Raw genomic sequence first — 90,722 nt, 5'->3', positions numbered from 1 at the left:
TTTTTGTTATTTCGGAGACATTAAGAATTTTGTTATTCCCGGGCAGACATTAGGGATTTTGTTATTCCTGGGCAACGTTAGGGATTTTGTTATTGCCGAGCAGACGTTAGAGATTGTTGTCATTCCCGCGAAGGCGGGAATCTATTCTTAATATTATCTTTATAAAAAGGGGAATTAATTTGTTGGTTGTTGAAAAAATTATTGGGCATCGAGGAGCTTCGGCTTATGCTCCAGAGAATACTTTGGCTTCATTTGAAAAAGCTTTGACTTTAGGATGTCGTTTCATAGAATTTGATGTAATGTGCAGTGCCGATGGTGAGCCTTTTGTCATTCATGACGACAGTTTAAAGAGAACGACCAATGGACGTGGAGATGTTGGTTTGGTTGAAGCCAGTTATTTACAATCTCTGGATGCTGGCTCATGGTTTTCACGGCAATTTAAAGGCGAGCATATTCCTCATTTTAAAGAAGTCTTGAAATGGTTGTCTTTTTCAGGCGTACAGGCAAATGTAGAAATCAAACCGTATCCAGGTGCAGAAGAACAAACTGCTGTAGCGGTGATGAGTCACATTCAACGTTATTGGCCACAGGGAAAAGACTTACCTTTAGTGTCCAGTTTTTCCTGGGATGCTCTAGTGTTATGTCGAAGTATTGCACCAGAAATGCCCTTGGGGTTGCTACTGCACACATGGGATGAGCAATGGTTGCAAAAAGCAAAACAATTGCAATGTTTTTCAATTCATTTTAATCGCAGAGTGCTAACAGAAGAGCGTGCAAAAGCAATTAAAGCTGCAGGTTATATTCTATGTGCTTATACAGTGAATCGCCGGCGTTTGGCTAATAAATTATTTGGCTGGGGTGTTGATGCAGTTTTTAGTGATTATCCTGACTTACTAGCATGAAAAAATTATTTCTTTTTTTATTCATTATCTTTTCTACCTTCTCTGTTCAGGCAAAACGGGTTGAGTTGATATTTTGGCATGGGATGGCTGGGCATTTGGGGGATGAGGTTAGATTACTTGCAGATGACTTTAATCAAAGTCAAAGTGAATACTTTATTAAACCCGTTTATAAGGGAAATTATGTAGAGACATTAACGAGTTTTGCTGCTGCATTTAGAGCACATCATCCGCCTGCAATTGTACAGGTTTTTGAAGTTGGCACGGCCATAATGGAGTCACCTAAAGGGGTAATCAAACCGGTAGACGAGCTGATGTATGAACAAGGAATGAGCTTGCCCAAAGAGGATTTTATTCCATCCGTCCGTGAGTTTTATAGTAAAGATGGGCAATTGATGGCTTTACCTTTTAATCTCTCTGTTGCAACTTTGTATTACAATCTGGATATTCTTGCCAAAGTAGGTTATTCGCAGGCTAATTTTCCGCGCACTTGGGCCGATATGGAAGTGCTGGCAAAAAAGTTAAAAAAAGCCGGTTATGATTGTACTTATACAACAGCCTATCCAGGTTGGGTGCTTTTTGAATCTTTTTTGGCGATTCATGGATTACCGTTAACTCAAGGGAATCCTGCACGTGCTGTTTATGCAACACCACAATTAGTCAGCCATTTTGAACGTTTGAAGCGTTGGCATTCACTGCGTTATTTTAGATATGCAGGTAGAGTCGATGATGCCACCATTTTATTTACCAGTGGTATTTGTCCATTATTTAGCCAGTCTTCTGGGGCTTATAACAGTTTATCCGCTTTAGTACCCTTCCATTTGGGGATAGCCAGTATGCCTTTGGATACCGCAGTGAGTCAGGTACGACATGCTAATGTGGCTGGTGGTGCTGCATTATGGGCAGTAGCTGGGCAATCAAAGAAGCAATATAAGGGAATAGCTCAATTTTTTGCGTTTATCGCAAAGCCTGAAACACAAAAGCGCTGGCATGGGCATACAGGCTATCTTCCAATAGGTTTACAAGGGAGCTATGCTGATATTTTGCAAAGCAGTAACCATCCTGCTTTATTAATGGCACGTACTGATTTAGCCGGTGAGTTACACGAAAAACAGTTACAAGGTTTTGGACCACAAAATCAGATTCGCGGTATCAATGACGAAGTTTTAGAAGCGATGTTTGCAGGTCTTCTGAGCCCAAAGGAGGCGCTGCAGGAATCTGCTGTACGAACTGATCATGTCTTGTTACGCTTTGTGAGAAATACTAGAGGACAATAATGATAAGGAATTAATCATTTACACAGCGATTTTGAATATTTGTGGGATGAGTATAGTGGATTCTTTCGTAAGTCCTGTGAAGATAAAAAAACCTCCGCCGAGGCGGAGGTTTAAACGAAGTAAAAGAACATTTAATCCTTAATTTACAGAGTCATCTCTTGGTGGGTGATGCCAAGGTTCTCTTCCAACTGCTCTTTCGTTTCTTGCATTTTTTTCAGTGCAGAGGTTCCTTCCTTGAACAATTTTTCAAATTTATTTTCCTCAACTTTTAGTTCTTCTATTTCCTTTTCTACTTCTTCTAGGTTTTTTTGTATTTCGTTTAATACGTCTACCCTATTGGTTGCTTTTATTTCCAGTACCTCTCTCAAGAGTGTTTCTCTCACCCACTGGAGATAGAAAAATGGATTTCTAGCAAATTCCTGCGGAAGAGCTTGACCCACTTTTCCTCCTGGGATAAGCGATAACTCCTTCTCAGCCTTAGCTAACTCCTCAAGCTTGTTTTTTATTGTTCCTTCTGTTTCCAGGCTCTTCTTTATATCATCTAATCGTTCCTGGACTAACTTCAAGTCGCCCTGCAGTTTCTCAATATCACGGGGTAACGGTTTATATTGTTGAAACAGTCTAGAGGTTTGATAGCCTTTTACTGCACTTTGTATGCGAATAGCGGCTTGTTCTTCTGCTTGAGCCCGTTTTTCTCTGTTTTCCATAACTGCTCTTGTTTTTGCTGCCGAATCTTTAGGATGAATGATCTCTTCTACCGTGAGAATTAGACCTTTACCTTCATATTGGTTATCAATGTATTGCTGAGCACGAGCTGAAACATCTTTATTTCTGACACAACGACCCGTTGCCTGAGGTCCTGAAAGGATTCCATTAATCACATTGATATCTGATTCAATCACCGGTGAATGAGTATTTATAATTTGCACATTCAGGATGTCTCTAATACTTACTCCTGTTGCAATGACCTGATCGGCTACAATATGCGTCCTAAGTCCTACTTCAATTTGAGCAAGTTGCTCACCAATTATAGATGAATCCGTACTCATATCGATTGCAGTGGCGTAATTCTCGGTTGCTTTTAATGCCTCCAAGTTAACTGGAGTTGCCTTGGCCACAATATCAGATATAGGTTGTGACGCTTTGATGTTCGCCACCATTGCTTCTGCTCTATCCAAAATCAATTTGACTATGGCGTTTCTTTGTTCAGCAGGCAATTTAGAAATGGGGGCTCCCAGCTTTGTCAGCGCTTCATTTAATTTTACTCTGTCTTTTGCTTCACACTCTTTAAGCTTTGATAAAAATAGATCATGTATCTCGTCATTTTTTATCTTATATTTCGAAATATGCTGATCCCACTCTTTCAAATATTCTTCCAATTTATGAGTTCGGTCCTTCTCAGCAAGATCGGTAGGCTTTTCATTAAAGACAAGTGCAAGAGCATAGCTGTTAATTGTTCTTTGAATATCTTTTTGCTGTTCCGTATCGATATCTTTTTTCAAATCCACTGCACGCACAGGGACGTCTTTTTCTATTGTTTCTTTCTCAATTGCACCATTAAATTTCTTAGCCAACTGTAGTTTTGCTTTGATTTCAGAGTTTCTTCTAAATTCAGCGACTTGAGCTTGGTATTGTTCAATGGTAGCTCCATCTCCACGGGCAATTTTTTGATAGATTTCAGCTAATTTCTCACGCGTTGCTTTGTCATCAGAAAAACCCATATTGCGTTGACAACGGATACGGTTTAATTCCAATGCTTGCTCAATGGCTTGTTGTTCAGCCACACTATCTTCAATCTCTATATGTGCTTTCTTGATCTGTTCTTTTAATTCAACAGGATTAGTATAACCATTCATCCCTTCTTCGAGATAATAATCGTCAAAGTAATGGGCTACAGCTTGTGTAACTAAATCTTTCTCAGCTAAATAAGCTACTTCTGGTTGAATTGGACGAATTGTTCCTAACTCAATTGCAGCTCCAAGACTTAAATCATCCAAAGGTTCCCCTGGGAAAAGATCATACAATTTGGAAGTTGGTGTTGCTGTTAATGCCAGGATTGAATTGCGATCCTTTAATCCTTTCAAAATTTGAGCGTCTTCATCATTAAATGTATGACGATGGCTTTCATCAATTAATACCATGGAATTTTTTATTTCATCGGCAATATACTTGAATAAAGGATGTTCAGCTTGTAAAACGATTTGATCAAAATGATCTTCAGAAGTATTTTCGATCACTGAGGCGAAATACTTCTTGATTTCTTCAATATCCAACTCGGTTAACTGATCCCAATCTGCAACGTCAACATTTCGTTTAATGGTTTCCAAAGTGAAAACGCTAGGAGTATGCTTATTACCATTGACAACACCTGCACCAAGCATTTTTTGTGTTTCAAGCGATTGTTGATCAACTAATGTCTTATCGGGAACAATCATGACGGTGCGTCCAACAGCTTGAGCAATACCCGCCATAACAATACTTTTACCTGAACCAGTTCCCATTACTGCAAGCCGTTGTTCTTTCCCTTCTTTCAGACTGTTGTAATATTTTGCTAATATTTCAGTTTGATAAGCATGTGGAATAAAAGATTTGGTTTCTACGGATAACCCTTTCTTGGTTACCGCACGAAGATCGCCTTCTTTGTCATAGATTAATTTAACGGTAGCTGCTTGAGACGGGTCAAAGAATAATTTTCCTCTACTAACTTCTGCATTAAGTTTACTGGTAATATTCACAGTATACTCTTGTTTATCCTCTTGTATTCCATCATAGGTCATATCAACAGTATATACAGCGCCACCAATAGTGATTGCGGCTTCAAGATGTGGCTTGTTATCTTCTTTTTTTACCCATTGACTTTTTTCTTCTCCTGGTTTGCCTGCCTTTGCTAAAATCGCTTTCACGACATTTCCAATTTTAGGATCTTTCTTTGAGTTTTCTAAATCAATCGAATCCTTCGCTGAGCCAACTGTAACTACTGCTCCACCGGAAACTACTTCTTTAAGTAAGTGAACAGCTGCAACGGTATCGGTGTAATCTTTAAGATCGTCAATTTGTTTTTCAACAATTTTACTTTCTGCGCCCATATGATTTTCCCCTTAAGAATACATTTCTAACATTAAAGTTTAAGTTAGGTCATTGTGAGTTGTATTTGATAAGGTGAGTCACAATTTACCTAATAGGTGGGATTATACAAAAAAAATATTAAGTGACTATTAAGTGATTTTGTTGAAAATAAATTGATCATATGAGGGTATAATTAAAAGGAGCAGTGATGGTAAAGAAAAGATGATTTTGTGTTTTTATTATTTATTGTATTTTAAATTTCTTTTCTTTGTTAATATTTGTGGCGAGATGGCTCTTTTTTTGATAAAAATAAAATTTTATTGGTTTTTATTTTTGAAAAAAAGATAAGATGACACAGGATTGTGAGGCGAGGGCGGCAAATGACATATCTAAAGTTCAATCAAAGTGGGATAAAGAATAAAATTAATTCTCGTCTGGTCAGTTTAGGTCTGGAATCTGATGAGCGAATGATACAAACTCTAGAAGAAAACCCTCAATATATTAATCGCCTCACTTCCTTATTCAGTGTATTAAAGAAATATAATGTTGTATTGAATGATCTGCTTCATAAGGCCATCGCAAGTAATGTTGCTCAAGCTGGTGCTGTGGTCGATTTATTAGAATTTATGCACGAAGTAGGGATCGATCCCGAATTTATTTCCCTGGAACGTGTATTCGTGAGCGCAAAATCAGAAACAACTCTGAAACAAGGGATGCAAATACTTAAAACTAATAACTCACTTGATTCAGCGAGCTTGAATCTTATGTTTGCTTATCCTGAGGAATCTTTATTAATTGCTGATTTAATCGTTAATTTTCAAAAACACGCTTATTCCACTGAGAAAATAATTGAAAAGCTCCATCAATTTTCCGAAGGAAAGATGAGTACAGTAATCGAGCTCTTTACGTTGCTCTTAAGTAAGAACCTCTATTATTTTGAATGTTTCGATATTTTTTTAAGACAACAAAAAAATATAGATAAAATTTATGAAGGTGCAAAAAAACTTGTTGCTAAAGATAAACTGGCGCCAAGCTATTTCGAAGTTATTGAAAAAGATCCAATGAATGCCAATATTCTTGCTAATATTATTTTGTTATTAGATCTCGCATCATTAATTGATTATCGGAAAACAGAAGATGTATTAATAGCAAGCAAATTGGGAGTAGGGGCGTTTCATTTTTTGACCCACTTACAGCATGCAGATATGTTAGATGCTGAAAATTATAACAAAGTTTGTCGATATAATAGTCCTATTCTAAACCACCCTGATGTGATTAAATTGTTTAGTAGTTTTCCTTTGTTTGAAGAATTTGACAGAGAAGAATTAGAAAAAATGTTGTCTTTAATTACTAAAAAAACAAGTGCAGATGCTGATTTGGAAGAATTCATTGAAATGATTGAAAAACATCAATTTAGCAGCAAGCAACATCCCTAAGCAATAGAATTTTTTGCTTAATATAATCATTTTGTGTTATATTTTGTCCTTAGAGAGCAATTTAAGGACAGTTATGGTTGATATAACTAATAGCCAAGATCCCGAGCCAGTGGGAAGTAATAATACTCAAAAGAATAGTACTCAAATGATAATGCAAGTATTAACTAATGATGCAAAATCCACAGCACCCATCCCTGATTTTATTAACCGTCTAAAAAGGTTAAATTTGGGAACCGATCAGCACATGATTAGTCTTATTTCAGACCATCCTGATTATGGTAACCGACTAATTTCTTTATTTAAAGTTTTGAAAGAAGCCAAAGTTTTTATAACTAACGATCTTGAATTAATCATTTCCAAAAATATTAACAGTGTCGGTGGAGCTGTCAATTTGTTTGGATTGATTAAAGAATTAGATATTGATCCTCATGTGCTTTCATTGGATCGTTTATTTAAAGCTGCACGATTTGATTCAAACGTAGCACAAAGCGCGCGAGAATTACATCAGCTAGGTGTGCTTGATTTGGACACTTTTGAATTGTTGCTGACTTATCCAGGACAATCTCTTGACATTACACGCTTGATTATTAATCTTCAAGAACATGCCTACAATGCTTCAAGTTTAGTAGAGAAACTTCGTGATAGTTCGATTTCAGCAAATCATATGAGTATAGCGCTGGATCTGCTTAATTTAATGCTTGAAAATAATAGCTATTATTCAAATGCAATTAATATTCTTTTAAGACAAGAACAATATATCAATAAAATTTATGAAGGGGCTAAAAAACTTGTAGCAGAACATTACCCATTGTGTACCTATTTTGAGTTGGTTGAGGAAAACCCCCAAAATGCTAATATTTTCGCGAAAAATATTTTGTTATTAACTAATGCATCACTCATTGATCGTGACAATCTAGATGATTTATTAATGGTAAGCAAATTAGGTGTTGGAGCCTATCATTTCATGAAGCATTTGCAACTGGCAGGTATGTTAAATGCTGGAAATATGCAAAGAATCTGTCAGCCCAATAATATATTGAATCAAAATGAAATTATTGGAAAATTAAGTAATCTTCCTTTGATAGCGAGATTCGAAAGCGAAGAATTGGAGCGGATGTTAGAATTAGTGAGTAAAGCCGCAAGTTCCGGGACGGATATTCAACTCTTCAATGAAATCATAGAGACACATCTTATTCCATGTGCCGGATGTTCACATCCAGGACTACCGTGATAAATGAGTAAGCAGCTTGGCTGTTTGCTCTTTACTCCTCCAAATCAAAATTGAGTTCAAACGACGAAACTTTTTTCTTGTTTGAGGAAAGTTTAACACGTGAGCACTCATTCTATTCTCGAATGTTTCCTGACTCTTTTACTGAATTTTTGGCAGAGCATTTAATTGCAACTGGATTGCTTGCCGTCTTGCAGCTTCATCCTGCTTTTCTTTTATGGCAATGGAATCATTTATGGCATTAATCTTATGTTCCTGTTGGACAACTTCAGCGCTGTCTATAGATGTATTCGCATCCACGGGTACATCTGGATAAGCTACTTGCGGCGGATTATACCCCGGGGCATAAGTATACTGAATTGGTTGATTTGTTGTTCCAACTACATAGGCTGTTGGAGCACAGCCTATGAGAATAAACATCATTCCTAAGAGACTAACAGTGCAGGTTACCTTTATCATGAGACATCGCCTTTAAAGCATAAGGTGTAATAGCTTTTCACCTCAATTGTATAATTATAGATCAAGTATGTAATTATTTTTTATTGATGGTCTGCACGAAGGCGCAGCTGTGATTTGGATTTTCTGATAATGTTCATAACCCAGGTTCCTATTTACTCCACCTGGGCTATGACTCGATTATAATGGTTCCAGGAAATTACCTAGATTAGGTTTTTGGCCTAAGCGATATTGATAAACAATATAGAACGCCATAATATTTTTTAAATAATTACGTGTTTCTTGCCAAGGGAGCGTCTCTATCCACACATCAATCTCTTTAGGTGGGTGAGTTTTTAACCAATAAACTACTTGTTTGGGCCCTGCATTATATGCCGCGGCAATGAGTATTGGGTGATTGCCAAATCGCTTTGCAAGCTGTTTTAAATAGGCTACACCAATATTGATGTTCTTTTGGGATACAAACAACTGCTTTTGATCATTATAAGGAATCTTGTCTGCTTTTGAGACAACTCTCGCTGTATAAGGCATAACTTGCATTAGGCCTCGAGCACCAACTGAAGAAGTAGCATCATCCCTAAACCCACTTTCCTGACGAATAATGGCATAAATAAATTCTGGTGCTACAGCATATTTTTTAGAATAAAGGGAAATACTGTCTTTATAAGCTAATGGAAATCTTAGCGTAAGTTGATTATTTAAGGTTTCGTTATTACTTAAATAGACCGATTTACCATGCCATTGCAGTTTTTGATCGATCCAGTAGACCAGTGCGCTTGCTTCATCTTTAGGTAATTCACTGATGAAATCATTGAGCAAACGTGATGCTTGAAGTGTTTGCTTAGAGATATAGAGTGTTTGGATTTGCTCAATAAATGTTTGATAGGGTTTCAATACATCCAGGTTTGTTGTGGGAATTTCATTGGTAAAGCTGGGCTTTTTATTAAGGCGGAGGCTGGCAAGAAAACCATAATACTGTCTGTTTTTTGCTAAAGGTTCATAGAGGGTCCGTGCTTCTGCCGTTTTTCCTTGTTCCTCTAAAGAGCGTGCTAGCCAGTATTGCCAACAGGGTTCATCTTTACGTTTTGAATCATTAATTAGCTCAGTGACTTGAGTCCAGTTTTTTCTTTTTAAAGCAAAGCGTATTTGCCAATCCAATAATATATCATTGTAGTATTGTGGTTTGACTTTGGTGAACCATTGCAATGCATCTTCATGATTCCGCATGGCTTTATAAAGTGCGACATGAGCTAAAAAGGCCTGTTGTTGGGCTTGATTAAGCATTTTTTGAGTTTTGCTTTGTTGCCATAGCTTAAGCGCTTTATCCATATTAATCGAAACCATACGCTTGAGGCCATAAAGGTAAATGCTGCTATTTAATCCACCTTGGGGCAGCTTAATGATGTACTCCGGATTTTGATAAACGGCATTTAAATTATTTAACTCAGCTGTATGAGGTGTTTTATATTGTTTTAATAAATAACGAGCTAATTGGATATTGCGTTGCTCCAAAGCTAAATCAATTCGTTGAGTAATTAAATTTTGGTCAAAGTTATTATCGTTTAGAAGCAAAGCAAACAAGCTGTTGCAAGAGGGTGGCCTTGAATCACCGCTTAGCCATAATGGAATTGAAGCTTTTAATGCTTCTTGTTCTTTGCCTGTATTGTAGTTTGCAATTTGCTCATAGCAAACGAGATTCAGATCATTAGAGGGTTGATAATATTGGCTAAAGTGAGTCCAGTCCTTATTTTTAGCTAATTCATACAGCCATTTTTCACGCAATTTTGTTGATAAAGGCGTTGTGCCATTAATAAAATCTAAAAAGCTTACACTGGGCGTAGCCGTAGGGAGATTTTGGGTAAAGGATAAATAGGTATTAAAACGTTCCATATAGGCTTCCCCTGAGAGGGCAAGGCAAACCTGAGAACTAATAAATCCACATATGAGTAAAATTACTTTTTTCATAATTTTTCTTAATTAATTTTCTTTGATACATGCTAATTGATTTCGCATGGCATCAATTGTTTCTTTATAATTGTTGCTCTTGAATACAGCAGCGCCGGCTACAAATTGGTTCGCACCCGCGCGTGCCAAAGTAGCAATATTATCTATAGTCACTCCACCATCGACACATAGATCAAGTTGAGGATAGAGTTTGCGGATTTGGGGGATTTTATCAATAATTTCAGTAATCATCTTTTGACCTCCAAAACCGGGATTCACAGTCATTATCAGGATAAAGTCGAGTTTATGGGCACACCATGTCAAGACATCAATGGGTGTTGCCGGGTTTAATACAAGACCCGCTTCACATCCTAAGTCTTTGATGAGTGTTAAACTCCGGTCAAGGTGTATGGTGGCATCAGGGTGAATACTGATTCGTTTTGCTCCGGCTTTTGCGAACGCTTCAATCAGAGCATCAACAGGTTCAACCATGAGATGAACATCGATAGGGAGTTTCGGAAACCGTTTGAGAAAAGCGTCGCAGAATGCCGGTCCAAATGTTAAATTGGGCACATAATGATTATCCATGACATCAAAATGAATAAAATCTGCTCCTGCGTTCATTACGGATTCTACTTCATCGCCCAGACACGTGAGATCAGCAGATAAAATCGAGGGTAAAATATGATAATTCATATGTAATTTTTTAAATTTGGATTGGTACGTATATCATATGCTGTCTTGAGAAAACATTCTACGATGTTCAACAAACTGTAGTATTTTATTGTTCCTGGTTAATTATAGCAACCATTGCAAGCCTCCCTGTGGCTTGAAAATTTGGTCAAAATATGAGACAATATGTATCTATTTCTGCTCTTGCGATTTTTGCAAAGTATCTCAAGATTAAGCGGAATTTCAGAGACCTAATCATGCTTTTTAGGGAGAATAATATGAGTCAGAACTGGCCTACCAGAGACAAAGATTTACAAGCCGCCCGGGTGATTATGGAAGAATACGCCAGTGAGCGCGAAAGTGGCTCTTTAGGTCTTTTTGAAATTGTTGTGGATCAAGCGGAAAAAAAAATGAGTTTCCGTTTATCCGGATGGGTCGTTACCTTAGCAAAACATTATAATTCAATGTATGGCGTGAGTCAGGGTGATTTTGTAACCCGACAAGTCATTACACGGTGCATTACTCAAGGACAAACATTGCATTAATTCGCCATGCGCGCTTAGAATTCAAACAGGTATTTATTGTAATTTAGCTTATAATCCTCAGAATTTTGGAATTGGACGAGGGCTTGGTTGAGTTGTGTTAATAAGTCTGGGTCAGCAGGATTAACAGCTATCCCATAGCCATTACCATACATATAAGGTGGGCCTATTAATTTAAATGAGTCAGATGAATTAGATGCCCAATAAACAGCAGTTGCATTATCCATCAGAATAATATCTACATCTCCTCTAGCCAATGCTGAGAGTTGGTCATCAATATCAGGATACTCCTTAATCTTGGGATTTTTTACTCCCATCTCAGTCAGTTGGTCTAAAAATACAGTTCCAGATTCTATTCCTATCGTTTTAGTATTTAACAGATCCAGGCTAAAATTTTCTTTTGCAATAGTTTTTCTTTCTAAAAAACGCGAATAACTAAGTAGATAAGGTAAGCTGAAATTGATTATTTTTGCGCGGTCGCTAGTAATCGTTATCGAACTGACAGCAACATCCAGTTTTTGATTTGCAACGGCATCAATTAATTGAGCAAAACGCATCACATGGAAGGCACACGTTCTATTCATGATTTTGCATAGGCTGTTCATCATATCAACATCAAAACCATAGGCTTCATTATGAGTTCCTTGCATGACGAATGGGGGATCAAAGCTTTCAATCCCTACATTTAAAGGTTCACCCTGAGCAAAGAGCGAGGAAGTGAAACAAATAAATGCAATCTGGATTATTCGGATCATTTTGAATCTATAGAATTGTTATTGAATTTTATAGGTTATATTATAACGAGAGTACTAATTTTGGGAATGAAAAATAAGAAATTTATGCAAATAGAAATTCCTGAGTTATTGCAATCAAAAGCATGGTTCATTGAAAAGCATCTCTCAGAGATGCATCATCCTTTGCGCGAAATTGCCATCAAATTACTCCTTATTAGTGATTATGCATGTAGACAGATTCATTTATTAAAAGCGTTACTTATGGAGGATGATTGTCGTTCTTTGCTGTCACGTGAGGAATACTTTCATAATTTGAAGAGCCTGTCATTTCATGTGCCTCAAGCGACTTATTTGCGTTCGCTGCGTCAATTTCGTAATACACATTTTTTGCGCTTACTTCTTCTTGAACTATCTGGTATTGCCAATACGGAACAAATTATGCGCGCATGGTCTGATTGTGCTGATGCGCTTATTTTGCATGCAATTGCTTATTGCAAACAAGAATTGTCTTTACGCTATGGTATTCCGCGTGATGAAGCTGGGAATGAAGTTGAGTTATTTACGCTGGCGATGGGGAAGTTGGGAGGCCGGGAGTTAAATTACTCTTCAGATGTTGATCTTATTTTTGCTTATACGGTTGTTGGTGAAACTGATGGCGAAGAGCGCATCGATAATCAGCATTATTTTAGTCGATTAGTTCAACAACTCGTACAGACATTACAAAATGTAACCTCGGATGGATTCGTATTTCGAGTCGATTTAAGATTACGACCTAATGGCGATAGTGGTCCTCTGGTTTCAAGCTTGGCTGCAATGGAAACTTATTACCAAGAACAAGGTCGAGATTGGGAACGATATGCCATGGTTAAGACACGGGTCATTGCTGAGAAGATGGATGAGGTCCAGCTATGGTTTGAGCGTTTAATAGTCCCTTTTGTATATCGACGCTACGTGGATTTTAGCGTAATTGAATCTTTGCGTAGTATGAAGGCTATGATTGAGCGAGAAGTCCAATTAAATCCACGATTGGATGATATAAAACGGGGGCAAGGTGGGATTAGGGAAGTCGAGTTTGTTATTCAGAGTTTTCAGTTAATTCGTGGCGGTCGTTTGCCGCAATTACAAGAACAAAACGCCTTGGCGGCTCTTGCTGTTTTAAAGCATGAGAAACTCCTACCTCATACCGATGCTTTAAAACAAGCATATCTTTTTTTACGTAAACTCGAAAACACACTCCAGAGTTTAAATGATCAGCAGACTCACTCCTTACCTGAAGATCCGGTGAAGCAAAAACAAATTACTTTAGCTATGGGGTATCCTTCCTGGGACGATTTATTAAATAAATTACATCAATATCAGCGGATTATCAGTTATGCATTCCATTCAGTGCTTGGCACTGTTAAAGATTATGAAGATGAGAAAAGATTATTAGCGAATCAATTAGCCAGCCTTTGGCAAGGGCATGTTGAAACCACTATGGCCATTAATTTGTTAACGAGTTTAGGTTTTGCCAATGCAACCCATTGCTACCAAATGATTCATTCCTTCCGTCATAGCCCTCGTTGTCGACGTTTAACCCAAGGTGCTCGAATGCGTCTGGACCGGTTTATGGTGATGTTGCTTGCTGAACTTACTCATGTTGAAAAAACGGATGAAGTTTTATTACAGGTAATGCATTTGCTCGAAAATATTGTGGGGCGTAGTGCGTATCTTGCTTTGTTAACCGAGAATCCGCAAGTTTTAACAGAATTGTTGTTTTGGTTTGCCCAAAGTCCATTTATTACTTCCTTATTAGTGAACCAACCCTTTTTGTTGGAAGTATTGCTGGATCAGGGACAAGAATGGCGGCCTCAATCGTTGCATCAATTACAAAGGCTATTGGTAGAAAAACTAGCCCATCATCCTGATGTTGAAGTACAAGAGGAACTATTGCGTCAATTTAAGCTTACCAATTGGTTAATGGCTGCACGCGCCGAACTTTATGGTTTCTGCAATGCAGTGCGTATTGGCCAATTTTTGTCGGATGTGGCACAAGTGATTGTAAATCAGGTGTTAGTGATCGCAAGCGAGCAATTGTGTTTGCGATATCCGGAAATGGAACAAGCAAAATCACATTTTGTAATTATAGCCTATGGGAAATTGGGCAGTCGCGAAATGAATTATGCCTCTGATTTAGATTTGGTATTTTTACATTCGGCAAAACCTTCCGAAGAAGCATTGATTACTCGGTTAACTCAAAAAATTCTGCACATGTTGACTACTCGTTCCCAGTCGGGGGTGCTTTATACAGTAGATACACGTCTGAGGCCTTCTGGTGCAGCGGGGTTGTTGGTGAGTCATGTTGATGCTTTTGTTGCATATCAAAAAAATCAGGCATGGACATGGGAGCATCAAGCGTTATTAAAAGCACGTATTCTGACGGGAAATGCGAAGATCAGACACACCTTTTTGCAATTGAAAAAATCTGTATTGTTATTGAGGCGAGATAAGCCTACATTGTTGCAAGATGTATTGTCGATGAGATCCAAAATGGAACAATATCAAGAGCGAAATTCTATTTCTGGTGGTTTGTTGGACTTGGAATTTTTAGTTCAGTTTTTAATGCTTCATTTGGGAGAGCCTTCTTTTGCTCGGTATACCAATACATTAAGTCAACTTCATCATTTGTTTTTAGCAGGTGTTTTAAGTAAAGAGCAGTACAATTTTTTTAAGAAAGCATATAAGAAACACCATCAATTACTGCATCAGAATTTACTTCGTCCAGGCGCCATAAAGAGCAAAAACATGCAGGATGAGATATTGGCAATGTGCAAAGAAATTTTTAATCGTTTCCAGTAGCATTATGGACAGAACTTACGAAAACCCCAATCTCTTCGTTAAAAAATGTTTTTAATTCAGTCAATTAGTATATCTAAACTCCCTCATTAAAAACATTTTTTGCCTCGACCTGGCATTTTTCGTAAGTTCTGATGGAGTAATGATGAAACTAGGGAAATAGAGCGCCAGAAATGTTCACGTCCTAGCCCACTGAGCGGCTGCATTCGGCACGGCTTGCACGAAAACAATACTTCAGAAGCCTCACATACTGTGATGTATGCTAGGTTTCCTCAACATCATTTTCGCGCAGCCAGCGCTTAAATCAAACTCACCCCAGGCTTTCATGCTATTATTTGAATTCGGCGTAGAGGTCGTAATCATCACTATCAGTAATCATGACCTCCGCAAAAGATCCCACTTTAATGCCTGGGGTAGGTGGTAGAATAACAAGACCATCAATTTCCGGGGCATCACTTTGGCTTCGTGCGATAATCTGTTCCTGATTAACCTCATCAATTAATACGGTCTGAGTACTACCGATTTTATTTTCTAACTTATTGCGGCTAATTTCTGCTTGTAATTGCATGAAGCGATGATAGCGGTCTTCTTTAATTTCTTCTGGAACTGGATCACTTAATTCATTCGCTTTGGCCCCTTCAACCGGGGAGTATTTGAAACAACCCACCCTATCTAACTGTGCTTCATCAAGGAAGTCGAGCAGCTCTTCAAATTCTTCTTCTGTTTCCCCGGGAAAACCAACAATAAAGGTTGAGCGCAGTGTGATATCAGGGCAAGTTTCTCGCCAAGAAGCAATACGTAATAAGGTATTTTCGCTGCTTGCTGGGCGTTTCATTGCTTTAAGTACTCGCGAATTAGCATGCTGTAATGGAATATCCAGATATGGAAGAATCAACCCATCTCGCATTAAAGGGATAATCTCATCTACATGTGGATAAGGATAAACATAATGCAGACGAATCCAAATGCCTAACTCGCCTAATTGTTCGCACAAATCATAAAAACGCGTGTTAACTGTTTTGTCGTTCCAGGTTATTGGTTGATACCGTGTATCTATTCCATAGGCACTTGTATCCTGAGAAATTACCAAGATTTCGTTTACACCTGCATCTTTTAACTTTTTGGCTTCAGTTAAAACTTGTGCCATTGGATAACTTTGTAATTTCCCACGCATGGTAGGGATAATGCAAAAAGTACATTTTTGATTGCATCCCTCAGATATTTTTAAATAGGCATAATGGCGTGGAGTTAATTTGATTCCTTGAGGAGGAATAAGTTGTGTGAACGGATCTGCAGGCGGAGGCAAATGCTGGTGAACTGCATTGATTACTTCTTCATAGGCATGTGCGCCGCTAATATGCAGAACATCTGGGCATGCTTCTTTAATGATCTCTGCTTTAGCACCTAAGCAACCTGTGACAATGACACGTCCATTTTCTGCCATTGCTTCTTTTATTGTATCCAATGATTCTTTGACGGCACTATCAATAAACCCGCAGGTATTGATGACTACCACACCTGCATCTTGATAACTGGACACCAATTCATATCCTTGAGCACGCAGCTGGGTAATAATGCGTTCTGAATCGACCAGCGCTTTGGGACATCCCAGGCTAACAAAACCTACTTTATGATTCATAAAACTCTAACTGTAAAAAAAGTGAACGAATTATACCTCTTAATGAGTCTTATTGTCGACAGGATTATGGTGATTTAAATCATTTTTTAATTGCTGTACGTACCTGATTATTTTGGTTTAAAAAAAGTATACGCTTTAACCATGGTTTTATTCTATAAAGGAGAATTTTGATTCTTAGAAAGATGAATAACTGTTCATTTGCAGTGATTAGGATTAATTTGACTCATTAAGGTTATTCGATCTGATTTAAGGTTTTTAAAAATTCATTTGCAGAAACTTCGCCAACCAGTTTGTGATTATAGAGCTCTTTACCTTGGGCATCCAGAAAGATAAAAGTTGGTGGCGCCACAACATGGAAGTAGTTGAGCAGGGCTTTATGTTCGGCATTATTTGCGGTTACATCAATTTTAATTACAACAAATCGCGCCAAGGCTTCTTGCACCTGAGGGTCTTTAAATGTTGTTGCCTCCATTACTTTGCAGGATGTGCACCAATCGGCGTAAAAATCAAGCATGACCGGTTTGCCATAGGCGTTTGCTAGGGCTTGTTTTATTGTGCTCAAGTCCTGTTCCTGTTGGGGGTTAATTGATGCAGCACTTGCCGATTGTATAGTTAAGGGCTGTAAGGGATTTGTTGCCCCCATACTGGCGCCGACTAAAATCAAGAAACCATAGACGAGTAGAATGAGTCCTACTCCTTGATTGAATTTTTCTCGATGGGTTACAGAATAGGTCAGGGCGCCACTGTAAATTCCTGAAAAAATAAGTAAGCTTGCCCATAAGAGCATACTGAGCAGTGGGGGAGCTATCCGAGCAATGAGGTTAATAGCAACGGCAATAAAAATAATGCCGAACAGTGACTTGATGGTATTCATCCAGCTTCCTGTTTCAGGTAACCATTTGCCAGCAGAAGTACCGATGAGTAGAAGTGGTGTGCCCATCCCCAAGCCTAAGACAAACAAAGTCAGACAGCCGAGGAGAACGTTTCCTGTTTGAGCGATGTAGGTTAATACCCCAATAAGAGGTGCCGTAACACAAGGCGAAAGAATCAGAGTGGATAAACACCCCATGATTGCAGCCCCAAGATAGTGACCACCTCTTCGGTTACTGGAGCCGTGTATTTTCGCTTGCCAAGAATGAGGTAGCTTGAACTCATAAAATCCAAACATGGATACGGCCAGCACAACAAAAATCAGGCTAAACACTCCAATAGCCCAGGGTGATTGCATACTAATTTGCAGATTGGCTCCAAGCAAAGCAACTACAGCCCCGATGATTGAATAGGTAATCGACATGCTAAGCACGTAGCTTAACGAGAGAAAAAATGCTTTTCTTGTGGTAATTTCTTTGCCGTGACCAACGATAATTCCAGATAAAACGGGAACCATAGGTAAAATGCATGGAGTGAATGACAAAAGTAAACCAAAGCCATAAAAGGAAAATAGAATTAAGAACCAATTGTGGCTCGAAAAGATTTTAGTTACCCCATCATTTTGTGATTCTTCAGTGACTGTGGACTCGATATTTGGGGAAGACTCCAGGCTCGCTTGTGCTAAAGCCAAATCATTATCTATGGATAGTTGGATTGTCTTGGTTTCAGGAGCATAACAAAAACCATCATCAGAACATCCCTGATAATGTAAATCAATCAAGGCCTCTCCTGGCTTATTCCCTAAAATTCCAACGGGAATGGTGACTTGATTGCGATAGACGGAAAATTCATGTCCTAGTTTGTCTACTTTTTTCTCTGGGAAAGGGAAACGCAGGGTTCCTAAATGAAATGTACCATTCTTTTTCGTTGTTAATTTAATGCGATCGCTATAAAGAAAATAATGCGGCTTTACCTGGAAATTAATCGCAAATGTATTGGGATCAACCTTGCTTATATTCACATGAAATACTTCAGCAGCCGGAAGCGGGTTTGCGTGTAGAGCAAATGTAGTTATGCAACAAAATAACAACAAAAACCATTTTCTCATTCTGAAAACCTTTATAATAAGGGGCTTGAACATATTTATATGTAACTATATCAGAACATCATGTAGAGTGAATGAATTAAAAATTAAAATTTTTTTTATTTTAACCCTTGAAACTCTGTTCCTTGGCCCCATATGGCTTTCAGTAACATTGCAAATTGACTTTAAAGTTTAATTAATCAGGAGATAAAAGCATGAAAATTCGTCCTTTACACGATCGAGTTGTTGTTCGTCGTATGGAAGAAGAGCGTACCACAGCAGGTGGTATTGTTATTCCAGATAGCGCTACTGAAAAACCAATGCGTGGTGAAGTCATTGCGGTTGGTGTTGGTAAGATACTAGACAATGGTGATGTTCGTGCGTTAGCAGTAAAAGTGGGTGATATTGTCCTGTTCGGCAAATACTCAGGTACCGAAGTGAAAATTGACGGTAAAGAACTGGTTGTGATGCGTGAAGACGACATCATGGGTGTAATTGAGAAGTAATCGTTTCATTAGGAGAGAGAGATAATGGCTAAAGAATTACGTTTTGGTGACGACGCGCGTTTACAAATGCTCGCAGGTGTTAATGCATTAGCTGATGCAGTGCAAGTAACTATGGGCCCACGTGGTCGTAATGTTGTATTAGAAAAAGCTTATGGAGCCCCAACTGTAACTAAAGACGGTGTATCTGTTGCTAAAGAAATCGAATTTGACCAACGCTTCATGAACATGGGCGCGCAAATGGTTAAAGAAGTTGCATCTAAAACTTCTGATACTGCTGGAGACGGTACTACTACAGCTACTGTATTGGCTCGTGCGATTGTGGTTGAAGGTTATAAAGCAATTGCTGCTGGCATGAATCCTATGGATCTGAAGCGCGGAATTGACAAAGCAGTTGCTGCAATCACTAAGAAATTGCAAGCAATGTCTAAGCCTTGCAAAGACAATAAAGCAATTGCTCAAGTAGGTACTATTTCTGCTAACTCTGATGAGGCAATTGGCGCTATTATTGCTAGTGCAATGGATAAAGTAGGTAAAGAAGGCGTTATCACTGTTGAAGACGGTAACAGTCTTGAAAATGAATTATCTGTTGTTGAAGGAATGCAGTTTGATCGTGGTTATATTTCTCCATACTTCATCAACAATCAACAAAACATGACTTGTGAGCTTGAGCATCCATTCATTCTGTTGGTTGACAAGAAAATCTCCAGTATCCGTGACATGTTGTCTGTATTGGAAGGTGTTGCAAAATCAGGCCGTCCATTGTTGATCATTGCAGAAGATGTTGAAGGTGAAGCTTTAGCAACTCTGGTTGTTAACAACATGCGTGGTATTGTTAAAGTATGTGCCGTTAAAGCTCCTGGTTTTGGTGATCGTCGTAAAGCAATGTTGCAAGACATCGCAATTTTGACCAGTGGTGAAGTAATCTCTGAAGAAATTGGTAAGAGCTTAGAAGCTGCTACTTTAGAAGATTTAGGTACTGCAAAACGCGTCGTAGTAACCAAAGAAAATACTACGATTATTGATGGCGAAGGTAAAGCTGCTGATATCAATGCACGTATCGCTCAAATTCGTGCTCAAATCGAAGAAACTACTTCTGATTATGATCGTGAGAAATTACAAGAGCGTGTTGCTAAACTTTCTGGCGGTGTTGCGGTCATCAAAGTTGGTGCTGCTACTGAAGTAGAAATGAAAGAGAAAAAAGCTCGTGTTGAAGATGCATTGCACGCTACTCGCGCTGCTGTTGAAGAAGGTATCGTAGCCGGTGGTGGTGTTGCTTTAATCCGTGCACAAAAAGCTCTGGACTCTTTAAAAGGCGACAATGACGATCAAAACATGGGTATCAACATTCTACGTCGTGCTATTGAAGCGCCAATGCGTCAGATCGTATCAAACGCTGGTTATGAAGCTTCAGTAATTGTAAACAAAGTTTCTGAAAACAAAGACAACTATGGGTTCAATGCTGCGACTGGTGATTTTGGTGACATGGTTGACATGGGTATTTTGGATCCAACTAAAGTAACTCGTATGGCATTACAAAATGCTGCTTCTGTAGCAAGTTTAATGCTGACTACTGAGTGTATGGTTGCTGATTTACCAAAGAAAGAAGAAGCTGCTGGTGATATGGGTGGCATGGGCGGAATGGGCGGTATGGGAGGCATGGGCGGCATGATGTAAGCCTCTCTCCATTTCCATTCCTTTAAAAACCCGCCTTTATGGCGGGTTTTTTATTGAAAATAATGGAATTTTTGCTGTGTATCATCCAAAATGATGTTGAATAATAAAGTCAGGAGTCATGATGGGAGCAATGATTAAAAAGTTGGAAGTTGTTTTAGCAGATACATATGCTTTGTATCTTAAAACACAAAATTATCACTGGCATGTTAAGGGAATGCAGTTTAAAAGTTTGCATGAATTATTTGAAATGCAATATAAAGCATTGGCAGATGCTGTTGATGAAATTGCAGAGCGAATTTTAATTATGGGGCATAAGGCGCCGGCTACTTTTACGGCATTGAATCAATTAAAAACAATCAAAGATGGTGACTCAAATATTGATGCGAATCATATGGTGAGTGAACTGGCTCAAGATCATGGGGTTTTGGTTAAAGATTTAAACACAGCGGTTAAACTCGCACAGGAGCATGGTGATGAAGGGACGATTGCTTTGCTCAGCGAACGTATTGCAGCTCATGAAAAAGCACGCTGGATGTTAAATGCGTCTATTGGCTAAAATAATTTATAGTTATTCGTAGCCTGGGGGAAGCAAAGCGAAACCCAGGTTATATTCACGGTTTCACTCATTTTATCAAAGCTATATCTGTTATTTGTTCATTATCGTTTTCGTTTCGGCGCCTTTTTTTATGACAATGATGCTGATACGCCTGTTTTCAGGACTGTAGGGATCTTGTTGATTAAGAGGCTCAGTTGATGAAAAACCGGCTACACGCACGACTCTATCGGGATTCAAACCTGCCTTAACCAAAGCACGACGGGCAGCATTGGCTCTTTGAGCCGATAGTTCCCAGTTGGTGTATTCTAATTCATCCGGATTATGGTATGGATGTGCATCGGTGTGCCCTTCAATAGTAATTTTATTGGGGACGTTCTTAAGTAATTTTGCGATTTGGGTAAAGATCTGATCCATGCCCGGATTAAGTTTGTCTGAACCCACATCAAACATAGGTTTATTTTGATTGTCGATTAACTGAATACGCAACCCATTATTTACTACTTCCATAATTAATTGATTTTTTAAACCAGCAAGAGAAGGATCTTCTTTAATACTTAAATTAATCTTTGATTTCAACTCTTCAAGTTTTTGGGTTTCATTTTCAGTTGACTGAATTACTTGAATGTCTTGGGCTTTTTTATTCGGAGCAGATGGGTGATCTGTTGTTGAAACTTGACCATTCGTGTCTTTTACTTTAGGTCCACCTCCCTTAAGATTAATTTGCTGGTTACCCACATTTTCACCTCCAAAAAAAGTGATTTTCATTGGTTGTTTAAAATATTCGGCAATACCGTCTTTTTGAGCTTTATTCAGTGAGGCAATCAACCACATTAACAAAAAAAATGCCATCATTGCTGTTACAAAATCAGCAAAAGCAATTTTCCACGATCCACCGTGATGCTTGTGCTGATTTTTTTTTATTTTTCGAATTATAGGTGTTGAACCAGATTTTCCTTTATTGCTGTTATCATTCATTCTATAACCTCATTAGCCTGGAGTAGGTTCCGCAGAAGAACTCTCTCCTGAATCGGATGAGGATGCTGCTGGCTTGAAATTTTTAATTTCTTCATTGAGCTGGGTAAAGGAGGGACGTTGTGCGGAAAACAATACTTTACGTCCGAATTCCACTGCAATAATAGGTGGATTATTGTGTAAACTCGCCAATATTGTCGCTTTTATGCACTGTAGCATCAATTGCTCCTGATTGGCATGATGCTCCATTGCTGAAGCTACAGGACCAATAAATCCATAACCGATTAAAATCCCCAAAAACGTACCTACAAGAGCATGTGCAATGAGAACTCCTAATTCTGGCGGCGGCAAATTGATCGATTCCATGGTATGTACTACACCAAGAACTGCCGCAACGATACCAAAGGCGGGCATGGCATCAGCAAGTTTTGTTAAAGCATTAGCAGGAATCATTTCTTCCTCATGATGCGATTCAATTTCCATATCGATTAAGGCCTCCAGCTGAAAAGGTTGGAGATTTGAAGTAATGATTAATCTTAAGTAATCACAAATGAACTCAATAATATGATGGTTTTTCATTATTGAAGGATAAGCATTGAAAATAGCGCTTTCTTGAGGTGCTTCAATATCCCTTTCCAGAGACATAAGTCCTTGTTGGCGTGCCTTATTCAGCAGAGTGTATAATAGGCCTAACAGATTACTGGAAGTTTCCTTAACGGATTTTTCCCCACGAAAAACCTTGGGTAGTGCTTTTAACAATGATTTTAACACTGTAGCGCTATTCCCTACAATTAGTGAGCCTATGGCTGCTCCTGCAATAATAAGCAATTCAATCGGTTGAAAGACCGCAGCAAGATGACCTCCACCCAAAGCGAATCCTCCAAAAACACAGAGTAGTATGACGATATAACCAATTAGAATTAACATTTTTATTTGAACTCCAAATTCCCTTTAAATTCTTGCAAATTCTTTATTTAAGATAATCGTGGACAACACGACCATAAGGCAAGGTGAGATCTGTCAATAAATGTACACCATTTACGATGCGTTTTACGGGGAGATTTGCTACAGGAGCCAATGCATGATGTGCTAATTGCAATTGAGCTGGTCCTTGCCAAGCCCCTTTGATAACCACATTTTCAAGATAATATTCAACAAGCTCACAAATTCGAACACTACCATCAACATGAGGGATGATTTTAAGTAAATAATTTGGCGTAGCGAGTGATTCTGCTACTTTTTTTACATCCAGCGCTTCATATTTATAACCCATAGTTGCTGTAGCGATCCGACAAGGGCCATATTCGAGAGTGCCCAACAACGTTTCATGTACGACTTCCAGTTTGGGTTGTGCCAGCTTTTTGGGAAAGCCCCAAATTTCTCGACCACCAGCTATAGGAGGAAGATCATCTAAAAACATAGCATGGGTGTAATTTCCTATTTTACCTTTATAACGTACCGGGATGACTTGACCTGATTCTGTATAATCTCCAAATCCCGTTGAATCAGGCATGCGAATGAATTCAAACTTGACTAGAGGTTCTACTACTTCTAACGGTTCAGGAACCACTTCACGAAGCAGATCTATATCAGTTTCATAGGTAATAATTAAAAATTCCCTGTTGATGAAACGGTAAGGGCCACGAGGATAAGATGGACTGATGAGTGGCATGGCAAATGCTCGTTGAATTACATCCGCTTCATTCATTTTCAGACTCCTCCTTTAGATGTTTATTTGACGCCATATCATATACGGCAATACCCGTTGTATCTGGCATTTTTTTGTTCCAAGGTGATTTTTTGATGGCTTTTCTCCCATCAATGTAGCCGTGTTTTATGCGTTCCAAGATGCTTTTGTTTGAAAATTCATAATCTTTTGAAGAAAACTCAGTCTCATCATGTTCGTATAAAAAGCGAACTAAAGAAATTGTAGATTGATGCCCACGTGCCATACACAGTTGAAGTTCTGGATTTTCCTTTTCTTCTTCAGGAATATAACGCGAAAGAATATGAATGGTATTTTTTAAAGCATGAATTTGCTGATACGTTTGTACTGCTTTGGAAAAGCGGCTGGAATACTCTATGTCTTTTTTTCGTTTCAGTACGGCATCTAATGAAGTGGGATAGAGGCCATAAGAGTCAAATAAATGAATTGAGAAACACAATAAATTATGGGGGCATTGATTTGCAGATAATATATAAGTTACCGGGGAATTACTGGAAATTCCACCATCCCAATAATATTCACCTTCAATTTCAACAGCTGGAAAACCAGGAGGTAATGCGCCGCTGGCCATGATATGCTCAGGCCCAATTTTTGTATTTTGTGAATCAAAGTACACCATTTCACCAGTGCAAATTTCAACGGCACCAATGCTTATGCGTGTCTCTTGAGCGTTATTGAGTCGATCAAAATCAATAAATTGTTCTAGAGTCGACTTTAAGTTTTTGGTGTCGTAAAAACTCAAGGTATCAGGCGTGTCATAATATCCCATAAGCAGCGGTGGAAAACGAGGTGTAAAAAAACCTGGCTGGCCAAAAAGTAGTGCGGTTTGGGCGGATAGAATATGTTCAATTCTACGGCTTGCATCATCATTTGGAAGGAGTTTGCTCTCGATAAAAGAAGGAGTGGCTATGGTCTCCCAAAATTGATACATTTTTTCAACCCGTACCTTGGGTGGATTACCTGCTGCAATTGCCGCGTTAATCGCGCCGATTGAGGTGCCGGCAAACCAGTTTGGGTTATAACCAGCCTCATCCAAAGCATGCAAAATTCCCACCTGGTAAGCGCCTAAAGCGCCTCCACCTTGAAAACAACAAGCAACATGATGATGGGGCATTGTAGTCTTACTTTTTTTTGTTCGAGCCATAGGCCTTACTCCATGAACCATCCATGACTAACAATTAGCGACTGACCTGTCAGAGCATTTGATTCAAAAGAAGCAAAAAATAATGCAGTTTGTGCTACGTCATCGGTGGTAGTGAATTCTCCATCCACTGTATCTTTCAGCATTACATTTTTAATGACTTGTTCTTCTGTAATTCCTAATTCTTTAGCTTGTTCAGGAATTTGTTTGTCGACTAGCGGGGTACGTACAAATCCTGGGCAAATCACGTTAGCTCTTACGTTATGGGCGGCTCCTTCTTTGGCTACCACCTTACACAAGCCAATTAAACCATGCTTTGCTGTCACGTACGGTGCTTTCAGTTTAGACGCTTCTTTAGAATGGACTGAACCCATATAGATAATGCTTCCTCCCTTACCAGAAGCATACATATGTCTTAGTGCAGCTCGAGTTGTTAAAAATGCTCCATCCAATTGAATTGATATTAATTTTTTCCAATCAGAAAATGACAGTTGCTCTACAGGGCTGATAATTTGAATTCCTGCGTTGCTGACCATAACGTCAAGGCCGCCAAAGTATTTAGCAACATCATCCACGCCTTTATCAACCTGATTTTCATCGGTGACATTCATGGCAACGGCCATGGCTTCTCCACCTTTAGACTTTATTTCTTCAGCTGCAAGATTTGCTTGATCTAGATTAAGGTCTGCAATGGCAACTTTGGCTCCTGCTTTTGCATAGACTAAGGCGATTTCTTTACCTATGCCACTGGCGGCACCGGTAATTAGTGCTACTTTGTTTTTTAAGCGCATGATTACAATCCTTGTATAAGTATTATTTTGATTTAACGATCAACTATTTAGGCTTAATCTAAAATTCTTTTACAAAGTATAGCAATGGAAATTTGATATTGCCTTATATTCCTAAGATTTTTGTTATCATTTAGAAAATTATAAAAACAAATCCTTTTTTAATAGGTGGCCTCTTAACCTCATTTTGGAGGTTAAGAGGGAATTTTACTTGTATTAGTAGTAATATGGACGATAGTAATGATGATAGTAATAAGCGCGACGATCCTGTTCTTGGCCGATTGCATTTCCTACTAGTGCTCCAGCTCCTGCGCCAATTACAGTTCCAACTGCACTGCCTCCAGATACAGCATAGCCTATACCTGCTCCGGCAGCACCGCCAGCGGCAGTACCTACTTGAGTATTGGTGCATCCCCCAAGCATAAAAGCTGATAAACCAATAAAAAATAAGGGAGCGATAATTTTTTTCATAGTGTAACTCCTTTTATAGTGTTCAGGATTTTTGTATTGATAGAGCACAATTCAGTACAAAAAATCCTAGTTGCATCATCTTCACTATGATTCTAGTACAAAAATAACATTTTATGTAAAATAAGTGAGCATAAATTGTATTGCATACTATTTTTTAAATATCTAATTTTACTCTGACCCACATTTTCCAGTAGTATTAGTAGTATGAAGAATAATAAAAAACAGAGGACTTTATGTTTAAAGGAAGCATTGTCGCTTTATTAACACCCATGAAGAATGATCAGGTGGATGTCCCACGTTTGCGAGAATTGGTCGAGTTTCATATTGAAATGGGGAGCCATGGTCTTGTCGCAGCCGGTACTACCGGAGAATCAGGTACTTTATCACATGAGGAAAAACTACTAGTCATTAAAACAGTAGTTGATCAAGCCAAAGAACGAATTCCTGTTATTGCAGGCACTGGCATGAATGCAACCCGGGATTGTATTCAACTCACCCTTGAAGCTATGGAGTGTGGTGCTCATGCTGCGTTGATTATGACCCCTGCCTATATCAGACCGACTCAAGAAGGGCTATATTTACATTATAGCCAGATAGCAGAAGCGGTTGCTATGCCGATTATTCTGTATAATGTACCAACGAGAACTGCTTGTGATATGTTGCCTGAAACAGTAGCCAAGCTTGCAAAGATTTCCAATATTGTGGGAATAAAGGATGCTACAGGACAGATGACTCGCTTACAGCAAATTTTGCGTCTTTCAGAAGGCAGTATCGATGTGTATAGTGGAGATGATTTTACTGCTGCATCTTGGATGTTGGCTGGAGCGAAGGGAAATATTTCAGCAGCGGCTAATGTGGTTGCCAAATTAATGGCTAAATTATGTGACTCGGCTTTAGATGGTGATCATGCAGCATGTTTACGTTTAAACGAACAATTAATGCCTTTATATGAATTATTGTTTGTTGAAACGAACCCGATTGCAATAAAATGGGCAGCAAATAGAATGGGGCTAATGGAGAATGAATTAAGATTGCCATTAACCCGTTTATCAAAAGAACATCATGAGCCATTGGAAAAGATGATGAAGAATTTGGAGTTGATTTAAGTGAAAAAGTTGTTTTTTTTAATTTTTGTAACACTTGTGCTCTGTGGTTGTAGTCGTTATGCCAGTAATGGTGAACATCTTTACTTGAGTAGTCGTAATGGCCCCCCATTGGAAGTTCCACCGCCATTATCGAAAGCAAACATTAGTAGTTTTTATGATTTGCCTCAACAGAACCAGGATGCGCGTGTAAGTATCGCACCACCTGTATCATAAGGGGTTTATTATGACACCATCAGAATCAGCTGAGTTACTTATTGTACAGGAGTTATCGCAGCGTATTGTGGAAGCGCAGCGTAAAATCAGGATTCTTGATAGTATTAAATGGGATGAATCAATAAAAAAGGAATTTTTTAAACATAAAGGCAAAAAGCTTCCAGTTGTTGATAAAGAATATTACGATAAGAAGCCTATACCTTTCGATGTTCATGATAAACAAGAAGAATTCCGGATTATTTTGCGTGATACCCAGAATCAACTTGGACAGTATTCTACTTTAACTCGTTTAATACGCCGTCAGTGCGAAGAATACAGTCGGGCTACGCAAATGCTTGCCAAACGAGGTACCCCTGCATTTTCCGAGTTGGCAATGGAATTATATGGAAGTCCAAACGATGTATTCTATGCAGGTGGGCCACGAATGTCAGAGATGGGCACTTTGCTCTTTGATGTGTTAACAGGGCTTAGTGTCCAATTACAATCTGAAGCCGATGTAAAACGTTACACGCCCCAGCAGGCTCAAGAAATTTTGCAAGCGCGTTTAGGTCAATTTTTTGATAAACATCCTGGCAAGGTAACTGTGATGGTCAGTGATGATATGATTGCGGATGCTTCTGCAGGAGCAGATAGCATTAAATTGAGCCAGCAAGCAATGTTTAGTGATCGCGATCTTCGTTATCTTGAAGTACATGAAGGTTGGGTTCACGTTGGAACAACCTTAAATGGCTCCATGCAGCCCAATTGTTTTTTTCTTTCCAAAGGCTCGCCATCCAGCAGCGTCATTCAGGAAGGTTTGGCGGTGATTACGGAGATTGTAACTTTTTCTTCATATCCTAGCCGCATGTTAAAGATTACCAATCGCGTAATTGCTTTGGATATGGTGACACAAGGGGCAGATTTTCTCGATATTTATAATTATTTTATGGATTGTGGTCTAAGCGAAGAAGACAGCTACAATCAATCAGTACGTGTCTTTAGAGGAAGTACGCCTACAGGTGGTCCTTTCACCAAAGATTTGTCTTATGCCAAGGGCTTTGTATTGATTTACAATTACATCCGTTTTGCGATTAGCCGCAAGCATGTGGAGTCCATACCTTTATTATTTACCGGGAAATTAGTGCTTGACGATTTGCCTTTACTTACTGAACTTAAGGAGCGTGGAATTTTAACCAATCCTGTTTATCTTCCCCCCCCATTTCAAGATTTGGCAGCGTTAAGTGCGTGGATGAGTTTTTCTTTGTATTTGAATCAATTTGATTTAAATGAGATCCAAAAGAATTTCCGCTTTTTGATCGTTTAAAACATCCCCTAGCCTTGACGCGCAGCGGACCCCGGAAATGAATGTGACTCCGGGGCTACCGCTCCGCTTTCACCCATAGCAAAACCCGAGGATGAATATATGGAGAGTCTGGGTTACGGACTTTGCTTTCACCCAGGACTAAGACATTTAAAATTAAGCTTTACATGCTAAAGCTTCAACAAGCTCAACAGGTTCTTCTCTTAACCGTTGATGTGTAAAGAAGCGAGCGTGGTTATAACTTAAATTAGGTTTCTCTTGCTCTTTTATTGTTTTTGAAAGTTCAGGGTATTCATCCAAAAGCAATCGAGCTTGTTCTTTGATGTATGAATCATTAGATTTATTAATCATATTGAAATAATAGGTCGCTGTTTGTAAATCATTGGCATCATTTGAGTTCCCCAATATTTGCACCATAACCAGCATGGCATTAGTGCATTTCAAATTCGCGGCCTGGCGCATGGTTTGTTTGTACTCAGAAGATGTTGGTGGATAAATATGGGCTAAATGGTATAAAGCCATAGGATTATCTCGAGCTAAAACGATCATTTTAGGTAAATGTTGGAGCACAGCTTGTTGTAAAACATGATCGTTAGGTGAGCTGTGTAATTGATTTACCAGCGCAGCAAACTCATTACTTGAAGTGGCCATATCCTACCCCCTAACATTGACTACATTCCCTTGTAGGATAAAAGGTTAAGGTTAAGGCAAGATTAACGGAGGGAGGCTTTACGATTTTTTTACGTTTTCAAATGCTGCCCAGCCTATATGGAATAACATATGAGCCAAAATCGCTGCAATAAGCCCATGTTGCCAAAATAAATATCCAAAAAGTAATGATTGACAAAGGCTAAGTGTGATCAGCGAGTAAATGAAACGTCGGTTTGAAGTACAACCGGCAGCAAGGTACGCAGGAAGTTGGCTTATTGCTAATACCAATCCACTAATAAGCATTGAAATCCAGATGATCAAGTTAGGAAATTGCTTTGTAAAGAGTAATGCGAAAAAGGTTGCAAGGTTCATTAACCCCCATCGCCCAATAATTTCTTCTGCTACCCCGCCATAAAGAACACAGCCATCAACACCAAGGGCTGTGCGTAGATGAGTCATGACTTTCATGTTGTTCTTATCGATGATGCGTGCGATGAGACCATAATAGAGAACTAAAAAAAACATTAGTCCAAAAAAGGCATACAAAACAGTAGGTAGTAAAATAGGAAGTAATACACTTATTCCTGCTGTACCCTGTAACAGTGCCTCAAGTTTTGTATCATGTAATCCCGTCGCAGGAGATAACACGGCGCCTGCAAAACTTAGGATAAAGATCATGAATAAGGTTTGCAAAATGGCAAACCGACTCATCCTTTTTTTTAGTTCTTCGGAGTTATCAGGCAATAAAAAATAAATCAATCGTTTGATTGCAATGACTACCCCAGGGATGGATAAGCAGAACAAAACAGTGATTACAGGCCAATTGATTGTCATTTTTTATCCTTAAATAGCACTGCATAGAAAAATCCATCCATATCTTGTTCTCCCGGTAAAATTTGTTGACCATGTCCAGTAGCGTGGCCCCATGCCCTAGGTTCTTTAATTATCGTACAGTCTGGATGGGTTGCAACAAAATTTGCGATTTGCTGCTCATTTTCAGCGGACATCACCGAACAGGTGGCATAAAGCAGTAACCCACCTTTTGCGAGTAAGGGCCATAAGCAATTCAACATGTTATGTTGGATTTTAGTTATGGTAACGATTTCCTCGTCGTTCCGTAACAGCTTAATGTCCGAGTGGCGTCGAATGACGCCTGTTGCAGAACAAGGGGCATCTAATAAAATACGATCAAAGAGTTGGCCATCCCACCACGTGGCAGGGGTTAATGCATCACCTTCTACTAAATTGGCATGCAATTGAAGGCGATCTAAGTTTTCTTGAACGCGTTTCAATCGTTTCGGATCAACGTCCAGAGCAATACATACAGACAGGTTTGGTTCCTTTTCTAGAATATGACAGGTTTTTCCTCCAGGAGCACAGCAGGCATCGAGAACACGTAACCCAGGTTTTAAAGACAGTAAAGAAGCTGCTAATTGCGCTGCACCGTCTTGCACAGAAACTCGACCCTCTGCAAATCCGGGAAGTTGGCGTACATCGCAAGGTTTGGTTAGAGTAATCCCTTCAGCTGCAATAAGATGAGGTTTAGCGGCAAAGCCTGCTTCATTTAAAATCTGTAAGTATTCAGTAACAGAATTTTTTTGCACATTAACACGTAATGTCATGGGCGGATGCATATCGTTTGCTTGGGCGATTGCTTGCCAGTTATCAGGCCAATCTGTTTGCAAGCGTTCCAGTAACCATTGGGGCTGACCATGAATAAATCGGGGATCCTTGCTCAGGCGGTCCAGAATTTCATTTTGCTGGCGGCAGAAATTGCGCAAAACAGCATTAACCAACCCCTTTGCCCATGGTTTTTTGATTTTTTCAAGTAAGGATACCGTTTCTTTTACTACAGCATAATCAGGTACCTGCATGTAGTGCAATTGATAAAGGCCAATGAGTAATGCAATCCAAATTTCCAGTTCTTTTGGTCTTTTTTGAAGCAAACATTCTGCTAAGGCTTGTAAACGAAAATAATGACGGCAAAAGCCAAAGCAAATCTCTTTAGTCATTGGTGTAGCTTCGGCTGTTGCAGGCATAAGCTGGGATAAGGATGATTTATCAGTCAATAACTGGGTTAAAATTTTTAAGGCGTGCAGTCGTTCATTCTTGTTCATTAAAACACAAATCCTGCATGTACTTGTGCTTTAGATGAATTTAACCAATCGGCAATGGAGATCACTTTGGCACCTGGAAGTTGGATTCGTTCTACAAGCAAACTTTGGTCTCCTGTAGCAATCAACATGCCTTTTTTATCGATACTAATGACTGTGCCTGGCGCTTGTGAAAATGATTGGTCTACGACTTTAGCTTGATGAATGCGCAAAGTTTCCTCTCCGAGGGTTGTATAGGCGATTGGCCAAGGATTGAACGCGCGGATTTTTCGATCAATTTCTGCTGCGGAGTGTTGCCAATTGATGCACGCATCTTCTTTGTTAATTTTGCTGGCATAAGTGGCTAATTCATTATTTTGGATTTCGGGTTTTGCGGCTTGAGCAGCTAATTCATCCAGGGTTTGCAATAAAGGTTGCGCAGAGATCTGTGCCAGCTTGTCATGTAACGTTTGCGCGGTTTCTGATGCAGTTATAGGGCAGGCAACTTTATGAAGCATCGCGCCTGTATCCATACCTGCATCCATTTGCATAATCGTTACTCCAGATTCTGTATCGCCATGCAGTAGAACTGACTGGATAGGGGAGGCACCACGCCAGCGAGGCAACAAGGAGGCATGCACATTAATACAGCCTAAGCGAGGGATTTCAAGCACTGCTTTAGGTAAAATTAATCCATAAGCAATAACAACCATGACGTCTGGCTTTAATGCGGCAAGCTCTGCAATTGCCTCAGGATTCTTGAAATTCACCGGTTGATAGACTGGAATTTTCTGGTTTAAAGCCCATTCTTTCACTGCAGAAGCTTGTAATTTTCTACCACGTCCAGCAGGACGGTCAGGTTGCGTATAGATTGCTTTAATATGATGTTTTGAATGCAATAATGCCTCAAGACAAGGCAAGCCAAATTCTGGAGTTCCAGCAAAAACGATATTCAATGTGCTCATGGTAACTACCTGTTTCGATCAAGGATCGTCTTTAGAGGACGTATCTTAATGAATAATCTTATGGAAAATACAAGACTTATTTACGTGCATGTTGACGCTTGAATTTATCTAATTTTTTTCGTGCCATAGCTTTTTTCAATGGGGAAAGTAGGTCAATGAACAGTTTGCCATTCATATGATCAATTTCATGTTGCAAACATTCAGCGAGCAGGCCTTCTGCTTTAATCTCAAAAGGGTTTCCGTTTCTATCTAAAGCTTTTACAGTAACCTTTTCTGCGCGAATAACTGTATCATAAGCACCTGGGACAGAAAGACATCCCTCTTCAAATTTTTGTTCGCCTTCAGAAGTAATGATTTCTGGATTGATGATAACCAATTGATTCTGCTTATCTCCCGTAATATCAATCACAGACAAACGCAAACTCACACCAATTTGAGGTGCTGCCAGTCCGACACCACGTGCGTCATACATCGTTTCAAACATATCGTCGATTAACGTTTGCAATTTATCATCAAAATGCATAACCGGTTTTGCAACATCTCTTAATCGAGAGTCAGGTAAATATAGAATCGTATGAATAGCCATTGTTTATCTGGTTCTGTGTACAAATATCATGTTAATATTATCCTTCATATATTGTAAGGCTGCAAGATATTCCAACAAAGGATTGACTCTAATGAGATTTATTCTCTTTATATTCTTTTTTTCCCTCGCTAATTTAAACTATGCTCTAAGCTTAAAAAAAGATGCTCCGGCACGTTATGTTGTTCAACCGGGTGATAGTTTATGGACCATAGCCAATCGTTACCTAAATAATCCTTGGGAGTGGAAGGAACTCTGGCATGCCAACCCTGAGATAAAAAATCCCAATCGTTTATACCCTGGTGCAGTGCTCGTTTTAAGTTATTCTAAAACCAAACCTTACCTTAAGGTATTATCAAATGGCACAATTAAATTATCACCCAATGTTCGGCCCTTACCTTTAGATGAGCCCATTCCTGCGATACCTTTAAGCGATATTAAGCCTTTTTTAAATGAATCCTTGATATTGGATCAGGATGTGGTCAGTCGAGCACCTTACATTGTTGCGTTAGTAGGAGAGCACATGATGGGTGGTCAAGGGGATGAGGCCTATGTTCAAGGATTGCATCCATCTCGAGAAATACCTCCGGGGAGCATTCCTGCTTATTCCATTTTCAGAGGGGGGAAAGATTATGTGGATCCAAAAACTAAAGAGCTCTTGGGATATCGAGCTGATCTGGTAGGTTATGCAGAGTTGATTGCGGGCGGTGAGCCAGCAACTATTTTATTAACCAGCATTAATGAAGGTATTCGAGTTCACGATAGTGTTCTGATTAATAATAGCCCTGAATTTAATTTGTTCTTTGAGCCTAAAGCTCCTCTATTTCTCGTAAGAGGATATATCATTGATATGCCTAATGGGATGCCTAACGGGAATGTCGAGGAAGCTGCTGGTGGTGTGGCGGTGATTAGTTTGGGTGCCCGTGATGGATTGGAAGCTGGGGATGTTCTGGGTATCTATAGAGAGTCAGGCACCGTTAATGACCCTAAAAATCCTCTCATGCCTATTTTATTACCGCCTGAGCGTATTGGCGAGCTTATGGTATTTCGGGTATTTAGCAAAACCAGTTTCGCCTTGATTGTTCGTTCAACACGCGCAGTTTATTTATTAAATTATGTGGCTAATCCATGAGTAATTTACCTTATTATCTTGCATTAAACCGAATGGAACGAGTTGGACCGCGCACTGTAGCCAAACTACAAAAGCGTTGGCCTGATTTGCAGCACATGTTCCAGCTTTCAGCAATGGAACTCGAGCAAGCGGGCTTACCGCAGGCCCTGGCGCATACTATCGCTCACTTCGATATGAATGTGATTCAAGAAGATTTAAGTTGGTTGGCGGCAGCAGACGATCATCATCTACTTACTTGGGACTCCTCTGAATACCCTCCTTTATTGAAGGAAATTATGGATCCCCCCATTGTTTTGTATGCAAAAGGCCAGCTTGCTTGTTTAAATCAACCCAAATTAGCTGTGGTAGGTAGTCGTAATCCGACTGTAACTGGAAGTGAAAACGCACGGCAATTTGCAAAGGAGATCGCTTCACATGGCGTGACTATTGTGAGTGGTTTGGCTTTAGGTATTGATGCCCAAGCCCATCAAGGTTGTTTGGAGGCAGGGGGACAAACAATTGCGGTGCTGGGTACAGGAGTCGATCGCATTTATCCTCATCGGCATCGCTCATTGTCGCACGAAATTGCTCAAAATGGCCTATTAATGAGCGAATTCCCCTTGAAAAGCCCTCCTATCTCTGGACATTTCCCCCGGAGAAATCGTATAATAAGTGGTTTATCATTGTGCATTTTGGTTGTTGAGTCAGCAATCAAGAGTGGTTCGTTAATCACAGCGCGAATGGCTTTGGAACAAAACCGAGATGTTTTAGCGATTCCAGGCTCCATTCATAATCCTCTGGCTCGAGGGTGTCATTACCTGTTGCAGCAAGGAGCCAAATTAGTTACTTCAGTTGCCGATGTTCTTGAAGAGTTACGGATTGATTCGGAACAGCAAACAACTGATAAAGCTATTTTACCTCTTGCCAGCGGGAATAAAAACCTAGTAAAGTTCATTGGCTTTGAAATGACTACAGTGGATCAGATCATTTTACGTAGCGGATGCACCGTTGAGCAAGTCACTAGTGAGCTTGCAGAATTAGAATTAAATGGGGCTGTTGTATCTGTGCCCGGTGGCTATATGAGGTGTTAGTATATGAAAGATAACTTATTTGAGATGTTATTGAGTTTATTTGAACAAAGTCTTACCCAGCTGCAAGAAAGCCATAAAACCGCTGATCAGGATGCATCGGAACAACTAAATGAGGATGAAAACTTAGCTTCTGAAGAACAAGTTTTACATTTGAAATTACAACAACATACATCAACACGAGTCTTTACGTATGATGAGCAAATGAAACTGACTAAGGCCAGTTATCAATTTCTCATGCGTATGAAATTATGGAAAGTTCTTAATCCAGAATCATTTGAAATGATTATGAATCAATTGCAATTTTCTGAATCTCGTATCGTAACTCTTCAAGAGACCAAATGGACTATAAGAAATGCATTATCGAGTTCTTTGAATGAAGAACAATTGGCTTTTCTTGATTTAGTTCTTTATCAATCAGAAGATGAATTGACAATTCATTAAAAGATCGTCTATTACCTATATTACTAGAAGTTGGTGATATTTCATTTTCAGCACCATTATACCGTGTTTGCTCTTAAGCACGGGTATTTTTGATGCTTAGGGATGAAGTGAAAAGGATAAGGTTAACGTTATATGAGTAAACATTTGGTGATTGTAGAATCACCCGCTAAAGCGAAGACAATTCAAAAATATTTGGGTGGTGATTATGAGGTTGTGGCCTCTTATGGACATGTGCGTGATTTGCCAGCACGCAAGGGCTCCGTTAATCCCGAAAATCATTTTGCCATGACGTATGTTCCTATTGAAAAGAACTCACGTCATATCGAAACGATTGCCAAAATGCTCAAAAAGTCAGATTCCTTATTGCTCGCAACGGACCCTGATCGAGAAGGCGAAGCCATTTCCTGGCATATTTATGAATTAATGAAAGAAAAAAATCTAACAAAAGATAAGCCCATTCACCGGATTTTTTTCAATGAAATTACTAAATCAGCAATTCAGGATGCAATAAATAACCCACGTTCTATTTCGATGGATTTAGTCAATGCACAACAGGCGCGGCGCGCGTTGGATTATTTGGTGGGATTTAATTTATCTCCCCTGTTATGGAAAAAAGTGCGAAGAGGACTTTCTGCAGGACGAGTGCAAAGTCCAGCATTGCGACTTATTGTGGAGCGAGAAGAGGAAATCGAACGTTTTATTCCTCAAGAATATTGGAAGATTTTAGCTGAATGTATTCATACAAAGGTGTCCTTTGAAGCGCGTTTGACGCATTACAAAAATGAAAAATTACAGCAATTTACGGTAACCAAGGAAGAGCAGGCCCAACAAATCAAAGAGGATTTGGTTCGAGAAGCCCTCGGCTATTTACTCGTTACTCAAATCGAGAAAAAACAACGCAAGCGTAAACCATCACCTCCGTTTATTACATCGACTTTGCAACAAGAGGCTGCACGAAAATTAGGTTTTACCGCGCGAAAGTCGATGATGGTTGCACAACAATTATATGAAGGAATAGATATTGGAACGGGGACTGTCGGTCTTATCTCTTATATGCGTACCGATTCGGTGAATTTATCGGCGGAAGCAATAGAGGAAACACGGCAGTTTATTACGGAACGTTATGGTGCCGATAATTGTCCTGCAAGTCCAAGAGTTTACAAAACCAAATCCAAAAATGCTCAAGAAGCACATGAGGCGATTCGCCCCACATCGATTAAACGTACACCGGAAATGGTGCAATCGGCATTAACTGCTGATCAATACAAACTGTACAGTTTAATCTGGAAACGTACCGTAGCCTGCCAAATGGCTGATGCGATATTGGATACGGTTGCTGTAGATTTAAGCTGCGGTGAAGGCAATATGTTCCGCGCGAATGGTTCTACAATTACCTTCCCAGGATTCCTCTCGGTGTATGAAGAAGGTCGTGATGATACCAAAGATGATGAAAATGAAGGTTCATTATTACCTGCATTGAATGTCGGTGAAAAAGTCAAAGTACAGGACATATTAGCCAATCAACACTTCACAGAGCCGCCACCAAGATACTCGGAAGCAACTTTGGTTAAGGCACTGGAAGAATATGATATTGGACGACCGTCAACTTATGCATCCATTATTCACACATTGCAACAACGCGAATATGTTATTGTTGATAAGAAAAGATTCTTTCCAACGGATGTTGGTCGGATAGTAAACCGCTTTTTGACGGGTTATTTTACGCGGTACGTAGATTATAAATTTACTGCAGAACTTGAAGATACGCTTGATGCTATTGCGCGGGGTGAAAAAGAATGGATTCCGGTCTTAGAAGAATTTTGGCAGCCATTTGTGCAACAAATTACAACTACGGATCAACAAGTACAGCGTAAAGATGTAACCTCTGAAGTTTTAGATGAACAGTGTCCGAAATGTGGAAAACCGTTGTCAATAAGACTAGGTAAACGTGGGCGTTTCATTGGTTGTACTGGCTATCCAGAGTGTGATTACACCCAAGATATAGCAGGTCAGGATAATGAAAAAAATGAACCTGAAGTTGTCGAAGGAAGAGTATGTCCAGTATGTTCCAGTTCATTACATATAAAAACGGGACGTTATGGCCGTTTTATTGGCTGCAGTAATTATCCTCAATGTAAGCACATGGAACCTATAGAAAAACCAGCTGATACAGGCGTGGAATGTCCCAAGTGCCACGAAGCAAAAATCCTACAGCGCAAATCAAGAAAAGGGAAAATTTTCTATTCCTGTGGTAATTATCCTAAATGCGATTATGCGTTGTGGAATGAACCGATTAACCATCCATGCCCAAACTGCAGTTGGCCAATTTTGACTGTGAAAGAAAGCAAAAAATTCGGTCGACAAATCCTATGCCCACAGGATGGATGTGGTTATTCTACCAAGGAAGAACTAGAGGCAATGAAATAAGATACATTAAGCCTGGGTACAGTGTTTGCTGCACCCAGGTATCAATGTTTTGATCAATAAAAATCAATAGTTGTCGTAGTCACATCTAAAGGACCTACAGGATAAGAATAAACCGATACGGGTTCAACAACTGGTGCAACAGCGGGTGTAACAACACGCGTAACAGCGACAGGTCTGTATGAAACTACAGGTCTATATCTAATCACGGGTTTGTAGGTAACTGCTGATGTATATGCGATTGCCGGAGTATATACCGGTGTATATGCGGTGGTACAGCAACATCCTGCCATCAAAACAATACTTCCTAACAAAATTATCCATTTCATTATGTAGCCCCCTTTAATGGATGCCTACAAAAAGTGTAGATTATTTAGTCATAAATCACAAGAATTGAGCTATCTGGTTTTTTGGGGCGTTATTAAGATGCTGGATCTTTCTACAAAAGGGAGAGGGCCTGGTGGGAGGGAACTTATACCCATTGAATACAAACTCATTCTTCCTGTTCATTTTGAATCAGTATATACTCATCATCATCTTCTTCTTAGAAATAACTCAAACAGGATGTAGTGATGTTAGACAGGACCATTGTAGTTGATGAGCAATTTTTAAAGCGAGTACAACAAGCAGATTTTCCAAAACCTAATAGTACAATGAGTCCGGAAACGGCGGAATTGGATAAGAAAACTGCTATAGAGCTCTTTGATTCGCAAATCAAGTCACGTCTTCTTGATTTGATTGCCAGGCAGCTTAAGGAAAAGGGTTTATCATTTTATACTATAGGCAGCAGTGGACACGAAGGTAATGCAGTTTGGGGACAAGTATTTCGTCCCGATGACATGGCCTTTTTGCATTATCGGAGCGGGGCTTTTTATTTACAGCGTGCCAAGAAATTACAAGCTACTGACGGAGTGAGGGACATTTTACTTTCTTTAGTTGCCGCAGCAACTGATCCCATTTCAGGAGGACGCCATAAAGTTTTTGGAAGCGTTCCGCTAAATATCCCGCCACAAACCTCGACTATTGCATCACATTTACCTAAGGCTTTGGGCGCTGCATTATCGATTACGCGAGCCAAAGAATTAAATATTCACAGCAATCTAAATCCAGACTCCATCATTATCTGTTCCTTTGGTGATGCATCAACAAATCATGCTTCAGCGCAAGCTACCTTGAATGCATGTTCATGGATTGCCCAACAAAATTATCCTGTACCGATCGTGTTTATTTGTGAAGATAATGGAATAGGAATTTCAGTACCCACACCATCACAGTGGATTGAGCGTTCTGTCAGTGCTCGACCAGGTTTGCATTATATTGCATGTGATGGCTTGAATATTGCTGATGCTTATGCGAGTGCACAAGAAGCAGAATACTTGGCGCGTGTAAAAAAACAGCCTGTTTTTTTACACATGCGGTGTGTGCGTTTATTAGGTCATGCCGGTTCTGATATTGAATCACAATATTGTACACAAGCTGAAATTGAAGCCAGGGAAGCTCAAGATCCTTTATTGCATACTGCTGGTCTTTTATATCGTGAAGGCTGGATGAGTATTCAAGACATACTGAGTCTTTATCGAGATAATAAAGATTTAATTGAAGCCAAAGCAGTGGATGTGATAAGACAGCCTAAGCTCTCCAGTGCTGAAGCTATAATGTCTTCATTGATTCCCAGTGTACCGAAGAAACAACCATTCCCTTTGCCAAGTGAAGAGAAGCGTGCAGAAGTATTTGCCAATGCATTTTCACAATTAACTCAAAAGCGAAATTTATGTCAGCAGATTAATTTTGCATTGACTGATTTAATGCTGCAATATCCTAATATGTTGGTATTTGGAGAAGACGTAGGCAAGAAGGGTGGGGTGTATCGAGTGACGGCTGATTTACAGGCGCGTTTTGGACAACGCCGAGTATTTGATACGATTTTAGATGAAACCACAATTTTAGGAACTGCAATTGGCATGGCGCACAACGGATTTATTCCCGTGCCAGAAATTCAGTTTTTGGCTTATTTGCATAATGCAGAAGACCAACTTCGTGGTGAGGCCTCCACTTTATCCTTCTTTTCCAGTGGCCAATATCAAAATCCTATGGTTTTGCGGATTGCTTCATTAGCTTATCAGAAAGGATTTGGTGGTCATTTCCATAATGATAATTCTATTGCTGTATTACGTGATTTGCCTGGAGTGATTGTCGCATGTCCTTCAAATGGTCCAGATGCAGCAAAAATGTTGCGTACATGTATGCGTCTGGCTTATGAAGAGGGACGGGTAGTTGTCTTTTTAGAGCCGATTGCTTTATATATGACCAAAGATTTACATGAGCCTGGTGATAATGGATGGCTATTTAATTATCCAGAACCAGATGCTCTGATTCCGCCGGGAGAGGTAGGTGTTTTTGGAGAAGGACCAACCGTTATCTTAACCTATGCCAATGGTTATTATTTATCACGGCAAGCGGCTAAGGTATTGCAAGAAGAACACAATATTCCTGTGAAAATAGTGGATTTACGTTGGCTTAGTCCCTTACCGGCCGAAGCAATTTTGAAAGAAATAGCCAAAGCAAAACAGGTATTAATTGTCGATGAAGGCAGACAAAGTGGTTCAGTAAGCGAAGGCTTGATGACCTTGCTATTAGAAGAAGCCTCATCCAGGTTGAAAATCAAACGCATTACCGGTAAAGATTGCTTTATTCCTTTGGGTAATGCTTGGCAGTATTTGTTACCCAGTAAAGAAAGTATTATTGAAGCGGTTATTGCGTTACAGTCTGATAAAAGGGAGAAGGAAAGTGGACGACTTGTTGTTTCTTGATGAACAGTTGAATGGCGATGAACGCATGATACGTGATAGTGTCGCGCGTTTTGTCTCCAATGATGTAATGCCTTTGATGGCTGAGTCTTTTGAAAATGCTCAATTTCCACGAGAGCTTATTAGAAAATCTGCAGAACTGGGATTGTTGGGTTTGACCTTACCCGCGGAGTACGGTGGTGCCGAAGCATCTTATGTCTCTTACGGATTGGTTTGCCAGGAGTTAGAACGCGGCGATAGTGGATTACGTAGCTTTGTTTCGGTACAAAGTTCCTTATGCATGTTTCCTATTTTTCGTTTTGGTTCTGAAGAACAACGGGTGCGTTTTTTGCCAGGAATGGCTGCAGGTGAGATCATTGGCTGCTTTGGTTTGACTGAGCCTGATTTTGGTTCCGATCCGGCCGGTATGAGAACGACTGCAAAGAAAGTTAAAGGTGGATGGACTCTAAATGGTGCAAAAATGTGGATCACCAATGCACCAATTGCGGATATTGCTATTGTTTGGGCAAAAACAGATGAGGGTGTTCGTGGTTTTATTGTAGATACTAAATCAGAAGGATTAAAATGCCCTGAAATCAAGTTAAAGATGTCATTACGCGCATCGATTACCGGTGAATTGGTTTTTGATAACGTTTTTGTCCCCGATGAAAATTATCTTCCTGGCAGTGAGAAAGGTTTAGGCGCTCCTTTAAGTTGCTTAAGCCAGGCGCGATATGGTATTGCTTGGGGCGCCATGGGCGCTGCAATGGCCTGTTTTGATATTACTCGCGACTATCTGTTAGAGCGTAAACAATTTAACCAGCCTTTGGCATCGTTTCAGCTTATTCAAAAAGATCTGGCAGATATGTATACTGAAATTATTAAGGCACAATGTCTTAATTTACAGATAGGCCGAATAAAAGATAATCATCGTGAAAGTCCCGTGATGATTTCCCTGGCTAAAGGTAATGCATGTCGTGAAGCATTAAACATTGCGCGAAAATGCAGGAATTTATTGGGAGCAAATGGAATCAGCCTTGAATATCATGTGATTCGTCACATGCTTAACTTAGAATCAGTCTTTACGTACGAGGGTACGGATAACGTTCATACTCTGGTACTAGGAAAACATATTACTGGAATTAATGCTTTTGCTTAAACCAGGCACGAAAAGGTTAAGCACCAAGATCAATGACTTTAATGGCAACCCGGAAACTCAGCCCGGGTTGCCATTTGTTTCGCCCAGCACAAGTCATTGGCATCGGTAGAGTTTAACAGGGGTTCCTTCTTCAAAGTGGAACTTATTCTTCATGCAATGGGATTGTGTGAAGTAAAGCAGGTTTATTGGGCAACTTACAGGAGTATCTATGTTTAAAATGATTTTAAAAAGAGCGTTAGTATTAAGTTTACCTGTATTAAGTATGAATGTGCAGTCCGGGCCAAGCAAGGAGTTTTTAGCCAATCAGTGCTATGAGCTTTCACGAGTGGTGTTATCCTTGGCAGATAATCAGGAAAAAAAGATTTGCATTAATAAGCTTTATATGGCCTCCGTACAAATGAGCACCGCATCTTTTTTAATTATGGAAGACACTTCTGATGTAGCAAAAGAGATATTGAATAATGCAGTAGCAGCTCTGCAATATGCAGAATTACTAAGCTGCAAACAATACATTCAAATTGCACACTCTAAATTTGAGGCTCAGAAGATTAAAACATTATTGTAATAATTGATACTCTTCAAGTGCTTACAGAAGCCTTGAAGAGTTGTTAGGAGCTTTTAAGTGTATTCATATTTAAAAATTATTTTCTTAGTTCTCATTGTTTTTGTTGTTGGCGTTATGGCAGGAGTTCATTTTCATCCGTCAATTCATGAATACATGGAAAAAATTTGGAATAAATTCACGCAAGAGAAAGTAGCTGAGGAAGTTCATTTTTGTCCTCCACCTAATATTGTGCAAAAACATCAATATGATCCCGAAGCATTTCAAGTAGAAAAATTATACTGGCAGATGGAGTATCAGGGCTGGAAAGCCCCTGAGAATATAGGTTTTATGCAAGCACTTATTAATTCAAATAATAATTTAGTGTGTTATTACCAATGGCCAAGTCCAAAAGATAAAGGTACTTATTTATGGATGACCATACACTTATCTCCCTCGGTACATCAAAGTGTGAAGCCTTACGGTCCATACTGGTCAATTCAAAAGAAAGAAAAGCAAGCACGGTGTAATTCAGGAATAAATGCCTGTGGCATTATCCTTTTAGAAAGCACTCAATGAATCATTACCTCAAAAATAAATGCACTAGCAGTATCCTGGTGCAGCGCAGCTCAACCCGGGTTAAGAGGAGCAAAGATCTCGGATTCGACCGCGTTGCCCCAGGCAAAAAACAACTATCATCCAATAACCCCTTGTTATTTCTCCCAGACTTAGTTATCATTTGCCGACCAAGTCGGGGCGTAGCGCAGCCTGGTAGCGTACTAGCATGGGGTGCTAGTGGTCGAAGGTTCAAATCCTTCCGTCCCGACCAAAAAATCCCCTTTAAAATCAATCAGTTACACATCCAATTTTAAATCAATTTTTATATAAAAATATTTTTCTGGGTACTTTGCTGGGTACTTTTTAATTTACCATAATTGGGGTTGAGCCAATAGTTCGGACAAAAAAAAGCAGGCTGAAAGCCTGCTTGTCTAATATATTGGTAGTATTATAATGCATCTTTTTCACCATTTAAAATAGTTTGTTCAATCCATTCATCTATTTCATCGCTATGCCACGCAAGTGTTGTGCCATTAAGTTTGACCGGACGGGGAAATTTACCTGTAAGCCACCAGCGGCGTAGGGTGACTCTGTTTCTGCCGATCATTTTTTCAAGGTCTGGTACGAATAATACTTTTTGTGAAATTAGCTGTTGTACTCCTTCGATCATGGTGATCTCCTTTGTATCCAATTTTGTTCGGTTTATGGTATCGGCTTGGTTGTCGGACTTACCGCTAGTAAATGTTTTAAACATAAGCTTGCTCTCCATAAAAGTGCCTTCGTAATCCAGTAAGAGAGCTATTTTCCTGATTCTTATTTATTTCAAGAACAATCTGATATAGCTTCATAAGCTCAATTTCAGATTTAAAATTGTTTGGAACTGAATCGTTGCAATAGATCATTCTAAGGTTATCAAGAGATGAGTTTGACAGCTGAGCGATGTGTTTGAGGGTGTAGTGTGTTGAGTCTAAGATATACTGAATCATTCCTTTGTAAATGTTCAGCTTTGAATGGTGTTCCATAGATTGACCTCCTCCTTACTGCAAAGTATGTATATAAATGCTGGTGATTGCGCTAATTGGGTAATAATTTCTACAAAGTCACTAATAATCTACATGAAATTGGCGTAAATTATGGTAGTATCTATTTTTACATCAGTGTAATTAATTACGCCGGTGTAATTTATTACATGAATGTAACTAAGTCAAGGTATGTCTAATACTATTTTGAATGAATCGAGCCAATTGTTATTGGCGCAGACACTTAACGATTTAATTGGGCGTGATAGAAAACTCTCACCGGCTGCACTCGCGCGAAACTTAGGAATCCCAACCAATAAAATCACCAGAATTTTGAATGGTGACGTGACCGATCCGAAAGCCAGTACTCTAGTTCAGATTGCAAACTACTTTAATATCAGCATTGAACAATTACTCGGTTTAGAACCTATCGTTCGCAAAGGGGAATATGAGCAGCAAGAAGTAACAAGACCTTTACCTGTTTTTGAATTTAGTAAGGTAGCGCAATCAAACTCACCAAAAGAATGGTATCGATGGGCAGAGAATGATGTTGATGGGGAATATTATGCTCTTGCAATCGATACTGATTTATATGAACCAACATTCCCACAAAACTCGCTACTCATTATAAATCCAGATATCAAACCAGATGATCGTTCATATATTGTTGTTAAAAAGAATGGTTCAACACATTACTCAATAAGAAAATATGTTGTTGAGGGGAGCGAGAGTTATTTGTATCCCATCAATCCCAAATTGCCTGTAGAAATTTATGATGAGAGTTTATACACTGTTGTAGGCGTGATCCTTGAGGTACACCAAAAATTGCGCTCTAAAAAGTAAGTTGTTTAAGTTGTAAGGATGTAACCATGGAAAAATGGAGCCCCAAAAGTAAATTTCTACGCATTATCTATCAGCAAATCGTTGTGCGATTCACTCGACAGGTGAGAGAACCCTATCTAATCCGGATTGATCGAATCTTTACTGATCCAGATACCAATATATTATCAGTGGCGTTTCACATCGCGAACAAACGTGTTAATCAGGAGATGTCAGTAGCCAATTTTGTAAAGTCGGATATGATTTATCTCATTGATCCCCGTGTTGTCTTTGATATGGGACAGCAATTTGGTGCACATGCTGAACAGCTCACCATCTTGGAAAAGAAGCAACTGAATTTTAAAACAAAATGTTTTACTGGCTTAAAGCGAGTGTTTGTTGATGAGTAGCCAATTGATAGGTAAATCAAAAACGCCACTTCAATTTAAATTGTTTCATACATTGATAGGCTTTACAGTCTTCTTCACCTTAATTACTGTTCCTGCAGAAGCACAAGTTATCAATTTATTTGGAATACCAATAGCATCAGAATTTCTGTGGTGGCCAGTTGTATTTTTTTTCTTTCAGCTGATACAAAACATTTATGGCTTTGCCTACCTGCGCCATGCCGTGTACTTGGTGATTTTATTTCGCGCTATCTACATTTTGTTTTTAAAATTTGCTATTTGGTTACCTGCATCTTCATTCTGGCAAATGCAGGATATCTATACGCAGGTGCTTGGTAGGAATTTATTCTACCTCATTGAGAGCTCGATGTTTTTATGGGCTGCTGTTCTTTTGCCATCCGCTTTTTCAAAAGCCTCTAACGAAAAAGAAGCCAGTCATGTGATGTTAGCTTCTCTCATGATATTTTCGCTGCTAAATATGTTATGGCTTAGCCCTAAAGATATAGTCGGTGCTTCTCAGCTTATTATTCCACCTTTGATTTATTGCTTTTTAAATATTTTTTCACGTGTGTTGATGGGTATTATTGCGAATGTTGAACAATCGGATCGTAAGAAGAACGTAAATAAGCAAGTGTTTAAATTTCAGCTGCCCAGTGTAGCGGATAACAAAACTAATAATATTTTCAAATATCACCACATTCTTTTCTGCTCCAGCATCGTATTTTTTATTGCATCTAAAACGATGGCGGCTAAATTCATCTCAATTGGTTTTTTGACTATTAATGTGGGTGGAATTGTATTTTCTTTGGCTTATCTCGCTGCTGATATGATGACGGATGTCTATGGTATCGAGCGTACTAAACAAATGGTTCTGTTCGTTATATTTTGCAATTTACTTTTTGTGTTCGATGTTTGGATAACTAACCTGCTAGCCGTAGGTGTGAATAGCTCATTTAAATTAATTTTACATAATCAAGCGCGAATGTTTATTGCTTCGGCGACAGCTTTTTTTCTAGGGATGACAATTAACTCGACTGTAATTTCAATTATAAAATTAAGACAGCGAAGGAGGGGGATTTCGCTTAAAAAAGAATTTATTACCACGGTTTGGACAAGAATCGCAACATCCTCCGCTTTTGGAATCATAATTGATGTTAGTTTGTTTTCCCTGGTAGCATTTTACGGTATTGTACCAACTGATAAACTGGCAAGTGTTATCCTATTTGAGGATGCATATAAAATATCTTATGAAATCGTGTTGGCGCCAATATCAATTCTATTAATCTATTTTCTCAAGGTGAAAGAAAAAGTGGATATCTATGATGAATTATCTAACCTGAATCCATTTAGAATTGATACCGATTACAAAATTAGTGCTAACAAGTTTGATGAAAATTATATTCAACCAAAGAGAAGCAATGATGGATAAGAATATTTATGATTTTATGGCAGAAACAATAAAGATAGCATCAGAAAACCCAATAGCCCCATATGGTGCCATAATTGTTTATGATAACAAAGACATTCTTTTAAAATCAGTTAATAGTGCGCACCATCATCCTTTGATGCATGGTGAATTGTCGGTTATACATACGCTGTTTAATAATGGTTTTGATGGTGATGTCAGCAAATTGAGCCTCTACACAACTGCTGAGCCTTGTCCTATGTGTGCCGCTGCCATTTATTGGGCGATGATACCTAAAGTAATTTACGGTAGTTCAATATCTTTTTTACACGATTTATTTGGTAGGCAGATTCAGCTTAGGGCTGAGGAAGTTCTGTCTAAAACGCCAGATTTTTATAGCTGTCACTTGATTGGTGGAGTGATGGAAGACGAGTGTAATAATCTATTTATTAAAGCAAAACAATTAAGAGAGTAATCGTTATTTCATTAACTGAAGAATAACCTTCTATAATGAGTAATTAGTGTATGAATATGCTTGGATATCATTGTATAGAGCCTAATTTTTAATTCTTTCAGAGATTATTTGCACAAGTTCTGAAAAAAATTAAATAAAAGCTTGCATGCATTATTTATATCTATTAAATTTCGCGCGTTCTTTATTCTTCATAAGAATAACATTCTCGGTTTAGAATGTTCCTGAAAAATGTATATAAACGGAGTTACAGATGGATACTATTATCAATAATCAATCTTCTGAAATCGATCTAGATAATGATGAAACTGTTGTGTTTGATGATGTAGGCGAATTTGATGCGTCTATGTTAAGACCCATGCAGGAAGATTAATCTAAATTTCCTTTTGTTTCTTTTATTCTTGTTAAAGGATTGTCGCGGGGTAAATATGTCAGCTAATTCACTACTTTCCACATCTATTCCAGATGAAGAAGGGGCGAAAAAACTTATAATTTATGCTGCAGAGAAACAAAAAAATGATTTATTGGATTTATTGAAGAATTGTGAAAAAAAACTCCGCTATGACCTAAATGATCTTGCGGAGTTCATACAAGAAATAGATTGTAGTCAAAAACTTTCTCCAGCATTTTTTTTATACACCCAAGAATTGCGCGATGCCATAAAATCCACATCTATTGATAAAATAATGGATGCTATTCAACATGTATCATGGTTGAAAACATATGGAATATATGAGCAAGAATTACGAATCAGTTCTGTTTTATCGGAGTTTTGGGAAACTTCTTATGTCTCAAAAATGAGACGATATGAACAAAAAAATATTTGTGGTGAGACCACATTGGTCAGACCAGTTTCTAGCAAACAATTAGAGTTTCATGCTTCTAACATAAGAAAAGCAATTGACCTGATCAATACAGGTGATATGGATGTTGCTCATGAAATATCGATACTTATCTCTTCCATTAAAATCTTTCAAGGCAGAGTACTTCGAGGTCAGGCATCAGGAGATACAATGGGTGCTGTCTGGTTAAGAATACCTGATCCCCATGATGATCAAGTTGGCTATTGGATAGAGCATATCGTTCATGAAGTATCACATTTACGATTACATGCAATGTTTTTTCAGGAAAAGTTTGTTCTAAATCCTGATGATGAGTATAAATTTAGAGCTCCAATACGCGACGATTTAAGGCCGATGCTGGGTGTTTTTCATGCTACTTTTGTTTTGGCCAGGATGATTCGGGTCTTTAAGAAATTATCATTTAAAGGCTATGCTTCAAGATTTCGAGATCGACTTCAACTATGCCAATTACAATTTGAAATTGGTCTTAATTCTGTTTACTCGAAGGATGCGGAATTAACTGATAATGGGAAACTAATCCGTGAGAGTTTTAAGGAATGCGCTTTAATACTGGAAAATTAGAAATAGAAAAAATTCCAATAAGATTTTCTTGGTTTTATCATCCGCTCGATTCAAATTTGATTATTTCTGATAGTGTCTCTTCGATTAGAGATAAGCAATCCATTTCACATCGTTTTTTTGGCCATGCTGCGGGCTATGACTTAGAAGAAGTAGTCCATAGATCCAGCTATGAGGTTTTGGAAAGGATGCTTTCTTTCAGTGCAAGTTACTCAGAAAAAAAATTGCATGAGGGCTTTCTGGCAAAAACTATTTTTGCAGAGGAGACTCAGGAAAAAAGAATATCTGCTGAATCAATATTAGTACGCACAAATAATGAATTGGCTTCAGCCAGTGGTTTAAGTCTGCATGTTAATTTAGACCTTGCAATTCAACATGCCGTTTATGAACTTATTGAACGAGATATATTGTGTAGACTTTGGTACTTTGATTATCAGTTGTATCAAATAAAGAGGGAACTCGTAAAAGATGATTATTTCATTGAGTATTATACTGTTGTAAATATTCCTGTCCCTTTTGTATTGGCCATTGTTAAATCCAAAAACAATTCGATTATGTATTGTGGTTCTCGCTGTAGTGCAAGTTGGGAATATTCCTTAAAAAAAGCTAGAGAAGAGGCTTTATTATTAATTACTGATCTACTTTGTCGTCAGCGGAACAGTAATATAGGAAATCGTTTGGATACTATTCAAAGATTAAATACCTTGTCTGGAGAAATTGCCGCGCAACAAGAAGAGCATTTGGAGCGTAAGTTACTGTCCAATTTGGACAAGCAACATTTTGAAGATACAAGTTTTGAAAAAATCATTTCTAAATATTTTAAAAATTTAAGTCTTTTATATGTTGCTGAACTCAGACAATGGGGTAGTTATTATCTGGTAAAAGCATTCTCTGAAGAGTTACTTACAAAACCTTTAGTTAGGACGATGGTACAAAATAACAAGATATCGGCTGTTCCGCCAGATCCCTTTTGTTGAGAATGAATAATGAAACAAATATCTGACATAAAATGGTTGGCATTAAGCGCCGGAGTTTCATCTTTAGGTTGCGCTATGTCGATAATATTTATTCCATTAATGATATACAACAAAACTCATAATCCATTAATAATGGCCTTGCAGGTATTCGTTCAACTATTGGGTAATTTTGTTGCTTGCCAAGTAATTGGACGTTTTAAAATAGGAAATAACGATAAATCCTCTTTAGTGATATGCAATTTTCTTCTAGCAATAACGATTCTGATTTTAGCCTGGGTTAGTGACTCTCTTCTCGTTCCAAGCTTCTTTATGGTGACCATGTTATCGTCAATTCTTAATACGTGTAGTCGTGGTTATTATGAAAGTTTAATTGGAACAATTAGTCATGAGTCAGCAAACTCTCGTCAAAATCTAATTGGCATTACAAAATCCTATGAAAATTTTGGCACAATCTTGGGGTCATCTTTGACTGTACCCTTGTTGGCATGGGGATCTTCTTCGACTGTTTTCATTATAGATTCTGTAACCTATCTATTCGCTGCAATGTTAGTAAGTAACTTAAGGTGTGTAGGCCAAGCTTTTACACGTATGTCTACACAGCCAATTACCTTATTCATTTTGTTTAAACAAAAATCTAGAAATTTGACTATTTCGCATGGTTTTCTTGCAATGTCTTTATTTCTGCTAAATGGCTCTGTCATTTATGTCTTAAAAGAATCTTTTAATGTAAGCGATAGATTAATATCTTTTTATTATGTTTCTCAATTTACATTTAGCTTCTTGGGAGCTTTTATAGTTTCTTTAATTACGAAAAAGCGAATTATCAATTCATCTCAAGCACAATGGTTGCGTTTATCTTATGCAATACCGTTTCTTATTATCGCAACCCATAATTCAGTCTACCTTTTTGTTATAATGATTTCTTTTTTAGCGTTTGTTCATACATTTTCGCTGCCTGTATGGCAAAGTTTCTTTCAAGATTGTGCTGAAGAGGCTTCTGATTGGCGATTGATTGGTGCTGCTCGCAAGACCTATGTTTCTATTATTGGTGGGCTAGGCAGCTTGCTGGCAGGTTTGTTATTAACCATTACGGATTATCAAAAAATATATTTGTTAGCTAGTGCATGTTGTATTTGTTCTGCATTATGCTTTATAAAATCCTCAATAAGGATGGAGCCGTCAAAATCATGATAGTTGAATGTAAGACACTTGGTGATACTGAATTAGGAATTATGTACAGTCAATTATTACTAAATAGTAAGTTACTTGCTTTAATTGAAAACCAAAGTGTCACTGAACCCATACAAATATTCAAAGTTTCAAATGAAAAATTAGCTGTATTTAATCCTAAAAAAAATAGCTTATTTTTTTCTGCAGCTACAGATCCTAAAAGTGCTTTAGATATTTTCATTCATTTAAAAGCGAATTACATCATTAAGATTATTGAAGGTGCTGAAGAGTTAGTCGATAAAATCGGGGATTACTTACAAACATTAAGTGAAAAATACAGTAGCGCAAAAATGCTTTTGATGTCTAAAGAAGTAAATGAATATATTACTTCGCTATCATCAGATTTTGAATTTCTTAAGGGAGAATCCCTTAACGATTTTGGCGCAGATGTTCTTGTTGCCAAGTTTTCCAAGGAGCGATTGAATGTGGCTCTGGATGAAGAAGAGGCCAAGAAATTAATTTTATCTTCCTCAAGAGAGTTTATGGGCTTAAAAGTAAGCGACGAGGTTGTAAGTATTGCAGCATGGATCAGAGAAATAAAAGGTTATCGTTGCCTCAGTTATGTTTATACAGATGAAAAGCATAGAGGGCATGGTTTTAGCCAATTACTTTTATCCAAGTTGTTAAATGATATTTGTGGTAAATATAAAGGAGCATTTTTATTTGTAGATGAATCCAATATTCCTGCATTGAACTTATATCGTAAATTTGGATTTAAGGAATCTGGTTGTTTATCACAAATGAAATTGAATTAAAAAGATGTTGGATTTAGAACAGATAAAAGAGATAGATGTACTTGTCATTGGTGGAGGGAATGCTGGACTTTGTGCTGCAATTTCTGCTGTGTGCAAAACTCCAAATGTCGTAGTAATTGAAAAAGCCAGTTATGAGGAGCGTGGTGGAAACAGCTCTCTTACAATGAATTTTAGATTTGCCCATTCAGATATTGACGACCTATTAATGTTATTAAATTTATCTGAAATAAATGAAGAACAAGTAGCGCGTTTAGAAAAACATTATTTAACTTACTCAGAAAATGAGTTTTATAGTGATTTAATGCACGTTTCAAATAATCGTGCTGACTCTGAATTATCCTCAATTCTTGTTAAAAACTCATATGATACGGCTCGCTGGTTACATAACCTTGGGCATAGATGGGAAATAAAGCCACGTATACTCGCTGGTAGCTTGCCTATTAGGATTGTTGGCGGTGGCAGAGAATTACAGAATATCAATTTTTCTGTGGCTGAGCGTCATGGGGTTCATATCGTTTATGAATGTGAACTTATAGATTTGGTGGCATGTGATAATTACGTTAAGGAAGCAAAAGTATTATATAGAAATAAGCAAATTTCTATCAAAGCAAAAACAATCATCCTCGCGTGCGGGAGCTACGAATCAAACTCATCAATGAGGAAAAAATATCTTGGTACTCATTGGGAGGATACCGCATTAAGAGGTGTTCCATTTAATACCGGGCAAGGGATTGTGTCTGCTTCAAATATTGGTGGCGTTCTTTATGGCGATTACTCTGAATGCCATGCAACGCCTCAAAATAGCCGTTTAAAATCCTATATGCTTCCTGGAGAAAATGAGGAAAGTCAAAATAACTCAAGATATGCATTCAATTATGGTGTTTCAGTGAATAATCAGGGGCAAAGATTTTTTGATGAAGGTGAAAACCTGCCTAATTTTCTTTATGCAAAGCTGGGAAGAAAAATCATTGAACAGCCTAATCAACTGGCATATCAAATTTTTGACCATAAAACAGCAAGATTTTTACCTCAAAGTTATTTTGAAGATGGAAATTATGTTGAAGCAGGCTCACTGGTTGAATTGGCGAAAAAGCTTGATATTAACTGTATAGAATTTGAAAAAAATATTGATCATTTCAATCAAGCAACAACCACGAGAAAAATTAATTTGAGTAGGTTAGATGGAATAAGTACTCTCAATCTTGATTTGCCAAAAAGTAATTGGGCTATTGCAATTAATAAACCTCCCTATTTCGCTTTTCCTGTAAAGGCGGGAATTACATTTACTTATGGTGGTTTGAAAATTAATAAAAACACCCAGGTAGTTAGAGAAAATAATACTCCTTTTCATAATTTATTTGCTTGCGGAGAAATTGTTGGAGGATTGTTCTGGGGGAATTATGCTGGGGGCAGTGGTCTTATGGCTGGATCCGTATTTGGAAAAATTGCAGGAGAGTTTGCTGCTAAATTGGTTTTAGAATATTAGAGTTGAGACTATTACATGAGTGATGATGCTCCAGTTTGTCATAAGACTATTTTTTCTCAAAAAGCATATTTCTATAAACATTCCAGGCCTAAATATCCGGATTCTGTTTTTGAGTATCTGGCTAGATTATTAAAGTCTGGTTCAAAAATCGTTGAATTTGGATGTGGCACGGGTATTTTTACAAAAGACTTAATTAAGTACGGTTATGAGATTTATGCAGTGGAACCTTGTGCTGAAATGCTTGCAGAGTGCAGGGCAGAGCTAATTGACTATGATAAGTTAACTTTTATAGAGTCTAGTGCTGAAGAGGTTAGTTTACCTGCGGCTAGTATTGATGCTTTTATCTTTCCACAATCATTACATTGGATGAATATAGATAAGTTAAAAGATATAATTGCCAATGCTGCAAATAATCATTTTAAAATAATTACTGTGTGGAACTCACGTAACAGCTGCAAAACAGATTGCGCAAAAGAATATAATAAAATTATTAACAACCACAAAAAAGAACATGCTCTAGCAATTCAGGTACAGACTGATTCGTATGAATTGCTGAATCAATTATATGGCAAAGAAAAATATAAATTATTTAAATTTCATCATACTCACCAAGTTACTCAACAAGGATTGGAGTATCTGTTTCTATCCACGTCCGATATTGATTTGAATTTATTTGATTTAGTTATTAAAGAGGAATTAAGTTCTTTTTTTTATCAATACAATGTTAATGGTTTTGTTTCTATTGAATATGATTGCTTCATGGCCATATCACGTAATTAGTATCTAGAGTATTAGATATCCTTCTCATTAATATTCTAATTTCCTAATTAGGTTGAACAATTATTGGTATACTTAATTAAAGATAGGGCCACCCAACAATAAGTATTTCTATTAAATAATTGCTTTTGATAAAGTTCAAAAAAAAAATTATTTAAGTGTCGTATTTATTAAATACAAAATGCTCTATAATTTATCATATGTAATGGATGGAAAATATTATGAATCCCATGAAATTGACAGCAGTTATTGAACAGGACGAATTTGGTTTCTCTGCCTACATTGAACAAATATCGGGTATAAATACCCAAGGCGATGATCTAAATGAAGTTAGAGATAACTTAAAAGAAGCCTTGTCAATTATTGCTGACATCAAAGGAATTCATGATTATAAAATTACCAAGGAAGTTATAATTGATAAATCGTCATCAATTCATCAAACATCTAGAGAATCATGATTGTAAGCTACATCGTCATGGTAGCAAACATGATATTTATATCAATACAATTAATAAATTGGGTATATCGACTGTACCTAGACATGTACAAATTAATCCCAATACAGCAAGAAAGATTTGTAAAGATCTTTTGATCCCCGTATTTCCATAAAATATTTTGCTACCTTAAAATATGCTCGAGAGAAATAAAGATAAACAAACAAGAACCAATCAAAATGACGGTTGATGACAGCAATGCATACCTACTAAATGTCCGAGCCTGTTGTGTTATATCACGAGCCTCAGCCAATGAGCTAGATATCATATTTTTCATAGCTTCTATGGATTCATTGGTAGAGTCGTGTATTAGTTTGGACATAACCTCTTTACTTCCTGCTAAAGTCAGGTTAAGAATTTTTTCCGCTTTTTCCTTAGCGTCATCCTTCCATTGAGAGGAAATACTCTCAATTTCCTCTCTGAACTTCGCTAGCATAGCCTCTTGCACGCGGCGGTTTTCCTCAAGCAGTTTTACATTCATGGTCTGAAGGATAAGGATTGGATCATCTTTGCCTAAAACCACACCATGTCTTACAGCGATGTCCTGAATGACCTCATTAAATTTATCTGACATTAGATCACCATGGCATTATCTAATTGGCCGAACAACTGATCGCGAATGATCTTTAATCGCTGACGGGTCATAAGGTTTTTTTCTGGCATTGCCAGTACTTCATTAAAAGTTAGTTTTTGTTGTAGCATCTCTGTTAGATCCCGGCTGTAGGTTTCTTTTTTCAGGTCAGGAATTTGAATTAAGGCTGATATTCGATCTTTGTTATCTCGGTAAGCTTTCATTTGTTCAAAGGCTTTGCCCTCATGCTCTATGGCTCCCCAATAGGGATTGAGCCAGACGACAAACTGTGCTTCATTTGAAAACTGGTCAATCAGCTGTGCAAAACCATTAATGGTGTCCAACAAGGCCTGGCCGCCGGTGATGACCGTATGAATCACCATTTCATGGCCTAATTCTTTTAATAAAGCTGGAACTTGGTTGCTTATGAGGTAATGAGATAGCGGTACAAAAGAACTGGCACCGTTGTCAATGACTACATCATTAGTTGTTACGACAATTTTTTCGATGAGGGCATCGAAAAGCCGTGGGTTGATTTCATCGCCGCTCATGACTTGAATATGGTCAACATTTAAGGCTTTAAAACCATGAAAGGTTGAATTGATAGGGTCGGTGTCAATGCACAATGGGGCTTGGCCTTTGTGATATTTGTATTGTGCAGTGGTTGCTGAAATAAATGATTTGCCGACACCGCCTTTTCCCTGCAGTGTGATATGTATTTTTGCCATTACAAGAGTTCCTCCAAGTTGGGTTTGGGATTAAAAGTAAAGCCGCGAATTTCGTTTTTTGCCTTACTTTTAGCCTGTTCATCCTTGGTGTTCTCCTGCATAGATGGCTTTTTTTCTGCAGCAATCAAACGTGCTACATAGCCACAAAATGTTTTATATGAAAATGAGATTTTGCCTTCTTCAACTAAGGTTTCCCAGACAAGCTTTATAGACCAGCCGTCGGCTAGCGCTGAAGCGATATCTTTTTTTAGCGCAAGAAAAGCGGCTTTGTTGACCGATTTATCAGAGCATTTCCTATTTATCTGCTTGGCTGCGATTCGTTCGCTGAGGGAGTTTCCCATGTCATATTGTCAATTTATTGTTGTTCTCTTCGATGGTATGAAATATTACGTTAGACTGCAATAGGGTATGTAATTTTCCTTCCTTTTAGCGTAATTAAATAAACCATTAAACGTACTTAAGTGTAACTTATCGTAATTAATGGTAATTATAAGTAATTAATAGGGCGTTACGAAAAATAACCTTGAAATTACATAAAATTACCTGATAGTATCCCATTTAATGAACTTAAAACGCAGGGCAAGATAGGTGAAGTTAGCTAACCAGCAAGCTGGCTACCAAACCTCATTAATCTTATTCGCACCTTCGGTGCTCAACAAAAAAACTGTGTTTTGAGATCAAATCGATACTCAAAGGATTGCATAACCACTTAATTAAGAGGTCGGCATCCTTATGGACGAGAAACTTAAAACATCCACCAGAAAAAATGGTCGTCATCTTCGCGTACCTGTTTTGCCTTCTGAAGAAATTCAAATTAAATCGAATGCAGCTACAGCTGGGCTTTCAATTGCCGAGTATTTAAGAAGGATTAGTCTCGGTTATCAAATTCAAAGTAATGTTGATAAGGATTATATACTGCAGTTAGCCAAGATTAATGGAGACTTAGGACGGCTTGGTGGACTGTTAAAACTATGGTTGACTCAGGATAAACGTGTTGCACACTTCGACCTCCAAGCAATAAAAACATTGTTAGCACGTATTCAAACCACTCAGGATGCGATGTTTGAAGTGGTAAAAAAACTATGATTATTCGCCATATTCCTATGAAGAAAACAAGGCTTAGTAGTTTTTCGGGTCTTGTTCAGTACCTTTGTAATACACAAAATAAGAAGGAACGTGTGGGTAAAGTCAGATTATCAAACTGTAATAGTATCGATCCCATTTGGGCTGTTCAGGAGGTATTGGCAACACAGGCTAGAAACCAGCGAGCGTTGGGCGATAAAACCTATCATATGCTCATTTCTTTCGCCCCAGGAGAAAATCCTTCATCTCAAGCTTTACAAGAAATTGAAGACAGAGTGGCATCGTCGATTGGATTTAAAGAACATCAAAGAATCTCCGTTGTTCATCATGACACAGACAATCTTCATATTCATGTTGCGATTAATAAAATTCATCCCCAAACTTTTAATATGATTGAACCTTATAGGGCATATAAGACCTTTGCCGAGGTTGCATCCAAGCTCGAAACTGAATTAGATCTTAAAATAACTAATCATCAAACTCGTAAAAGCCGTTCAGAAAATATTGCTGACGATATGGAATACCATTCAGGTATTGAAAGCTTGATTAATTGGATGAAGCGGCACTGCAAAGAAAAAATCGAGGCAGCCAGTAGCTGGAAGGTGATTCATAGTAATTTGGCAGAGCATGGATTGATGATGCGTGTTAAAGCCAATGGTTTTGTGTTTTGTAATGTCCAAGGGCTTACCGTTAAAGCAAGTTCAATTTCTAGAACCTTCTCTAAAAAAAATCTCGAATCCAGACTAGGTTTATTCGTACCATGCTATTCAGAAGACAATGAACATGTATCAAATGTATATCGTTATGAACCATTAAATAAAAAAGTAATTGGTTCCAATCTATATGCTGAATTTCAGCATGAAAAATCACACAATAAACTCTTTATTACAGAAAAGCTTAAGCAGTTACGCGAGGCTAGAGTTAAACTTATTGAAAAGGCGAAAAAGCGAGGGCGAATTAAACGAGCGGCTTTGAAATTAATGAACCTTTCTAAAGTACAGAAAAAGTATCTATATCAGCACATAAACAAAACTTTGCTTAATGATATTGATAGCATAAGGAAAAATTACGCAAAAGAACGTAGCCGGTTAATAGATTCCCACCAAAACAAAACCTGGGCTGATTGGCTGAAACAAAAAGCGCAAGGTGGCGACCAGGATGCCTTAGTGGCAATGCGTTATCGTAATCGTAAAAATAACCATGATTACACCATATCAGGTGCAGACTCAGTTTTTCCTTCTTTAAATTTTGGACCAATCGACTCTGTTACTAAAGAAGGCACTGAGATTTATAAAAAGGGTAACGGTGTTATTAGAGACAATGGAAAAGAAATTATCATTTCTAAAGGCGGGTCTATTCCTGCGCTTAAAAGAGCATTGGAAATGGCAAGGAAGCGCTACTGTGACTGTATTTGTGTGAGCGGGTCTCCACTATTTAAAAAGATTATCTTGCAAATTGTTATTCAATATCAAATGCCAATCACTTTTGCTGATTTGGATTTGGAAAACCAACGTCAAAAGCTAAATTTTGAACAGGAGAAATCTCATGAACAATCAAGATCAAACCAACAAAACCATCGAAGAAGAACTTCTGGAAACCATGAGGCTGTTGGAACAGCCACAGGCAATAGAAGAGGCAGTAAAAAGCCCAACACTTTCAGCATTAGACAAGGCTCGCCAGCCAAAGATCACAACAGCTTGCGAAATCTGTCCGAATGCGATCTGGTTCAGCTCACCGGAGGAGGTCAAGTGTTATTGCAGGATAATGCACATGATCAGCTGGAGCAGCAAAGACTCCAACCTGATAACCATGTGCGACGGAAAGTTCCTGGGCTAGAGCGGAAAAGGACATCAAAAAATAAAGTGAAGTGAGTAATAGTGTTATTTTGTAACGCATTAGTTTTCTAATCTAGAATTGCTATGGATAAGATTACAAAAAAAATAGATCGTTCATATATTTCTCGGCAATCTTGCCGTTAACTTCACTTTTTTGGCCTACAATAAAAAGAATTACTATTTAATTAATCTTATGGAACTCCGATTAGGCATAGAAACTGATGTTTTTGAAAAAGCCCTAAAAGATACATTAGAAAAGCATATATTTCAGGATCTTTCTGCAAGTATCGAATATGCTTTAAAAATTGCAATGTCAAATTATTTGTCGAAATATAGTAACCTCCTAATAAAGAATGATTTTGTAATGGATACTGTTATTAAATGTAAGCAACCAAAAACTTTGACTCATGGCTTCGGCTTTAATTACCTTGATAAAGAACTGACTTTTGAACTTTCCTCAATAATTAAAATACAGAAAATGAGGCAAGACAAAGTTGAGTTCAATCCATTCATAAAAGGTGTTGTAATGAAATACTTTCCTATAAAGTCCGGACATATAAGAAATAATAAGAATAATGAATATCACTTATTTTATTTTATGGATGGAAAAATATTAAGCAATAATTATTTACATGAAATAGAGTTTACACGGATAGCAAAAAAAGACGTTGCAATAAAAGAACTAAAAACCCAAACAAATATTTTCATCAATAAATTAAGATTTTCTTTTAGGGTTAAAAACATTCTCACCCAACTATCTCCTGAAACCATTGAAAAACTTCAGGATAAAATGGTGCCAGAATGGTTTTATCTTTGTGATTTTGAAATGTTTAATTCTAAGCATCAGGAAATAACTTATTTTAATCTTATTTCTGGTAAACGATATATATGCTCCTGCTCCAGGGAATTCCACGAGCATTTATTGGCATCTAATCCTCCAACCGCTCGAAAAGATAATCTTTTAATGTTATCTGATATAGTTTGCTTACCGAGGCGGAATACAATTTGCCATGTATGCATAATACAGAAATACGGCTTTGATGAGTGTAAAAGACAATTTGGTATTCCTGACAAAACTTTACAATATTGTTTTGGACCTCTTTCATTTTTCTATTATAAAGACCCAAAATGGAGTTGGATTTACCATAATTTAAACTATATATTTAACCAACCCAAATGGATTAATGAAAATAATATGTTTCTATTCGCCAAGGAGCTACTTCCAGAATTTAAAATATTGCGGGAAGCCAGCCCTACCTGGCTGGGTAGTCAAAGTCTTGATGTCTATTTTCCTGAAATATCTTTGGCATTGGAATACCAAGGTAGACAACATTTTGAGCCAGTTGACTTTTTTGGCGGTGAAACAGCTTTAATAAAAAACAAAGAAAGAGATTTAAGAAAAAAAGAGCTTTGTAGGCAAAATGGCGTTTCCATTGTTTATGTTTATTATAATGAAAGCTTAACACTTGAGTTAATAAAAAAAAAATTGAATCCTTTTATTAAAAAGCTTCGTAGCAAATAGCCTATTTCGTTATGATATTATTATCAGAAACCAAATTATTTTCCCCATTAATTTGATTTCATTAATCATGTGGTATTCTCCCGTTTATTAATTAACCATACGGGTGTGATCATTCCTTTGATTTGTCTTGTGTGAACAAGACCATAATATCGACCATCGAATGACCATTCGCTTTGACTGGTCATTGTCAGGATTTCCTCTTTTTGAAGTTGGTAATTCATTACCTGCCATTGAGGTAATGTGCGGTTCATCCCATCCTGTAATTTTGGTTTTGAATAGGGGATTAGCATGTGATTCACAAAAACACCTTCGGTTGTCACCGAGAGAATATCGCCAGATAGAGCCACGACTTTTTTCATTAAATAACCATATCCACCACAATTAAGACCATGGTCTATATAGCCTCTGTTCTTGGCTAACCTAAACGACTTCCTGTCATCAGGACAAAAAATCACATAAGCATTTTTGAGAGATTCTGCACTGGTGATGCGATATAAGCCTATAGGTATGGATTCAGTCAGGTTTATCCTAAAACCCATAGCATGGAACAGTGCGCCTAAAGCAATAAGACATATAAAGAAAATAGCGATGAAGACGGACAATTTTTTCATAACTTGATGATCTCATCGTCACTTAAACGAGCACGCAAAATATCTGAGTGTACTGGTGCCTCGACAGATGCTCTGGCTAAGAAAACTGGATCGTTAAAATAAAGTGGCTGCTTCCCATAAATCGCAGGAAAACCAGCGACATAAACCACCATATCACCAGCCTCACGGATAAAACCATCGGAGTCTTTTTTGGGGCCAGGCATACGCAAACACTCATCAACGGTTAAAAGAGGTCTTGATACTTCCTGCACGGTTTTGGAGATTTGATTTAAGAACGTTGAAAAACGTTTGCCGCTGGTGGTGATGTGTTCTTTAACAATCGTCGTTTGGCCTGTCAGTTTGGAAAGATGTTCTGCTGTTTCAACTCGGTTAGGTGGATAAGCATTTTGAATATGGCAATTAGACGTGATGGTTTCATCAGGACCATAACCACGTTCACGGCTTTTAAGCTGATTAATGTCCTGACAAATTAAGTAAAACTTCAAACCATAACCCGCAACGAACGCTAATGACTCTTGCAGAATATCGAGTTTTCCAAGACTTGGAAATTCATCGATCATGTAAAGCAATCGATGCTTATACGTTTTTTTCGTTCTGACATAAGCTAAACCTTTGTCATCCGATACACGCTCAAACTCCATTTTGTCAGCCAATAACCTCACTATCATATTAATCATGACCCTAATCAGAGGCTGAAGCCTTGCTTTATCATTGGGTTGAGTAACAATATAGAGACTCACAGGACTTTCATAGTTCATTAAATCGCGGATGCAAAAATCTGAGGCAGATATGTTATGAGCAACTACTGGGTCACGATATAACGCCAGATAAGATTTTAAAGTGGATAACACAGAGCCTGCTTCTTCCTCGGGGCGGTCTATCATGTCACGGGCGGAGGCTGAAATAACGGGATGGGTTTTTCCTTCAATATGCGGGTATTGGGTCATTTCAATGAGCAGGTCGGCAATATTAATATTGGGATCCACCAGCATACGGTCAATGTTGGGAAATGTGGCCGGCTCCCCCTGGTTGTTTAGTTTGTAAATCGCATGCAGAATAAAACCAACCAAAAGGGCTTGCGATGTTTTCTGCCAGTGCGTTTCTAACCCTTTACCATCAGGATCAACCACAAGTGTTGCCAAATTTTGTACGTCACCCACCTCTGATTCTGTACCCACTCTGATTTCATCAAGCGGATTCCAACGGGCTGAGCCAGTTAATGTTGCTGGTTCAAAGCGAATCACTTTATTGTTAGCATGCTTTTGTCTCCAGCCAGCGGTCATGGCCCAAAGCTCGCCTTTTAAATCGGTAATCACGCAGGAATGCTTCCACGATAAAAGGGTAGGGATTACAAGGCCAACACCTTTTCCGGATCGCGTTGGTGCATAGGTTAAAACATGCTCCGGCCCATTATGGCGCAAATAATGAATTTCTCCCTGCGCATCTTCAATCGCCCCAACATACACACCTTCCTCCTGGTCAAGCAAACCAGCATTGTTCAAATCATCCTTATTCGCCCATCTGGCTGAGCCGTGAAGGTATTCGCTGATGTTTTCTTTTTTTAAATGGCGACTAGCGAACAACAGCATCATCAAAAAAAGGCAGCTGCTCATCACCACCATGCCAAAGGCGGCATTAAAATATTCGGGATGGTAATGATGATAGTTCATGTTCCACCAGAGCAGATTCCAGGGTAGATAAACATGCGCAAATGAAAAACCTAAATTCTCGTGGTAATGAAACTTATAAGCCACATATTGTGTGCCAATCTCCATGCTGATTAAAAATCCCAGAGTCACCATTACGATGAGTCTCATGGTCCTCTTGTTATCCTGTTTTTGTCTCACTTGTGGACCAATGGATTTATTGGGTTTACTCAGATTCATTGGCAGTCTCCAGATGCTTTTCGATTGACAAAATGGCTGACTTCATCGTCATTTTCTCCGGCACTGAAACTTCCTTCTGGAGTGCCTATCGACGTAATATTTTGAAATGCTGAATCCTGGTGTTCAGATGCTGATAAATCGTTTTGTGATTCCACCCGTTGATGAATTGCATCGGCAATTTTCCCACCGGTAGTTTCGGCCACCGTTGCAGCCATTGCCTCCTTCATAGCGCTTGCCTTTTCTCGTGCTACATCAAATGTCCCTGATGCTAAATGTGAGCCAAACGAACCTGCAAATTTGGATGCTTGCCCCATGGCTTGTGCCAAACTGCCGGTTTTGGAGCTGACATTGCCTTCTGACACAGAACCTAAATCACCAGCACCCATACTTTGGGAAGCGGCTTTGAATGCCGCATGAAGAGCGGATAAGCCTCCTGCACTTTGAGCACTGACAGCTCCTGCGCTGCTTGCCAAAGCAGCACCCGCAACGCCGGCAGCACCTAAAGCGCCACCCAGACCAATACCACCGCTGCCTCCGCCACCGCCAGATACAATGCTGGCGAGAACAGGGGGGATTTTATTAATCAATATCAGCAAAATAATGGATACAACGAGCATCACAAACATTTCTTTTAAGAGAATGTCCTTTGCCATAGCGGCATAATATTGATCGACAAAAGACTTACCAATACCAATAATCAAAATCATCGCAAATGCCTGTAAAGCAATACCCAACACTGTTTTGTAGTATTGAATCGCGATATCGCAAGTCCAGCGTCCGCCACCAAACCCTAATAAGATGATGCCGCCATAGGTTAAAATCCAGGCAGTAATCAGAATAATCAGCATGTTAATACTGACCAGTGCCAAAACGACCAGAATCACCCCTGCAACGATCAATCCCACCGTAGTTGCCGCAGGGGACCAGAGGGACGAGTTATTAATTGCTTTGGAAACAATATCAAAACCTACGTCAATAATGTCAGAGGGGGAAATGTGCGTATCAATTCCGGAAGCCTTTGCTGCGAGTTGTCGCATGGAGTCGATGATGGCGGTTGCAATGGCAGGTCCATTATCCAAAATCCAATAGAAAAAACCGACAACCACTAAAAATCGAACCGTTTCAGCCATAAACTCCTGAATATCCGCTCTTCGTAATGACATAAGCCCATAGGTCCATACCATGCTAATTAATGCCAGAGACCAGAAGAGGTATCGAGCATAACTTAATATGGTTTGGCTCCATGTAGAGGCTGTACTGGAAAACCGATACAGAATATTATCCAGCAAATCCCTGCTGTCCATGCTGCCTTGTGCATGAGCCGACAAGGAAAACCCAATTAAAAGGAATACGATTAAATAAGTGATTGTCTTTTTTTTCATGGGATTACCACTTTATACCTGAGCTTTTGGAGTAACTTCCGCCTTTAAAACAAGCATCAGCTATTGCCTGCAGCTCATCGGCTGTCCGACCCTCTTTGGAGCTGTTGCAGGTTAACGAGGCTAGATGCTCTGCCTTTTTTCGTGCTTTTACCTCAGCACTGTCACAGCCTGTAAGCAGGAATGCTAAAAGTGCTATGGATAATCCTAATCGTTTCATTGTTTTCTTCCTCTTGTTATCAATGGGTTACCATTTTTTTCCTGAACTTTTATGAAAGGTGCCTGACCTAAAACGTTCATCAGCAGCGGTTTGTATGGCTTCTTTGTTGGCTGCTGCTGCATCTTTTGTGGTTTGTGCGCTTTGTTGCGCTAACAAAAGTCCTCTTATTTGAAGCAGTTGATGGGATTGTTGGCTTGCCAGTTGCGAGGCAGCCTGGAGCGCTTGTTTTTGCCCCTGGGCAGTTTGAGCCTGAGATTGCAAGGTGCGCAGTTTTACCGAATCATCTTTTAAACTTTGCTGCTGTTTATCAATTCCCTTGAGCATGGCATCGTTAGCGCGTTTTTGAGCAACAGAAGCAGATATTTTACTTTGCCTTATTTTCTGGATTTCTTCGGGACTACACTGGTTACTGCCATTAAAGCAAGGTGTTTTTTGATAGTATTCCTGACTTTGATACCTATCCAGGTAACCTTGAAGGCTACCTGCTTCTTGTTTGTAATAATCAATCGTATCGGTCGATTCAAGCAGATTATCTATTACCCCATTGGCATTGTCCCACTGAAACGAAGTGAGTGATTTGGTGTTATCCAGCATGTTTTGATATTGCTGAATCTGGTTGTTGTATTGATCAACCTGAGTTTTATACTCTTTAATCTGGTTCAGTAGCATTTTTCCATTTTGTACGTAATTGGGTAAATCAAACACGGGCATATTGGAGCAGGCATTAAATGTCCATAAATAAACAAACAGGATTCGAAGTTTCATCACAGTTCCTCTTTTTTGTTATCTGAACTGCCGGTAGGGCTTTCTAAAAGTTAAATCTTTTACGACAATGATGTTGAATCGATAACCCGGACGAATGTTTAGAGTCGGTGCTACATTCAGATTTTTTGCCACCAGTTGTGACGTTACTTCGCCTAGCTGTTGACCCAATGCCTGACTTAATACACTGCCCGCTGTAGAGGGGCTAAATCCATACTGATTGGACTGATTACTGTTTTGACTGTAACTGATTCCCCCAACGATACCGGACATCAAGAGGGCTGAACCATAAATTCGTAAGTAATGATTATTTATTTGATCACGAAAGCCTGCGAAACCTGCACTATCAGCTCCTGGCATGGAGCCAATATCCAAAGCTTTTCCATCTGGAAAAGTAAGGCGTTGCCAGGCTACCAGCACCGAACTCTGACCAAAGCTCACCTCACTGGAATAAAGACCAAAAATCTTTGTACCTTGGGGGATTAAAAGATGTTGACCTGTCGCCGTATCATAAACGTTCTGGGAGACTTGACCGATGATTTGCCCAGGCAGTTCAGAAGAAATACCGCTTACCATCACTCCAGGAATAACACTTCCGGCTCTTAACTCGTATCTACTGTTGGGATTCTCGAGTCGTGAATTTAAATGCCAGCGCATTTCATTTTCCTCACCACCCAAAGTTTGCGGCATGGGTCTAGCATTTTGTCGTCCCTCGAGCAGTTGCAGTTGCTCTTTAAAGGAACTGCCGCCATCGACATCGAATGGTGCAACAGAATTGGCTCTGTGTGTAGTCATACTTTCTCTGGTATTTAGGTGAGGATTATCAACCATAATTAATGTTTTTGCTTTGACCGCTTCTTCAAATGCTTGGGTTTTTTCCTGACGAATTCGTTCCAGCTCCGTATCTGATACATTTTGACTATCCATGTCTTGTTTTTGAAGGAAGTTTTGTTCCACAGGTAACTCAAGTACCGGCTCATGATTGATGATGAGTGCCTCAGGCATCACACCGGTTTTGTGATTCCCAACGATTTCATTGGCCAGATTCATGTTATTTTTCTTCTGTCCCGTGACTTTTATTGCCTCTAGAGTTTGGTTTTGTGCATTGGCTCTCTTATGGGAAACAAAGACGATTAACACGACAAAAAGGGTCAACACGCCAATTGCTATCACTAAAGGGAGATTATTCACACGCTTGACTCCTGTTGTTTTGAGTTTTTGCGGTGAACTATTCGGTGATAATAAATCGATGTTTTGGTTCATTTTGTTACTCCTTGTGTGACCATGGGCTGGTTGGAGCGATTTTTTCTTTAGTTTTGACATAGACCCTGCTTAATGTTTGCGAGCCAATATAAAGGCTGACTCGATAGTGAGAGCCTTGCTTCATCTCATCAACTACATAGAAAAAATTTGCTTTTTGTCTCGGTTGGACGTTTTCAATCACGCCATAACCTTTGTTTCGCATTTCATGAATCAAATTAATGCCAAAGCCATCACTGACTTTTTGGCTGATATAAAAAATATTTTGCGCTGGCGGATAAATATGTGTGAGTTGTGACGCAGCATCTTTAGCCAAATAAATATCTTTACTCTGAGAGGCAACTGTAAAATTTCCATACTGCATGCTTGCGCAGCTCGACAAAACAATTACCAACAATAAAACACTTACTGTCCTCATCTCTAGCACCTCGTAATGGTAATTTTTTCTTGAGAAGAGCCACTTCCGATAATCAGTATTGCCTTGTCGAACACACTATCAACAATATATCGGCAGCCCTGCAGGCGATAATTGACCATCACCGATTCTGGTTTTTTAAACAAACCACCATTTCTTAAGACCAGTAGTGCAGGGGCTTCGCTTTCAGACATGCTTCCAGGCATTTCAATAATGGTTTTCACACCATTGTTATAAACCCGAACCGGTTTAAATCGGGAATTGCCTTGTATCCTGTAATTGAAATTAAGATCGCCTAAATATTCGTTGGTTTCTGTGAAGGTATTGGCTTTTCGCTGTTGTGCTTGCATGTGCTGAATCAAACGCCATTTGGCTTTTGCATCATCTGGATAAGTAAAAGAGACATAGGGCATAAACTCGTTTTGATCGGACTTCAACCTAAAATGATAGGTTCTTCTGTCTGTAGTAACGACTAGAGAAGTATCTAGCCCAACATCTTTGGGTTTAATTAACAAGTGAATTTGTTGCTCCATACCTGAACCCGTAATAGAAGGCTCAACGAGAAAACGTGGATCGCCGACATTCATATCGTTAAGCTGCTCACCAGACTGCAACGCAATGTCGCAAATCTGTAATGGTGCGCATACCACCCTGATTTGACCTGAACCATAAACAAAACTTACTGAGCCATCGGAAGAGTGGAATGGCTTGCTGGTTTTGTCACCCTTCTGCCATTCTTCTGCAATGCTTAAAGCCTGCTTTTCCTGATTCGATAATGCAGGGATGCTTTTAGAAAAATAGAAGTTAGCCAGCTCAGAGTTATCCACAGCAAAGCTTGTCAAAGGAAGCATCAAACCAAAGGAAAGAATTATTTTTTTCATGCATTTTCTCCATTCTTTAAGTCATAAGACCAATTGAAATCGCGGACATAAATCAGATGAGGGTTCTTTAAAATCGATTCATTAGATGCATCATTGAGCTCACCATCCTGATACATGGTCACAAGTGCTTTCATCTGGGCGGGCTTTTCTTTGAGCGTTCCGTCACGGTTTCTTACTGTCTCGACCCAATCAACCTGCCAGGTATCGGCAGATTCCTGCAGGACTGAACGAATCTCGATACTGACGATTTCATGAGCTGCACGGTCAAATGGATTGGAGTGTTGTTTGTCACTGTAAAATTCCTGAACTTTGGTCAATGCTGCATCGTTTTGGTTCAAATAGGAATAAACTTGAAATACAGCCTTTTTCTGCAGTGCGACATCTACACTGACCATTCGAATGTTTTCAATGAAATGGGCTGCAGCCGCTCGGTAATCATCGATACTTGCATCACCGACACGATCTGCGCGAGTGACTGAAAGTGTATTGCCGCTGGCATCCTGCTGAAATACCAAGGGGATAAATTTGGACTGACTTCCAATCGTTATGAGCCCACCAATAGCAGCCAAAGTGATTAAAAGACTACCTAGACTTACCAATTGCCATATCTGTAATGATTTCATAAGACCTGCAGTATGAAAATTCCAGGCTCTTTTGGCATTGAGATAAGGATTATCTGTTAAGTTGTTTTTTTTCTTTTTAAGGCTTAACTTTTGTTTTATTTGGTTCATGCTGCTTCTCCAAATTGATTCATCGTAATTCCTTTTTCTAAAAGCCAATATGAAACCCACTCAGCGCCATGTTGAGCCTCAAGCTGTTTCATTCGTTCGATGGAGTCAGGATCTGTGGCACCCACAAATGCTAACGCCAATGGACCTAAAGCCAATTGATAAAGACGCTGTCCTTTTTCACTGACGTAGTAGTAATCACGCTTGGGTTGAGCTGATGCAATGATGTCAATCTGGCGTGGGTTTAACCCCATCCGTTCATAGATCAGGCGTGTTTCAGGATCTCGTGCATAGAGATTAGGTAAAAAGATTTTTGTGGCGGTTGATTCAACTATGATGTCTAAAATTCCAGAATTCGCGGCATGTGATAAATGTTGCGTTGCCATAAACACCACACAGTTTTTCTTGCCCATTGAATCAAGCCATTCAGCAATTTTGTTTTTAAATACCGGGTGTGCCAACATCAGCCATGCTTCATCGAGTAAAATCAGGGTTGGCTTGCCATCCAGTGATGTTTCAATACGTCGAAACAGATACAGCAATACTGGTAAAGCAAATTTCTCACCCAGCCCCATAAGATGCTCAATTTCAAAGGTCATAAATGAGGACAGCCCTAGACCATCGGTTTCGGCATCCAATAAATGCCCCATCAATCCATCGATGGTGTACTGTTTCAAGGTTTCACGGATGGGTTCATCTTGAATGGTCATGACTAATTCAGATACGGTTTTAGAGCCACTCTGATGCATGCTCATGATGGCATGACCAATCTCATTGCGTTGAGCTGGGCTAGTATTTAACCCATTTAAGGCAAGAATCGTATCAATCCACTCCATAGCCCAAGCTCTATCTGCTTTGGTTGATAAAAACTGTAATGGTGCAAATGAGAGGTGCGAGTTTTTATCAGCAATGGTGTAATGTTCTCCTCCACTGGCCTTACACGTTGGATACATGGACATCCCTTTATCAAATGAATAAATCCGTGCATCTTTGTAGCGGCGCCAGGATAGTGCAATTAAACCTAGGTGAGTCGATTTCCCGGAGCGTGTAGGACCAAACATAATACCGTGTCCTAAGTCTCTTACATGAAGATTCAGCCGAAAGGGTGTGTTCCCCGTGGTGACACAATGCATTAATGGAGGGGATAGTGGTGGAAACAGTGGGCAAGGGGATTTGTTTTCGCCGGTCCAAATGCTGGAGGTCGGTATCAAGTCAGCCAAATTCATGGTGTTGATTAAAGGCCGTCTTATATTTTCAACACCATGTCCTGGAAGACTGCCCATAAAGGCATCCATGGTATTAATGGTTTCTGTTCTTGCCGTAAATCCCAAGGCATTGATGTTCTTTTCAATCAAAAGCGCTGCTTTTTCAACTAACTCACGGTCTTCGTTCATCAAAATGACAACCGAGGTGTAATAGCCTTGACCCACCATTCCTGAATTGGTTTCAGCAATGGCTGATTGTGCGTCATTCACCATATTGAGCGCGTCTTCATCAATCACACCTGAATTGGTGTTAAAAACCTGGTCGAAAAATCCCCTGACTTTTTGTTTCCACTTTTTACGGTATTTGGTGAAATGCGCCACCGCTTCATGTGGATCCATAAAAATAAATCGAGAACTCCAGCGATATTCAACTGGCAATTGAGTTAAGGCAGTTAGAATGCCAGGGTAAGACTCCATTGGAAAACCTTCAATCGCCACACATTGAATGAACTTCCGCCCAATTTTAGGCGTGATACCCGATGTTAATTCCTGACCACCGATTAATGCATCAAGGTAAATTGGGTTTTTAGGAAGATTGACTGGATGGTTAAGTCCTGTGACACAATAGTGCAAGTGTCTTAAGAAGTTGTCTTGAAGTACGGTATTGTTATATTCATCACTATGTTGTTCCGCTTTCAGTCGTTCGAGGTTAAGGGCTGAACTTAGTCGCGATTCAAAGTTTCTGCAGGCTTGTTTGAATTCTTCTATCAGTTGATGCGTCTTTGCCTTTTGGCTGAGATTCAATCCTTCGTCATCAAACATCAATTCCACAAAACGCTTTTGGGCAATCACTGGCGGATACCAGGTCAACGTAATCACAAAATACCCCTCATATAGGGTTTCCATGCTTTCAAAAAGTCTTCTTCTTTCCTCATCAACTGCTAAAGAAATTGCGTCTGGGAAATGAGAATGACCCCGCTCACTATAGCCGGGAGCCGCGCATCTCATTGCATCTACATGAATCATCCAGCCATTGCCCATGGCAGCCAATGCCTGATTGATTCGAAACGAGACCATCTCACGAGCCTCATCCGTGGTATTGGCATTATCTTCGCCCTGGTATTGCCAAGCCGCCATAAAAGAGCCGTTTTTACCGACGATCACCCCATCACCGACCACTGAGGCATAATTGAGTAAATCTGCCGTGCCTCCTGAATTATGGCGATGCTTTTTTAAATGATATTTACGACGGCTTTTCAGACGAATTTCCCAAAACAGGAGGCTTAAAAGTAAAAGCCCTGTGGTGCTGATTAAAAAGGTGATTAAGGCAATCATTGATAACCTCTTTTATTTATTTTGAAAGGAGTCGAACGGGCGGAATAGTAAGCCTGGTAACGTCTCTGTCTTAAATATATAGCCCTCATATAAGGGTCGGATTTGGCCATTAAACGAAGCCCTTTCAAGGATAAAAACCACATGACTAAACCTGCAAATGCTGCCAGCCAGTCTTGAGCTGCAAAGATTAGAATGGCTGACAAAAGTCCTGAGAACATGACTAGCTCACGGTCTCCGCCCATAAACAGACTGGGGCGGTTTCCACATCGGCGTATGGGGATGGTACGAAGACTCATCGATGAGTCTCCGTTGCAACGATTTCAACAGATGGCTTAGAAATTTCAGCACCTTTGCCAGTAATTGCCGTCATGGTATTTTGAGCTGCTACCAGAAATGAGAGTACCAACACAAAAAAGACAAGGGATCGCATAAATCCATTTAATTCACCGCCAAAAATAAGCGTCGCACCTGCTGCAACCAATCCAATAATGGCAGCACTAAAGGCAAAAGGGCCTGTAATGGATTTTTGAATTTTAGTTAGCCATGAGTCGAAGGGAAGTCCTCCACCTGCAGAGGAGGCCGCGGCTGGATGAGTGATTAACAACAAAAATAAAACGATTAATCCCATTATCCAGTAATTCTTTTGATTAAACAGAGTTGTTTGATTCATTCTTTTTCTCCTTAAATAAGTTTTTCGATGTTGTAATGTCCGTTTTCATAACCATGGACATTAATTATTTCTTGAATTTGTCGTCCCTGTGGGGTTCTTGAAATGTGCACGACACAATGAACAGCCTCGCCTATTAAAGGTTCAATTTCGGAGGGTGCTGCCGGATTTCTGGTGATGAGTGATTTCAACCGATGAAGTCCTGCAAGACAGTTATTGGCATGCAACGTGGCTGTTCCTCCCTCATGTCCTGTGTTCCAAGCATCCAGCAAGTCAAGTGCTTCACTACCCCGAACTTCACCAACAATGATTCGATCTGGGCGCATTCTGAGAGTGGTTTTTAAAAGCTGGGTCATGCTGACATCAAGCGTGGTATGGTATTGGACACAATTTTTTGCTGCACATTGGATTTCACCGGTATCTTCAATGATAAAAATACGTTCTTCAGGCGCATGAATCACCATTTCACTGATAATGGCGTTCACTAATGTGGTTTTGCCAGAACCTGTGCCGCCAATGACTAAAATGTTTCGGTGTGAAGAGACAGCTTGTTTAATCACCTCGCATTGGGCTTGTGTCATAATTTCTGACTGAACATAGTCATTGAGGGTAAAAACCGATAACGCTTTTTTGCGGATGGCAAAGGTTGGACTTGAAACAACTGGCGGCAGTTGTCCGGCGAAACGTGAGCCATCCAGAGGTAACTCTCCCTCTAGCAAAGGCTTCATACGAGTCACTTCTTTTCCATGAAAACCGGCAACAGTTTTGATGATGGATTCGGCACGTGCTGCATTGATATTCCCTATGCAACGCATGGTTTCACCAAGCTGTTCTTGCCAAAGCCTGCCATCTGCATTCAACATGATCTCTACCGTTTTGGGATCGCTAAGCGCCCCTTCAATCAAACCACCTAAATCACGCTTCAGCTTCTCTTTGGCACGGTCTTTAACCGTTAGTCCTTGTTCAACCAGATCTATCATTGAGTAACCTCATGTTATTGTTGATGGTTCTATGCTGGACTCATCTCGTGTTTAAATTTATTGATTAAGCGATCTACAACGCTTTCTTGATTAGGTACAGGTTCGCGATACCATTCATCCTTTTGACGATCTCGGTTAATTCTGCGTTGAATTTCTTCTCGATGAATTGGGAGGGATTTGGGGGCATCAAAAGCAAGACAAATTTCTCCATGCTGGTATCCAAGGACCGTGCAGTAAATATCTTCACCGATAACCACGGATTCCCCGACTTTTCTTGTTAAAAGTAACATAGTGCTTCTCCTCTTTTTATTTAAGTAAGTAGGCTTTTGCATTGCCGGATATTCTCTTCAACCACAGCTTGGCTTGCTGGTTGATGTGCTTCACCTGCGACATAAAAAGTATTCCGCCGTTTGATGTCACGACAACAACCAATCATCTGCGGCAGACTCGGCGGCATGTCACAATGATCCCGACAAGCTAAAATGGCCTGATTCAAAACCTCATCGCTAAATTGCTCCAATCCTTCCGACCACTCTTTTTTAGCAAACTCCAAAAATCCATCGCTCTTAAACTGACTGCGCCACAAATGCCCATAAAAGACCGCAAAGCGGGTAAACAAGTTCTCAATCCGCTTGTCGGTACCATTGCAAGCTGACGACATTGGTTTGCTGGTATTCATCCTCTGCGGAGCTTGCTGAGTCTTCTGTGTCTTCGTTCCAGAAGGGGTCATGGGCTGTTCCAGTACTTGCGCGATGCTTCTCATTCCTTTTCTCCTGCTTTAATTCGATTGTGACTTCATCTTCCCAACATTTTTGTGACAACCAATTCGCTGGAAATTTCCAGGCAGGGACCCACTCACCATGCGCTTCTTTTGCTTTATGGGCTTTGATTTGGCTATCGAGTGCTTGCAACATGGTTTGCAGTAAATGCTCATCGGGATTGATTTGTTGGAAAATTTCAAAAGCACGATCACGTGACTTTTTTTCGGGGTACATAAGCCAGAAATTGTCGAATTGGCGTAATAAATAAATATAATTATTTTCTTTTATAAGAGGTGTGGCGGCTTTTTGGGGTTCGTCTATGTCGGCTTTTATATCTGTATCCTCAGAAAATTCAGTATTTACAAGGGCTATCTCGTGCGGGTTTGTGGTGGCTTTCTGTGGTGGGTTTATGGCGGCTTTATTTTGGACAGAATAATGCTTTGAAGCTAAGAGACATTTTAAAATGAGTTGCATGCCTTCAGATTGAATCTCAATAATGCCCGCACGTACCAAACCTGAAATTGCACGACGCACTTGATCTCGTGAAAAATTTTGACTTTTAATTCCTTGATGTGGCTCGATATAAAGCTGCTCAGATATCGACTGATAACTAACTCGCCGCTTGATACCTGTTATTCCTGTTTTCACATCCATATACGGTCTTATTCCTCTAAGGTAAGCCAGCTGCTGGATATGAGGTAAACCACTCATTGCCGCCAACTCATCACTATTAATGACGAAATCCATCATGGGTGTATATCCCTGTTAAATCCTCGTTTTTATTTTCATAATGTGATAATCTTTATGAAAATACACTTAAAAATATCACTATTAGTGATTTTAAAGAGAATATATATCACATTACGTGATAAATCAATGATTGAACTTATTTTTATGAGGCGAATTTGGCTGAGCTAAACATTAAAAAAGAAATTGGCAGACGCCTTCTCGAGGCTCGAAAGGCAAAAGGCTTGACACTAAAAGAGCTTGGTGACCTTGCTGGTGGTCTTAAACAAACCCGCTTAACCAATTGGGAACAAGGAACGCGCGCACCTGGCCCAGAAGAAATCAAACAGCTGGCACATGCATTGGATGTTTCGCCAGCTTTTTTAATGTGCTTGTCAGATGAGATGCAAATTAAAAAAACACAAAGCCCTAGTCATTTGATTCCGCTATTGGATTCGCGTCAGGCTTGTGATGCAAAAATGTATATCAATGCTGATTCTGACTGTGAGTTATCTAATGATGTGGTTTTTATTTCTGTTAGCATAAAGCTATTGCCAGAATTAAGTAAGGAAGCATTCGCGCTGAAAATGACAGATGAAAGTATGCTCCCTGAAATTAGAGTGAATGATGTACTAATAATAGATACTTTGATCTCACCAAAACCAGGGGATTATGTTGTAGTTAAAGTAGCTAATAAATCAGAAGTCATCGTTTGCCAATACAAGAAATTGTCTTTTACCTCACCTGAATTCGAACTTCTGACGTTAAATGATAATTGGCCAAATATTAAAGTGGCTGATGGTCTTGAAATAGATATTGTTGGTAAAGTGATCCAAAAAATTCGTTCATACTAATTAACTTAATATACCTATCATCATAGCTCACATATTCTTAGAACGTCTTTTTTCTAATAAAAAATGTAAGTCTATCTATTAAGAATATTTTTTCTCTACCAGCAGAAGTAGAGGTAAAAAAACAGCTTGAAATCCCCCGTATTTTCAACTATTTTCAACTAAATTCCATATAAATGGGTTATGTTCCTATGACTGACAACGACATAATGCTTATTAAGGATTTGGCTAACTATCTGAAAATAGCTGAAAAAACTGCTTATAGGTTTGCTTCGGAAGGTAAAATACCAGGCTTCAAAGTAGGGGCTGCATGGCGTTTTCGTAAAAGCGAAATTGATCAATGGATTAAAAACCAAGAGCAAAAAGCTAAATAACAACAAAGTTAAATATGGAATAAGCAGAATTTTAATAAGAGAATCAAATGATTACAGGTGAAATCAAAAATAAAGTGGATCAGATTTGGAGTGTTTTCTGGTCAGGTGGTGTATCAAATCCTCTATCTGTTATTGAACAAATTACTTATCTACTTTTTGCTAAAAGGTTAGATGAGATTCACACAGCAAGGGAAGCACAAGCCCACTTATTAGGTGAAGAGATTACAGATCCTATCTTTGAAGAGGGACAGGAGCATTTACGCTGGTCAAGGTTTAAGGATTTCGAGCCTAAACGAAAATTTGAAGTATTTAAAGATGAAGTTTTTCCTTTTATTAAAGCACTTAATGGACGTGCTGGTAGTTCGTATACAAAGTTTATGACTGATGCTGTATTTATTATTCCAACCCCAGCCTTGCTTGATAAAGTCGTGAATATGATTGAGCATATCCCCATGCATGACAGGGATACAAAGGGTGACCTATATGAATACATGCTCTCCAAAATAGCGACTGCTGGTAAAAATGGACAATTCCGTACACCGAGACACATTATCAAACTGATGGTTGAGTTAACAAAGCCAACACCACAGGATATTATTTGTGATCCTGCTTGCGGTACTTGTGGCTTTTTGGTTGCTGCTGCGGAATATTTAGAAAAGCACCACAAAGAAATCAATCGTGATAAAAAACTCAAAGATCACTTTAACAATCAAATGTTCCATGGCTCAGACTTCGATTCTTCAATGTTACGCATTGGCGCCATGAACATGACTTTACATGGTATTGAAAATCCAATTATTGAAGATAGGGACTCATTAAGCGAAGACCATGCTGATAAACGTGATGCCTATACGCTTATTCTGGCTAACCCACCTTTTAAAGGATCACTAGATCATGAAAGTATTGCAAAAGACTTGCTCCAAGTAAGCAAGACTAAAAAAACAGAATTGCTATTTATCAGTTTATTTATAAAACAATTAAAACTAGGTGGCCGTTGTGCTTGTATTGTGCCTGATGGCGTATTGTTTGGCTCATCTACGGCGCATCAACAATTAAGACATGCCTTAGTCGAAGAACAAAAGTTAGAAGCTGTTATCTCCATGCCATCTGGTGTATTTAAACCTTATGCAGGGGTATCTACCGCCATATTGATTTTTACGCGCACTGATTCGGGTGGCACTGATAAAGTCTTGTTTTATGATATGAAAGCAGATGGTTTTAGTTTAGATGATAAGAGAGAGCCTATTCAAGCTAATGATATACCTGACATCATTGAACAATATCACCAATACAAGGAAGGTGAGGGTGATTTTTTCGATAAAAAAGGTAAAGCTTTCGTCGTTGATAAAAAAGATATTGCGACGAATAAATATGATCTTTCCATCAATCGTTACAAAGAAGTTGAATATGAAGAAGTAGCCTATGATGCGCCGCAGGTTATTTTAGATAAGCTTGATGACTTGGAGTTGGATATCCAGAGGGACTTGAAGGAATTGAGGGGAATGTTATATGAACATGCCTAACTGCTCAAGCTATCTGAATGAAGTGCGTTTTAATATTACAGATAAAGGTAGATATGATGATCCCCAAAATTAAGTTATCTAAAATATGTAATATTTCAATGGGGCAAGCACCTAAAGGTAGTTCATACAATGATGTTGCTGAAGGCTATCCATTAATTGCTGGTGCTGGCGATTTTGGCATAAGTACTCCAAATCCTAAAAAGCATACTGTAGAACCTACGCGCTTATCCCAAGTAGGCGACTTAATTCTATGTATAAGGGCAACTATAGGTGATTTAAATTGGAGTGATGACGAATATTGTTTGGGACGAGGAGTTGCTGGACTAAGACCTCTACCAGATAAAGTTGATAAAAATTATCTTTGGCATTTTCTTCAATCGTATAAAGATGAACTCCAAAAAAAGGGCACTGGCTCTACTTTCAAACAGATAAGTCGTTTACACATTGAAGAGTTAGAAGTTCCTTTACCAGCACTAAAGGAACAAAAACGTATTGCTGCAATTTTAGATAAGGCGGATGCAGTGCGACGTAAACGCCAACAAGCCATCGAACTTAGCGAACAACTCTTACGCTCAGTTTTTTTGGATATGTTTGGTGATCCAGTCTCAAACTCAAAAGGATTTAAGTTGGTCAATATTTCAGATATAGGAAAAATAATAACAGGAAACACACCCTCAAGAAAAAAAGAGCAATATTATGGCTCCGAAATTGAATGGATTAAATCAGATAACATAAATACCCCATTCCACTATTTAACAAAAGCAGAAGAGTATCTTTCCAAAGAAGGTAAATTGGTCGGTAGGTGTGCTCCGAAAAACTCTATTCTAATAACTTGTATAGCAGGAAGTAAAAACTGCATAGGTAATATAGCAATGACAGATAGAGAGGTTGCATTCAATCAACAAATTAATGCAATCATACCCAATGAAAAAATATTGCTTTATTTTCTATATGCCCAGCTCTTATTTAATAAAGGAATAATCCAGAATGCTTCAACTAATAGTATGAAAGGGATGGTTAGCAAATCTAAACTATCTAATATTAAAATTTTACTTCCACCTATAGTTGAACAAAAGAAGTATACACAGTTCTTTTCAAAAGCAGTAAAGAAATTACAGAAAGATAACCTGGCATATAATGAATTAGATAAGCTTTTTAATGCATTAACGCAAAAAGCATTTAGAGGTGAATTAAGCAAACAATCAGAAACAGAATTAGCATAAAGGATACAATAGGATGGAGCAGAGCAATTTTTCATTTTTATCTGAGCATTGGGACTTCTTACTCCAGGATGCCAAATTTGTGGAAAGCTATGCTTTGCGTGATCCTAGAGCCGCGGCAATCTATGCACGCCGAACATTAGAATTAGCGCTAAAATGGTTATTTGCTAATGATTCAACTATAAAATCACCCTATGAATTAAATCTAGCCTCTATGATTCATGAGCCAAGCTTTTCGAATATGATCCAAAGAGGTTTGTTTTTTGATATTAAATTTATTCACCGATTAGGGAATATCGCAGTACACGGTGACGAGAATATTTCGCCTCAAGAAGGTTTAAAAGCAACCGTTGCACTTCATCAATTCTTAGGCTGGATGGCGCGGGTCTATTCTACTGGCGGCGCAAAACCCGAACAATTCCAAGTAACTTATCTTCCTAAAGCGCAAGAAGATACACCTAAACTTTCCAAACATGAGATTGAAAAAATTCAAGCTGACTTAGAAGCAAAAGATAAAGCAGCTGAGGCTGCTCGAGCTAAGCTAACTCAAACAGAGGCAGAACTTGCCGCCATAAAAGAGCAATTAGCATTACTTCAGGACGTTAAGAAAGCCAATAGGAAAACGATTAGCAGCAATGAATACACGGAGTCACAAACTCGAGAATTGATGATAGATGTCATGTTACGAGAAGCGGGTTGGGATCCGAAAGGAAAAAATGCTGAGGAATTCGAAGTTTTAAACTGTATGCCTACGGTCTCCGGTAAAAATGATGGTACGGGCTATGTTGATTATGTGCTTTGGGGCGATGATAACAAACCACTTGCATTAGTTGAGGCCAAAAAAACAAAAGTAGATCCACAAACAGGAAGTCGACAAGCGGAGCTTTATGCTAATTGTTTAGAGCAGCATCATGGTCAGCGTCCGATTATTTATTTTTCTAATGGGTATAAGACATGGATGTGGGATGATACTTTTTATCCTCCACGAGAAGTGCAGGGCTTTGCCACTAAAGATGAATTACAATGGAAAATCAATCAGCGTAAGAGTCGTCAATCGTTAAACTTGATGCAGCCTAAGACAGAGATTGCTGGTCGATATTACCAAATAGAAGCTGCAGCTCGCGTCATGCAACATTTTGGAGATAATCGTAAACGCAAAAGTTTAATCGTCATGGCAACTGGTACGGGCAAAACTCGTTTGTCCATCGCCTTGGTCGATATGTTATTGCGGGCTAATTGGGTAAGGAAGGTATTATTTTTAGCTGACAGAACCGCTTTATTAACTCAAGCTAGTCGAGCGTTTAAGAAAAATCTTCCTCATGTCAGCCTCGCCAATCTCTTGGGTAAGAAACAAGAGGAAGCGCGAATATTATTCTCAACCTACCCAACCATGCTTAATTGTATTGACGGAACCAAGAAAAAGCAGAGCCAAACATTTAGTGTAAACCATTTTGATTTGATCATTATCGATGAAGCGCATCGGTCTGTTTATCAAAAATATGGTGCCATTTTTGATTATTTTGACTCACTGCTACTTGGATTAACGGCTACACCCCGTGGAGAAGTTGATAGAAACACATATCAATTGTTTGAACTTGATAATCATCAACCAACTTATGCTTATGAGTTAGAGCAAGCAGTCAAAGACGGTTTCCTTGTACCACCTCGCGCTATTTCGGTACCATTGAAGTTCCAAAGAGAAGGAATTAAATACAACGAACTTTCTATTGAAGAACAAGAAGAGTATGAATTGCAGGAGGAGTTTTATGATAAGGAAACGGGCGATCTAAAAGAAGAAATCGGCTCTTCAGCTTTGAATCAATGGTTGTTTAATAAAGATACCGTCAATAAAGTTCTGATGCATTTGATGGAACATGGAATCAAAGTTGAGGGCGGAGATAAAATCGGTAAAACCATTATCTTTGCTAAAAATAAAACACACGCTCAGTTTATAGTCCAACAGTTTGATGAAAATTATCCGCATCTGGCAGGTAAGTTTTGCCGTCGAATTGATCATTCAGTGAAATACTCACAAAGTTTAATTGATGCGTTTAGCCTTAAAACAAAAGATCCTTTTATCGTTGTTTCAGTGGATATGCTTGATACCGGTATTGATGTTCCAGAAGTTGTGAACTTAGTCTTTTTCAAGCTGGTTCGCTCCAGAACAAAGTTCTGGCAAATGATAGGACGTGGCACTAGACCCTGTGAGGATTTATTCGGTCCAGGAAATGATAAAAAGGAATTTGTGATTTTTGATTATTGTGAGAATCTGGAATTTTTTGATACTAATCCAGAGGGGTATGATTCCAGTATTCAAGAGTCTGTTAAGCAGAAAATATTTAATCGTCGATTAGACCTAATAACAGCTTTAGAAAATACAAATATTGTTAATGATGCACTTAAAAGTTTTAGTGGAACTCTAAAAAATCAGCTACATGAAGTTGTTACCACTATGAATATAGACAATTTTATTGTTCGAAAAGAACGAGCAAATGTTGAAAAATATGCCAAGCGAGACCAATGGGATATTTTGAAAGAAGATGACATAAATACACTTAGAAGTAAGCTTAGTGGCTTGCCTTCAATAGACAATGATGATGAGCTTTGCCGTCGATTTGATTTACTGATTTTGAATATTCAGATAGCTATTTTGCAAAATAGCAGAGCACAAGAGAAATACAAATCACAAATCATTGAGATAGCGAAGGGGCTAGAAGACAAATCAAACATTCCTAATGTCGCAAATCAAATGGAGTTAATATTAGATTTGCAAACTGAACAATGGTGGGCGGATGTTTCTTTGCCTTTACTCGAGCAGGTAAGAGTATGCCTTCGAGATCTGACAAGATTTTTAGATAAAGAAACTGTTCTAATCAACGTTTATACTAATTTTGCCGATGAAATTAGGGAAGGTTCTGCAGTATATGATTTGGTGAAAAGCGATTCTAATTTAAAGGATTATAGAGAGAAAGTGCGGAAATTTATCAATGATCACAAAAATCATATCACTATTCGGCGATTAAGAAATAATGAACCAGTTACTCCTACTGACATTGCCGCTCTAGAAGATATTCTTTTTTCAGAATGTGGCGTAATTCCAAAAGAGGACTATCAAAAAATCTTTGGTGAAAAACCTTTAGGCGTATTAGTTCGCTCTGTTGTGGGCTTGAGTCGAAAAGCAGCTAAAGAAGCCTTTGCAGAATTTCTATCAAAAGTGCCATTAGAGCCTGATCAAATAGCCTTCCTCAATGAGGTCATTGAATTTCTTGTACAGAATGGCACCATGGAGCCTAAGGTATTATTTGAAACGCCATTTACGAATATTCATAATTTGGGGATAGCAGGGGTATTTGATGATAAAACGAGTAGACGGTTGATTGATTTAGTTAAACACATAAATGAAAATGCGGGGATGGGTTAAAATTCTAATATCAGTTTGTAATCTTTTATTAATAAAATGTAACCAGGTAATTAGATGAATGTAGAAATTCAAAACTGTAACAATATCGATTCAGCTAAAATAACGATTACTAAGAATAAACTTAATATCAAATTTGCACATAATGGAACTGGGAAAAGTACTATTGCCAAGGCATTACAATGCTTTTCAGCTGGAGATAAGGATCTTTTAGCTGACTTGATGCCTTTTAAGTATAGGGATAGTAATCCTAATAACCTGCAACCGATAGTAAGCTGCATGGAAAAGATTCGAAATATAATGTGTTTTAATGAAGATTATGTTAACCAGTTTACCTTTAAGCCGGAAGAACTAGTAAGTAATAGCTTCGACATATTCATTAGAACGGATGCATATAGGGCGATAGAACAAGAAATAGCTAGTATCGTGCAAACTATCCGGCAGCAATTTACAAACAATTCAGATTTAGAAACGTTGATTTCGAATCTTAAGGGGCTAAGCGATGCATTTAAACTGACAGCATCAGGTCAACTTTCAAAGTCTTCAGCTGGAATGAAGGGACTATCAGTTGGAAACAAAATAACGAACATACCTCAAGGGCTTGAACCATATCAGCCATTCATTCAAAGCCCCAAAAGCGTCAATTGGATTGATTGGCAAACCAAAGGCCATTTAGAATATTCAACTTTATCAACCGCTTGTCCATTTTGTTCAACTGACTCGACAGGCAAGAAAGAGCAAATCAGAAGAGTAAGTCAAGAATACGATAAAAATGTGATAAAGAATCTTGTTGGAATAATCGATGTTCTTGATAAACTGGGTGAATATTTCTCAGTAAATGCGAAAGAAAACTTAGAAATCATTACTTCATTAAAAGAGGGCCTTGAAAAAGAGCATGAGAACTTTATCGTCGAGCTCAAGAATCAAATTGATACTCTGGTTCAAAAGCTAGAGGATGTGAGAACCCTTTCAAGTTTTCATTTTAAGGAAGGCGAAAAAGTTGCAGAGAAGCTAATATCCTATAAACTAGATTTGCATTTTTTATCTCACCTTAACTCAGTTAAAACGCAAGCGACTATCACATCAATAAATTCATCGCTAGATGTACTAATAACACAAGCTGGGGAATTACAGGGTAAAATCAATAGACAGCGAAAAGAAATACAAAAACTCATTGAAAAGCATCAGGCGGATATCAATAGTTTCTTAGCATATGCTGGCTATCGCTATAAAGTGGAAATTGCTGGAGAGCATGGGCGATCTCAACTTAAGCTGTTGCATGTTGACCATAGTCAACATCTAAGTGGTGGGCATCAGCATCTTAGTTTCGGTGAAAGAAATGCCTTTGCTATTGTGTTATTCATGTATGAATGTTTGGCAAAGGCACCTGATTTGATAATATTGGATGACCCAATATCGTCTTTTGATAAGAATAAAAAGTTTGCGATATTAGAAATGTTGTTCCGACGTGATGGAGTATCATGCCTAAAAGGCAAAACGGTTTTGATGTTAACGCATGACATAGAACCCATAATTGACACGCTTAAATCAGTAAAAAAGCAGTTTAGCAATCAGGTCACAGCCACTTATCTCAGATACAATAGTGGTCATGTGCATGAGCGATCAATCTGTGAAAAGGACATAAAAACATTTGCTCAAATATGCCAAACTGCTGTCAACTCAGATTGTGACAATATTATTAAGCTTATATACCTAAGACGTTATTATGAGATTATGGATGATCATGGTGAGGCATATCAGGTTTTATCAAATCTGTTTCACAAAAGAAAAAAACCTCTTGATTCAAGGGAGCCACTAGGTAGAGATGGTAAATATCCTGAGATGGATCCTGCCAAGCTTTCTAATGGTATTGATGAAATAAGAAAAAATCTACCTGGATTTGACTACGAGAATATGCTCAGAAATATATCAGATACGAATAGTTTAAAATTCTTGTACCATGACTGCCAAAACGGATATGAAAAGTTACAAGTGTTTAGACTTATTGGTATAGACATTGAAAATTCGATTATTCAAAAATTTATCAACGAAACATATCATATTGAGAACGAATTTATATGTCAGCTAGACCCTACACAATTTGACCTTGTACCTGAATATATCGTCGATGAGTGCAGTAAGAAATTGCAGGAAGTTAAATGAGAATCCTCCATACATCCGACTGGCACTTAGGCCGAATCCTTTATGGTAGAAAACGTTATGAAGAATTCGATGCTTTTTTAACTTGGCTTGCTGAGACGATTCATAATAATGAAATCAATGTCTTGCTGATAGCGGGGGACGTATTTGATACCACGGCACCGAGTAATCGAGCTCAGGAACTTTATTACCGATTTCTATGTAGGGTTGCCAGCTCATCCTGCCGGCATGTGGTCGTTATCGCAGGCAACCACGATTCACCATCTTTCCTGAATGCACCCAAGGAGTTACTTAAAGTCCTTAATGTTCACGTGGTTGGTAGTATCTCTGAGGATCTTGAAGATGAGGTGTTGGTGCTTCGAAATAAGCAGGGTACCCCAGAAGTGATTGTCTGTGCTGTGCCATACCTTCGAGATAAAGATATCCGTGTGGCGGAAGTTGGCGAGAGTATAGAAGATAAGGAACGGAAGCTGATTGAAGGTATCCGCAATCACTATGCTAATGTCGCTGTCTTGGCTGAACAGAAGCGCAATGAACTAGGGGTTAATATTCCTATCGTAGCCATGGGACATTTGTTTACGGCCGGTGGGCAAACCTTTGATGGTGATGGTGTGCGAGATCTTTATGTTGGATCCCTGGCTCATGTAACGGCTAGTATTTTCCCGACCTGCTTCAATTATTTGGCACTAGGCCACCTGCATGTACCGCAGAAGGTCAACAATTCAGAAATTATACGCTATAGCGGATCTCCTTTGCCTATGGGATTTGGAGAAGCAAAACAGCAGAAGAGTGTTTGCCAGGTAGTATTTCACAGTAATGAAACATCCACACAGCTGATTGATGTTCCCGTGTTTCAGAAACTTGAGCGTGTCAAAGGGGACTGGGTTGATATTTCAAATCGCATTCTCGAATTGAAAGTAATAGATTCAAAATGCTGGGTTGAAGTTATTTACGAAGGCGATGAACTTATTGGTGATCTGCAGGAGCGCTTGGAAACTATTATTTCAGGCACACAATTGGAAATTCTTCGAGTAAAAAACAATCGGATCATAGATCGTGTGCTGAAACAAATTCATGAAGAGGATACACTGGATGATTTGAATGTGAACGTTGTGTTTGAGCGATGTCTATCTGTTCATGATATACCAGAAGATCAACGACAGGAACTGATCCTGACCTACCAAGAAACGCTTTCGTCTCTCTATGAAGACGATGTGCAGGCTGAATAAAGAGGCGACCAATGAGAATATTGCAGGTGCGTTTTAAAAATCTGAACTCGCTGGTCGGTGAATGGAAAATCGACTTAACACACCCAGCTTTCACGTCCGATGGCATTTTTGCTATTACCGGACCCACTGGTGCAGGTAAGACAACGATTCTTGATGCTATTTGCCTTGCTCTTTATGGACGGACGCCTCGCCTGAATAAGATAAGCAAGAGTGGAAATGAAATTATGTCCCGTCAGACTGGTGAATGTTTTGCTGAGGTGTCGTTTGAAACTCAGACCGGTCGATATCGGTGTCATTGGAGTCAACGTAGAGCGCGTAACAAAACTGATGGTGAACTGCAGCCTCCTAAGCACGAGATTTCTAACGCAGATTCTGGTGAAATCTTTGAATCCAAGATCAGGGGTGTAGCTGATCAAATCGAATTAGCTACCGGCATGGATTTTGACCGGTTCACCAGATCAATGTTGTTAGCTCAAGGCGGTTTCGCTGCGTTTCTACAGGCTGATCCAAATGAAAGAGCTCCAATCTTGGAACAAATTACCGGAACAGAGGTTTACAGCCAAATATCTATCCGTGTTCATGAACGTCAACGTGAAGAACGAGAGAAACTGGATATTCTTCAGGCTGAAACAGCAGGAATTGTAATTTTGGAACCTGATCAGGAAAATGAGATAGGGCAGGCACTCGAGGCAAAACAAAAAGAAGAAGCAGAACTTACCGCCAGGATCGAGAAAATAGGAAAAGATATTTCATGGCTAACTACCATAGATGGATTAAAGAGGGACTTATATAACCTAGTTGATGAATCCAACATATTGCATACTGATCTTGAAGCATTCAAACCGAATCGTGACAAACTTACCCAGAGTTTAAAAGCAGCATCTCTTGATGGTGTATACGCAACACTAACTGCATTTCAAAAACAACAGAGTGAAGATCAAATAGCACTGAAGAAGGAAGAAGATATTCTTCCTGAATTAGAAGTATCTGCCAAGGAGAAGGCTGAATACTTGAAATTGGCTGAGCAAAAAACAGTTATAGCCAAAGAAGCATTTAAATCTGCTGCACCTATATTGCAGAAGATTCGTTCCCTAGATCAGCGGCTTGCCGAACAAGAAAAAGCTGTTTTGGAAGTTGATGTTAACTGTAAGAAAGATGCGACCAAGATAGCTGAAGATAAAAAAGCCAAACAAATGGAGCAGGAAAAATGTACTGGAGTCCAAAGGGCTCTGGAACTTATTAACTGTTATTTAAAAGAGCATATCCAAGATGAATGGCTTATCGGCGGTCTTGCTGGTATTGAAGAACAGCTAGGTAGCCTAATTTCTAAACAAAAGGAAATTGTTGAAAAAGAAATTGTCCGTGATAAAACCATAACTGCCTTGCAATTGGCGAAAAAGTCATTTGATGATTGCCAGAATCAATGCAATATTCTGAGGAAGGAGCTAGTTGACGCCTCAACAAGACTACAGCAAGGCAAAGATACTTTGAGTCAGTTATTGGGGGGTAGACTGTTACGTGAATACCGTATAGAGAAAGAAACTTTGTTACGTGAAATTGCTTTTCTAGCAAAAATAGCGGAACTTGAAGAACATCGACTTAAATTGGAGGATGGCAAACCTTGCCCACTATGTGGTGCAAAAGAGCACCCATTCGCAGAAGGCAATATTCCTACTTCAGATAAATCTGAACAGAAGATCGAAGCTTTGACTGAGCTTATTAACAAGGCTGAGGAGCAGGAAATATCTATTAAGAAGCTTGAAGAGAATGTGATTGAGGCACGTAAGAATCTGATGGATGCTGAAAAGCAGGAGATAGCAGCAGATAATGAGAAGAAATCAACAGATAAAACCCTAGCAAATATAATGGAGTCTTTAGAAAAACTCCATACCAATTTTACAGAACGCAGGGAGACTTTGTCTGCTAAACTCCTGCCACTAGGCATTTCGGAGCTCTCTGATGACAATATTTCGGTAATATTGGAGGTCTTACAGGCACGGTTGGATGCATGGCAATCTCAGACTACGAAAAGAACTGATTATGAGAAACGGATTGCTGCATTCGAAAGTGAGATGAGTCGTCTGGATGGAGTCATTGACACTCAAAGTATAGCCCTGGCTGAAAAGCAATCACGCTTGGAAGTAATGACCAAGGATTTCATCGCTGTAAAGGAAGAACGAAAAGCGATATATGGTGACAAAAATCCCGATAATGAGGAGTTTCTTTTGCATAAGGCTGTTTCTGATGCGGAAAGTGCTGAAAAACAAGCTAGAGATCAACATAATGAACTCCAGAAAAAATGGAATACTGTAAAGTCCTACATTGAATCCCTGAAAAAACGCATTGACCAGCAAGAGCATGAGTTAAGAAGATTAGAAACTGAATTTTCTGCGGCTCATGTCTCTCTGGGGTTTACTAATAAAGAAAAGTTTATAGAAGCCAGATTGTCTCCTGTGCAGAGAGATGATCTAGCTGCGCAGGCTAAGAGATTGGATGAACGTCAAACAGAACTTAACGCTAGACAAAAAGATAGAGAAACGCGCTTAGCCACTGAAATGGCTAGAAAATTTACTGACAAACCACTGGATGAACTCGAACCTGAATTCAAGGATTATGAAAAATCACTGAGAGAGACAAGGGATATCATTGCAGGTTTCAAGCACAGACTAAGTGAAAATATGGCTGCAAAAGAGCAGATAAAAGAAAAGCAAATGGTTATAGAAGTCCAGAAAAAAGAGTGCCAGCGGTGGAGAAACTTGCACGAATTGATCGGGTCTGCTGATGGCAAGAAGTATCGCAACTTTGCCCAAGGGTTGACCTTTGAAATGATGATTGGTCATGCCAATCGACAACTGCAAAAAATGACTGACCGCTATTTACTACTCCATGATGACGCTCAGCCTCTGGAGCTAAATGTAGTTGACAACTATCAGGCTGGTGAAATTAGGTCTACGAAAAATTTATCAGGCGGTGAGAGCTTTATCGTCAGTTTATCCTTGGCACTTGGTTTATCCCATATGGCAAGCAAGAAAGTCCGGGTGGATTCTCTATTCCTGGATGAGGGCTTTGGCACGCTTGATGATGAAGCTCTTGATACTGCATTGGAAACTCTTTCAAGTCTGCAGCAGGACGGCAAACTTATTGGTGTAATTTCGCACGTACAGGCTTTGAAGGAGCGGATCAGTACCCAGATCAAGGTAATACCTCAAACTGGGGGCAGGAGCCGGCTTTGTGGCCCTGGTTGCATTAGATCTAGCGCTAAAGATCAGTCTATTTAAGCAGATTAATACATAGTAATAAAGAAGAGTTATGATGTTACTATTAAAGACAGATTTTTTTTCCATTTTTTTCTAAAACAATATTATAGCCACAGGCATGAGATACATTAAGAAAATTTGTTAATTTCATATCTTCTTGTACGCCTGATCGCAAGTTTTGTATGGCTGTAGTGGAAAGACCTGACTCATTGGCTAGTTTTCTGACGCTTTTTTTGCTGGTTTCCATTAATTCGCGAATAATTTCAGACAATAGAAACTCTTTGTATTCTTCTTCAAACTGTTTTTTGAAAGCAGGATCTTGCATTTCTCGTTCGAACGTTGATAGTGGTTTGTTACTCATAATATTTACCTCGCTCTACACGACTAATATAATCATTTCGACTGTTTATCGCTTTATCTTTTTCGTTAGTGGGTAGCTTTTGTTGTTTTTTGCAAAAGCCATTGGTAATAACAATTTTCTTACCCTCATAGAAAAAACATAAAAAACGCTCAGGTTGTGGCTTAAAAGCATAAATTTTATCACCTTCATTCCTGAATTTTGTTTTATCTTTAATCTCTCCATTATCTCCCATTCGTTTTAATAATTTTAACAGCTGAATTTTTTCGGATTTATCTAAGCTGTTATAATATTCCAATGCATCACTATGCTTTTTGTCATCAAAATACCATTCAATGGTATAAGCTTCACCTTCATAAGCTATAAACTCAACTCTTTTCATCATAATTAAGTGTACCAATAAAGTTGTACATTGTCAAAAAATAATACGATCTACCCTTTACAGAACTACATTTTCAGAAACTAAGTTCATTATATAGTCTGACCATTTCTCCAGGGCGTCTTTTCTCTGTGGTAACATCTCATTTTTGTTATAAGTAGCCATAATCTTAGGCATCTTATGTCCTAGACATTTTTCGATGACAACGGGATCAATATTTAATGTTTCACCCAGCTGGGTTGCAAATGTTCGGCGCAGATCGTGAGCCGTCCATTTTTCGATTCCGACTCTTTCTTGTAAACGATTGACTGCTTTGGGTAGTGCTCTGTCGCTGATTGGGTTTATACCGTCTGCGCCGCTGATTACATAATCCCCTATATTGCAATGGTAAAGCTCCAGAAATAAGGATTTGACAGGTTCGGTTAAATGGACACGCATGGTGATGCCAGTTTTGGTGTTTGCAGCGGGGATAGTCCATAGAGAGTTTTCAAAGTCAAACTCTTTCCATTTGGCGATTCTTAGTTCGCCGGTGCGGACGCCAGTTAGTAGTAATATTTTAATGGCATTGGTGATTTGTAAAGAGACGCCATGCTTGCCATTATTTAAGAATTGCCAGAGCTGTTTAATTTCATCTAATGTCAGATGTCGCTCTCTTGGCTTTTCCACCCCACCAATATCACGGGCACGGATGTTTGCTGCCTGGTTGACCGTAAGCTCTCCCCGGCTAACAGCATAATTAAACGCTTGTTTAAGTGCACTGAGAACTTTATTGGCATGGACAGGGGAGCCTCTATTAACGATTTTATCTAACGACCAAGTAATATCTTTTGTTTTAAGTTCCTCAACCTCTATGTTTCCAAGCATTGGTATTATATCTGCCTTAATTAATTGCTCTATTTGTTCAGGGCATTTTCGGTGGCGTTTGATGTAATTATCGAACCAATTTGTAACAAGATCTTTGACAGTAAATCGCTCTTCTTTTTGGGTAATCATGATCTTTTTAGGGTTACTGCCGCTTCTTTTTATTTCCCTTAAATCCATGAACTGTCTTTTTGCATCTGCTAAACTAACTGATGGATAATTACCAATGGTAATGTGGTCCTTTTTTCCATCTATTTTGTAGCGGTATACCCAGGTTTTTGTACCAGTAGGGTATACAAATATTCCAAAACCATCTCCTTCAAATAGTTCAATACGCTTGTCTGATGATTTTAAGTTTTTGATGTAGGTATCGGTAAATCTGACCATGTTGTTCCTTTTACTGGTTACTTCACTGGGTACTTTATGGTGTTTTTGAATGTTATTGGATGTTATCGATTGATATTTATGATATGCTTTACATCTTTATGTATCAAGGTTTTTTGACTGAAAAGGTATAAAAATATTATTCCAATTAAATCTATAGTTTGCAGTATGGGGTGCTAGTGGTCGAAGGTTCAAATCCTTCCGTCCCGACCAATCCCAGTAAGGGTTTCCAGAAGAACCCTAAAATTAAAAAAAGATTTTGGTACCACTCTTGGTACCGGTTTCGAAATCCTTGGGCTCTTCCCCAAATCAGGGGGCACTAATCAAGAACACAAAACTTTAACCCTTAACCT

87 protein-coding genes and 1 tRNA gene are annotated in these 90,722 nt (G+C 38.9%); 45 read left to right on the top strand and 43 right to left on the bottom strand.

Features of this window, described 5'->3' with window-relative positions; translation table 11 throughout:
• Positions 1 to 182 precede the first annotated feature (182 nt).
• Both ugpQ and DGG96_RS11605 read left to right on the top strand, forming a co-directional pair.
• Positions 183 to 902: a glycerophosphodiester phosphodiesterase gene (gene ugpQ / locus DGG96_RS11610; RefSeq protein WP_110142827.1), complete on the top strand. Its 720-nt coding sequence runs from the start codon at positions 183 to 185 to the stop codon at positions 900 to 902.
• The gene (locus DGG96_RS11605) at positions 899 to 2,176 is read left to right on the top strand and encodes an extracellular solute-binding protein (RefSeq protein WP_110142821.1); all 1,278 of its coding nucleotides are present in this window, start codon (positions 899 to 901) and stop codon (positions 2,174 to 2,176) included. The genes ugpQ and DGG96_RS11605 overlap by 4 nt, the downstream gene beginning before the upstream one ends.
• A gap of 143 nt (positions 2,177 to 2,319) precedes the next feature.
• Here the strand turns inward: DGG96_RS11605 and DGG96_RS11600 are convergent, their stop codons facing one another.
• Entirely contained in the window at positions 2,320 to 5,262 is a 2,943-nt protein-coding gene (locus tag DGG96_RS11600; RefSeq protein ID WP_110142820.1) for a DEAD/DEAH box helicase family protein, read from the bottom strand.
• Positions 5,263 to 5,622: 360 nt separating this feature from the next.
• On the opposite strand from DGG96_RS11600, the gene DGG96_RS11595 reads away from it, so the two are divergent.
• Positions 5,623 to 6,678 (top strand): hypothetical protein, encoded by a 1,056-nt coding sequence (locus DGG96_RS11595; protein ID WP_110142819.1) that lies wholly within the window; start codon positions 5,623 to 5,625, stop codon positions 6,676 to 6,678.
• 73 nt (positions 6,679 to 6,751) lie between these two features.
• Positions 6,752 to 7,909, top strand: coding sequence for a hypothetical protein (locus DGG96_RS11590; protein ID WP_110142818.1), 1,158 nt, complete (start codon positions 6,752 to 6,754; stop codon positions 7,907 to 7,909).
• 138 nt (positions 7,910 to 8,047) lie between these two features.
• Here the strand turns inward: DGG96_RS11590 and DGG96_RS11585 are convergent, their stop codons facing one another.
• From DGG96_RS11585 to rpe, 3 genes are all read right to left on the bottom strand, one after another.
• Positions 8,048 to 8,365 (bottom strand): hypothetical protein, encoded by a 318-nt coding sequence (locus tag DGG96_RS11585; RefSeq protein ID WP_110142817.1) that lies wholly within the window; start codon positions 8,363 to 8,365, stop codon positions 8,048 to 8,050.
• Positions 8,366 to 8,542: 177 nt separating this feature from the next.
• Positions 8,543 to 10,327: a transglycosylase SLT domain-containing protein gene (locus DGG96_RS11580; RefSeq protein WP_110142816.1), complete on the bottom strand. Its 1,785-nt coding sequence runs from the start codon at positions 10,325 to 10,327 to the stop codon at positions 8,543 to 8,545.
• Positions 10,328 to 10,339: 12 nt separating this feature from the next.
• Positions 10,340 to 11,002 carry a ribulose-phosphate 3-epimerase gene (gene rpe, locus DGG96_RS11575; RefSeq protein ID WP_110142815.1) on the bottom strand — a complete coding sequence of 221 codons (663 nt, stop codon included), beginning with the start codon at positions 11,000 to 11,002 and terminating at the stop codon, positions 10,340 to 10,342.
• A 254-nt stretch (positions 11,003 to 11,256) separates the two neighbouring features.
• Between rpe and DGG96_RS11570 the strand changes: the two genes are divergently transcribed.
• Positions 11,257 to 11,523 carry a hypothetical protein gene (locus tag DGG96_RS11570; protein ID WP_110142814.1) on the top strand — a complete coding sequence of 89 codons (267 nt, stop codon included), beginning with the start codon at positions 11,257 to 11,259 and terminating at the stop codon, positions 11,521 to 11,523.
• A gap of 14 nt (positions 11,524 to 11,537) precedes the next feature.
• Here DGG96_RS11570 and DGG96_RS11565 read toward each other — a convergent pair whose 3' ends face one another.
• The gene (locus tag DGG96_RS11565; protein WP_110142813.1) at positions 11,538 to 12,275 is read right to left on the bottom strand and encodes a transporter substrate-binding domain-containing protein; all 738 of its coding nucleotides are present in this window, start codon (positions 12,273 to 12,275) and stop codon (positions 11,538 to 11,540) included.
• 84 nt (positions 12,276 to 12,359) lie between these two features.
• Between DGG96_RS11565 and glnE the strand changes: the two genes are divergently transcribed.
• Positions 12,360 to 15,092, top strand: a complete 2,733-nt coding sequence (glnE, locus tag DGG96_RS11560) for a bifunctional [glutamate--ammonia ligase]-adenylyl-L-tyrosine phosphorylase/[glutamate--ammonia-ligase] adenylyltransferase (protein ID WP_233590587.1) — start codon at positions 12,360 to 12,362, stop codon at positions 15,090 to 15,092.
• 328 nt (positions 15,093 to 15,420) lie between these two features.
• On the opposite strand, the gene rimO is transcribed toward glnE, so the two are convergent.
• Positions 15,421 to 16,728, bottom strand: coding sequence for a 30S ribosomal protein S12 methylthiotransferase RimO (rimO, locus tag DGG96_RS11555; protein ID WP_110142811.1), 1,308 nt, complete (start codon positions 16,726 to 16,728; stop codon positions 15,421 to 15,423).
• Between the two features lie 232 nt (positions 16,729 to 16,960).
• Positions 16,961 to 18,706 carry a protein-disulfide reductase DsbD gene (gene dsbD / locus DGG96_RS11550; RefSeq protein WP_110142810.1) on the bottom strand — a complete coding sequence of 582 codons (1,746 nt, stop codon included), beginning with the start codon at positions 18,704 to 18,706 and terminating at the stop codon, positions 16,961 to 16,963.
• A gap of 191 nt (positions 18,707 to 18,897) precedes the next feature.
• Here dsbD and groES point away from each other — a divergent pair, with 191 nt between their 5' ends.
• From groES to DGG96_RS11535, 3 genes are all read left to right on the top strand, one after another.
• Positions 18,898 to 19,188, top strand: a complete 291-nt coding sequence (gene groES / locus DGG96_RS11545; RefSeq protein WP_110142809.1) for a co-chaperone GroES — start codon at positions 18,898 to 18,900, stop codon at positions 19,186 to 19,188.
• 24 nt (positions 19,189 to 19,212) lie between these two features.
• A complete protein-coding gene (gene groL, locus DGG96_RS11540) occupies positions 19,213 to 20,862 on the top strand; it encodes a chaperonin GroEL (protein WP_110142808.1) in 1,650 nt (549 codons plus the stop codon).
• 121 nt (positions 20,863 to 20,983) lie between these two features.
• Positions 20,984 to 21,418, top strand: coding sequence for a Dps family protein (locus DGG96_RS11535; protein ID WP_110142807.1), 435 nt, complete (start codon positions 20,984 to 20,986; stop codon positions 21,416 to 21,418).
• A gap of 90 nt (positions 21,419 to 21,508) precedes the next feature.
• On the opposite strand, the gene motB is transcribed toward DGG96_RS11535, so the two are convergent.
• The 6 genes from motB to DGG96_RS11505 form a co-directional block, all read right to left on the bottom strand.
• Positions 21,509 to 22,393 (bottom strand): flagellar motor protein MotB, encoded by an 885-nt coding sequence (motB, locus tag DGG96_RS11530; RefSeq protein ID WP_110142806.1) that lies wholly within the window; start codon positions 22,391 to 22,393, stop codon positions 21,509 to 21,511.
• A 12-nt stretch (positions 22,394 to 22,405) separates the two neighbouring features.
• Positions 22,406 to 23,317 (bottom strand): flagellar motor stator protein MotA, encoded by a 912-nt coding sequence (gene motA, locus DGG96_RS11525; protein ID WP_110142805.1) that lies wholly within the window; start codon positions 23,315 to 23,317, stop codon positions 22,406 to 22,408.
• Positions 23,318 to 23,360: 43 nt separating this feature from the next.
• Positions 23,361 to 24,098, bottom strand: coding sequence for an acetoacetate decarboxylase (locus tag DGG96_RS11520; protein ID WP_110142804.1), 738 nt, complete (start codon positions 24,096 to 24,098; stop codon positions 23,361 to 23,363).
• On the bottom strand, positions 24,091 to 25,260 hold the full coding sequence (locus DGG96_RS11515) for a patatin-like phospholipase family protein (RefSeq protein ID WP_110142803.1): 1,170 nt from the start codon (positions 25,258 to 25,260) through the stop codon (positions 24,091 to 24,093). Before DGG96_RS11515 ends, DGG96_RS11520 begins: the two co-directional genes overlap by 8 nt.
• Before the next feature lie 5 nt (positions 25,261 to 25,265).
• Positions 25,266 to 26,048 carry a 3-hydroxybutyrate dehydrogenase gene (locus tag DGG96_RS11510; protein WP_110142802.1) on the bottom strand — a complete coding sequence of 261 codons (783 nt, stop codon included), beginning with the start codon at positions 26,046 to 26,048 and terminating at the stop codon, positions 25,266 to 25,268.
• A 213-nt stretch (positions 26,049 to 26,261) separates the two neighbouring features.
• Complete coding sequence (locus DGG96_RS11505; RefSeq protein WP_110142801.1) at positions 26,262 to 26,516, bottom strand: glycine zipper domain-containing protein; 255 nt, start codon at positions 26,514 to 26,516, stop codon at positions 26,262 to 26,264.
• A 233-nt stretch (positions 26,517 to 26,749) separates the two neighbouring features.
• Here DGG96_RS11505 and dapA point away from each other — a divergent pair, with 233 nt between their 5' ends.
• Genes dapA through DGG96_RS11490 form a run of 3 tightly spaced genes read left to right on the top strand, consistent with a single transcriptional unit; the run spans position 26,750 to position 29,138 of the window.
• Positions 26,750 to 27,622 carry a 4-hydroxy-tetrahydrodipicolinate synthase gene (gene dapA / locus DGG96_RS11500; protein WP_110142800.1) on the top strand — a complete coding sequence of 291 codons (873 nt, stop codon included), beginning with the start codon at positions 26,750 to 26,752 and terminating at the stop codon, positions 27,620 to 27,622.
• Positions 27,623 to 27,835 carry a hypothetical protein gene (locus DGG96_RS11495; RefSeq protein WP_110142799.1) on the top strand — a complete coding sequence of 71 codons (213 nt, stop codon included), beginning with the start codon at positions 27,623 to 27,625 and terminating at the stop codon, positions 27,833 to 27,835.
• A gap of 10 nt (positions 27,836 to 27,845) precedes the next feature.
• Positions 27,846 to 29,138 carry a flavohemoglobin expression-modulating QEGLA motif protein gene (locus DGG96_RS11490; RefSeq protein WP_110142798.1) on the top strand — a complete coding sequence of 431 codons (1,293 nt, stop codon included), beginning with the start codon at positions 27,846 to 27,848 and terminating at the stop codon, positions 29,136 to 29,138.
• Between the two features lie 153 nt (positions 29,139 to 29,291).
• Here the strand turns inward: DGG96_RS11490 and DGG96_RS11485 are convergent, their stop codons facing one another.
• From DGG96_RS11485 to def, 5 genes are all read right to left on the bottom strand, one after another.
• Positions 29,292 to 29,786 (bottom strand): hypothetical protein, encoded by a 495-nt coding sequence (locus tag DGG96_RS11485; protein WP_110142797.1) that lies wholly within the window; start codon positions 29,784 to 29,786, stop codon positions 29,292 to 29,294.
• Positions 29,787 to 29,864: 78 nt separating this feature from the next.
• Complete coding sequence (locus DGG96_RS11480; protein WP_110142796.1) at positions 29,865 to 30,620, bottom strand: CPBP family intramembrane metalloprotease; 756 nt, start codon at positions 30,618 to 30,620, stop codon at positions 29,865 to 29,867.
• Positions 30,617 to 31,903 (bottom strand): 16S rRNA (cytosine(967)-C(5))-methyltransferase RsmB, encoded by a 1,287-nt coding sequence (gene rsmB, locus DGG96_RS11475; RefSeq protein WP_110142795.1) that lies wholly within the window; start codon positions 31,901 to 31,903, stop codon positions 30,617 to 30,619. Before rsmB ends, DGG96_RS11480 begins: the two co-directional genes overlap by 4 nt.
• A complete protein-coding gene (fmt, locus tag DGG96_RS11470; protein WP_110142794.1) occupies positions 31,903 to 32,844 on the bottom strand; it encodes a methionyl-tRNA formyltransferase in 942 nt (313 codons plus the stop codon). Before fmt ends, rsmB begins: the two co-directional genes overlap by 1 nt.
• Positions 32,845 to 32,920: 76 nt before the next feature.
• Positions 32,921 to 33,430 (bottom strand): peptide deformylase, encoded by a 510-nt coding sequence (gene def / locus DGG96_RS11465; protein ID WP_110142793.1) that lies wholly within the window; start codon positions 33,428 to 33,430, stop codon positions 32,921 to 32,923.
• A 91-nt stretch (positions 33,431 to 33,521) separates the two neighbouring features.
• On the opposite strand from def, the gene DGG96_RS11460 reads away from it, so the two are divergent.
• The 4 genes from DGG96_RS11460 to topA all read left to right on the top strand — a co-directional run bounded on the left by DGG96_RS11460 (position 33,522) and on the right by topA (position 38,497).
• A complete protein-coding gene (locus tag DGG96_RS11460) occupies positions 33,522 to 34,559 on the top strand; it encodes a LysM peptidoglycan-binding domain-containing protein (RefSeq protein ID WP_110142792.1) in 1,038 nt (345 codons plus the stop codon).
• Positions 34,556 to 35,629, top strand: coding sequence for a DNA-processing protein DprA (gene dprA / locus DGG96_RS11455; protein WP_110142791.1), 1,074 nt, complete (start codon positions 34,556 to 34,558; stop codon positions 35,627 to 35,629). The genes DGG96_RS11460 and dprA overlap by 4 nt, the downstream gene beginning before the upstream one ends.
• 3 nt (positions 35,630 to 35,632) lie before the next feature.
• A complete protein-coding gene (locus DGG96_RS11450; protein WP_165831602.1) occupies positions 35,633 to 36,070 on the top strand; it encodes a DUF494 family protein in 438 nt (145 codons plus the stop codon).
• A gap of 132 nt (positions 36,071 to 36,202) precedes the next feature.
• Positions 36,203 to 38,497: a type I DNA topoisomerase gene (gene topA, locus DGG96_RS11445; protein ID WP_110142790.1), complete on the top strand. Its 2,295-nt coding sequence runs from the start codon at positions 36,203 to 36,205 to the stop codon at positions 38,495 to 38,497.
• 53 nt (positions 38,498 to 38,550) lie between these two features.
• Here the strand turns inward: topA and DGG96_RS11440 are convergent, their stop codons facing one another.
• Complete coding sequence (locus tag DGG96_RS11440) at positions 38,551 to 38,823, bottom strand: hypothetical protein (RefSeq protein ID WP_110142789.1); 273 nt, start codon at positions 38,821 to 38,823, stop codon at positions 38,551 to 38,553.
• Positions 38,824 to 38,839: 16 nt separating this feature from the next.
• Between DGG96_RS11440 and DGG96_RS11435 the strand changes: the two genes are divergently transcribed.
• The 6 genes from DGG96_RS11435 (at position 38,840) to DGG96_RS11410 (ending at position 43,809) form a co-directional block, all read left to right on the top strand.
• Positions 38,840 to 39,064 carry a hypothetical protein gene (locus DGG96_RS11435; RefSeq protein ID WP_110142788.1) on the top strand — a complete coding sequence of 75 codons (225 nt, stop codon included), beginning with the start codon at positions 38,840 to 38,842 and terminating at the stop codon, positions 39,062 to 39,064.
• A gap of 2 nt (positions 39,065 to 39,066) precedes the next feature.
• Positions 39,067 to 41,304, top strand: a complete 2,238-nt coding sequence (locus tag DGG96_RS11430; protein WP_110142787.1) for a dehydrogenase E1 component subunit alpha/beta — start codon at positions 39,067 to 39,069, stop codon at positions 41,302 to 41,304.
• Positions 41,282 to 42,439 (top strand): acyl-CoA dehydrogenase family protein, encoded by a 1,158-nt coding sequence (locus DGG96_RS11425; protein WP_110142786.1) that lies wholly within the window; start codon positions 41,282 to 41,284, stop codon positions 42,437 to 42,439. Before DGG96_RS11430 ends, DGG96_RS11425 begins: the two co-directional genes overlap by 23 nt.
• Positions 42,440 to 42,647: 208 nt before the next feature.
• Complete coding sequence (locus tag DGG96_RS11420; protein WP_110142785.1) at positions 42,648 to 43,004, top strand: hypothetical protein; 357 nt, start codon at positions 42,648 to 42,650, stop codon at positions 43,002 to 43,004.
• Between the two features lie 57 nt (positions 43,005 to 43,061).
• Positions 43,062 to 43,559 (top strand): hypothetical protein, encoded by a 498-nt coding sequence (locus DGG96_RS11415; RefSeq protein WP_110142784.1) that lies wholly within the window; start codon positions 43,062 to 43,064, stop codon positions 43,557 to 43,559.
• 173 nt (positions 43,560 to 43,732) lie between these two features.
• Positions 43,733 to 43,809: transfer RNA gene (locus DGG96_RS11410), tRNA-Pro, on the top strand.
• A 177-nt stretch (positions 43,810 to 43,986) separates the two neighbouring features.
• On the opposite strand, the gene DGG96_RS11405 is transcribed toward DGG96_RS11410, so the two are convergent.
• The gene (locus DGG96_RS11405; protein ID WP_110142825.1) at positions 43,987 to 44,208 is read right to left on the bottom strand and encodes a helix-turn-helix transcriptional regulator; all 222 of its coding nucleotides are present in this window, start codon (positions 44,206 to 44,208) and stop codon (positions 43,987 to 43,989) included.
• Between the two features lie 76 nt (positions 44,209 to 44,284).
• Complete coding sequence (locus tag DGG96_RS11400) at positions 44,285 to 44,560, bottom strand: hypothetical protein (RefSeq protein ID WP_110142783.1); 276 nt, start codon at positions 44,558 to 44,560, stop codon at positions 44,285 to 44,287.
• Between the two features lie 189 nt (positions 44,561 to 44,749).
• Here DGG96_RS11400 and DGG96_RS11395 point away from each other — a divergent pair, with 189 nt between their 5' ends.
• The 12 genes from DGG96_RS11395 to DGG96_RS21415 all read left to right on the top strand — a co-directional run bounded on the left by DGG96_RS11395 (position 44,750) and on the right by DGG96_RS21415 (position 54,915).
• A complete protein-coding gene (locus DGG96_RS11395; RefSeq protein WP_110142782.1) occupies positions 44,750 to 45,400 on the top strand; it encodes a helix-turn-helix domain-containing protein in 651 nt (216 codons plus the stop codon).
• A gap of 26 nt (positions 45,401 to 45,426) precedes the next feature.
• A complete protein-coding gene (locus tag DGG96_RS11390) occupies positions 45,427 to 45,786 on the top strand; it encodes a hypothetical protein (protein WP_110142781.1) in 360 nt (119 codons plus the stop codon).
• Complete coding sequence (locus tag DGG96_RS11385; protein ID WP_110142780.1) at positions 45,779 to 47,212, top strand: VUT family protein; 1,434 nt, start codon at positions 45,779 to 45,781, stop codon at positions 47,210 to 47,212. Before DGG96_RS11390 ends, DGG96_RS11385 begins: the two co-directional genes overlap by 8 nt.
• Complete coding sequence (locus tag DGG96_RS11380; protein WP_233590590.1) at positions 47,202 to 47,663, top strand: nucleoside deaminase; 462 nt, start codon at positions 47,202 to 47,204, stop codon at positions 47,661 to 47,663. Before DGG96_RS11385 ends, DGG96_RS11380 begins: the two co-directional genes overlap by 11 nt.
• Positions 47,664 to 48,088: 425 nt before the next feature.
• A complete protein-coding gene (locus tag DGG96_RS11375) occupies positions 48,089 to 49,084 on the top strand; it encodes an aKG-HExxH-type peptide beta-hydroxylase (RefSeq protein WP_115504293.1) in 996 nt (331 codons plus the stop codon).
• Positions 49,060 to 50,058: a YcaO-like family protein gene (locus tag DGG96_RS11370; protein WP_110142779.1), complete on the top strand. Its 999-nt coding sequence runs from the start codon at positions 49,060 to 49,062 to the stop codon at positions 50,056 to 50,058. The genes DGG96_RS11375 and DGG96_RS11370 overlap by 25 nt, the downstream gene beginning before the upstream one ends.
• A gap of 9 nt (positions 50,059 to 50,067) precedes the next feature.
• Positions 50,068 to 51,249 (top strand): MFS transporter, encoded by a 1,182-nt coding sequence (locus tag DGG96_RS11365; protein ID WP_110142778.1) that lies wholly within the window; start codon positions 50,068 to 50,070, stop codon positions 51,247 to 51,249.
• Positions 51,246 to 52,043, top strand: coding sequence for a GNAT family N-acetyltransferase (locus tag DGG96_RS11360; protein WP_158618879.1), 798 nt, complete (start codon positions 51,246 to 51,248; stop codon positions 52,041 to 52,043). The genes DGG96_RS11365 and DGG96_RS11360 overlap by 4 nt, the downstream gene beginning before the upstream one ends.
• 4 nt (positions 52,044 to 52,047) lie before the next feature.
• Positions 52,048 to 53,529: an FAD-dependent tricarballylate dehydrogenase TcuA gene (gene tcuA / locus DGG96_RS11355; protein ID WP_110142776.1), complete on the top strand. Its 1,482-nt coding sequence runs from the start codon at positions 52,048 to 52,050 to the stop codon at positions 53,527 to 53,529.
• Positions 53,530 to 53,544: 15 nt separating this feature from the next.
• Positions 53,545 to 54,309, top strand: a complete 765-nt coding sequence (locus tag DGG96_RS11350; protein WP_110142775.1) for a class I SAM-dependent methyltransferase — start codon at positions 53,545 to 53,547, stop codon at positions 54,307 to 54,309.
• A gap of 218 nt (positions 54,310 to 54,527) precedes the next feature.
• Positions 54,528 to 54,764: a type II toxin-antitoxin system HicB family antitoxin gene (locus DGG96_RS11345; protein WP_110142774.1), complete on the top strand. Its 237-nt coding sequence runs from the start codon at positions 54,528 to 54,530 to the stop codon at positions 54,762 to 54,764.
• Positions 54,721 to 54,915: a type II toxin-antitoxin system HicA family toxin gene (locus DGG96_RS21415; RefSeq protein WP_199742194.1), complete on the top strand. Its 195-nt coding sequence runs from the start codon at positions 54,721 to 54,723 to the stop codon at positions 54,913 to 54,915. Before DGG96_RS11345 ends, DGG96_RS21415 begins: the two co-directional genes overlap by 44 nt.
• 9 nt (positions 54,916 to 54,924) lie before the next feature.
• On the opposite strand, the gene DGG96_RS11335 is transcribed toward DGG96_RS21415, so the two are convergent.
• From DGG96_RS11335 to DGG96_RS11325, 3 genes are read right to left on the bottom strand one after another with little or no spacing between them, the layout of a single operon-like run.
• Complete coding sequence (locus tag DGG96_RS11335; protein WP_110142773.1) at positions 54,925 to 55,374, bottom strand: conjugal transfer protein TraM; 450 nt, start codon at positions 55,372 to 55,374, stop codon at positions 54,925 to 54,927.
• Positions 55,374 to 56,099 carry an ArsA-related P-loop ATPase gene (locus tag DGG96_RS11330; protein WP_110142772.1) on the bottom strand — a complete coding sequence of 242 codons (726 nt, stop codon included), beginning with the start codon at positions 56,097 to 56,099 and terminating at the stop codon, positions 55,374 to 55,376. Before DGG96_RS11330 ends, DGG96_RS11335 begins: the two co-directional genes overlap by 1 nt.
• Positions 56,099 to 56,440 (bottom strand): TraK family protein, encoded by a 342-nt coding sequence (locus tag DGG96_RS11325; RefSeq protein WP_110142771.1) that lies wholly within the window; start codon positions 56,438 to 56,440, stop codon positions 56,099 to 56,101. Before DGG96_RS11325 ends, DGG96_RS11330 begins: the two co-directional genes overlap by 1 nt.
• 391 nt (positions 56,441 to 56,831) lie before the next feature.
• Here DGG96_RS11325 and traJ point away from each other — a divergent pair, with 391 nt between their 5' ends.
• From traJ to DGG96_RS11310, 3 genes are all read left to right on the top strand, one after another.
• Positions 56,832 to 57,185 (top strand): conjugal transfer transcriptional regulator TraJ, encoded by a 354-nt coding sequence (gene traJ / locus DGG96_RS11320; protein WP_110142770.1) that lies wholly within the window; start codon positions 56,832 to 56,834, stop codon positions 57,183 to 57,185.
• Entirely contained in the window at positions 57,182 to 59,053 is a 1,872-nt protein-coding gene (traI, locus tag DGG96_RS11315; RefSeq protein ID WP_110142769.1) for a TraI/MobA(P) family conjugative relaxase, read from the top strand. Before traJ ends, traI begins: the two co-directional genes overlap by 4 nt.
• 157 nt (positions 59,054 to 59,210) lie before the next feature.
• Positions 59,211 to 60,539 (top strand): hypothetical protein, encoded by a 1,329-nt coding sequence (locus DGG96_RS11310; protein ID WP_110142768.1) that lies wholly within the window; start codon positions 59,211 to 59,213, stop codon positions 60,537 to 60,539.
• A 65-nt stretch (positions 60,540 to 60,604) separates the two neighbouring features.
• Here the strand turns inward: DGG96_RS11310 and traF are convergent, their stop codons facing one another.
• Genes traF through DGG96_RS11230 form a run of 16 tightly spaced genes read right to left on the bottom strand, consistent with a single transcriptional unit; the run spans position 60,605 to position 74,376 of the window.
• Positions 60,605 to 61,150 carry a conjugative transfer signal peptidase TraF gene (gene traF, locus DGG96_RS11305; protein ID WP_110142767.1) on the bottom strand — a complete coding sequence of 182 codons (546 nt, stop codon included), beginning with the start codon at positions 61,148 to 61,150 and terminating at the stop codon, positions 60,605 to 60,607.
• Positions 61,147 to 63,036, bottom strand: coding sequence for a type IV secretory system conjugative DNA transfer family protein (locus DGG96_RS11300; RefSeq protein ID WP_110142766.1), 1,890 nt, complete (start codon positions 63,034 to 63,036; stop codon positions 61,147 to 61,149). The genes traF and DGG96_RS11300 overlap by 4 nt, the downstream gene beginning before the upstream one ends.
• Positions 63,033 to 64,418 carry a P-type conjugative transfer protein TrbL gene (gene trbL / locus DGG96_RS11295; protein WP_110142765.1) on the bottom strand — a complete coding sequence of 462 codons (1,386 nt, stop codon included), beginning with the start codon at positions 64,416 to 64,418 and terminating at the stop codon, positions 63,033 to 63,035. Before trbL ends, DGG96_RS11300 begins: the two co-directional genes overlap by 4 nt.
• A gap of 4 nt (positions 64,419 to 64,422) precedes the next feature.
• The gene (locus DGG96_RS11290) at positions 64,423 to 64,635 is read right to left on the bottom strand and encodes a hypothetical protein (RefSeq protein WP_110142764.1); all 213 of its coding nucleotides are present in this window, start codon (positions 64,633 to 64,635) and stop codon (positions 64,423 to 64,425) included.
• A gap of 27 nt (positions 64,636 to 64,662) precedes the next feature.
• A complete protein-coding gene (trbJ, locus tag DGG96_RS11285) occupies positions 64,663 to 65,400 on the bottom strand; it encodes a P-type conjugative transfer protein TrbJ (RefSeq protein ID WP_110142763.1) in 738 nt (245 codons plus the stop codon).
• Between the two features lie 18 nt (positions 65,401 to 65,418).
• Positions 65,419 to 66,660 (bottom strand): TrbI/VirB10 family protein, encoded by a 1,242-nt coding sequence (locus DGG96_RS11280; RefSeq protein WP_110142762.1) that lies wholly within the window; start codon positions 66,658 to 66,660, stop codon positions 65,419 to 65,421.
• A gap of 4 nt (positions 66,661 to 66,664) precedes the next feature.
• Positions 66,665 to 67,075 (bottom strand): conjugal transfer protein TrbH, encoded by a 411-nt coding sequence (locus tag DGG96_RS11275; RefSeq protein WP_110142761.1) that lies wholly within the window; start codon positions 67,073 to 67,075, stop codon positions 66,665 to 66,667.
• 2 nt (positions 67,076 to 67,077) lie between these two features.
• Positions 67,078 to 67,953 (bottom strand): P-type conjugative transfer protein TrbG, encoded by an 876-nt coding sequence (gene trbG / locus DGG96_RS11270; protein ID WP_110142760.1) that lies wholly within the window; start codon positions 67,951 to 67,953, stop codon positions 67,078 to 67,080.
• A complete protein-coding gene (locus DGG96_RS11265) occupies positions 67,950 to 68,684 on the bottom strand; it encodes a conjugal transfer protein TrbF (protein ID WP_110142759.1) in 735 nt (244 codons plus the stop codon). Before DGG96_RS11265 ends, trbG begins: the two co-directional genes overlap by 4 nt.
• The gene (locus DGG96_RS11260; protein WP_110142758.1) at positions 68,681 to 71,221 is read right to left on the bottom strand and encodes a VirB4 family type IV secretion/conjugal transfer ATPase; all 2,541 of its coding nucleotides are present in this window, start codon (positions 71,219 to 71,221) and stop codon (positions 68,681 to 68,683) included. Before DGG96_RS11260 ends, DGG96_RS11265 begins: the two co-directional genes overlap by 4 nt.
• The gene (locus DGG96_RS11255) at positions 71,218 to 71,517 is read right to left on the bottom strand and encodes a conjugal transfer protein TrbD (protein WP_110142757.1); all 300 of its coding nucleotides are present in this window, start codon (positions 71,515 to 71,517) and stop codon (positions 71,218 to 71,220) included. The genes DGG96_RS11260 and DGG96_RS11255 overlap by 4 nt, the downstream gene beginning before the upstream one ends.
• Entirely contained in the window at positions 71,514 to 71,891 is a 378-nt protein-coding gene (locus DGG96_RS11250; RefSeq protein ID WP_110142756.1) for a TrbC/VirB2 family protein, read from the bottom strand. Before DGG96_RS11250 ends, DGG96_RS11255 begins: the two co-directional genes overlap by 4 nt.
• An 11-nt stretch (positions 71,892 to 71,902) precedes the next feature.
• On the bottom strand, positions 71,903 to 72,868 hold the full coding sequence (trbB, locus tag DGG96_RS11245; RefSeq protein WP_110142755.1) for a P-type conjugative transfer ATPase TrbB: 966 nt from the start codon (positions 72,866 to 72,868) through the stop codon (positions 71,903 to 71,905).
• 29 nt (positions 72,869 to 72,897) lie between these two features.
• Positions 72,898 to 73,158, bottom strand: coding sequence for a carbon storage regulator (locus DGG96_RS11240; protein WP_110142754.1), 261 nt, complete (start codon positions 73,156 to 73,158; stop codon positions 72,898 to 72,900).
• Positions 73,159 to 73,178: 20 nt separating this feature from the next.
• Positions 73,179 to 73,487: a Vir protein gene (locus tag DGG96_RS11235; protein WP_110142753.1), complete on the bottom strand. Its 309-nt coding sequence runs from the start codon at positions 73,485 to 73,487 to the stop codon at positions 73,179 to 73,181.
• 4 nt (positions 73,488 to 73,491) lie between these two features.
• Positions 73,492 to 74,376, bottom strand: a complete 885-nt coding sequence (locus DGG96_RS11230) for a hypothetical protein (protein ID WP_110142752.1) — start codon at positions 74,374 to 74,376, stop codon at positions 73,492 to 73,494.
• A gap of 158 nt (positions 74,377 to 74,534) precedes the next feature.
• Here DGG96_RS11230 and DGG96_RS11225 point away from each other — a divergent pair, with 158 nt between their 5' ends.
• The 8 genes from DGG96_RS11225 to DGG96_RS11190 all read left to right on the top strand — a co-directional run bounded on the left by DGG96_RS11225 (position 74,535) and on the right by DGG96_RS11190 (position 88,408).
• Positions 74,535 to 75,209 carry a LexA family protein gene (locus DGG96_RS11225; RefSeq protein ID WP_110142751.1) on the top strand — a complete coding sequence of 225 codons (675 nt, stop codon included), beginning with the start codon at positions 74,535 to 74,537 and terminating at the stop codon, positions 75,207 to 75,209.
• Positions 75,210 to 75,397: 188 nt separating this feature from the next.
• Positions 75,398 to 75,580 carry a methylation-associated defense system helix-turn-helix domain-containing protein MAD1 gene (gene mads1, locus DGG96_RS11220; protein ID WP_110142750.1) on the top strand — a complete coding sequence of 61 codons (183 nt, stop codon included), beginning with the start codon at positions 75,398 to 75,400 and terminating at the stop codon, positions 75,578 to 75,580.
• 47 nt (positions 75,581 to 75,627) lie between these two features.
• Complete coding sequence (locus DGG96_RS11215; protein WP_110142749.1) at positions 75,628 to 77,103, top strand: type I restriction-modification system subunit M; 1,476 nt, start codon at positions 75,628 to 75,630, stop codon at positions 77,101 to 77,103.
• Positions 77,104 to 77,156: 53 nt separating this feature from the next.
• Positions 77,157 to 78,326, top strand: coding sequence for a restriction endonuclease subunit S (locus DGG96_RS11210; RefSeq protein WP_158618880.1), 1,170 nt, complete (start codon positions 77,157 to 77,159; stop codon positions 78,324 to 78,326).
• A 13-nt stretch (positions 78,327 to 78,339) separates the two neighbouring features.
• The gene (locus tag DGG96_RS11205; protein WP_110142747.1) at positions 78,340 to 81,744 is read left to right on the top strand and encodes a DEAD/DEAH box helicase family protein; all 3,405 of its coding nucleotides are present in this window, start codon (positions 78,340 to 78,342) and stop codon (positions 81,742 to 81,744) included.
• Positions 81,745 to 81,798: 54 nt separating this feature from the next.
• Positions 81,799 to 83,904 carry an AAA family ATPase gene (locus tag DGG96_RS11200; protein ID WP_110142746.1) on the top strand — a complete coding sequence of 702 codons (2,106 nt, stop codon included), beginning with the start codon at positions 81,799 to 81,801 and terminating at the stop codon, positions 83,902 to 83,904.
• On the top strand, positions 83,901 to 85,130 hold the full coding sequence (locus DGG96_RS11195) for an exonuclease SbcCD subunit D C-terminal domain-containing protein (protein ID WP_110142745.1): 1,230 nt from the start codon (positions 83,901 to 83,903) through the stop codon (positions 85,128 to 85,130). Before DGG96_RS11200 ends, DGG96_RS11195 begins: the two co-directional genes overlap by 4 nt.
• Before the next feature lie 11 nt (positions 85,131 to 85,141).
• Entirely contained in the window at positions 85,142 to 88,408 is a 3,267-nt protein-coding gene (locus DGG96_RS11190; RefSeq protein WP_110142744.1) for an AAA family ATPase, read from the top strand.
• A gap of 43 nt (positions 88,409 to 88,451) precedes the next feature.
• Here DGG96_RS11190 and DGG96_RS11185 read toward each other — a convergent pair whose 3' ends face one another.
• Genes DGG96_RS11185 through DGG96_RS11175 form a run of 3 tightly spaced genes read right to left on the bottom strand, consistent with a single transcriptional unit; the run spans position 88,452 to position 90,372 of the window.
• Positions 88,452 to 88,748, bottom strand: a complete 297-nt coding sequence (locus tag DGG96_RS11185; RefSeq protein ID WP_110142743.1) for a hypothetical protein — start codon at positions 88,746 to 88,748, stop codon at positions 88,452 to 88,454.
• Positions 88,741 to 89,130 carry a type II toxin-antitoxin system RelE/ParE family toxin gene (locus tag DGG96_RS11180; protein ID WP_110142742.1) on the bottom strand — a complete coding sequence of 130 codons (390 nt, stop codon included), beginning with the start codon at positions 89,128 to 89,130 and terminating at the stop codon, positions 88,741 to 88,743. The genes DGG96_RS11185 and DGG96_RS11180 overlap by 8 nt, the downstream gene beginning before the upstream one ends.
• Before the next feature lie 54 nt (positions 89,131 to 89,184).
• Positions 89,185 to 90,372, bottom strand: a complete 1,188-nt coding sequence (locus tag DGG96_RS11175; RefSeq protein ID WP_110142741.1) for a tyrosine-type recombinase/integrase — start codon at positions 90,370 to 90,372, stop codon at positions 89,185 to 89,187.
• Positions 90,373 to 90,722 lie beyond the last annotated feature (350 nt).

This window comes from Legionella qingyii, from assembly GCF_003184185.1.
This window is presented reverse-complemented; position numbering and strand designations above follow the sequence as displayed.

Excerpts from the sequence above, each read along its gene's own strand:
- DGG96_RS11405 (WP_110142825.1), bottom strand. The coding sequence starts at position 44,208 with ATGATCGAAGGAGTACAACAGCTAATTTCACAAAAAGTATTATTCGTA.
- def (WP_110142793.1), bottom strand. The coding sequence starts at position 33,430 with ATGGCTATTCATACGATTCTATATTTACCTGACTCTCGATTAAGAGAT.
- dprA (WP_110142791.1), top strand. The coding sequence starts at position 34,556 with ATGAGTAATTTACCTTATTATCTTGCATTAAACCGAATGGAACGAGTT.
- trbL (WP_110142765.1), bottom strand. The coding sequence starts at position 64,418 with ATGAAAAAAAAGACAATCACTTATTTAATCGTATTCCTTTTAATTGGG.
- fmt (WP_110142794.1), bottom strand. The coding sequence starts at position 32,844 with ATGAGCACATTGAATATCGTTTTTGCTGGAACTCCAGAATTTGGCTTG.
- DGG96_RS11275 (WP_110142761.1), bottom strand. The coding sequence starts at position 67,075 with ATGAGGACAGTAAGTGTTTTATTGTTGGTAATTGTTTTGTCGAGCTGC.
- DGG96_RS11590 (WP_110142818.1), top strand. The coding sequence starts at position 6,752 with ATGGTTGATATAACTAATAGCCAAGATCCCGAGCCAGTGGGAAGTAAT.
- DGG96_RS11250 (WP_110142756.1), bottom strand. The coding sequence starts at position 71,891 with ATGAATCAAACAACTCTGTTTAATCAAAAGAATTACTGGATAATGGGA.
- DGG96_RS11600 (WP_110142820.1), bottom strand. The coding sequence starts at position 5,262 with ATGGGCGCAGAAAGTAAAATTGTTGAAAAACAAATTGACGATCTTAAA.
- DGG96_RS11325 (WP_110142771.1), bottom strand. The coding sequence starts at position 56,440 with ATGGGAAACTCCCTCAGCGAACGAATCGCAGCCAAGCAGATAAATAGG.
- DGG96_RS11390 (WP_110142781.1), top strand. The coding sequence starts at position 45,427 with ATGGAAAAATGGAGCCCCAAAAGTAAATTTCTACGCATTATCTATCAG.
- traJ (WP_110142770.1), top strand. The coding sequence starts at position 56,832 with ATGGACGAGAAACTTAAAACATCCACCAGAAAAAATGGTCGTCATCTT.
- trbG (WP_110142760.1), bottom strand. The coding sequence starts at position 67,953 with ATGAAAAAAATAATTCTTTCCTTTGGTTTGATGCTTCCTTTGACAAGC.
- DGG96_RS11510 (WP_110142802.1), bottom strand. The coding sequence starts at position 26,048 with ATGCGCTTAAAAAACAAAGTAGCACTAATTACCGGTGCCGCCAGTGGC.
- motA (WP_110142805.1), bottom strand. The coding sequence starts at position 23,317 with ATGTTAATTCTAATTGGTTATATCGTCATACTACTCTGTGTTTTTGGA.
- DGG96_RS11200 (WP_110142746.1), top strand. The coding sequence starts at position 81,799 with ATGAATGTAGAAATTCAAAACTGTAACAATATCGATTCAGCTAAAATA.
- dsbD (WP_110142810.1), bottom strand. The coding sequence starts at position 18,706 with ATGAGAAAATGGTTTTTGTTGTTATTTTGTTGCATAACTACATTTGCT.
- DGG96_RS11290 (WP_110142764.1), bottom strand. The coding sequence starts at position 64,635 with ATGAAACGATTAGGATTATCCATAGCACTTTTAGCATTCCTGCTTACA.
- mads1 (WP_110142750.1), top strand. The coding sequence starts at position 75,398 with ATGACTGACAACGACATAATGCTTATTAAGGATTTGGCTAACTATCTG.
- DGG96_RS11585 (WP_110142817.1), bottom strand. The coding sequence starts at position 8,365 with ATGATAAAGGTAACCTGCACTGTTAGTCTCTTAGGAATGATGTTTATT.
- DGG96_RS11520 (WP_110142804.1), bottom strand. The coding sequence starts at position 24,098 with ATGAATGAAGCGGATGTAATTCAACGAGCATTTGCCATGCCACTCATC.
- DGG96_RS11480 (WP_110142796.1), bottom strand. The coding sequence starts at position 30,620 with ATGACAATCAATTGGCCTGTAATCACTGTTTTGTTCTGCTTATCCATC.
- motB (WP_110142806.1), bottom strand. The coding sequence starts at position 22,393 with ATGAATGATAACAGCAATAAAGGAAAATCTGGTTCAACACCTATAATT.
- DGG96_RS11430 (WP_110142787.1), top strand. The coding sequence starts at position 39,067 with ATGTTAGACAGGACCATTGTAGTTGATGAGCAATTTTTAAAGCGAGTA.
- DGG96_RS11215 (WP_110142749.1), top strand. The coding sequence starts at position 75,628 with ATGATTACAGGTGAAATCAAAAATAAAGTGGATCAGATTTGGAGTGTT.
- DGG96_RS11570 (WP_110142814.1), top strand. The coding sequence starts at position 11,257 with ATGAGTCAGAACTGGCCTACCAGAGACAAAGATTTACAAGCCGCCCGG.
- DGG96_RS11255 (WP_110142757.1), bottom strand. The coding sequence starts at position 71,517 with ATGAGTCTTCGTACCATCCCCATACGCCGATGTGGAAACCGCCCCAGT.
- DGG96_RS11260 (WP_110142758.1), bottom strand. The coding sequence starts at position 71,221 with ATGATTGCCTTAATCACCTTTTTAATCAGCACCACAGGGCTTTTACTT.
- DGG96_RS11240 (WP_110142754.1), bottom strand. The coding sequence starts at position 73,158 with ATGTTACTTTTAACAAGAAAAGTCGGGGAATCCGTGGTTATCGGTGAA.
- rsmB (WP_110142795.1), bottom strand. The coding sequence starts at position 31,903 with ATGAACAAGAATGAACGACTGCACGCCTTAAAAATTTTAACCCAGTTA.
- DGG96_RS11360 (WP_158618879.1), top strand. The coding sequence starts at position 51,246 with ATGATAGTTGAATGTAAGACACTTGGTGATACTGAATTAGGAATTATG.
- rimO (WP_110142811.1), bottom strand. The coding sequence starts at position 16,728 with ATGAATCATAAAGTAGGTTTTGTTAGCCTGGGATGTCCCAAAGCGCTG.
- DGG96_RS11175 (WP_110142741.1), bottom strand. The coding sequence starts at position 90,372 with ATGGTCAGATTTACCGATACCTACATCAAAAACTTAAAATCATCAGAC.
- DGG96_RS11310 (WP_110142768.1), top strand. The coding sequence starts at position 59,211 with ATGGAACTCCGATTAGGCATAGAAACTGATGTTTTTGAAAAAGCCCTA.
- DGG96_RS11440 (WP_110142789.1), bottom strand. The coding sequence starts at position 38,823 with ATGAAATGGATAATTTTGTTAGGAAGTATTGTTTTGATGGCAGGATGT.
- DGG96_RS11485 (WP_110142797.1), bottom strand. The coding sequence starts at position 29,786 with ATGGCCACTTCAAGTAATGAGTTTGCTGCGCTGGTAAATCAATTACAC.
- groL (WP_110142808.1), top strand. The coding sequence starts at position 19,213 with ATGGCTAAAGAATTACGTTTTGGTGACGACGCGCGTTTACAAATGCTC.
- tcuA (WP_110142776.1), top strand. The coding sequence starts at position 52,048 with ATGTTGGATTTAGAACAGATAAAAGAGATAGATGTACTTGTCATTGGT.
- dapA (WP_110142800.1), top strand. The coding sequence starts at position 26,750 with ATGTTTAAAGGAAGCATTGTCGCTTTATTAACACCCATGAAGAATGAT.
- groES (WP_110142809.1), top strand. The coding sequence starts at position 18,898 with ATGAAAATTCGTCCTTTACACGATCGAGTTGTTGTTCGTCGTATGGAA.
- DGG96_RS11595 (WP_110142819.1), top strand. The coding sequence starts at position 5,623 with ATGACATATCTAAAGTTCAATCAAAGTGGGATAAAGAATAAAATTAAT.
- trbB (WP_110142755.1), bottom strand. The coding sequence starts at position 72,868 with ATGATAGATCTGGTTGAACAAGGACTAACGGTTAAAGACCGTGCCAAA.
- DGG96_RS11435 (WP_110142788.1), top strand. The coding sequence starts at position 38,840 with ATGGATGCCTACAAAAAGTGTAGATTATTTAGTCATAAATCACAAGAA.
- traI (WP_110142769.1), top strand. The coding sequence starts at position 57,182 with ATGATTATTCGCCATATTCCTATGAAGAAAACAAGGCTTAGTAGTTTT.
- DGG96_RS11490 (WP_110142798.1), top strand. The coding sequence starts at position 27,846 with ATGACACCATCAGAATCAGCTGAGTTACTTATTGTACAGGAGTTATCG.
- DGG96_RS11350 (WP_110142775.1), top strand. The coding sequence starts at position 53,545 with ATGAGTGATGATGCTCCAGTTTGTCATAAGACTATTTTTTCTCAAAAA.
- traF (WP_110142767.1), bottom strand. The coding sequence starts at position 61,150 with ATGAAAAAATTGTCCGTCTTCATCGCTATTTTCTTTATATGTCTTATT.
- DGG96_RS11400 (WP_110142783.1), bottom strand. The coding sequence starts at position 44,560 with ATGGAACACCATTCAAAGCTGAACATTTACAAAGGAATGATTCAGTAT.
- glnE (WP_233590587.1), top strand. The coding sequence starts at position 12,360 with ATGCAAATAGAAATTCCTGAGTTATTGCAATCAAAAGCATGGTTCATT.
- DGG96_RS11180 (WP_110142742.1), bottom strand. The coding sequence starts at position 89,130 with ATGATGAAAAGAGTTGAGTTTATAGCTTATGAAGGTGAAGCTTATACC.
- DGG96_RS11580 (WP_110142816.1), bottom strand. The coding sequence starts at position 10,327 with ATGAAAAAAGTAATTTTACTCATATGTGGATTTATTAGTTCTCAGGTT.
- DGG96_RS11335 (WP_110142773.1), bottom strand. The coding sequence starts at position 55,374 with ATGTCAGATAAATTTAATGAGGTCATTCAGGACATCGCTGTAAGACAT.
- DGG96_RS11380 (WP_233590590.1), top strand. The coding sequence starts at position 47,202 with ATGATGGATAAGAATATTTATGATTTTATGGCAGAAACAATAAAGATA.
- DGG96_RS11420 (WP_110142785.1), top strand. The coding sequence starts at position 42,648 with ATGTTTAAAATGATTTTAAAAAGAGCGTTAGTATTAAGTTTACCTGTA.
- DGG96_RS11460 (WP_110142792.1), top strand. The coding sequence starts at position 33,522 with ATGAGATTTATTCTCTTTATATTCTTTTTTTCCCTCGCTAATTTAAAC.
- DGG96_RS11265 (WP_110142759.1), bottom strand. The coding sequence starts at position 68,684 with ATGAACCAAATAAAACAAAAGTTAAGCCTTAAAAAGAAAAAAAACAAC.
- DGG96_RS11370 (WP_110142779.1), top strand. The coding sequence starts at position 49,060 with ATGCGCTTTAATACTGGAAAATTAGAAATAGAAAAAATTCCAATAAGA.
- DGG96_RS11515 (WP_110142803.1), bottom strand. The coding sequence starts at position 25,260 with ATGGCTCGAACAAAAAAAAGTAAGACTACAATGCCCCATCATCATGTT.
- DGG96_RS11280 (WP_110142762.1), bottom strand. The coding sequence starts at position 66,660 with ATGAACCAAAACATCGATTTATTATCACCGAATAGTTCACCGCAAAAA.
- DGG96_RS11185 (WP_110142743.1), bottom strand. The coding sequence starts at position 88,748 with ATGAGTAACAAACCACTATCAACGTTCGAACGAGAAATGCAAGATCCT.
- DGG96_RS11395 (WP_110142782.1), top strand. The coding sequence starts at position 44,750 with ATGTCTAATACTATTTTGAATGAATCGAGCCAATTGTTATTGGCGCAG.
- DGG96_RS11345 (WP_110142774.1), top strand. The coding sequence starts at position 54,528 with ATGAATCCCATGAAATTGACAGCAGTTATTGAACAGGACGAATTTGGT.
- DGG96_RS11195 (WP_110142745.1), top strand. The coding sequence starts at position 83,901 with ATGAGAATCCTCCATACATCCGACTGGCACTTAGGCCGAATCCTTTAT.
- DGG96_RS11190 (WP_110142744.1), top strand. The coding sequence starts at position 85,142 with ATGAGAATATTGCAGGTGCGTTTTAAAAATCTGAACTCGCTGGTCGGT.
- DGG96_RS11205 (WP_110142747.1), top strand. The coding sequence starts at position 78,340 with ATGGAGCAGAGCAATTTTTCATTTTTATCTGAGCATTGGGACTTCTTA.
- DGG96_RS11505 (WP_110142801.1), bottom strand. The coding sequence starts at position 26,516 with ATGAAAAAAATTATCGCTCCCTTATTTTTTATTGGTTTATCAGCTTTT.
- DGG96_RS11375 (WP_115504293.1), top strand. The coding sequence starts at position 48,089 with ATGTCAGCTAATTCACTACTTTCCACATCTATTCCAGATGAAGAAGGG.
- trbJ (WP_110142763.1), bottom strand. The coding sequence starts at position 65,400 with ATGAAACTTCGAATCCTGTTTGTTTATTTATGGACATTTAATGCCTGC.
- DGG96_RS11365 (WP_110142778.1), top strand. The coding sequence starts at position 50,068 with ATGAAACAAATATCTGACATAAAATGGTTGGCATTAAGCGCCGGAGTT.
- DGG96_RS11450 (WP_165831602.1), top strand. The coding sequence starts at position 35,633 with ATGAAAGATAACTTATTTGAGATGTTATTGAGTTTATTTGAACAAAGT.
- DGG96_RS11210 (WP_158618880.1), top strand. The coding sequence starts at position 77,157 with ATGATGATCCCCAAAATTAAGTTATCTAAAATATGTAATATTTCAATG.
- DGG96_RS11230 (WP_110142752.1), bottom strand. The coding sequence starts at position 74,376 with ATGGATTTCGTCATTAATAGTGATGAGTTGGCGGCAATGAGTGGTTTA.
- DGG96_RS11565 (WP_110142813.1), bottom strand. The coding sequence starts at position 12,275 with ATGATCCGAATAATCCAGATTGCATTTATTTGTTTCACTTCCTCGCTC.
- topA (WP_110142790.1), top strand. The coding sequence starts at position 36,203 with ATGAGTAAACATTTGGTGATTGTAGAATCACCCGCTAAAGCGAAGACA.
- DGG96_RS11535 (WP_110142807.1), top strand. The coding sequence starts at position 20,984 with ATGGGAGCAATGATTAAAAAGTTGGAAGTTGTTTTAGCAGATACATAT.
- rpe (WP_110142815.1), bottom strand. The coding sequence starts at position 11,002 with ATGAATTATCATATTTTACCCTCGATTTTATCTGCTGATCTCACGTGT.
- DGG96_RS11385 (WP_110142780.1), top strand. The coding sequence starts at position 45,779 with ATGAGTAGCCAATTGATAGGTAAATCAAAAACGCCACTTCAATTTAAA.
- DGG96_RS11330 (WP_110142772.1), bottom strand. The coding sequence starts at position 56,099 with ATGGCAAAAATACATATCACACTGCAGGGAAAAGGCGGTGTCGGCAAA.
- DGG96_RS11300 (WP_110142766.1), bottom strand. The coding sequence starts at position 63,036 with ATGAATCTGAGTAAACCCAATAAATCCATTGGTCCACAAGTGAGACAA.
- DGG96_RS11605 (WP_110142821.1), top strand. The coding sequence starts at position 899 with ATGAAAAAATTATTTCTTTTTTTATTCATTATCTTTTCTACCTTCTCT.